The sequence below is a fragment of the Mesorhizobium sp. W016 genome (assembly GCF_054719485.1).
This window is the reverse complement of record NZ_JBTTIF010000002.1, coordinates 2,813,906-2,923,606: the sequence shown is the minus strand read 5'-3', so window position 1 is coordinate 2,923,606 and position 109,701 is coordinate 2,813,906. Positions and strand designations below refer to the sequence as shown.

115 protein-coding genes and 1 pseudogene (1 of these 116 running past the window's edge) are annotated in these 109,701 nt (G+C 63.4%); 50 read left to right on the top strand and 66 right to left on the bottom strand.

Features of this window, described 5'->3' with window-relative positions; genetic code table 11:
- Nucleotides 1–522, bottom strand: partial view of a glycosyltransferase gene (locus tag ACYG9V_RS14600; RefSeq protein ID WP_023808296.1) — the 5' portion only. The gene continues 420 nt to the left of window position 1, outside the view; 522 of the gene's 942 nt are visible here — the first part of the coding sequence; it begins with the start codon at nt 520–522; its stop codon lies beyond the left edge, outside the window.
- A gap of 483 nt (nt 523–1,005) precedes the next feature.
- Here ACYG9V_RS14600 and ACYG9V_RS14595 point away from each other — a divergent pair, with 483 nt between their 5' ends.
- The gene (locus ACYG9V_RS14595) at nt 1,006–1,839 is read left to right on the top strand and encodes a glycosyltransferase family 25 protein (RefSeq protein WP_352764060.1); all 834 of its coding nucleotides are present in this window, start codon (nt 1,006–1,008) and stop codon (nt 1,837–1,839) included.
- A gap of 19 nt (nt 1,840–1,858) precedes the next feature.
- Here the strand turns inward: ACYG9V_RS14595 and msrA are convergent, their stop codons facing one another.
- The 8 genes from msrA to ACYG9V_RS14555 form a co-directional block, all read right to left on the bottom strand.
- The gene (gene msrA / locus ACYG9V_RS14590) at nt 1,859–2,377 is read right to left on the bottom strand and encodes a peptide-methionine (S)-S-oxide reductase MsrA (RefSeq protein ID WP_352764058.1); all 519 of its coding nucleotides are present in this window, start codon (nt 2,375–2,377) and stop codon (nt 1,859–1,861) included.
- 68 nt (nt 2,378–2,445) lie between these two features.
- Nucleotides 2,446–2,769 carry a hypothetical protein gene (locus ACYG9V_RS14585; RefSeq protein WP_023671460.1) on the bottom strand — a complete coding sequence of 108 codons (324 nt, stop codon included), beginning with the start codon at nt 2,767–2,769 and terminating at the stop codon, nt 2,446–2,448.
- A gap of 3 nt (nt 2,770–2,772) precedes the next feature.
- A complete protein-coding gene (locus ACYG9V_RS14580) occupies nt 2,773–2,964 on the bottom strand; it encodes a hypothetical protein (protein WP_023671459.1) in 192 nt (63 codons plus the stop codon).
- A complete protein-coding gene (locus tag ACYG9V_RS14575) occupies nt 2,949–3,188 on the bottom strand; it encodes a hypothetical protein (protein WP_023684348.1) in 240 nt (79 codons plus the stop codon). The genes ACYG9V_RS14580 and ACYG9V_RS14575 overlap by 16 nt, the downstream gene beginning before the upstream one ends.
- The gene (locus ACYG9V_RS14570; protein ID WP_352764056.1) at nt 3,185–3,472 is read right to left on the bottom strand and encodes a hypothetical protein; all 288 of its coding nucleotides are present in this window, start codon (nt 3,470–3,472) and stop codon (nt 3,185–3,187) included. The genes ACYG9V_RS14575 and ACYG9V_RS14570 overlap by 4 nt, the downstream gene beginning before the upstream one ends.
- On the bottom strand, nt 3,469–4,158 hold the full coding sequence (locus ACYG9V_RS14565; protein WP_352652116.1) for a glycoside hydrolase family 108 protein: 690 nt from the start codon (nt 4,156–4,158) through the stop codon (nt 3,469–3,471). Before ACYG9V_RS14565 ends, ACYG9V_RS14570 begins: the two co-directional genes overlap by 4 nt.
- 373 nt (nt 4,159–4,531) lie before the next feature.
- The gene (locus ACYG9V_RS14560) at nt 4,532–6,289 is read right to left on the bottom strand and encodes a phage terminase large subunit family protein (RefSeq protein WP_460221965.1); all 1,758 of its coding nucleotides are present in this window, start codon (nt 6,287–6,289) and stop codon (nt 4,532–4,534) included.
- Between the two features lie 265 nt (nt 6,290–6,554).
- Nucleotides 6,555–7,259 carry a hypothetical protein gene (locus ACYG9V_RS14555; RefSeq protein WP_352764052.1) on the bottom strand — a complete coding sequence of 235 codons (705 nt, stop codon included), beginning with the start codon at nt 7,257–7,259 and terminating at the stop codon, nt 6,555–6,557.
- On the opposite strand from ACYG9V_RS14555, the gene ACYG9V_RS14550 reads away from it, so the two are divergent.
- Nucleotides 7,240–8,127, top strand: a complete 888-nt coding sequence (locus ACYG9V_RS14550) for a HEAT repeat domain-containing protein (protein WP_023753159.1) — start codon at nt 7,240–7,242, stop codon at nt 8,125–8,127. The two genes, ACYG9V_RS14555 and ACYG9V_RS14550, sit on opposite strands and share 20 nt — an antisense overlap.
- A 332-nt stretch (nt 8,128–8,459) precedes the next feature.
- Here ACYG9V_RS14550 and ACYG9V_RS14545 read toward each other — a convergent pair whose 3' ends face one another.
- Genes ACYG9V_RS14545 through ACYG9V_RS14535 form a run of 3 tightly spaced genes read right to left on the bottom strand, consistent with a single transcriptional unit; the run spans nt 8,460 to nt 9,913 of the window.
- On the bottom strand, nt 8,460–9,170 hold the full coding sequence (locus ACYG9V_RS14545; RefSeq protein WP_023753160.1) for a terminase large subunit domain-containing protein: 711 nt from the start codon (nt 9,168–9,170) through the stop codon (nt 8,460–8,462).
- Nucleotides 9,097–9,480 (bottom strand): hypothetical protein, encoded by a 384-nt coding sequence (locus ACYG9V_RS14540; protein ID WP_023747786.1) that lies wholly within the window; start codon nt 9,478–9,480, stop codon nt 9,097–9,099. Before ACYG9V_RS14540 ends, ACYG9V_RS14545 begins: the two co-directional genes overlap by 74 nt.
- Entirely contained in the window at nt 9,473–9,913 is a 441-nt protein-coding gene (locus ACYG9V_RS14535) for a hypothetical protein (protein WP_023753161.1), read from the bottom strand. The genes ACYG9V_RS14540 and ACYG9V_RS14535 overlap by 8 nt, the downstream gene beginning before the upstream one ends.
- A 440-nt stretch (nt 9,914–10,353) precedes the next feature.
- Between ACYG9V_RS14535 and ACYG9V_RS14530 the strand changes: the two genes are divergently transcribed.
- The 5 genes from ACYG9V_RS14530 (at nt 10,354) to ACYG9V_RS14510 (ending at nt 12,881) form a co-directional block, all read left to right on the top strand.
- A complete protein-coding gene (locus ACYG9V_RS14530) occupies nt 10,354–11,169 on the top strand; it encodes a class I SAM-dependent methyltransferase (protein ID WP_352764050.1) in 816 nt (271 codons plus the stop codon).
- A 247-nt stretch (nt 11,170–11,416) separates the two neighbouring features.
- Nucleotides 11,417–11,860, top strand: a complete 444-nt coding sequence (locus ACYG9V_RS14525) for a Ros/MucR family transcriptional regulator (RefSeq protein WP_023671447.1) — start codon at nt 11,417–11,419, stop codon at nt 11,858–11,860.
- A gap of 42 nt (nt 11,861–11,902) precedes the next feature.
- Nucleotides 11,903–12,097 (top strand): hypothetical protein, encoded by a 195-nt coding sequence (locus tag ACYG9V_RS14520; protein WP_023689866.1) that lies wholly within the window; start codon nt 11,903–11,905, stop codon nt 12,095–12,097.
- Between the two features lie 114 nt (nt 12,098–12,211).
- Nucleotides 12,212–12,481: a hypothetical protein gene (locus tag ACYG9V_RS14515; protein ID WP_352747888.1), complete on the top strand. Its 270-nt coding sequence runs from the start codon at nt 12,212–12,214 to the stop codon at nt 12,479–12,481.
- Between the two features lie 94 nt (nt 12,482–12,575).
- Nucleotides 12,576–12,881, top strand: a complete 306-nt coding sequence (locus ACYG9V_RS14510) for a hypothetical protein (RefSeq protein ID WP_023671444.1) — start codon at nt 12,576–12,578, stop codon at nt 12,879–12,881.
- Between the two features lie 22 nt (nt 12,882–12,903).
- Here ACYG9V_RS14510 and ACYG9V_RS14505 read toward each other — a convergent pair whose 3' ends face one another.
- Nucleotides 12,904–13,317 (bottom strand): DoxX family protein, encoded by a 414-nt coding sequence (locus ACYG9V_RS14505; RefSeq protein ID WP_352764049.1) that lies wholly within the window; start codon nt 13,315–13,317, stop codon nt 12,904–12,906.
- Nucleotides 13,318–13,461: 144 nt separating this feature from the next.
- Nucleotides 13,462–13,935, bottom strand: a complete 474-nt coding sequence (locus ACYG9V_RS14500) for an Lrp/AsnC family transcriptional regulator (RefSeq protein WP_023693744.1) — start codon at nt 13,933–13,935, stop codon at nt 13,462–13,464.
- Between the two features lie 114 nt (nt 13,936–14,049).
- Here ACYG9V_RS14500 and ACYG9V_RS14495 point away from each other — a divergent pair, with 114 nt between their 5' ends.
- A complete protein-coding gene (locus tag ACYG9V_RS14495) occupies nt 14,050–14,607 on the top strand; it encodes an RBBP9/YdeN family alpha/beta hydrolase (protein ID WP_352764047.1) in 558 nt (185 codons plus the stop codon).
- Nucleotides 14,608–14,690: 83 nt separating this feature from the next.
- On the top strand, nt 14,691–15,056 hold the full coding sequence (locus ACYG9V_RS14490) for a VOC family protein (protein WP_352463040.1): 366 nt from the start codon (nt 14,691–14,693) through the stop codon (nt 15,054–15,056).
- Here the strand turns inward: ACYG9V_RS14490 and ACYG9V_RS14485 are convergent.
- Complete coding sequence (locus ACYG9V_RS14485) at nt 15,053–15,217, bottom strand: hypothetical protein (RefSeq protein ID WP_023671439.1); 165 nt, start codon at nt 15,215–15,217, stop codon at nt 15,053–15,055. The two genes, ACYG9V_RS14490 and ACYG9V_RS14485, sit on opposite strands and share 4 nt — an antisense overlap.
- An 88-nt stretch (nt 15,218–15,305) precedes the next feature.
- Nucleotides 15,306–15,448 (bottom strand): annotated as a pseudogene (locus ACYG9V_RS14480) (SDR family oxidoreductase); the annotation flags it as partial.
- 153 nt (nt 15,449–15,601) lie between these two features.
- Here ACYG9V_RS14480 and ACYG9V_RS14475 point away from each other — a divergent pair.
- Together ACYG9V_RS14475 and ACYG9V_RS14470 are read left to right on the top strand one after the other, a co-directional pair.
- A complete protein-coding gene (locus ACYG9V_RS14475) occupies nt 15,602–15,778 on the top strand; it encodes a hypothetical protein (RefSeq protein WP_352764045.1) in 177 nt (58 codons plus the stop codon).
- Nucleotides 15,779–15,891: 113 nt separating this feature from the next.
- Nucleotides 15,892–16,185 (top strand): DUF982 domain-containing protein, encoded by a 294-nt coding sequence (locus ACYG9V_RS14470; RefSeq protein ID WP_023685943.1) that lies wholly within the window; start codon nt 15,892–15,894, stop codon nt 16,183–16,185.
- A gap of 49 nt (nt 16,186–16,234) precedes the next feature.
- Here the strand turns inward: ACYG9V_RS14470 and ACYG9V_RS14465 are convergent, their stop codons facing one another.
- Complete coding sequence (locus tag ACYG9V_RS14465; RefSeq protein WP_023671436.1) at nt 16,235–16,954, bottom strand: Crp/Fnr family transcriptional regulator; 720 nt, start codon at nt 16,952–16,954, stop codon at nt 16,235–16,237.
- Between the two features lie 284 nt (nt 16,955–17,238).
- Here ACYG9V_RS14465 and ACYG9V_RS14460 point away from each other — a divergent pair, with 284 nt between their 5' ends.
- Nucleotides 17,239–17,469, top strand: a complete 231-nt coding sequence (locus ACYG9V_RS14460; RefSeq protein ID WP_023671435.1) for a DUF6894 family protein — start codon at nt 17,239–17,241, stop codon at nt 17,467–17,469.
- 106 nt (nt 17,470–17,575) lie between these two features.
- On the top strand, nt 17,576–18,076 hold the full coding sequence (locus ACYG9V_RS14455) for a hypothetical protein (protein WP_023753171.1): 501 nt from the start codon (nt 17,576–17,578) through the stop codon (nt 18,074–18,076).
- Nucleotides 18,077–18,113: 37 nt separating this feature from the next.
- Here ACYG9V_RS14455 and ACYG9V_RS14450 read toward each other — a convergent pair whose 3' ends face one another.
- The 3 genes from ACYG9V_RS14450 to ACYG9V_RS14440 form a co-directional block, all read right to left on the bottom strand.
- Nucleotides 18,114–20,228 (bottom strand): EAL domain-containing protein, encoded by a 2,115-nt coding sequence (locus ACYG9V_RS14450; RefSeq protein ID WP_352764043.1) that lies wholly within the window; start codon nt 20,226–20,228, stop codon nt 18,114–18,116.
- A gap of 142 nt (nt 20,229–20,370) precedes the next feature.
- Complete coding sequence (locus tag ACYG9V_RS14445; RefSeq protein WP_352764041.1) at nt 20,371–20,928, bottom strand: RNA polymerase sigma factor; 558 nt, start codon at nt 20,926–20,928, stop codon at nt 20,371–20,373.
- Nucleotides 20,929–21,078: 150 nt separating this feature from the next.
- Complete coding sequence (locus ACYG9V_RS14440) at nt 21,079–21,468, bottom strand: DUF427 domain-containing protein (protein ID WP_352764039.1); 390 nt, start codon at nt 21,466–21,468, stop codon at nt 21,079–21,081.
- Nucleotides 21,469–22,285: 817 nt separating this feature from the next.
- Between ACYG9V_RS14440 and ACYG9V_RS14435 the strand changes: the two genes are divergently transcribed.
- From ACYG9V_RS14435 to ACYG9V_RS14420, 4 genes are read left to right on the top strand one after another with little or no spacing between them, the layout of a single operon-like run.
- A complete protein-coding gene (locus tag ACYG9V_RS14435; RefSeq protein WP_023685937.1) occupies nt 22,286–22,777 on the top strand; it encodes a Csu type fimbrial protein in 492 nt (163 codons plus the stop codon).
- 26 nt (nt 22,778–22,803) lie between these two features.
- Nucleotides 22,804–23,526 (top strand): fimbrial biogenesis chaperone, encoded by a 723-nt coding sequence (locus ACYG9V_RS14430; protein WP_352764038.1) that lies wholly within the window; start codon nt 22,804–22,806, stop codon nt 23,524–23,526.
- Nucleotides 23,498–25,915, top strand: coding sequence for a fimbria/pilus outer membrane usher protein (locus ACYG9V_RS14425; RefSeq protein ID WP_352764037.1), 2,418 nt, complete (start codon nt 23,498–23,500; stop codon nt 25,913–25,915). Before ACYG9V_RS14430 ends, ACYG9V_RS14425 begins: the two co-directional genes overlap by 29 nt.
- 14 nt (nt 25,916–25,929) lie before the next feature.
- The gene (locus tag ACYG9V_RS14420; RefSeq protein ID WP_023689851.1) at nt 25,930–26,886 is read left to right on the top strand and encodes a Csu type fimbrial protein; all 957 of its coding nucleotides are present in this window, start codon (nt 25,930–25,932) and stop codon (nt 26,884–26,886) included.
- On the opposite strand, the gene ACYG9V_RS14415 is transcribed toward ACYG9V_RS14420, so the two are convergent.
- The 7 genes from ACYG9V_RS14415 to ACYG9V_RS14385 form a co-directional block, all read right to left on the bottom strand.
- Nucleotides 26,880–27,866 (bottom strand): branched-chain amino acid ABC transporter permease, encoded by a 987-nt coding sequence (locus tag ACYG9V_RS14415; RefSeq protein WP_023689850.1) that lies wholly within the window; start codon nt 27,864–27,866, stop codon nt 26,880–26,882. The genes ACYG9V_RS14420 and ACYG9V_RS14415 overlap by 7 nt on opposite strands.
- 1 nt (nt 27,867) lies before the next feature.
- Nucleotides 27,868–28,755 (bottom strand): branched-chain amino acid ABC transporter permease, encoded by an 888-nt coding sequence (locus ACYG9V_RS14410; protein ID WP_023671423.1) that lies wholly within the window; start codon nt 28,753–28,755, stop codon nt 27,868–27,870.
- A gap of 174 nt (nt 28,756–28,929) precedes the next feature.
- Nucleotides 28,930–29,634 (bottom strand): ABC transporter ATP-binding protein, encoded by a 705-nt coding sequence (locus tag ACYG9V_RS14405; protein ID WP_023671422.1) that lies wholly within the window; start codon nt 29,632–29,634, stop codon nt 28,930–28,932.
- Nucleotides 29,631–30,422, bottom strand: a complete 792-nt coding sequence (locus ACYG9V_RS14400; RefSeq protein ID WP_286456597.1) for an ABC transporter ATP-binding protein — start codon at nt 30,420–30,422, stop codon at nt 29,631–29,633. The genes ACYG9V_RS14405 and ACYG9V_RS14400 overlap by 4 nt, the downstream gene beginning before the upstream one ends.
- A 14-nt stretch (nt 30,423–30,436) precedes the next feature.
- The gene (locus tag ACYG9V_RS14395) at nt 30,437–31,645 is read right to left on the bottom strand and encodes an ABC transporter substrate-binding protein (protein WP_023689847.1); all 1,209 of its coding nucleotides are present in this window, start codon (nt 31,643–31,645) and stop codon (nt 30,437–30,439) included.
- 202 nt (nt 31,646–31,847) lie between these two features.
- Nucleotides 31,848–32,906, bottom strand: a complete 1,059-nt coding sequence (locus ACYG9V_RS14390; protein ID WP_352764036.1) for a nucleotidyltransferase domain-containing protein — start codon at nt 32,904–32,906, stop codon at nt 31,848–31,850.
- A 212-nt stretch (nt 32,907–33,118) separates the two neighbouring features.
- Nucleotides 33,119–33,715 carry a YdeI/OmpD-associated family protein gene (locus tag ACYG9V_RS14385; protein ID WP_023743926.1) on the bottom strand — a complete coding sequence of 199 codons (597 nt, stop codon included), beginning with the start codon at nt 33,713–33,715 and terminating at the stop codon, nt 33,119–33,121.
- Nucleotides 33,716–33,886: 171 nt separating this feature from the next.
- On the opposite strand from ACYG9V_RS14385, the gene ACYG9V_RS14380 reads away from it, so the two are divergent.
- Nucleotides 33,887–34,501 (top strand): hypothetical protein, encoded by a 615-nt coding sequence (locus ACYG9V_RS14380; protein ID WP_023715162.1) that lies wholly within the window; start codon nt 33,887–33,889, stop codon nt 34,499–34,501.
- A gap of 190 nt (nt 34,502–34,691) precedes the next feature.
- Here the strand turns inward: ACYG9V_RS14380 and ACYG9V_RS14375 are convergent, their stop codons facing one another.
- A complete protein-coding gene (locus tag ACYG9V_RS14375) occupies nt 34,692–35,603 on the bottom strand; it encodes a S1C family serine protease (protein ID WP_023671416.1) in 912 nt (303 codons plus the stop codon).
- 426 nt (nt 35,604–36,029) lie between these two features.
- On the opposite strand from ACYG9V_RS14375, the gene yghU reads away from it, so the two are divergent.
- Nucleotides 36,030–36,899: a glutathione-dependent disulfide-bond oxidoreductase gene (yghU, locus tag ACYG9V_RS14370; RefSeq protein ID WP_023730411.1), complete on the top strand. Its 870-nt coding sequence runs from the start codon at nt 36,030–36,032 to the stop codon at nt 36,897–36,899.
- Between the two features lie 208 nt (nt 36,900–37,107).
- On the opposite strand, the gene ACYG9V_RS14365 is transcribed toward yghU, so the two are convergent.
- Both ACYG9V_RS14365 and ACYG9V_RS14360 read right to left on the bottom strand, forming a co-directional pair.
- Nucleotides 37,108–38,190, bottom strand: coding sequence for a transposase (locus ACYG9V_RS14365; protein ID WP_352967966.1), 1,083 nt, complete (start codon nt 38,188–38,190; stop codon nt 37,108–37,110).
- Nucleotides 38,191–38,351: 161 nt separating this feature from the next.
- On the bottom strand, nt 38,352–39,569 hold the full coding sequence (locus tag ACYG9V_RS14360; RefSeq protein WP_352764522.1) for an aminotransferase-like domain-containing protein: 1,218 nt from the start codon (nt 39,567–39,569) through the stop codon (nt 38,352–38,354).
- Between the two features lie 270 nt (nt 39,570–39,839).
- Between ACYG9V_RS14360 and ACYG9V_RS14355 the strand changes: the two genes are divergently transcribed.
- On the top strand, nt 39,840–40,580 hold the full coding sequence (locus ACYG9V_RS14355; protein WP_023693766.1) for a sulfotransferase family protein: 741 nt from the start codon (nt 39,840–39,842) through the stop codon (nt 40,578–40,580).
- Nucleotides 40,581–40,602: 22 nt separating this feature from the next.
- On the opposite strand, the gene ACYG9V_RS14350 is transcribed toward ACYG9V_RS14355, so the two are convergent.
- The 4 genes from ACYG9V_RS14350 to ACYG9V_RS14335 form a co-directional block, all read right to left on the bottom strand.
- Nucleotides 40,603–40,791, bottom strand: a complete 189-nt coding sequence (locus ACYG9V_RS14350; RefSeq protein WP_023747801.1) for a hypothetical protein — start codon at nt 40,789–40,791, stop codon at nt 40,603–40,605.
- 285 nt (nt 40,792–41,076) lie between these two features.
- Nucleotides 41,077–41,781: a Crp/Fnr family transcriptional regulator gene (locus ACYG9V_RS14345; protein ID WP_352500359.1), complete on the bottom strand. Its 705-nt coding sequence runs from the start codon at nt 41,779–41,781 to the stop codon at nt 41,077–41,079.
- Between the two features lie 173 nt (nt 41,782–41,954).
- Complete coding sequence (locus ACYG9V_RS14340; protein WP_023671410.1) at nt 41,955–42,128, bottom strand: hypothetical protein; 174 nt, start codon at nt 42,126–42,128, stop codon at nt 41,955–41,957.
- A gap of 140 nt (nt 42,129–42,268) precedes the next feature.
- Nucleotides 42,269–42,424, bottom strand: a complete 156-nt coding sequence (locus tag ACYG9V_RS14335; protein WP_023671409.1) for a DUF1127 domain-containing protein — start codon at nt 42,422–42,424, stop codon at nt 42,269–42,271.
- Nucleotides 42,425–42,493: 69 nt separating this feature from the next.
- Here ACYG9V_RS14335 and ACYG9V_RS14330 point away from each other — a divergent pair, with 69 nt between their 5' ends.
- Nucleotides 42,494–42,805 carry a hypothetical protein gene (locus ACYG9V_RS14330; protein WP_352710091.1) on the top strand — a complete coding sequence of 104 codons (312 nt, stop codon included), beginning with the start codon at nt 42,494–42,496 and terminating at the stop codon, nt 42,803–42,805.
- A 218-nt stretch (nt 42,806–43,023) separates the two neighbouring features.
- Nucleotides 43,024–43,905, top strand: coding sequence for an SLC5/6 family protein (locus ACYG9V_RS14325; RefSeq protein WP_352764510.1), 882 nt, complete (start codon nt 43,024–43,026; stop codon nt 43,903–43,905).
- Between the two features lie 23 nt (nt 43,906–43,928).
- Here the strand turns inward: ACYG9V_RS14325 and ACYG9V_RS14320 are convergent, their stop codons facing one another.
- Nucleotides 43,929–44,108: a hypothetical protein gene (locus ACYG9V_RS14320; protein ID WP_352764507.1), complete on the bottom strand. Its 180-nt coding sequence runs from the start codon at nt 44,106–44,108 to the stop codon at nt 43,929–43,931.
- A gap of 680 nt (nt 44,109–44,788) precedes the next feature.
- On the opposite strand from ACYG9V_RS14320, the gene ACYG9V_RS14315 reads away from it, so the two are divergent.
- Genes ACYG9V_RS14315 through ACYG9V_RS14305 form a run of 3 tightly spaced genes read left to right on the top strand, consistent with a single transcriptional unit; the run spans nt 44,789 to nt 48,737 of the window.
- The gene (locus ACYG9V_RS14315; RefSeq protein WP_352764504.1) at nt 44,789–45,469 is read left to right on the top strand and encodes a vWA domain-containing protein; all 681 of its coding nucleotides are present in this window, start codon (nt 44,789–44,791) and stop codon (nt 45,467–45,469) included.
- Complete coding sequence (locus ACYG9V_RS14310; protein ID WP_352764501.1) at nt 45,451–46,239, top strand: PP2C family serine/threonine-protein phosphatase; 789 nt, start codon at nt 45,451–45,453, stop codon at nt 46,237–46,239. The genes ACYG9V_RS14315 and ACYG9V_RS14310 overlap by 19 nt, the downstream gene beginning before the upstream one ends.
- A complete protein-coding gene (locus ACYG9V_RS14305; protein ID WP_460221964.1) occupies nt 46,236–48,737 on the top strand; it encodes a peptidoglycan-binding protein in 2,502 nt (833 codons plus the stop codon). Before ACYG9V_RS14310 ends, ACYG9V_RS14305 begins: the two co-directional genes overlap by 4 nt.
- 166 nt (nt 48,738–48,903) lie before the next feature.
- Here the strand turns inward: ACYG9V_RS14305 and ACYG9V_RS14300 are convergent, their stop codons facing one another.
- From ACYG9V_RS14300 to ACYG9V_RS14225, 16 genes are all read right to left on the bottom strand, one after another.
- On the bottom strand, nt 48,904–49,887 hold the full coding sequence (locus ACYG9V_RS14300; RefSeq protein ID WP_023689831.1) for a substrate-binding domain-containing protein: 984 nt from the start codon (nt 49,885–49,887) through the stop codon (nt 48,904–48,906).
- A gap of 120 nt (nt 49,888–50,007) precedes the next feature.
- Entirely contained in the window at nt 50,008–51,060 is a 1,053-nt protein-coding gene (locus ACYG9V_RS14295) for an ABC transporter permease (RefSeq protein WP_023705098.1), read from the bottom strand.
- Nucleotides 51,060–52,577, bottom strand: a complete 1,518-nt coding sequence (locus tag ACYG9V_RS14290; protein WP_352764495.1) for a sugar ABC transporter ATP-binding protein — start codon at nt 52,575–52,577, stop codon at nt 51,060–51,062. Before ACYG9V_RS14290 ends, ACYG9V_RS14295 begins: the two co-directional genes overlap by 1 nt.
- Nucleotides 52,574–53,587: a LacI family DNA-binding transcriptional regulator gene (locus ACYG9V_RS14285; RefSeq protein ID WP_023814831.1), complete on the bottom strand. Its 1,014-nt coding sequence runs from the start codon at nt 53,585–53,587 to the stop codon at nt 52,574–52,576. The genes ACYG9V_RS14290 and ACYG9V_RS14285 overlap by 4 nt, the downstream gene beginning before the upstream one ends.
- 264 nt (nt 53,588–53,851) lie before the next feature.
- Nucleotides 53,852–54,316: a GFA family protein gene (locus ACYG9V_RS14280; protein ID WP_352445915.1), complete on the bottom strand. Its 465-nt coding sequence runs from the start codon at nt 54,314–54,316 to the stop codon at nt 53,852–53,854.
- Between the two features lie 31 nt (nt 54,317–54,347).
- Nucleotides 54,348–54,884 (bottom strand): isochorismatase family protein, encoded by a 537-nt coding sequence (locus ACYG9V_RS14275; RefSeq protein ID WP_023712542.1) that lies wholly within the window; start codon nt 54,882–54,884, stop codon nt 54,348–54,350.
- An 80-nt stretch (nt 54,885–54,964) separates the two neighbouring features.
- Nucleotides 54,965–56,971: an amidase gene (locus ACYG9V_RS14270; protein ID WP_352764490.1), complete on the bottom strand. Its 2,007-nt coding sequence runs from the start codon at nt 56,969–56,971 to the stop codon at nt 54,965–54,967.
- A 99-nt stretch (nt 56,972–57,070) separates the two neighbouring features.
- The gene (locus ACYG9V_RS14265; protein WP_352764488.1) at nt 57,071–59,101 is read right to left on the bottom strand and encodes an SEL1-like repeat protein; all 2,031 of its coding nucleotides are present in this window, start codon (nt 59,099–59,101) and stop codon (nt 57,071–57,073) included.
- A gap of 80 nt (nt 59,102–59,181) precedes the next feature.
- Nucleotides 59,182–60,789, bottom strand: coding sequence for a WD40 repeat domain-containing protein (locus ACYG9V_RS14260; RefSeq protein WP_352497244.1), 1,608 nt, complete (start codon nt 60,787–60,789; stop codon nt 59,182–59,184).
- A 106-nt stretch (nt 60,790–60,895) separates the two neighbouring features.
- On the bottom strand, nt 60,896–61,666 hold the full coding sequence (locus ACYG9V_RS14255) for an exodeoxyribonuclease III (RefSeq protein WP_023703074.1): 771 nt from the start codon (nt 61,664–61,666) through the stop codon (nt 60,896–60,898).
- A 7-nt stretch (nt 61,667–61,673) separates the two neighbouring features.
- On the bottom strand, nt 61,674–62,321 hold the full coding sequence (locus ACYG9V_RS14250; RefSeq protein ID WP_023712537.1) for an alpha/beta hydrolase family protein: 648 nt from the start codon (nt 62,319–62,321) through the stop codon (nt 61,674–61,676).
- On the bottom strand, nt 62,311–62,631 hold the full coding sequence (locus ACYG9V_RS14245; RefSeq protein WP_352764483.1) for a hypothetical protein: 321 nt from the start codon (nt 62,629–62,631) through the stop codon (nt 62,311–62,313). Before ACYG9V_RS14245 ends, ACYG9V_RS14250 begins: the two co-directional genes overlap by 11 nt.
- Nucleotides 62,632–62,679: 48 nt before the next feature.
- The gene (locus ACYG9V_RS14240; RefSeq protein ID WP_023693781.1) at nt 62,680–63,807 is read right to left on the bottom strand and encodes a tetratricopeptide repeat protein; all 1,128 of its coding nucleotides are present in this window, start codon (nt 63,805–63,807) and stop codon (nt 62,680–62,682) included.
- Complete coding sequence (ku, locus tag ACYG9V_RS14235) at nt 63,804–64,709, bottom strand: non-homologous end joining protein Ku (RefSeq protein WP_352764480.1); 906 nt, start codon at nt 64,707–64,709, stop codon at nt 63,804–63,806. The genes ACYG9V_RS14240 and ku overlap by 4 nt, the downstream gene beginning before the upstream one ends.
- A gap of 447 nt (nt 64,710–65,156) precedes the next feature.
- Nucleotides 65,157–67,649, bottom strand: coding sequence for a DNA ligase D (gene ligD / locus ACYG9V_RS14230; protein WP_352764477.1), 2,493 nt, complete (start codon nt 67,647–67,649; stop codon nt 65,157–65,159).
- A 257-nt stretch (nt 67,650–67,906) separates the two neighbouring features.
- Nucleotides 67,907–68,131 (bottom strand): hypothetical protein, encoded by a 225-nt coding sequence (locus tag ACYG9V_RS14225; RefSeq protein ID WP_023689819.1) that lies wholly within the window; start codon nt 68,129–68,131, stop codon nt 67,907–67,909.
- Nucleotides 68,132–68,176: 45 nt separating this feature from the next.
- On the opposite strand from ACYG9V_RS14225, the gene ACYG9V_RS14220 reads away from it, so the two are divergent.
- The 6 genes from ACYG9V_RS14220 (at nt 68,177) to ACYG9V_RS14195 (ending at nt 74,216) form a co-directional block, all read left to right on the top strand.
- Entirely contained in the window at nt 68,177–68,347 is a 171-nt protein-coding gene (locus ACYG9V_RS14220; RefSeq protein ID WP_352764474.1) for a hypothetical protein, read from the top strand.
- 182 nt (nt 68,348–68,529) lie between these two features.
- Nucleotides 68,530–69,537, top strand: a complete 1,008-nt coding sequence (locus ACYG9V_RS14215; protein WP_460221963.1) for an aldo/keto reductase — start codon at nt 68,530–68,532, stop codon at nt 69,535–69,537.
- A 407-nt stretch (nt 69,538–69,944) separates the two neighbouring features.
- Nucleotides 69,945–70,892 carry a substrate-binding domain-containing protein gene (locus tag ACYG9V_RS14210; protein ID WP_023673481.1) on the top strand — a complete coding sequence of 316 codons (948 nt, stop codon included), beginning with the start codon at nt 69,945–69,947 and terminating at the stop codon, nt 70,890–70,892.
- Nucleotides 70,893–71,063: 171 nt separating this feature from the next.
- Nucleotides 71,064–72,695: a sugar ABC transporter ATP-binding protein gene (locus tag ACYG9V_RS14205; RefSeq protein WP_460221962.1), complete on the top strand. Its 1,632-nt coding sequence runs from the start codon at nt 71,064–71,066 to the stop codon at nt 72,693–72,695.
- On the top strand, nt 72,692–73,708 hold the full coding sequence (locus ACYG9V_RS14200) for an ABC transporter permease (RefSeq protein ID WP_023673479.1): 1,017 nt from the start codon (nt 72,692–72,694) through the stop codon (nt 73,706–73,708). Before ACYG9V_RS14205 ends, ACYG9V_RS14200 begins: the two co-directional genes overlap by 4 nt.
- Nucleotides 73,709–73,718: 10 nt before the next feature.
- Nucleotides 73,719–74,216 carry a GNAT family N-acetyltransferase gene (locus tag ACYG9V_RS14195; protein WP_352764465.1) on the top strand — a complete coding sequence of 166 codons (498 nt, stop codon included), beginning with the start codon at nt 73,719–73,721 and terminating at the stop codon, nt 74,214–74,216.
- Nucleotides 74,217–74,246: 30 nt separating this feature from the next.
- Here the strand turns inward: ACYG9V_RS14195 and ACYG9V_RS14190 are convergent, their stop codons facing one another.
- Together ACYG9V_RS14190 and ACYG9V_RS14185 are read right to left on the bottom strand one after the other, a co-directional pair.
- The gene (locus ACYG9V_RS14190; RefSeq protein WP_352764462.1) at nt 74,247–74,495 is read right to left on the bottom strand and encodes a hypothetical protein; all 249 of its coding nucleotides are present in this window, start codon (nt 74,493–74,495) and stop codon (nt 74,247–74,249) included.
- A 149-nt stretch (nt 74,496–74,644) separates the two neighbouring features.
- The gene (locus ACYG9V_RS14185) at nt 74,645–75,274 is read right to left on the bottom strand and encodes a glutathione S-transferase family protein (protein ID WP_352764459.1); all 630 of its coding nucleotides are present in this window, start codon (nt 75,272–75,274) and stop codon (nt 74,645–74,647) included.
- A 207-nt stretch (nt 75,275–75,481) separates the two neighbouring features.
- On the opposite strand from ACYG9V_RS14185, the gene ACYG9V_RS14180 reads away from it, so the two are divergent.
- The 7 genes from ACYG9V_RS14180 to ACYG9V_RS14150 all read left to right on the top strand — a co-directional run bounded on the left by ACYG9V_RS14180 (nt 75,482) and on the right by ACYG9V_RS14150 (nt 82,975).
- Nucleotides 75,482–76,468 (top strand): tagatose kinase, encoded by a 987-nt coding sequence (locus tag ACYG9V_RS14180; RefSeq protein WP_352764456.1) that lies wholly within the window; start codon nt 75,482–75,484, stop codon nt 76,466–76,468.
- Nucleotides 76,465–77,742 carry a D-tagatose-bisphosphate aldolase, class II, non-catalytic subunit gene (locus tag ACYG9V_RS14175; RefSeq protein ID WP_023673474.1) on the top strand — a complete coding sequence of 426 codons (1,278 nt, stop codon included), beginning with the start codon at nt 76,465–76,467 and terminating at the stop codon, nt 77,740–77,742. The genes ACYG9V_RS14180 and ACYG9V_RS14175 overlap by 4 nt, the downstream gene beginning before the upstream one ends.
- 52 nt (nt 77,743–77,794) lie before the next feature.
- A complete protein-coding gene (locus ACYG9V_RS14170; protein WP_460221961.1) occupies nt 77,795–78,385 on the top strand; it encodes a DUF922 domain-containing Zn-dependent protease in 591 nt (196 codons plus the stop codon).
- 194 nt (nt 78,386–78,579) lie between these two features.
- Nucleotides 78,580–79,665 carry an ABC transporter ATP-binding protein gene (locus tag ACYG9V_RS14165; RefSeq protein WP_023673472.1) on the top strand — a complete coding sequence of 362 codons (1,086 nt, stop codon included), beginning with the start codon at nt 78,580–78,582 and terminating at the stop codon, nt 79,663–79,665.
- Nucleotides 79,666–79,704: 39 nt separating this feature from the next.
- Nucleotides 79,705–81,030, top strand: coding sequence for an ABC transporter substrate-binding protein (locus ACYG9V_RS14160; RefSeq protein WP_023693796.1), 1,326 nt, complete (start codon nt 79,705–79,707; stop codon nt 81,028–81,030).
- A gap of 141 nt (nt 81,031–81,171) precedes the next feature.
- Complete coding sequence (locus ACYG9V_RS14155) at nt 81,172–82,071, top strand: carbohydrate ABC transporter permease (RefSeq protein ID WP_444849008.1); 900 nt, start codon at nt 81,172–81,174, stop codon at nt 82,069–82,071.
- A gap of 1 nt (nt 82,072) precedes the next feature.
- Nucleotides 82,073–82,975: a carbohydrate ABC transporter permease gene (locus ACYG9V_RS14150; protein WP_023673469.1), complete on the top strand. Its 903-nt coding sequence runs from the start codon at nt 82,073–82,075 to the stop codon at nt 82,973–82,975.
- A 31-nt stretch (nt 82,976–83,006) separates the two neighbouring features.
- Here the strand turns inward: ACYG9V_RS14150 and ACYG9V_RS14145 are convergent, their stop codons facing one another.
- The gene (locus tag ACYG9V_RS14145; RefSeq protein WP_023673468.1) at nt 83,007–83,711 is read right to left on the bottom strand and encodes an SDR family oxidoreductase; all 705 of its coding nucleotides are present in this window, start codon (nt 83,709–83,711) and stop codon (nt 83,007–83,009) included.
- 131 nt (nt 83,712–83,842) lie between these two features.
- Between ACYG9V_RS14145 and gcvA the strand changes: the two genes are divergently transcribed.
- Nucleotides 83,843–84,742, top strand: coding sequence for a transcriptional regulator GcvA (gcvA, locus tag ACYG9V_RS14140; protein ID WP_023673467.1), 900 nt, complete (start codon nt 83,843–83,845; stop codon nt 84,740–84,742).
- Nucleotides 84,743–84,800: 58 nt separating this feature from the next.
- On the opposite strand, the gene ACYG9V_RS14135 is transcribed toward gcvA, so the two are convergent.
- Complete coding sequence (locus tag ACYG9V_RS14135) at nt 84,801–85,904, bottom strand: flavin-containing monooxygenase (RefSeq protein WP_023673466.1); 1,104 nt, start codon at nt 85,902–85,904, stop codon at nt 84,801–84,803.
- Between the two features lie 108 nt (nt 85,905–86,012).
- Nucleotides 86,013–86,429: a winged helix-turn-helix transcriptional regulator gene (locus ACYG9V_RS14130; protein ID WP_023727056.1), complete on the bottom strand. Its 417-nt coding sequence runs from the start codon at nt 86,427–86,429 to the stop codon at nt 86,013–86,015.
- A 137-nt stretch (nt 86,430–86,566) separates the two neighbouring features.
- Here ACYG9V_RS14130 and ACYG9V_RS14125 point away from each other — a divergent pair, with 137 nt between their 5' ends.
- Nucleotides 86,567–87,154, top strand: a complete 588-nt coding sequence (locus ACYG9V_RS14125) for a dihydrofolate reductase family protein (protein WP_023727055.1) — start codon at nt 86,567–86,569, stop codon at nt 87,152–87,154.
- A 95-nt stretch (nt 87,155–87,249) separates the two neighbouring features.
- Here ACYG9V_RS14125 and ACYG9V_RS14120 read toward each other — a convergent pair whose 3' ends face one another.
- Nucleotides 87,250–87,678 (bottom strand): VOC family protein, encoded by a 429-nt coding sequence (locus tag ACYG9V_RS14120; RefSeq protein WP_352764519.1) that lies wholly within the window; start codon nt 87,676–87,678, stop codon nt 87,250–87,252.
- Nucleotides 87,679–87,925: 247 nt separating this feature from the next.
- On the opposite strand from ACYG9V_RS14120, the gene ACYG9V_RS14115 reads away from it, so the two are divergent.
- On the top strand, nt 87,926–89,134 hold the full coding sequence (locus tag ACYG9V_RS14115) for an MFS transporter (protein WP_352764447.1): 1,209 nt from the start codon (nt 87,926–87,928) through the stop codon (nt 89,132–89,134).
- Between the two features lie 30 nt (nt 89,135–89,164).
- On the opposite strand, the gene ACYG9V_RS14110 is transcribed toward ACYG9V_RS14115, so the two are convergent.
- A complete protein-coding gene (locus tag ACYG9V_RS14110; RefSeq protein WP_460221960.1) occupies nt 89,165–91,459 on the bottom strand; it encodes a cation:proton antiporter domain-containing protein in 2,295 nt (764 codons plus the stop codon).
- 238 nt (nt 91,460–91,697) lie between these two features.
- On the opposite strand from ACYG9V_RS14110, the gene ACYG9V_RS14105 reads away from it, so the two are divergent.
- Nucleotides 91,698–92,429 (top strand): DUF2270 domain-containing protein, encoded by a 732-nt coding sequence (locus ACYG9V_RS14105; protein ID WP_023747823.1) that lies wholly within the window; start codon nt 91,698–91,700, stop codon nt 92,427–92,429.
- Between the two features lie 37 nt (nt 92,430–92,466).
- Here ACYG9V_RS14105 and ACYG9V_RS14100 read toward each other — a convergent pair whose 3' ends face one another.
- Complete coding sequence (locus ACYG9V_RS14100; RefSeq protein WP_023673886.1) at nt 92,467–92,811, bottom strand: PQ-loop domain-containing transporter; 345 nt, start codon at nt 92,809–92,811, stop codon at nt 92,467–92,469.
- Nucleotides 92,812–93,096: 285 nt separating this feature from the next.
- Between ACYG9V_RS14100 and ACYG9V_RS14095 the strand changes: the two genes are divergently transcribed.
- On the top strand, nt 93,097–93,402 hold the full coding sequence (locus ACYG9V_RS14095) for a hypothetical protein (protein ID WP_023689804.1): 306 nt from the start codon (nt 93,097–93,099) through the stop codon (nt 93,400–93,402).
- Nucleotides 93,403–93,454: 52 nt separating this feature from the next.
- On the opposite strand, the gene ACYG9V_RS14090 is transcribed toward ACYG9V_RS14095, so the two are convergent.
- Nucleotides 93,455–94,087: a Vgb family protein gene (locus ACYG9V_RS14090; protein WP_023747825.1), complete on the bottom strand. Its 633-nt coding sequence runs from the start codon at nt 94,085–94,087 to the stop codon at nt 93,455–93,457.
- Between the two features lie 29 nt (nt 94,088–94,116).
- Entirely contained in the window at nt 94,117–95,337 is a 1,221-nt protein-coding gene (locus ACYG9V_RS14085; protein ID WP_023747826.1) for a hypothetical protein, read from the bottom strand.
- 389 nt (nt 95,338–95,726) lie between these two features.
- On the opposite strand from ACYG9V_RS14085, the gene ACYG9V_RS14080 reads away from it, so the two are divergent.
- The 3 genes from ACYG9V_RS14080 to ACYG9V_RS14070 all read left to right on the top strand — a co-directional run bounded on the left by ACYG9V_RS14080 (nt 95,727) and on the right by ACYG9V_RS14070 (nt 97,889).
- On the top strand, nt 95,727–96,479 hold the full coding sequence (locus tag ACYG9V_RS14080; protein ID WP_023695474.1) for a DUF899 domain-containing protein: 753 nt from the start codon (nt 95,727–95,729) through the stop codon (nt 96,477–96,479).
- Between the two features lie 84 nt (nt 96,480–96,563).
- Nucleotides 96,564–96,836, top strand: a complete 273-nt coding sequence (locus ACYG9V_RS14075) for a hypothetical protein (RefSeq protein WP_023747827.1) — start codon at nt 96,564–96,566, stop codon at nt 96,834–96,836.
- Nucleotides 96,837–96,884: 48 nt separating this feature from the next.
- Complete coding sequence (locus tag ACYG9V_RS14070; protein WP_352764440.1) at nt 96,885–97,889, top strand: zinc-dependent alcohol dehydrogenase family protein; 1,005 nt, start codon at nt 96,885–96,887, stop codon at nt 97,887–97,889.
- Between the two features lie 18 nt (nt 97,890–97,907).
- On the opposite strand, the gene ACYG9V_RS14065 is transcribed toward ACYG9V_RS14070, so the two are convergent.
- From ACYG9V_RS14065 to ACYG9V_RS14055, 3 genes are all read right to left on the bottom strand, one after another.
- Complete coding sequence (locus tag ACYG9V_RS14065; protein WP_352764437.1) at nt 97,908–99,770, bottom strand: ATP-binding cassette domain-containing protein; 1,863 nt, start codon at nt 99,768–99,770, stop codon at nt 97,908–97,910.
- Between the two features lie 71 nt (nt 99,771–99,841).
- Nucleotides 99,842–100,987 carry a sugar ABC transporter substrate-binding protein gene (locus ACYG9V_RS14060; protein WP_032895848.1) on the bottom strand — a complete coding sequence of 382 codons (1,146 nt, stop codon included), beginning with the start codon at nt 100,985–100,987 and terminating at the stop codon, nt 99,842–99,844.
- Between the two features lie 158 nt (nt 100,988–101,145).
- Complete coding sequence (locus ACYG9V_RS14055) at nt 101,146–101,802, bottom strand: SGNH/GDSL hydrolase family protein (protein WP_023695479.1); 657 nt, start codon at nt 101,800–101,802, stop codon at nt 101,146–101,148.
- Nucleotides 101,803–101,968: 166 nt separating this feature from the next.
- Here ACYG9V_RS14055 and ACYG9V_RS14050 point away from each other — a divergent pair, with 166 nt between their 5' ends.
- The 3 genes from ACYG9V_RS14050 to ACYG9V_RS14040 all read left to right on the top strand — a co-directional run bounded on the left by ACYG9V_RS14050 (nt 101,969) and on the right by ACYG9V_RS14040 (nt 106,310).
- Nucleotides 101,969–103,204, top strand: coding sequence for an ROK family protein (locus ACYG9V_RS14050; protein WP_352764434.1), 1,236 nt, complete (start codon nt 101,969–101,971; stop codon nt 103,202–103,204).
- A gap of 233 nt (nt 103,205–103,437) precedes the next feature.
- A complete protein-coding gene (locus tag ACYG9V_RS14045; protein WP_352764431.1) occupies nt 103,438–105,987 on the top strand; it encodes a caspase family protein in 2,550 nt (849 codons plus the stop codon).
- A 14-nt stretch (nt 105,988–106,001) separates the two neighbouring features.
- The gene (locus ACYG9V_RS14040) at nt 106,002–106,310 is read left to right on the top strand and encodes a hypothetical protein (RefSeq protein ID WP_023685481.1); all 309 of its coding nucleotides are present in this window, start codon (nt 106,002–106,004) and stop codon (nt 106,308–106,310) included.
- Nucleotides 106,311–106,334: 24 nt separating this feature from the next.
- Here the strand turns inward: ACYG9V_RS14040 and ACYG9V_RS14035 are convergent, their stop codons facing one another.
- A complete protein-coding gene (locus ACYG9V_RS14035) occupies nt 106,335–106,718 on the bottom strand; it encodes a hypothetical protein (protein WP_460221959.1) in 384 nt (127 codons plus the stop codon).
- 112 nt (nt 106,719–106,830) lie between these two features.
- Here ACYG9V_RS14035 and ACYG9V_RS14030 point away from each other — a divergent pair, with 112 nt between their 5' ends.
- Nucleotides 106,831–108,927, top strand: a complete 2,097-nt coding sequence (locus tag ACYG9V_RS14030; protein WP_023705137.1) for an alpha/beta fold hydrolase — start codon at nt 106,831–106,833, stop codon at nt 108,925–108,927.
- Between the two features lie 9 nt (nt 108,928–108,936).
- On the opposite strand, the gene ACYG9V_RS14025 is transcribed toward ACYG9V_RS14030, so the two are convergent.
- Nucleotides 108,937–109,554 carry a TetR/AcrR family transcriptional regulator gene (locus ACYG9V_RS14025; RefSeq protein WP_023709407.1) on the bottom strand — a complete coding sequence of 206 codons (618 nt, stop codon included), beginning with the start codon at nt 109,552–109,554 and terminating at the stop codon, nt 108,937–108,939.
- Nucleotides 109,555–109,701 lie beyond the last annotated feature (147 nt).

The following is a 109,701-nucleotide window of genomic DNA, read 5'->3' as shown; positions in this document are numbered from 1 at the left end:
CCAACGCGAGCCACCGGCGATATCGAGACCGAAATCGAATTTTTTGGCGAGATCGACGGCGCGGTTGAGGCCTTTGCTTGATCGTGCAATGCCGGCGAGAAATAGCAGGCGGTCGCCCTTTGCAGCCGACAAACGATAGGCGTCCACCGGAAAGCCATTGTAGACGAATGTCTCGCGCCCATGCTGGCGGGCATGATTGGCGCTGATAAAGCTCCAGTTCGCAACTGGCATGGGCTGGTCCGGCATAAAGCCGCGCTGCGTATTCAGCGTTGGAAATGGCACCTCGACGGGCCAACTATGGGTGTGGACGATTTGCGTGTCGCGCGGAATGGCTGCCCGGCATTCGGCATCGGTCGAAGCGTGCCGGACTTCGAAGAGCGGGTGGCTGGAGCCAGGGCCAGCGATCACCACGACTTCGTGTCCGAGACGAACCATCTCCGTGGCCAGCCATTCGACCTGACGCTGAATCCCACCGTAACCTCGGCAGGGTATTACGCCCTTCAAAACGAGCGTCACCCGCATTGACCTTGCCTCACAATGCTCTCAAAGACGGCCCAGTTGCGTCACGGGCTGGGCATTGTCAAGGTCGCGCCAGAAACGCAAAAAGCCGCGGCGGCCTCGATCGGGTTACGGAATCGTTAATCAGCGCTTGCTACTATACTGGATGACCAAGAATCTCGGCAATGCACCCAGGACCATCTCCAGGCAACAGCCAAAGACCTCCGCTCTTGGTGGGCTGACGCCCGCCCTGTTTCCCCTTGTGGTCGTCGCGCTCGGATACATGATCGGTCGGCAATTCTTCGGCTTCTAGGGCGACTCGTCTAGGCGCGCACGGTAAAGGCTCGCGCCACGCGGGGGACGCCGTCAATGTCCACCCAACCTCCAAAACCAACCGGCGGCACCGTACGCCGCTACCCACTGCCCCGCACGTAAGCAAATTTTGTGCAATCACGGGAACGTGATATTCACTGATCACCGGACAAGGGGGCGCTGATGAGGTGTCTGGTGATCAATCTTGATCGTTCTCGCGATCGGCTGGCGCATGTCGCGTCCGAGTTCGGCCGGATCGGAGTACCATTTGAGCGTGTCTCCGCCATCGATTGCCCCGATTGCTGCTCTGTCGCCAAAAGCCCGCTAAGCGCTGCTGAGGTTTGCTGTTTCCTGAGCCACCGCTCGTGTTGGGAGATCGTTGCGAACGGCGCGGATCAATATGGCGCGGTTTTCGAGGACGACGTCGTTTTCGGCGCGGGCGCCGGCTCGCTGCTTGCTTCCGATCGATGGGTGCCGCGCGATGCCGATGTGATCAAGCTGGAAACGCATTTTGCCAAAGTGAGGGTCGGACGCAAGGAAGTCGCTCTCGATGATGGGTTTTCGCTTGCCAGACTTTATGGCCTGCACGCGGGCGCCGCAGGCTATGTCATCTCCAGATCGGCAGCGCAAAGATTGCTGCGCAGGACCATGCATCTGAGAGGAGAGGTCGACTTCGTTCTTTTTCACCCAGGATTTATGACCTGCTCGGTCAACCGAATCTATCAGATCATGCCGGCGCTTTGCGCACAGCACCATTTTGTTTCGGGACGAGAGCGCCTTCCAAGCCTCGTGCGACGGCCCGGGAGGCGGCCAAAACCGTTTCTCGATCGAATTGTCGGAGAAGCGGTGCGAACCTTCGCCTATCTTCGAAACCAGAGCCTGACCGGAACAAAGAAGATCGAGGCCGTCGCGTTCTCAGGCTCTGAGGTCGACGGCAAACCCGTCCACGGCGCGTTCATCTATGGGCAGCCCGAGCACGGCCACTTCAACAAGGCGGCCGGCATACCGATCGCGCGGACCGCCAGATAAGCAGACGATAGCGGCTGCGTTACGAAACAGCCTTTTCGCGGACCGGAAGCTTCCAGCCCGGCCTGACAAAGTGGCAGGTATAGCCGTTGGGGTATTTCTCGAGATAGTCCTGATGCTCTGGCTCCGCCTCCCAGAAATCGCCCATCGGCGCAAGCTCGGTGACGACCTTGCCCGGCCACAGTCCAGAGGCATCGACATCGGCGATGGTGTCTTCGGCGACGCGCTTCTGCTCGTCGCTGGTGTAGAAGATCGCCGAGCGATAGCTCATTCCGACATCGTTGCCCTGGCGGTTCCTGGTGGTCGGATCGTGGATCTGGAAAAAGGATTCGAGCAATGTGCGAAAGCTGATCCTGGCCGGATCGAAAACGATCTCGATGGCTTCGGCATGGCTGCCGTGGTTGCGATACGTGGCGTTGGGCACATCGCCACCGCTATAGCCGACGCGGGTAGAGATCACGCCGGGATAGCGCCGGATCAAATCCTGCATGCCCCAGAAACAGCCGCCGGCAAGGACTGCACGTTCGGTGGACGTCGCCATATCATACCTCCATTGGATTGCTCCTTAGGTAGGCATTGTCGCTGGCTTCTTCCAGCATCTCAAGTGCATCACTCGTTGCCGGCCGAGCCGAACCGCCGCACGATGACCTCGAAGACGATGTCGGAAATCCACATTGCCGAGACGCCGATCAAAAAGGCGGCGGCGAGCGTCGTGGTATCGTCGGCCGGATCGGGGATAGGCATGCCGGTTGCCCTGACCCAGGCGACGGCAGGCAGCGTCAGATACGCAGCCGCCAGCGCCCCGCAGATCGGCGAGGCAATCATCTCGCGCAGCTTGTAGCGATGGCGCGACAGTGCTCGCAGCACGCCGCCGGCTAGCCCGGCGGCGACGACCGGCCCCTTGATGCCGAGCATGTCGAAGAGGTCGTGCATCGGCTAAGGCCTCCATCCGCAGAGCTTTTGTCCCTTGCGGTTGTGCGCCAGGAGCGCTCTCGCCTCGGCGTCCGACAGGACGTCGACGGCTTCGGCCGACAGGCGCAGCGGGCTCGAAATCGCGCAGAAGCCGCCCGAAGCAGTCGTGCACCCGGCAAGCGCCACAAGCAGCGCAAGCATCAGTCCCTTGCCCATGATTTCAGCTCCTTTCGAACAGCGTCCGCCGGCAATGCGCCGACGTCGTTCTGCACCTGCTCAGCGACCGCGCGCGCCGCGGCCTCAGCGGCCGCCAGTTTGCCGCGCTCGGCCCTGGCGCCGGCCAGCCGCTGGTGAGCGCCCCAGCAAAGGGCGGCGATGACCGATGCCAGGAAGCCCAGCAGCGCTTTGTTGCCAAGCAGGACGGCGAGGAGCGCGCTCACAGCAGCCACCCGGCGACAAGCCCGGCGGCAAAGCCGATAGCATAGGGTTTCGCGGCTTCGAGATAGGCGATGAGCAGTTGTTGAAACCCTTCCATGTCAGTGCTCCCAGCCGGATTTGCGGGCCAGCCAGTGCCAGGTCTCGGTGACCGAGGCGATGGCGAGACCGGCGCTTGAATGTCGGGGTCGGAAGAAAATGCCGCCGCGTCGTCGGCGCCGAGCAGGCCACGCGCGACCAGAACACCGGCGCCGTAACGCAAGCCGATGCGGATGAAGACGGCGATCATGTCGAACTCCTTGCGAAAATCGATTTCAGGATTTGAAGCAGCGCACGCCAGAACGGCAGGCGTTCGACGGGGCTGACGCGCCCGCCGGTAGACACCGGCGGCATCGCACTGCCGGGCTTCGGCGAGAGCGCTGATGGCTGGGGCGGGGTGCCCGGCAAAGGTGCCGCGGGCTGTAGTGCCGACATCAACAGCGCCTGGGAACGGACCGACCGGATGCGATCGCTCCAACCCTTGCCGAAAACCGGCCAGGTCGGCAGCCGCCGCAGGAATGCCAGGCGGGCATCGCAAAGATCGTCGATGACTGCGCCCGGTGGCCTGGCGCCGACAGCTTTGAGCGTGGCCGGGCCGATCCTGCCGTCCTGTGCGGTGCCAACTGCCGCCTGCAGATATTTAGCCGCCCTGCCCGGCCCACTGTTCACGGCGAAGTCGAAGACGGCATAGTCGACACCGCCGGGAAGCTCGGCGCCCGCAGCGGCATCCCAATAGAAGCGGCGATAGACCGTGGCCACCTGAGCATCCGTGATATGGCGAAGGTCGTCCTTCGTCGCATCCGCCTTCACGTAGCGGCGGAAATTGGCCAGCGTCACGCCCTTCATGGTTGCGCCGCCGGGATCGGCCGGATTGTCGGACCAGCCGCCTTCCGATTTGAGGACGAGCGCAAGCGCCCGCGCGAAGTTGCGGTCCATTGGGGTTTTCCTTTCTGCCCGCGAAAGGCAGGTTGTCGATTTGCGAAGCTGCTTGCGGTTAGGCGTCGATCATCGAGACAACGTCGCTGGAGACCTTGGCGGGGCGGTATTTGGTGGCGTCGGCCGGAAAGGAGATCGGAACGGCGAATCGAGCGACGGCACCATTGCCGTCGTCGCCGCTGCGATGGTGATCGAAGATGCACCTCCGTATGCAGTGTTAGGAAGAATTCCGGCAAAGGTGATCAAGAAGCGCTTCGACGACGAAAATAGCCGAGGCTTATTGAGATTCGGTGGTGGATTGGGCAGACGCCATATCTCGGAAAGAGAGAGCGGCCTTTTGATCTTTCTTTTGAAGAATTCACTGGAATTTATGCTAGGCCCATGCCCTAATGACAAGCCGCCAGCTTGCATTGGTAATATTTAGAAATCCACCAGTGTCTTTGCGTGTAATCTGAACGGCACTAGAAGCCTGCGACCCAAATCTAACGACCATATTTGTAGCATCGGGAACGACACTTAGGCCTCGATTGGTGCTTGCTTCGTGCGATCCAATCGAGACAGGTTCTTCGTCTCCAATAGAATAGCCACCCTCAGCAGTGGTGCACTGTAAGAATGCAAGGTAATTTTTCGGCTTCACCCCAAGCCCATGAGCCAACGTCAGCGACCCGCCGGATGTGATGGTCTGCTGCGCGCTTTCATAAAACTTCTGAAGCAACGCCGTGGACGACTGGACATAGCGTGCATCCTGTTCGGCCTGCGACCATTGCAGCTTGATCCATCCTCCCCAGGCACCGCCAGCCTGCCTGCGCCGCCATAGCTTTTGGTCTGCCGCCGTAGTGTCGTTGACGAAATCATGCACCGTCTGCGTCCGGTAGCCAGTGCTTCCGTGCGCTTCCACAAACCCCAGGAACCAATTTGCGCCGTCTGGCGCATTAGCCGCCGCCGAGGCCATATACCAGCCATTGTCCAGGGCGTTGTTCCAATCGGTGATCGTCTGCGCGACGACACCAAGGTTGGGTCGGCTATCAAGTTTCAGATCAAACCCAGCCTTGACGAACCCCGTTGTAGCCAATTGCGTGGTATTCGTTCCAGGCGCTGCGGTCGGCCCCGTTGGCGTCCCGGTAAATGTCGGGCTGGCCTTCGGCGCCAGGCTGGACACCGCGATCCCACTATCCTTCCCCACCTTGCCCGTGGTGCCCGCGAAAGTGACAATATTGTCGGTTGCCGAAGACGCAGGCCCCAAAAAATCTCCTACTCCCGTCCCGTCGGCGCCTCTGTCGCCGGCCCGGTCGAACATCAGCCAGATGCCGTTGGCCGCCGTCGGCAAAGTGCCGGCGCCGCTGACATAGGCGAGCGTCAGTTTGCGGTAGCGCGTCGCGGCCATCAAATCGTCGCGCAGTTTCACCACCTTGCCGTCCTTGCGATGGTAAAGCCGAAATTCCTCGAACCAGGGCAGCAGCGACGAGAACACCTTGAAGCGGCCGGACTGCATGCGGTCGAGCATCTCCATCAGCCCGGCCTCGACCGAGACCGAGCCGTCGGCGAAGCGGGCGTGGCCCGACAGCATGTTCAGCCCATGCGCGGAATATTGTCTGGCAAGTGCGGTGCCCGCCCCTTCCAGCGTCTCGCGGCGGCCGTCGCGCGGCCAAGCCCAGGGCAGCCACTCGCCCCACGGCTTCAGGGCCAGTACCTGCATGGCCGGCGTCTGCTGCGAGGCCCGCGCCGCCTTGGAGATATAGACGACATCGGCCTCCGTATCCCAGGCCAGCTCGACCGCGGCCGACGGATGGTCCCAGCCGAAATCGAGGGCGCCGATCCGCGGCCAGTAGCGCGGCAGCCGGAACGGCTCGCAGGCAATCAGCTCCTCGGCAATCGGAAAGATGCGGCCGGAGCCCAGCACCGGAATGCCCTTGGCCCTCGCTTCGCGCTCATGTTCGGGATAGGCGGCGATGATCGCGGCACGCTCGTCCGGCGAATAGTGTTCGACGTCGTCTATGGTCATGAAGGTGACGTGACGGGTCATGCAAGCATGCTCCAATAGAGTGTGGCCATTGATACCACCGCTCATCAATGCGAAGCTGACCCAAGACTTGAGGGAACACATGATTCGGATTGCAATCGTTGTCGCCATTGCCGCCAGTGCATCGGCATGCACCAGCCAGGCGAATGTTCCTTACGATACGAGTAAAAAAATCTGCAGAACCCGTACCGATCCAGGAACAGGGTTCAAACGCGAGGTCTGCGTCCCCGACACTCCCAATCAATCCTGTATGCTCTATATATATCAGTATACCGGTCGAGAGAAAATATTGTGCGGCCCATTAACGCGCAAATCGCCAACCGCCGAAGGTCGTGCCAGGCAACTTGCCGGCACCAAATACCCCTGATTCGACTTATCAACTGGGTTTGATGCGGATCACCTTTGGCGCCTGCGCATCCATGAACATGTAGCACCTGCCAAGCAGCGCCTTTTTGCCGAGCTCATCGAACACATTCTGCCCCAGCGGCGTGATCAGCACCTCGCCCGTAGCCAGCCCATCCTGGTGGCGGGCCTCGATCTCTTGCCAATGCGCATTCGCAACGTCGGAAAGCACGACATTGAAGGCTGGATGATTGTAGCTGACCAGCACGTTGCCATCATCCATGTCGGACGGCTTCATGTCCGGGTGATAGTTGTAAATCATGGCAAGCGTCTGGATGGCGGCCATGGCTGCCGCCTCATCGGACAGGCCGGCTTCCGTCAGCACGCAGGTGCCGTTTTCAAGGATGGCAAAGTCACGGCCTCTGTCGAAGTAATAGCCGAACCGTTCCTCGATGCGATCGATGGGTTGTGAAAACGAGGGTCGCCATTTGGGCACCTGGGGCTTTGACACCTCAGCACCACCCGCCGGCGACACGACAAGCGACGACAAACCGCCTGTCAATACCTGCCGCCTGTTCATGGACTTGGTTCCTCGACAACCTGGCCACCAGTCTAGTCGCGGTTCGCAATTCCGCAACGCGCCGAAACGGGAAAGCTTCGCTCTCATCTTTTCCTTTATCGCTTTATGCGGTAGGTCTTGCCGTGCATCGGCGACATCGATGCGTCTGGGCTGGTGCATTCTGCGCGGCCTGTACTCTACGCGGGTGGGACAGCCACTCTTTGCCATGACAGATCTATTCGAGGCGATGCGCCTGTCCGCCGAGGACAGCGAGGTTGCTCATCTTTTTTTCAGCGAAGGCGGTAAGATCCTGCTGCCACTCGGCAAATCGACAAATGCCATGACAGGTCAGGAGATGCTGGAGCGGCTGCTGTCGTCCCCGCATGATGACGATGGCGCGCTTGCCAACGACCTTCTCGGCGAGCTCGGCAAGACGGTGCCGTTGGAAAGCCTTCGTCTCCTGCTGACATCTGCCAATGCTGAGACGCGAGCGGCGGGTGCGTTTATTGCCACCTTTCAAAACCAGAACATAAGTTCGATGGTGGGTGAGCTGGCCGCGCTGCTTGGGGACAGCAACCCGCGCACGCGCTTCGATGCCGTGGAGTCTATCTTGCGATGCAGTACGCGGAACGATGGTCAGCATCTCGCGCAGGCGTTGTTTGCCCTTGATGATTATCACGATGGTGTACGCATGGGAGCCGTCAAATTTGTGCGCTTTGCAAAAGACTGGCAGTTAAAGCTTGCGCGTCAGCACGCCGCGTTGCTCAGGCCGCAAACGCCGTTTTCGGCGATCGCCGATATCTCCGGGCAATGGCGAGATGATGCATCAGGCATGATCCGTGCGATGCTCGACCATTCAGAGCCGGTAGTGCGACGTTACGGCCTGGGGCTGGCCAGCCGGGCGAGGTTGGTCGTTGTTGACGCGTTCGTCGAATGGGCGCAGGCGTCCGCCGATACTGAAATCAGCAAACTGGCAACCGATTGCATCGAGCACAACCAGATATCGCACCACGCCGTATGGCAATCATCATTGCCGGCAATCGCCTGAGGCGCCGCTGATCTCGGGGTCAAGATAGCGACGTGACAGGACGTAGAGCCTGCCGAACTGATTCAAAGTAATGTCGTATGATGTTGTCGCGCACGATATTTGCGCCGGGCGTGGCGGTTCTTACCTTCTCCCCTTGTGGGGTGAGAAGCGGTCCGCGTGGCGGACGAAAAGCCAATTGCTTGGCTTTTCGAGCTTCGAACGCCCTGAGCCTGCGAAGGGCCGGGTGGTGGCCGATCCAACCCGCCGGGTCCCCGCTGCTCCGCAGCGTCCCGGCGTTCGCCGGCCTTTCGTCGTGCCACTGGCACGACGAATTCGCTTCGCGAACCAGCTGCTCACCCCACAAGGGGGGAAGGGAGAACCTCCTGCGCCGTCAAGAACCGCAACACCACGTCGCTCATGCCCAGCAGCGGCGTGAACGTCACGATGGTGATGCCGCCGGTGGCGTTGGTGCGGGTCAGGCCTTCGGAATAGATATCGAGCGGCGGCTCCTCGTCGAACCAGACGCCATGCAGGGTTTCGCCCTGCCACTTTTCGCGGCCCTTCTCATAGCTCTTGAACGAAAGCACCGATTCATCGGCCTGCACGTCGCCGCCGCCGCCCCAGCGCACCACGATGCTGTCGAGCGCGCCCGGGGCGCCGCGGCCCATGGTCGTGTGCAAAATGGCGTTGGCCGGGATCATGCCGGTGCCCCATGCCGCCTGCTGCTGCGGCGGGCCGACCAGCACGCGCTGCGGGTTGTCGCGCGTGCCCTCGCCCGTCACGCCGGCAGCCCATAGCCTGACGGGGGTGTCGAAGGTCTTGCCCTGCCACCACGCGGGGTAGCGGCCGGTGAGATGCATGGCCCATTCGGCGCCGCCGGCCTTGGTCTTGCCGAGCTGGTTGCCGGCCATGAACAGACGTTCCCGGTTCTGCGCGCCGGCGGCGTGAAACTGCGCCTGCCTGGGATAAGGCCGGTAGGCGGCAAGCTGGTTAGTCCTGCGCCTGCGGTCCAGCTCCTGCAGCAGCGCCAGATAGTGGCGGCGCGCCTTCAGGCTGGTCGCCAAACGGCCCGAGGACGGCTTCGAGGCCGCGGATGCGGCGGCGGATCTCGTCATCGCTCAGGGCTTCCAGGTCAGATGAAACATGCAAATCCTTGGCCAGATCCTTGGGCAGCACCGATTGCACGATCTTCAGATACTGGTCGGGCTTGTCGGCCCGGACCGCGGCAATGACGCCGGCGCCATGGGCGCGGAAATCGGCGCGAACCGCGTCGAGGAAATCATCGCCAAGCGTCTTCTTCGTCCGCTTCGGCTTGGCAGCGGCGGCAGTCGCCTTGCGGCCAGGACGAGAACGCGGCGCCGTCCGGTCAGCCATGATCCGAGATCCCGGCGGGCTCGGCGGTCGCTGCCTGCTTCGCCTGCTTTGCCGACCTTGCCCGCTTGATCTTGCCGGACTTGATCTTGCCGGACTTGATCTTGCCGGACTTGCGCCGTGCCGATTTTGCCCTTGACCGTTTTGGGGCGGCCTTGCGGGCTGCATCAGCGGCCGGCGCGTGGCGCTTTCCGGCAGACGGGGCTTTCAGGCTTGCCCTGGCGATCGCCCTTGCGTCGTGCGCGCCGCGCGGAAAGCCGAAGCCGCCGATGGCATCGACGGGACCGCCGCGAACCATGCCGATCAGCACGCCCGGCACGACCGGCTCGATACGGCCGATGCGCGCCTGCGGGGCAGCGCCCTCGAACACGCCAATGGCGCTGACGACCTCGCGGCCGTCATCGTCGGTGATGATGGTGGCATAGCGGTTGGACAAGGGAGGCCTCGCGGATAAGGCAGAATGAACCGAGGATAGCGTTCCTTCACGCCCCCTCTGTCCTGCCGGACATCTCCCCCCTCAAGGGGGGAGATTGGCAGCTCCAGGGTCGCGACCAATTTGCAGCGCTGACGATTGGCGAAAGCAAGGCGGCAGTCCGATCTCCCCCCTTGAGGGGGAGATGGCCGGCAGGCCAGAGGGGGGTGCTGTCCCGCCGACATCCGATATCCGCACGTTGTGGGCATCAGGAAAACAAAACCCGCCTCGTGGGCGGGTCGGTGGCGCAAATCAGCACCATGGACAAATCATAGCAAAGCTGCCCTCACCCGTCAATGCAGATAAGAAATAATTCCTACTCCGGTCAAAGCCTCGTCCTTGGCGGCGGCGCGCATTGCGCGAGGGCCGCATCGATGGGATGCTGGGTCTCGTCGGAGAGCGCAATGAGCGATGTGACCAGTCACTATGGCAGCGGCGGCATTGTCGAGCGCATCCTGTCGGCTGTGCCGGACGCAAAGGCCGGCAGCCTCGCAGCCAAACAACTCTATCCGTTCGATCAGCTTCATGGCCGCGAGCTGATCGCCACGCAGGACCATGCCGCGCGTCTTGCGCCCTCCGCCGGCGATCGGGTTCTGGACATCGGCAGCGGCATTGGCGGCCCGGCTCGGTTCCTTGCCGAGACCTATGGGTGCAGCGTCGACGGCGTCGACCTGACGCAGGCGTTCGTCGAGGCATCCCGCCGATTGACCGAGTTCTGCGGCCTCAGTGACAAAGTGCGTTTCCATGAGGCCGATGCGACAAGGCTGCCTTTTGCAGACGACACATTCGACGCGGCAATCTGCTTCTATGTCGGCATGAATATCGCTGACAAGGCGGCGGTCATCGGGCAAGCGTGGCGCGTGCTGAAGCCGAAAGCCAGGCTTGTCTGGACCGAGGCGGTGCTGGCGGACGGCGAGCCTCACTATCCCTTGCCTTGGGCGGTGTCGTCGGCGGCCAGCCATCTTGTCGACGGCGAGACCCTGAAGGCTCTGTTTGCTTCAGCCGGATTCCGGCTCGACGATGTCATCGACGAAACCGGCGATCACGTCGAGCTGGCGTTGAAACGGGCAAATTCCGGCATCGTGCCCTCGCCCGCCCAGCAGCAGGCCAATGAGATCGTGCTCGGCGCCGAGTTCGTGCGTCGGCGAAAAAACTACATAAGCAGCCTGAGCGAGGGAAAACTCGCCTCACTGGCCGTTATTGTTTCCAAGCCGGCATGAAACAAAAACCCGCCTCGGCGGCGGGTTGCTGGCGCAAATCAGCACCATGAAAAAATTATAGCATAGCTGCCCTCACCGGTCAAGATATGTCAGGAAATAATTCCTACATCGACATCGATCGGAGACTCGGCGATGCTAGCGCTACCACATCCGGCGTCAAGTCATATGCATATGTTCTAAAGTGCCATGCCGTCGGCGGATGTTGTCTGATAATTTGCCCTTTGGCATCAAGGGGGCAAAAGAAGCCATGTCTGAGGACAAAATCCGAAATATAAATCTGACCGCCGACATCGTCGCGGCATTCGTGCGCAACAATTCAGTGCCTCCGGATAGCCTGCCGGCGTTGATCGAGAGCGTCAATGCAGCGCTCGCGGCCGTGGACAATCCCGTTGCTCCGCCGCAACCTGCGCCTGAGCCCGCGGTCAACCGCAAGCGCTCGGTAACGCCGAATTTCATTTACTGCCTCGAGGATGGCAAGAAGTTCAGGTCGCTGCGGCGTCATCTCGGCTCCGCCCATGGCATGACGCCGGAAGCCTATCGCGCCAAATGGGACCTGCCCGGTGACTATCCGATGACGGCGCCCAGCTACGCCGCCAAGCGATCGGAGCTGGCAAAGGAGTTCGGGCTCGGCATCAGGACACCCGAGGCCCCGGCCGCCAAGGCGCCGGCCAAGAGCAAGACCAAGGCGTAAAGGCACGCCCCCTCCGTGCCGTACGCCTGCTGGAGGACGATCGTGGTGGCCGGAGAGCCCAATGACGTTCGCGTGGAACGTGTCGACCGCCGCCAATGGGCGGTGCTGGTTGCCGAGAATGGCACGGTGACCCAGCATCTGTTCATGGCCCAGGAAGCGGCCGAGGAGTTTGCCGACGGCGAGCGGACAAGGCTCGGCCTTCCCGCCAGGCCGCCGGCGGCGGATCCGCTGGCCTGAACAGTCCTTCAACGGGCTGCAGGATACAAGACGCAGCTTTCGACAGGCCGTCTAGCGACTGGTCATTAGCTGGCTCTTATGGAATCATTCCACTCCAACTCGGGGGAGAGCGGGATGGACAAACCAGCCATGGCATCCGTGTTCAGGATGCGGCAAGCGCCAGCCACTGTTTCGGGCGTTCGCAGCGTCGGCCAAGGCCAGGCCGATCCGGTCATCGGCAGAAGGCCGCTCGGCGAGGCGATCCGCTTCGTCATCGACGCCCATCCCCATTACGACATCAGCGGCGTTTCGATCGCCTATGGCGACGGCTCGGCCCCGCGCCTCGGCAACCGGGAGGTCAAGGCGCTGTGGGCCGAATATGGCCGCCGCTGGATGGAAGAGTAGCGCAGGCCATCGGCCGACGCCTATCGCTTGCATCCCCGTCCGGATCGTAACAGCGGCTCATGCGTTGAGCGTGAGCCAAATGGGAGCAACAGCCATGAACGTCGCCAATCTGCAACTCGAAGGCCTGCTGATGGCCGTCGCCTCGATCAATCAGGTGCTGGTGCGCAAGGGCCTGCTCACGGTCGAGGATATCGACATCGCACTGCGCAAGGCCGAGGCCATCGAAACCGGCGAGGAGCGGTCCGACGGCATGTCGGAGTCCAACCGCGACGCCGTCAACTTTCCAATCCGACTGCTTGAACTGGCCAATCAATGCCAGCCGGAGGCGGACATGCCGTCCTTCTCGAAACTGGCCCGCATGGTCGGCCAGATGAAGGAACCCTACAACGACCAGATGTGAGGCGGTCTGCCGACGCGGGGCCTCACCCTCGGCCGAGTTTCGAGGCCAGCACGCTGCCCGGTCCATGCACGGCGGCGAACAACAAGCCGGCGGCGAACGGGAAATGGGACATGAAGGCGCCGACCTCGGCCTGGTTGCCGGTCCAGTGCGACGGACCGTGGAAGGCAAAGCCGAGGAAGACCACATAGACGGCGGCGACCAGGGCAGCCGGCGTGAAGAATGCTCCGGTCAGCAAGGCGATCACCAGCAGCGTTTCGAGGATCGCGGCGCACCAGGCCAGAAACAGCGGGAACGGGAAGCCGGCGGCGGCGATGTAGCCGGCAGTCATGCCCATGTCCGTAAACTTGAGGGCTGCCCCCATCGCGAACATGGCGGCCAGGGTCAGGCGGGCGATGAGAAGGGCCGCAGTCTGCCACGGCGATCGAACGGTTTCCATGATGTCCTCCAAGATTTGCTAGGGGTTTCGCCCCAAGGACGGGCGCGACGCCGCCGATCCGACATCGTCCCGCAAAATTCTTTCCCGGCGAAGCAGAACTTCTGATAAGGCCGCCGCTTGCGGGCAAGCCTGATTGCCGCCCGCTCAGAGCTTCGCCATCAGCTCCCGCCCCAACCGCTTCGGCGGCTCGGCGCGCAGCACCACATTGGTCGTCACCGCGCCGTAGCGGCCGATGGCGTCGACGATGCTTTCGAGGTCGGGCGGCGACGGGACGACGACCTTGACCAGAAAACAATCCTCGCCGGTCACCCGCAGCACCTCAACCACTTCCGGCATGGCCGCGAATTTCTTCAGGCAGGTCTGGATGTGCTCATGCGTGGTGCGCAGGCGGATCATGGCCATGGTGCCGAGACCGAGGGCGGTGGGATCGATCGCGGCCCGGTAGCCGGCGATGATGCCGCGCTCCTCCAGCCGCTTCACCCGCTCCGACGTCGCGGGCTGGGACAGGCCGACGCGGCGGCCGAGTTCGGAAATGCCGATGCGGCCGTCCTCCTGCATGATCTCGATGATTGCCATGTCGGTGGGGTCGAGCCGTGGCCGGTAATCGCCGTTTGCCATGAACACCTTCAATCCATCGGAATTCTTCGTCGCTTTCCGATGATCTCTCATTCCGCGAACAAGGAGAAGCCCTAGGATTGGGGCATCATCTGCGGCGAAGAAACAGGATTTTCTATGACCGACTTCATCATTCTGCCGGGCAGCGGCGGATCGGGCGAGACCCACTGGCAGACACGCTGGCAGCAGGCCGACCCGGCGATGCGCCGCTTCAGCCCGGCAAGCTGGGAGCTGCCGGATTTCGACGACTGGGTGGCGGCGCTGGACGTCGCGGTGTCACACGCAATGACCCCGCCGGTGCTCGTCGCCCACAGTCTCAGCTGCCTGCTGGTCGCGCATTGGCAGGCGGTGTCGAGCCGTCGGATCGGCGGGGCGTTTCTGGTTGCGGTTCCCGACCCGGCCTCGCCGGTCTATCCCTCTTACGGAATTCCCTTCGCCGATACGCCGCGCGGGCCGCTTCGCTTCCCCTCGCTGATCGTGGCCAGCACCGACGATCCCTATGATCCGAACGGTTATGCCCGTGAGAAAGCCGCACAATGGGGCAGCGAACTGCACATCGCCGGGCCGCTTGGTCACATCAACAGCAATAGCGGGCTGGGCGACTGGCCGGCGGGAATGGAGTTGCTGACGGCCTTCGTGAGAGAGAGACAGGCCGACCACGCAATCGCACCGTAGGCGCCCGAAGCGTGCGCGCGGGCTTGCCCCGACTTGTCCCGCCAGCTATCTCTCGGGAGGGGCCTTTGTGAGGGAGCCTGCGAATGGTGTCCGTCCGATATCTGGTCCGCGATGTCGATCTGTCCATCGCGTTTTATACGAGCCATCTGGGCTTCGCGCTGAAGCAGCAATTCGGTCCGGCGATGGCCATCCTGACGCGCGGCGACCTTTCGCTCTGGCTCGCCGGCCCCCTGGCGTCGGCAGCCAGGCCGATGCCGGACGGCCGGACACCCGAGCCGGGCGGATGGAACCGCTTTGTGCTCGAAGTCGAGCAATTGCCGGCAGTCGTGACTGAGATGCGAGAGGCCGGCGTGGGGTTCCGCAACGAGATCGTCGAAGGTCCGGGCGGGCGACAGATTCTTTGTGAAGACCCGTCCGGCAACGTGATCGAGCTGTTCGAGCCCAGCTAGGCTTCGGCCGTCGCCTCGGATTCGGCGCCGGGCTTTGCCTGGCCTTCCCACTGCCGCTCCGCCTCTGCTTTGCGCTTCGGACAATCCTCGTAGTCATGCTCTCGCGAACCGCAATAGGAGCAGCATTTTGCCGGCGTGTCGGTTCGAAGCATTGTGGCCATGCACAAGAATGCACGAAAATTCATCCGGTTGCAGCAGCGTCTGCGACGTCGCTGCTGGGATGCGTGACCGCCAGTCTGGCGACGCCGCTCAATAGCCGCCGACGATCGGCAGACTCTCGCCGGTGATGTAGCTTGAACATTGCGGCCAGGAACGCATAGGCGGGCGCGATCTCCTCCGGCTGGGCCGGGCGCTTCATCAGGGTTCTTGGCGCCGAATTGCGAGACATCGCCGCCTGCTTGTCGGACGGGTGACCAGCAAAGGTGGCGGCAGACATTGCGCGCGGCGCGTATTCGTCCGGCCTATATCAAAGTTAAATGCGGATGGTGGGGGTGAGGTGGTAGGTGATCGCCATGGGGGGACTCTCAACGCGCTCGAGGTGTCCCATGGACGTTCGAAGTCTGATTGCCAAACTGTCGGCCGCGGTATTGCACCGCCGCGCCGCGTCTTCGCCGATACTGTTCAGGCCGATCCGCAACTCGCTCGCCGACATCCCGTTGAAGCCGGCGCCGCGGCCGCCTTATCGTCCGCATCGGCCGATCTGGCCGGCAAGCAACATGTAGCTCGCCGGGCTGCAACCAGTTTGTGATTTCCTCGTTTATGGCGATCCCGTTTTCAAGGAGGCAAGTGATGAGATCGATCCGGGCGAGGCGCGAATGGTTTGGATGGTGAGCGCATGAGCCGTTTTCTGCCCCTGACGATCAGATTCGTGGACGGCAGCGCGATGACGGTGTCGTCGATCGCCGACGCCAGGAGGGCGCTAGGCGGAACATGGAAGAACAAGCAGACGGCGGCCTACAAGGCGGCCGACAGGCTGGTGGACGACGCGTTGAACGGCATTTGCCGCCCGGACATCGCCTTTGCCGCTTTCCAGAATGCCGCCGCCCAACAGGGCTTGCTGAAGCCGGCCAAGCCAAGTGCCGCCCTTGCCATGCTCGACGAATTGGCGTCGCTGGATGGGCATCGTTGAAAGACCGGCTGACGGATTGCCTGCGATGTCATGGCGAACGCCGGATAGCCTATCTCGGCTCGCGGTTCATGCTGAGATAAGTCGGGTCGAACTCGGCGATTTCCACCAGCTGCTGCCAGTCCAGAATGGTCACCATGTAATTTGCCCAGCCGATCACACCGATCTTGCGCAACGCGCCGATGACCCGGTTCATGTGGACCACCGAAAGCCCAAGCACATCGGCCAGTTCCGCCTGCGACAGAGGAAGCCGGAAACTCATGCCGTTGGTCTGCTTGACCACTTGGAGCCGCACGAACAGCTCGCACACAAGATGCGCCAGGTGCGAGGTCTTGGACCGCCGGCCCATGGCCACGATCCATTCCCGGTGAATGGCGCCATCGACGAGCGTGTCCAGCCACAGCAAGCGGCTCAGATGAGGCGCCTGTTCGGTGATCGTCCTTAGCCGACTGTGGTCGGCGGCGATCACCCGGCATGGCGACAAAGCTATAATGCCATGGTCCATTGTCTTGAGCAGGAAGGCGTGCAAATCGACAAAATCGCCGGGCACCTGCAACGAGGTGAACTGGCGGCCGCCATCCTCCAGCACCTTGTAGCGCGCCGCCAGACCCTCGATGATGAGCGTGCTGTAGCCTGGCCTCGATCCCTCGGAAACGATGTCCTGACCGGTGGCAAAATCCATCTCGATGGTCATGGCGGCGGCCAGCAGCCCCTTTTCCTGCTCGGACAAAGCGTCATGCTGGCCAAGGTTGAGATAAAGCGGTTCTAGCATCGAGGATCCAGTCCGAGATTTCGTGGACATTCGTGGCCTAGCCAAACGCCGGAGATCGGGTGCGGTTGCAATCGGCCGGCACGGCGACGGCTCCTGGCAGGAAATCTGCTCAGGACACAGTCGCATGGAACCATGGGTGCGGGTTGGGATTTAATCCATGTCGCTCAAAAATGGCCCCGATTTTGAGACAACGACATGCATAAAAACACAGACCTGAAGCGCGTCGCCTGCGTCCTTTCAACCGCGATGCGCCTTAGCGTTCTCACGCAGGGATCCTTGCACACATGGAACGGTTCTACTTCGACTTGTACAACGCCGAGACCCAGATTGATGAAGAGGGGCAGCTTTTTCCCAGCCGGGAGCGTGCGGGAGCCGAAGCGCTGCGCATATTGCACGATGTGGCGCGCGACGAGATACCGGAGGGCGACCACCGGCGGATCACCGTCAAGATGCTGAACGAGAACAGGGAGCAGATATTCGAAGCGTCGCTGACCATGGCGTCGCTGTGGAGTTGAACTCGTCGACCCTGTCGAGGACTGTATGGAACCTCTTGCCCTCCCCTCTGTTTCCTAAGGAGGGGCCAGCGGCAGAAGCTGCACGGCTGATTGACTGGAGGCATCTATGTCCTTGCAAAAGCTTCATCCCGAGCAGGTCGACGACACACGCAGGCTTGCCTATTCGACCTTTGCCCCGGCGCTGATCGGTTGGCTCACCAAGCGTCTGGCGCGGTGTCAGGGCGTCAAGGAGCTGGGCGCCCTGGAAAAGTCGCTCATCCGCCTGATCGAAGACTCCGATGTCGATGGGCCGCAAGCCGAGGCGATGAAAGAGTTCGCCATCGAGCTGGTGGTGTCGACGATATCGGAAGCCCGCGCTCACCCCGACACCAAGAGCGATGTCGAAGCCGTTGGCGAGCGCCGCGCCGAAGGCCGCTCCGAGAACCCGCAGACGCTCGAGGAGCAGTTGCAATCAGGCCTCGAAGACAGTTTTCCGGCCAGCGATCCGCCCGCCGTCGTCTCGACCGCCATTTCCGGCGGCTCGAAGGACCTTGTCGGTACAGATGAGGTGTTGCGCCGCAAGAAAGAGGCGGCGCAGCGAAAGCAGGAAAAGGCCGACGCCGGTTAGCCGGACAAGTCGCGCGAGCCCGAGGCGATGAGAGCCGTCAGCCGAAGCGCTTTTCCGGCGACTGTCCGCTGGATGGTGACTGTTCGCCGGCCCGCGCGACGATCGCCTCGAGCGGCTCCGGCCGGTGAAGCAGAAAACCCTGGCCATAGGCCACGCCCATGCCGCGCAAAATGTCGAGCGCTTCCTGCTGTTCGATCTTTTCGGCCACCACCGCGCAGCCGAGACTTTTGGCGATGCCCGCTATGGCCGAGACGATCTCGCGGTCGAAACGGCTTTCCGCGATGTTCTCGATGAACGAGCCGTCGATCTTGATCTGATCGACCGGAAAGCGCCGCAAATATTCGAACGAGCTCATGCCGGCGCCGAAATCGTCGAGGCTGACGCGGCATTGCCGCTCGCGCGCCTTGCGCACGAACTGCTCGGCGGCGTCGAAATTGGTGACGGCCGCGGTCTCGGTGATCTCGAAGCCGATGCCGGAATGCGGCGCCCCGGTCTCGGCGATGACGGCGTCGACGAAATCCCATAGCAGCGGATCGCTCAGCGTCTGCGCCGACAGGTTGAAGCCGAGCATGATGGCGCCTGAGCGCATCGCCTGGCCATGCTGCGAAAGCGCTGTCCTGATGATCCAGCGGTCCAGCCGCGAGGCAATGCCGAAGCGCTCGGCGACCGGAATGAATTCGTTGGGCGGGATCAGCTTGCCATTGCGCCCGGCAAGCCGCGCCAGCACCTCGACATGGCGGCTCTCCTGCCAGGGCTGGCCGAGCAGATGGATTTCCTGGCCGAACAGTTTCAGCCGCCCGTCATCCATGGCGTCGACCGTGTCGGCGGCGACACGCGCCGCGTTGAGGCCGCCGGAGCCCGACGCCGCATCGGCCGAAAACACCGCGAAGCGATTGCGCCCGGCCGCCTTGGCCGCATAGCAGGCGTCGTCGGCGCAGGCCAACGCATCGGCAACCGTGGTGGTGGTGTCCTCGACGAAGGCGATGCCGATGCTGGCCGCGAGTTTTCGCGAGGTCGCCGGCAGTCCGAGGTCGGCGTCACGGACCGCCGCAAGGATGGCGCCGGCCAGCGCCTCGGCCTCGGCAGGCTTGCAATTCGGCACCAGCAGCGCGAACTCGTCGCCGCCGAGGCGCGCGGCGCGCGCCGTTGACGGCAGGCAACCCAATATGCCGGCGGCGACGCCCTTCAGCGCCAGGTCGCCGGCGGCGTGGCCGGCAAAGTCGTTGAGCGCCTTGAAGTAGTCGAGATCGACATAGAACACCGCCAGCGGCAGAAGCCGCTTCATGGCGATGTGTTCGGCCAGCAGCCGGTCGAAGGCGGCGCGGTTAAACAGGCCGGTCAGCGCATCGTGGTGCGCGGCGTAGGCGAGTTCGCGTTCGCGCTTCTTGTCCTCGCTGATGTCGCGCACGGTGCCGAGAATCTGGCCGGCAGAGTCAGGGGCAGCGATGAAGCGCACCAGCGATTCGACATGACGGATTTCGCCATCTCGCCGGATGAGGCGGTATTGCGAGGCAACGACTTCATCGGTCGCAAGCGGCGACAGATGGGCGCGCTCGGTGGTGTCCTTGTCGTCGGGGTGCAGATAGGAGTGCCAGAGGTCGGCCGCCACCTCGTCGGTGTCGGCGACGAGGCCGAAGATCTCCCTGGTGCGCGCGTCCCAGTAGCTCTTGTTGGCGTCGATATCGTGATGCCAGATGCCGGTGCCGCTGGCCGCCAAAGCCAGGCGAAAGCGCACATTGACACGCTCCAGTTCAGCTTCGGCCTCTTTCTGCCGGCTGATGTCGGTCTGGACGCCCATCAGCCTGACCGGCTTGCCTGTCTCGTCGCGCTCGACTGTGCCGCCGCGGTCCAGCACCCATATCCAGTGACCGTCCTTGTGCTTGAGGCGCAGCTCGGTCTCGATCGATGCGGTCTGGCCGGCAATGTGGCGCTCGCCGCTGGCCAGCGCCCGCTCGCGGTCGTCGGGATGCGTCAGCTTCAGCCAGAGATCGCTGGTGTCGGCAAGCTCGCCATCCTCATAGCCGAGCATGTGCGACCAGGTCGGCGAATAGAAGCAGTCGCCGCTCAAAATATCCCAGTCCCATACGCCGAGATGAGCGCATTCGAGCGCCAGCGCCCAGAACTCACCGTTGCGTTTTTTCTCTTCAGCCATGCCCTGGTTTCGTCCACCCCATCTCCGCCATTATGCACGAAAGCAGACAAGAAACCGTTACCGGATGCGTGCCCGTACGGGGCGCAAAGCCTGCAATCGGATCGTATCCTGCCGTGTTGCGCCATCAAGCGATCGGGGTTCCTCATGCCATGGGCGCCCTGATTGGAGCCGCCCGGCCCGGCCCGGGTTCGACGATCCCTATCGCGCGGCGGCGCGCATTGTCCTCGAGCAGGCCGCGCAGTTCCTCACGGCCGCGCGCGATGCGCGACATCAGCGTGCCGGCCGGCACGCCGAGCATCTCGGCGGCCTCGGCATAGGAGAAGCCCTCGATGGCGACCATGGTCAGCGCGGCACGGCGGTCCGGGCTGATCGCCTGCAGCGCGTCGATGATCTCGCGCGCGGCGACGTTCTCCAGCTGGTCGGCGGGAGAGGCCTGCACCTCGCCGGCCTCCAGCGGCAGCATCGAGGCCTCGCCACGCCGGTTCACCTTGCGCATCTGGTCAATGAACAGATGATGCATGATCGTGAACAGCCATTTTCGCGGGCTCTCTCCCGTATGCCAGTTGTCCAGCCGCAGCAGCGCCCGCTCCAGGCAGTCCTGGACGAGATCGTCGGCGGAATCGCGGTCGCGCAGCAGCGAGCGCGCATAGCGGCGCAGGCGCGGGATTTCGTCGAGAATTGCTCTCTGCTTTTCGTCCATGACCTTTTGTCTTCGTTTCGGCATGCCGTTGCCGCAAAACCGCTGCGCCTCCGGGTGAGGACAGCTTTGGCTGATCTGAAAAATTCCTCTGTTCATGCCTGTCGTCGGCTCCAAAAACGCTGGGCACTTTTGGGCGACAGGCATGACGCGCTAGCGCGGCGTGGCGTCGATGGTGACCCGGTCGGGATAGAAGGCGCCGTGGGCGCGAATCTCGGCCATCTCGTCGAAGGGCTGCTCATAGGCCCACATCGCGTCGTTGCCGGTTTCGCCCGCCGGCAGCACGTTCCAGTAGCTGGCGTCACCCTTGTAGGGGCACAGCGTCGACCGCTCCGTCTTCCTAAGCTTGCGGAAGTCGATGTCCTCGAACGGGATGTAGAAGGAGAAGGGATGGGGCGGCTCGGTCACCATTTTGGCTTTTGCCGAGGAAGCGATGATGTTGCCGCTTGCAAACACGACGACACGCCCGTTGAAGGGCTCGACGGTGATCACCTTGCCGGGATTGCGCCTGAAGCCGGGTGACGGGTTCGCATGCTGATCCATGACTGCTCTCCTTGTCCGCTGGTGGTTCGATGCCGGTCGACGGCGTCAGCTCTCACTGGTCACTGATGGGCCGGCGACAGCGGTCACACGCGACAGCTTCTGGCGCTTTTCGGGCTGTGGCTTTTCATAGGTCTTCTTCATCGTTCTTCCTTTTCTGACGTCTGGCAGCCGGTCCGCGCGGCTGCCGGCCGTGGATCATGGCTCCAAGGGACAACAGGCGCATCTCCCGTCCGGCCGATGCGCCGCCGAAGGAAATCCGGGCCAGCGTGGCAAGAACGACTCGCATGTGTTTCGCCGCGATCCGACGGCGGTGGATTTATCTCAGCCGGGACGGCCATGCTTGGGCCGGGCGGAACACGGTTTTGGCGAATGCGGCCCTGTCAGCACGATCGCAAGGCTTGACAGGCACGAACAGCTACGGGCGCGGCTATGGCGATGGCTGCTTGGCGCCGGTGCACGCCGCGAAATATCGATAATAAACGATGACAGGTGAGACTCTACAAAATCAAGATGATTTGCCAGATATTTTCGCCTTTTCGGCACGAGAAGCAAAATAAATTCTCGACAGACGAACTTTCACTTCGGAAAAATGTCTACTTCATCTCTGTTAACCAAATATTAACCAAAATTATCTAATACATAGCGAAGTTATTCGCTGTCGTAATCCGAATCTAAGTTGTAATAATCATTGCACAGTTCGCTTCTGACATTACTGTATCGTTGATGTCTTGCGAAGCATGCAACGGAGGAGCTGTAGGAGTGAAATCCGGGTCAAGACTGTGTTGCGAGGAACGGTCTGCCCGACGGAGGAACACGCATGAGATTGCTGAAATATGCGCTGCTGGCGGGAGCATCGCTGCTTCCCATCCTGCCCGCGATCGCCGCGACCGCGACGGGCAGCATGAATGTCCGCATCACGATTACCGACGAATGCAAGGTGCAGACGGCGAGCGATCTCGATTTCGGCTCGCACGGTGTCATTGATGCGAATGTCGACCAGACCAGCACCATCAACGTGCAATGCACGACCGGCAAGTCCTACAATGTTGGTCTGAGCGCCGGAGCGGGCGCGGGCGCAACGGTTGCTGTTCGCAAGATGACCGGGCCGGCGTCGGCGACGATCGACTACACCATCTACAGGGAAAGCACCCGGACGCAGCTTTGGGGCACCACGATCCCCACCGACACGGTCGGCGGAACCGGCAACGGCGCCATTCAGCCGCTGACGGTCTACGGGCGTGTTCCACCACAGACGACACCGGCGGCGGGCCTCTACACCGACACCGTTGCGATCACCATAACGTACTGACAATCGATACCAACACGAGGACGATCATGCGATCCATGCTTTCATGCATCGGAGCCACGGCTGTTCTGTTGCTGTGCGCCGGTCTCTCACAAGCCGCTTCGCTCAGGGTGGCGCCGACAGGTCTCGAGCTGATCTCGCCCGACGCCTCGGCGGTTCTCAACCTCAGCAACGATGACGCCAAGCGGCCGATCAATGTGCAGATCCGGGTCTTCGCATGGAGCCAGGCCGGCGGCATCGAAACGCTGACGCCGACCACGGACGTGGTCGCCAGCCCACCATCGACCAAACTCGGACCCAATGCCCAATATGTGGTTCGCGTCGTGCGCGTCAGCAAGGCGCCGGTGCGGGCCGAGGAAAGCTACCGCGTCATCGTCGACGAGTTACCCGACCCGTCGCGCAAGAAGGCCGGTACGGTCGCGCTCGCGCTGCGCTATTCGGTCCCGGTGTTTTTCCGCGACGCCGATGCCGCCGCGCCGGCAGTCGCCTGGAGTGTTTCGCGCAAGGGCGGCAGTCTTGTGCTGACAGCCAGCAATACCGGTGAAAGTCGTCTCCGCTTGTCCAACCTATCCCTGACCCAGAACGGCAAAAAGCTCGGCAACCGAAACGGGCTCGTCGGTTATGTGCTGGGCGGCGCGACCATGCAGTGGCCGATCGGCAGCGGCAAATCACTGTCAGCGGGCTCCGTGCTTTTGAAGGCACAGAGCGATCTTGGACCCTTCGATGCCAACGTTGCCGTCAAGGGCAAGTAGCGTCGCTGTCATCGTCGCGGTTGCGACTTTCACACCCTGCTTGGCGGTGCGTTCGCAGGAATTTCCGGCCGTGACGAACCTCGAACAGCCGGCTTCCGTTTTGCCAGCGGGCCGCAGCCTCTATCTCGAGGTGTTCATCAACGACGTTTCGACCAAGCTGGTCGGCAATTTTATCGAGATGCCGGATGGTGGGCTGGCGGCGGCGCCCCAAGAGCTGAAGGAGGTCGGCCTGAAACCGCCGGAGGACATAGCCGACGCCGGCGGCCTGGTCAGGCTCGACCAGTTGGCCGACGTTTCGTTTCGGATCGATGAGGTAGCCCAGCGCCTCTACGTCACCGCCGCCAATGACAGCCGCGAGGCGCGCATGGTGGATCTCGGCTTGCGCTTGCAGGACCGGCCGGCGCCGCAATCGGGCTTGGGCGCGGTTCTCAACTATTCGCTGTTTGCCAGCTCCAACACATTGTTCGACAAGGACGTCGAGCTGTTCCAGGGCGTTTCCGGCGGCTTCGATGCGCGCGTGTTCAGCCCCTATGGAACGCTCAGCCAATCCTTCATCGCCGGCTATTCCGACGGCAGGCTGGGCGGCTTCACGCGGCTCAACACGACATGGAGCTATTCCGACCCCGACCGGCTGATGACCTACCGCGCCGGCGACTTCATCTCCGGTGGATTGTCGTGGACGCGTCCGGTCTATCTCGGCGGCATCCAGGCGCAACGCAACTTCCACCTGCGATCGGACCTGGTGACGCTGCCGCTGCCCTCCTTCGGCGGCACGGCGGCGGTGCCGTCGACGCTCGAGGTCTATACGCAGAACGTGCGCACCTATTCCGGCGACATCCAGCCCGGGCCGTTCCAGGTCACCAATCTGCCGGTGTTCACGGGCGCCGGACAGGCGCAGGTGGTGCTGCGCGACAGCCTCGGCCGCGAGACCACGGCCACCTTGCCGTTCTATGCCTCCAGCATGCTGCTGCGCCAGGGACTGCTCGACTTTTCCGTCGAGGCAGGGATGGCGCGGCGCAATTTCGGCATCTCCTCCGACGATTATGACGGCCGCGTCATAGGGGTCGCCAGCGCGCGTTACGGCGTGACCGACCGGCTGACATTGGAAGCCCATGCCGAGGGCGGCGCCGATCTGATCAATGGCGGCATAGGTGCTGCCTTCCCGCTCGGGGCATATGGCGCGGCTTCGCTGGCGGTCGCCGGCAGCCATCATGACCGGCGCACCGGCTCGCTGGTCGATGCCAGTGTCGAATTCGGCTATGACGGCTGGGCGATCAACGCCCACATGCAGCGGGCCTTTGGCGGCTATGAAGACATCGCCTCGATGACGGCGGAGCCGGTTCTCGACCCCGACGACTTCACCCGTTTCAGCGCCGGCGTGCCGCGCGCGGTCGACCAGGTGACGCTCAGCGTGCCGATGCCGATCGATTTCTCCAGCCTCAACCTGTCCTATACGCATTTGAAGAGCGCCGAGGGCGAAAACAGCCAGATCGTCGGCCTGTCCTACAGCCAGGCGATCTTCAAGCGCAGCACGCTCTATGCCACCGCCTTCGCCGATCTCGACGACGACAGCAGCTATGGCGTGTTCGCCGGGATTTCGATCCCGTTCAACGACGACATCTCGGCGTCGACAGGCGTCGAGCAAGGCCCTGACGGCCTCAATGTCACTGCCGACCTCGCCAAATCGGAGCGGGCCGAGGACGGCAGCATCGGCTGGCGGCTGCGCACCTCGGAGGGCGAGGTCCCCAATCGTTCGGCAGCTGTCAGCTACCGCGCGCCGTTTGCGCGTTTCGAGGCCGGCGCCCAGCAATTCGACAAGGACTTTCGCGTGACCGGCCAGATGGACGGCGCCATTGCGGTCGCAGGCGGCGGGGTGTTCGCCACCAACCGCATCGACGATGCCTTTGCCGTCGTCGATGTCGGCACGCCTGATGTCGAGGTCTTGCATCAGAACCGGCCGGTAGGCAGGACCGACAGCAAAGGCCGCATCCTGGTCACCGGGCTCAACTCCTATGAGCTGAACACGGTCTCCATCGACCCGAAGAATCTACCAGTCGACGCGGATGTCCCGGCTACCAAGGAGACCGTCGTCCCAGCCGACCGCAACGGCGTCGTGCTGAAGTTCGGCGTGTCCGAGGCGGCGCAGGCCGCGCTGGTGACGCTGGTCGACTCGAGCGGAACGCCACTCGAAGCCGGACTCTCGGGACGCGTCGATGGCGGCACTGAAGACTTTGTCGTCGGCTATGACGGGCAGGCCTACATCAAGGGCCTCGGCAAGCAGAATTCAGTGCAGGTCGAGCGCGCTGACGGCGGTTCATGCCGGGCAGAGTTTCCCTTCGAGGCGGCGCGCGGCCGGCAAGTGGTGATCGGGAACGTGGTGTGCCAATGAGAGCTGGAGGAAAAATGCTGCGCGCCGTAATCATCGCCCTGCTGCTGGTGCTGCTCCCGTCGCTCGCCCGGGCGCAGAGCTGCAGTTACACCGTCACCAGTTTGAATTTCGGCCTCATCGACACGCTGTCGGGCACCGCGGCGACATCGACAGCCACCTTCACCGCGACTTGCAGCGGCAGTTTGCCATTGCTGCTGCCCGTCCTGGTCTGTCCGCATATTGCCGCCGGCACCGGCGGTGCAACCTCGGCGGCGGCCCGGCAGATGGCGAGCGGCGTCAACAGCCTCAACTATCAACTCTATTCGGACCCCGCAATGAGCGTTGTCTGGGGCACCTATAACTGGGCCTATGCCTCGCGCCCGCCACCGCTGCTGCTGAGCCCCAATCTCTTCGGCAACTCAATCGACACCCTGACGCTCTATGGCCGGGTTCCCGGCGGCCAGGCGACCGTTCCGCCGGGCACTTATCTGTCGACATTTTCGGGCGGGCAACTCGAGTTCCGCTCCCGGACAACCCTGTTGAGCAGCAGCTGCAACACCGGCGCGGGCAACTTGGGCACCAGTCCGACCTTCACCATCAACGCCACGGTCGCGGCAAACTGCCTGGTCGCCACCCAGAACATCGATTTCGGCTCCAAGGGCGTGCTCGACGCCAATGCCGATGCCACCGGCCAGGTCTCGGTCACCTGCACGCCGTCGACCGCCTATACGGTCTCCCTGAATGGCGGCACGACAGGCGGCACGCCGACCAATCGCAAAATGTCGAAGGGCGGCGAGCGGGTCACCTACGGCCTCTACAAGGACATTGCGCGCGCGCAGCCCTGGGGTGATGCCGGAACGCCGGGAAGCACGGTGGCCGGCACCGGAACCGGTACGGCCCAGGCGCTCACCGTCTATGGCCGCGTGCCGCCGCAGACGACGCCCTCGGCCGGCGTCTACACCGACACGGTGGTGGTGACCATCACCTATTGATCGCGGCCCTCCTCGCCGTTGGCCGGCGCCAGCCAGCGCGCGTAAATCTCGCCGACGATGCCGCGGCGAAAGACCAGCACGCAGATCATGAAGATCAGGCCGGTGGCGATGGTCACCGGGAAGCCGGAGGTGGCGAGGGTGTTTTCCAGCCCGACTACCAGGCCGGCGCCGACTACAGGACCGACCATGGTGCCGATGCCGCCGAGCAGTGTCATCAGGATCACCTCGCCCGACATCTGCCAGGTGACGTCGGTCAGCGTCGCGAACTGGAAGACGATCGCCTTGGTGGCGCCGGCAAGCCCAGCAAGGGCTGCCGACATGACGAAGGCGGCGAGCTTGTAGCGGCCGACCGAATAGCCCAGCGAGATGGCGCGGTTCTCGTTCTCGCGGATCGAACGCAGGATCATGCCGAAGGGCGAGTTGACGATGCGCCAGACGGCGAAGACGCCGATGAGGAAGACGGCAAGCACGACGAAATACATGTTGAGCGTGACGTTGAGATCGACGATGCCGAACAGATGCCCGCGCGGCACGCCCTGTATGCCGTCCTCGCCTTCGGTGAACGGCGCCTGGACGCAGAAGAAATAAAACATCTGCGCCAGCGCCAGCGTGATCATCGAGAAATAGATGCCTTGCCGGCGGATGGCGAGGAAGCCCATGACCAGGCCGAGCACGGCCGCTCCGGCGGTGCCGAGCAGGATGCCGGCCTCGGGCGGCCAGCCCCATGCCTTGACGGCGTAGGCGCAGAAATAGGCGGCGGCGCCGTAGAAGGTGGCGTGGCCGAACGACAACAGCCCGGTGTAGCCGAGCAGCAGGTTGAAGGCGCAGGCAAACAGCGCGAAGCACAGCATCTTCATCAGGAAGATCGGATAGACGAAGAAGGGCGCGGCTATCAGCGCCAGTATGGCCAATGCCAGCAATACCCGCTCCAGCCGCACGGAGGCGGCGGTGCGCTGTTGGTGAAGGGTTGCCTCGCTCATCTCAGGCGTCCCTTCCGAACAGGCCGGCGGGGCGCAGGAGCAGCACGACCGCCATGATGACGAAGACGACGAGGTTCGACGCCTCGGGATAGAACACCTTGGTCAGGCCCTCGGCGAGGCCGAGCATGTAGCCGGTGACGATGGCCCCGAGGATCGAACCCATGCCGCCGACCACGACGACGGCAAAGACGACGATGATGATATCGGAGCCCATCAGCGGACTGACCTGGTAGACGGGCGCGGCGAGAATACCGGCAAGGCCGGCGAGCGCCGCGCCGAGCCCATAGGTGAGCGTCAGCAGCAGCGGCACGTTGACGCCGAAGGCCTGCACCAGCTCGGGATTTTCGGTCGCGGCGCGCAGATAGGAGCCGAGCCTGGTCTTTTCGATCAGGAGCCAGGTGCCGATGCAGATAATGAGCGAGGCCACCACCACCCAGCCGCGATAGTTGGGCAGGAACATGAAGCCGAGATTGGTGCCGCCGGCAAGCTGCGCCGGAACGGCATAAGGGTTGCCCGACACGCCGTAGTAGAAACGGAACACGCCTTCGATGACCAGCGCCAGTCCGAAGGTGAACAGCAGCCCGTAGAGCGGATCCAGGCGGTAGAGCCGCGACAGCGCCACGCGCTCGACCGCCATGCCGAAGACGCCGACGATGAGCGGAACCAGGAGCAGCGCCGGCCAGTAGCCGATGCCGAGATGGACGAGCAGCAGGTAACCGATGAAGGCGCCGAGCATATAGAGTGCGCCATGGGCGAAATTGATGATCCGCAGCAGGCCGAAGATGACGGCCAGGCCGAGGCTCAGCATGGCGTAGAAGGAGCCGTTGATCAGCCCGACCAGCATCTGGCCGAGCAAGGCCTGGACGGGGATGCCGAAGATCATGGTCATGGCGTCACCGATGGTGTTGCAAGGGGGATGCGTCTGTGCGCACGTACCCCCACCCGGACCTTCGGTCCGACCTCCCCACAAGGGGGAGGTAGGGCGGTGGCCCTCCACCCTCCCCCTTATGGGGAGGGTCGCTGCGCAGCAGCGGGGTGGGGGTACTGCCGTGGGCTGTCGTCATCATACCCCCAACACCTCGTGCAGCTGTTGCGTGTGAGCGGCAAGCTCGCTTACGGCAAAACCCTCCACCACCTTGCCGTGCTCCATCAGGTAGAAGCGGTCGGCGATGCGGGCGGCGAAGCGGAAATTCTGCTCGACGAGCAGGATGGTCATGCCGCGCTTTTTCAAGGTCGCCAGCAGTTCGCCGATGCGCTGGACGATGACCGGCGCCAGGCCCTCGGTCGGCTCGTCGAGCAGCAGCATCTGCACGCCCGTCCGCAGGATGCGGGCGATGGCCAGCATCTGCTGTTCGCCGCCGGAGAGTTTGGTGCCGGGGCTGTTGCGGCGCTCCTTGAGGTTGGGAAAGAGATCGAAGATCTCGTCGACGCTCATGCCGCCCTTGGCCACCACCGGCGGCAGGATCAGGTTCTCGTCGACGGTGAGCGTGGCGAAGATGCCGCGTTCCTCCGGCACGAAGCCGATGCCGCGATGGGCAACACGATGCAGCGGCAGGCGCATCAGGTCGCTGCCGTCGAAGGCGACGCTGCCGCTGCGCTTGCGGACCAGCCCCATGATGGCGCGCAGCGTTGTGGTCTTGCCGACGCCGTTGCGGCCGAGCAGCGTCACGGTCTCACCGCGAAAAACGTCGAGGTTGACGCCATGCAGCGCATGGCCCTCGCCATACCAGGCATGGAGATCGCGCACGGCAAGCAGCGGCTCACTCATGCTCGGTCCCCCTGCTCGGTCCCCATGTAAGCGATCCTGACGCGCTCGTCCTTGCTCACCGTCGCGTAGTCGCCGGCGGCGAGCACCTGGCCGCGCTGCATGACGGTGATCCAGTCGCAGAGGTCGGCGACGACGGTGAGATTGTGCTCGACCATCAGCACGGCGCGGTCCGTTGCCAGCGAGCGGATGATGCCGGAAATGACGCCGACATCCTCGTGCCCCATGCCGGCCATCGGCTCGTCGAGCAGCAGCACTTTCGGGTCGAGCGCCAGCGTGGTGGCGATCTCGAGCACGCGCTTTCGGCCATAGGAGAGATCGCCGGCCGGACGATGCGCGACATCGTCGAGACCGACGACGGCAAGCAGTTCGCGCGCCCGTGGAGTCAGTTGGTCAAGCGCGGCCAGCGAGCGCCAGAACTGGAAGCCGAGCCCGCTCGGCCGCTGCAAGGCGACGCGGACATTGTCGAGCACGCTCAGATGCGGAAAGATCGCCGATATCTGGAACGAGCGGACGAGACCCATGCGCGCCACCCTGGCCGGCGCGGTGCGGGTGATGTCGTTGCCCAACAGTTCGATCCTGCCGCTGCTCGGCTGCAGGAACTTGGTCAAGAGGTTGAAGATCGTCGTCTTGCCGGCGCCGTTCGGCCCGATCAGTGCATGGATCTGGCCGTGATGGACGTCGAGGTCGACATTGTTGACGGCGACGAAACCGGCAAAATCGCGCCGCAGGCCGCGGGCGGAGAGCACCACCCGCGGCTTGATTTCGGCACCGTCCGGCTGGACGGCCACGGCTTGCGCCAGCGTCACTTGGTGACGAGCGGGCAGCCGCTGTCTTCAGCCTTGATGAAGGCCTTGTCGCCCGGAATGGTCGCAAGGTAGGTGTAGTAGTCCCAGTCCTTCTTCGACTCCTCGGGCTTTTTGACCTGATAGAGATACATGTCGTGCACCATCGAGCCGTCGGCCTGTACCTTGCCGTTGGCGTTGATGATGTCGTCGACGGGCATTTCATGGAGTTGCTTGGCGACCGCCTCGGTTTCGTCGGTGCCGGCCTTGTCGATGGCCTTGAGATATTGCAGCACCGCCGAATAGGTGCCGGCCTGGATCATGTTGGGCATGCGGTTGGTGCGCTTGAAGAAGCGCCCGGCGAAGTCGCGGCTCTTGTCGTCGCGGTCCCAGTAAAACCCTTCGGTGAGCACCACGCCCTGCGCCGCCTGCAGGCCGAGGCCGTGCACCTCGGCAAGCGTGAACAGAAGTGCTGCCAGCCGCTGGCCGCCGGCGACGATGCCGAACTCGGCCGCCTGCTTGATGGTATTGGAGGTGTCGAGGCCGGCATTGGCAAGGCCGATAACCTTGGCGCCGGAGGACTGCGCCTGCAGCAGGAAGGAGGAATAATCCGTCGATCCCAAGGGGTAACGCACCTCGCCCAGCACTTTGCCGCCGCTTGCCTCAACAACCTTTGAGGTCTGCTCCTTCAGCGAATAGCCGAAGGCATAGTCGACGGTGATGAAATACCAGCTGTCGCCGCCCTGCTGCACCAGCGCGCCGCCGGTGCCGACCGCCTGCGAGTGGGTATCGTAAGCCCAGTGGAAACCGTAGGGCGAGCATTGCTTGCCGGTCAGGTCGGCCGATGCCGCTCCGGTGACGATGTCGATCTTCTTCTTTTCCTTGGACAACCCCTGGACGGCGAGCGCCACCGAGGATGTCGTCAGTTCCATGATCGCGTCGACCTGCTCGGTGTCGTACCACTGGCGCGCAATGTTGGAGGCAATGTCGGGCTTGTTCTGGTGATCGGCGTTGACGATCTCGATTGGCGCGCCCTGCACCTTGCCGCCAAAATCCTCGACCGCCATCCTGGCGGCCTCGACCGACCATTTGCCGCCGAAATCGGCATAGACGCCCGACTGGTCGTTGAGGATGCCGATCTTGACCTTGCCGTCGGAAATTTCGCCGGCCGCCGCCGGCATCGCAGTCGCCGCAAGCAGCGCGGCTGAGACGAGATAGGATGCTTTCACAGGTGGTTCCTCCCTTGTGGCCGACGCTGGAAAACGCGGCGGCCTTGCAATGGTTCAACAGCTCCGTCCGGTACTCGCTGAAATCCGGGCCAGCGCCCGCCACTTCTCCTCTTGGCAACCCCTCCGCCCTGGGTGCGCCGGGAACCGTAGCATCACATTTCGCAAGGGGAGAATGCTATTTTCGTAGCATGGCGTGTGGGCGCTACCAGTCCGGCTCAATTGGAAGGTCTTCGGAAAAGCCGCTCGGGCCAGGAAGGGACAGCGTTGCGGCCGCGGCGTCTCGCAATGCCGCCGGAGGCCTTTTGAGATGTTCGCTGTCCAGCGGAAGGGCAAGATAGGCGGTGGCAATGCGTGCAGCCGCTTCCGCCTGTTCACGATCTCTCATTGCCTTGACCGCAGACCGATCAGGCAGCGTGGCCAGCCAAGCCTTGTGCAGAGCGAACATTCGAGGGTCGACCGTCGGCATGCTTACGGGATAGCCACGCTCATCGATCGCCACAGCCTCCACCTTCGGGGCGTTGATGAGCCATTGCAGCCCCTCCATGGGTGCGCTGTCGAGATCGTCGGCATGCTGTGTAATCGAGGTAGTGGCGTTGTCCTTGAGGACATGTCTTGCCTGCGGACGGATCAGGTCGACCAGATAGCCATCACGGTTCGCTGCCCTGAAGGCCCGGGGCTGGAGCGGCTTGAAGGACCTGTCCACTTTACGCAACACGCCTATCAGGCCGGACTGGCTTACCCTCTCGCCGGTCACGAAGCTGATGCGACGTCGCGAATCGAAGAGCAGGTCGATGTCGCCGGTTGCCGTGAGACCGCTGGTGATCTGGACGCCCGCCAGAGCCTCGTAAGCGAACAGCGCATTCGTGCCGACAACCAGCAACTGCTTGCCCAGCAGGTCTGTTTCGGCGCACCGCCGCAATATCCGTGCGGCGATGGCCGGTACCCTGCCCAACCCCATTGCCACATTGACTTTCGCCAGGCCGTTCAGGCGATCGGCCAGACCTGCCAGCAGATCCTTGTTCTGCACCCTGCCCTCGGAAAACGCAGCGAACGCCTTCTCCGTCTGGCTGCTTTTCGGCCCGAGTGAATTCTCGACCTGCCGGACCTTCCGCAGCAGGTATTCAGCACCGCTGCGCTCAACCCAGCGCATGCTGCCTGCAAAGCGCCTTTGGCGCTGGTCATCAGCACGCTGCCAGGCCTCGTAGACCTGTTGCGTATCTATGAGTTGGCGCCGCTGCTCGCCGCTCAACTCTCTCAGCATCGTTTTCCACTCTTAAGCCAAGATCAAGTTAACATAGTGGAAAACTCTTAATTAACAATATGTTGCTATGTTTTTTCCACTATCGCAGCTATCACCCACACGCCGAGTGGAAAATACCCTAAAAACAATAGGTTATGTCCAAGAAAGGGAGGCCAGAACCTCACACGCGGGTTTTTAGCTGCGCGCGCCCATGGCAGCCGCTTGCCGTCGCCTCACCGCTTCTGCGGATAGATCGGCTCGCCGCGCTTCAGCATCTCGACAAAAGCCTCGATCTTCTTCCTGCGCCCCGCCTCCGTCTTCATGTTGTGCGTTCGAAACGCCAGCGCGAACCGGTTCTGGGCGGAAAGCTTTGCCAGCATCTCCTTCGCCTTCGGCTCGGCGTCGATGGCGGCCTGCAGATCGTCAGGGATCTTCATGTCCTTGCCTGAGGCATAGGCGCGGTCCCAGCGGCCGTCGGCCTTGGCCGCCTCGACCTGTTTCAGCCCGTGTTCGGTCATGCGGCCCTCCTCGACCAGGCGGGCGACATTGTCGATGTTGATCTTGCTCCAGATGCTCTTCTTGCCGCGCGGCGTGTAGCGCTGCAGAAAGCTCTTGTCGTCGAGCGGCTTGCGTATGGCGTCGATCCAGCCGAAGCACAGCGCCACGTCGATGGCCTGCTTCGGCGTGATCGAGGCGAGGCCCGAGCCGACCTTGTGGACCTTGATCCAGACCTCGCTCTCGCCGGCATGATTTTCGCGCAGCCAGGCGTAAAAACTGTCGGGATCGGGGAATTCATGAACCTTGTCGGGATCGACCTTGAACGGCGCCATCATCACCTCGTTGTTGCCGGGCCGGCTGTATCGGCTGTCGATGCCAGTTTCCGTCAGCGGCGTCGATACCCCCTAGCCTATTGCGAGCCGGCTTGCGCCCAAGCCGGCGCTCATGGCAGTTTCCCGGCTGGTCGAGCCGGGCAAGGCAGACTGCAATTCGGGGGAAATGCCATGCGATCGATGTTACTCGGCCTCATCCTTCTGCTGCCGGCCTCGGCGCTCGCCGAACCCATCGAAACCCAGAAGATCATCACCGCGCTGACCGGCGACTTCAATGGGGACGGCGCCGCCGATCTGGCGATGATCGTCGAGACCGAGCCCGAAGACGATACCATGGACATGCATTTCTTCCTGAGGGACAAAAAGTACAATTTTCTGAAACCCGCCGGCGTCGTGCATGAGCAGGTCTACGGCGAATGGAACGACTACGACCAGCCGCATTATGAGGGCTCCGGCATCGAACCGGAGTTGACCTTGCTGCCCAACGGCTCGATCAAGATCTATCTGCCGGGGCTGATCGGCCCCGGCGAGCGGACCGACATGACGCTGACCATCGCCTGGCGCAACGAGGCCTTCGTCGTCGCCGGCGTTGCCTATGACCATTACAAATACCAGTCCGTTGTCGTCTACAGCAGCTGCGACTACGACGTGCTGACCGGCAAGGGCAAAAGTATGCAGACGCAGGATGATGACAGCAAGGTGAACAGTATCGTGTCTGTCGAAGGCCAGGTCGTGCCCTTCGCGGAGTGGGACACGGGGACGCCTTTTAGGGTATGCGGGGATTGAGGGGGCAGCCAATCTCCCCCCTCGTGGGGGAGATGGCCGGCAGGGGGGCCGCTGTCCCGCCAACGCACCGGCCAGTGTCAGCCACGTTTATCCCGCGATTCTTGTCAGAAAATATAGATTGAGAGGTCGCGATCCTTCGCGCTCCCCTCTGCCCTGCCGGGCATCTCCCCCACTTGGGGGGAGATTGGCTTCACTGCAGATGCGGTTTCTTCAAAAAGCTGTTTCGGTCGGCGGATTTCACTCGCAGCCAAGTCTCACGACCGTCACGCACGACCCTGAGAGGAATCTCCGAACCCGCCGGATTCTGCCATAGCTTGCGGTAGAAATCGGCGAGACCGTCGACCTCGCCATCGCGCACGTCGGAGATGATGTCGCCCTGGCGCAGGCCGGCCTTGGCGGCGGGGCCGCCTTCGGCGACGCTCATCACCACGACCGCACCGTTCGACTCGGCCGAGAAGGCGCCGAGCCATGGGCGCGGCGGCTTCGCCACCTGGCCGCGCGTCAGGAGATCGTCGAGGATCGGGGTCAGAAGGTTGATCGGCACGACCATGTTGATGTCGGCGACCTCGCCGTTGCGGCTCATCTGCAAAAGCAGCGAACCGATGCCGAGCAGGCTGCCATCCTGGCCGATGAGCGCCGCGCCGCCCCAGGACGGATGCGCCGGGGCAATGAAGATCGCCTCGTCGAGCAGATATTCCCAATAGCCGGCGAATTCCTGCTTGGTGACGATGTGTGCCTTGACCGAGCGGCCGGTGCCGTCGGCAAACACCACGGGGTCGCCGATCTTCGCCTTCGAGGCGTCACCCAGCGCCACCGCCGGCAGGCCGAGCGGCGCCAGCGCCTGCACTAGGCCGAAGCCTGTCTCCTGGTCATAGGCCAGCGCATGCGCCGGCACGACGCGGCCGTCCTGGTCGGTCAGCCAGACCTCCTCGGCCTCGGTGATGAGATAGCCGATGGTGAGCACCAGCCCGTCGCCGCGGATGACGACGCCGCTGCCTTCCCGGCGCGTGCCCAGGGCATTGGCCGTGAAGGCATCGTCGGGAACCATGGCGCGCACGCCAACGACGGAGCGCAAGAGCGGGGAAACGGGATCGATCGGCATGCGGTCATCCTGGCAGATATGCGTGGGCAGTATCCTCTATAGGTATGCCGCGCTGCACAGGGCGCAAGGGCTTAGGCAACAAGGCAATCATTTCAGAGGCTGGCGCTGCCCCTCATCCGCCTGCCGGCACCTTCTCCCCGTATAGTGACGGGGAGAAGGGAGATGGCCGCAACATCGGCGCTCTTGGCAACGCTGGCAATTGGGGAAATCAGTAGGCGACAGCGTCCTTCTCCCCGTCACTATACGGGGAGAAGTGCCCGGCAGGGCGATGAGGGGCGGCGCCGACATCGATAATAGTTCAACACAAGTTGAACCTTTCTGAATTGCACCTATGTGTTCCCGTATCTAGGTTCCGCCGACTTTTCCGCCATCAGTCTCGCGCCGTCGCGCAAGTCGTTTCGCCCGCCAAACCAAGGAATTTCCCGCATGACCGAATACACCCCGCCGAAAGTCTGGAGCTGGAAGAAAGCCAATGGCGGTACGTTCGCCAGCATCAACCGGCCTATTGCCGGTCCGACGCATGACAAGGTGCTGCCGGTCGGCAAGCATCCGCTGCAGCTCTATTCGCTGGCGACGCCGAATGGGGTCAAAGTGACTGTCATGCTGGAGGAGCTTCTGGCGCTCGGCCACAAGGGCGCCGAATACGACGCTTGGCTGATCCGCATCAACGATGGCGACCAGTTCGGCTCGGGGTTTGTCGAGGTCAACCCCAACTCCAAGATCCCGGCGCTGCTCGACCGCAGCGGCAAGACGCCTGTCCGCGTCTTCGAGTCCGGTTCGATCCTGCTTTATCTCGCGGAAAAGTTCGGCGAGTTCCTGCCGACCGAACAGCCGGCGCGCGCGGAAACCTTGTCCTGGCTGTTCTGGCAGATGGGTTCGGCGCCCTATCTCGGCGGCGGCTTCGGCCATTTCTACGCCTATGCGCCGGAAAAGTTCGAATACGCCATCGACCGCTTCGCCATGGAGACCAAGCGCCAGCTCGACGTGCTCGACCGGCGGCTGGCCGAGACCGAATATCTTGGCGGCGCCTTCTATTCGATCGCCGACATGGCGGTATGGCCCTGGTATGGCGGCCTTGCGCTCGGCCGCATGTACAATGATTCCGCCGAATTCCTGTCGGTGCAGGACTACGAGCACGTACAACGCTGGGCCAAGGCGATCGACGCCCGCCCGACCGTGCAACGCGGCCGCATGGTCAACCGCGCCTTCGGCGACCCCGCCATGCAACTGCACGAGCGCCACGACGCCAGCGATTTCGAGACGAAGACGCAGGATAAGCTTGTGGTGGCGGAGTGACTTTTTTACCCTCCCCCTTGTGGGCATAGGCGCTAAGATAGCTTTGGCATGGACTGAAACTTGCGCTTTCGTGGTGGTTCGCGCCAGCGATATCGCAAGGCATGGAGTTTTTGGCGCAGGGCCGCCAAGGAAGGTTGAGGAAAGATGGTCGCGATCAGAGAGGCGACGATCTGGCGGGTTGCGCGCCACAGCAGCGGGCGCCCGTCGCTCAAGGGGGAGAGACACCCAACTCCTGCGAGAGGGGTTCGGTCACGAGCGCGATGAGGAAGTGTGCAAGGATCCAAGGCTTTGCGATCCTTGGGTCTTTGGCGGGAGGAGAGCGCAGCCCGATCAGGCTCTTCAGGCGCTTGAAGGCGAGCTCGATGCGCCAGCGCATGCGGTAGAGCTTGAGGACCGTATCGGCGGGAAACTCCTCCCGGTCAAGCGAGGTCACAAGCAGGACGAAGCCGGCCGCAATCAGCGTCTGCGGTTGAACCTTGTTGCCCTTGGCCCTGGCTTCCTTGTTGATTTTGCGCCGCGCTTCTTGTGCCGCGGCCTCGGATTTGCGCAAGGCGATCAGGCGCATCTTCACAGGCTCGCCCTTCTTGAGTGCCAGCCGGGCAGGCGTTTCGCAGACTTCCTCCCGGCAGCTCTCCAGGTAGCCGATGAGATCGAACGCCCTGCCGTTGGCGTCGAGCCATCGCGCGTTTTTCCACGACGCGCGCACAACAACATCGCCGCCTTGCGCCATCACCTTGGCGATCCGCTCGGCCTGCAGATAGGCGCGGTCACCGATGCGGATCTCGCCCGCCACCACCGGCACGCGGTCGATCAACTCGGCCTCGCTCTGATCGGTGATCTCGATGAAGTCGAACTGCTCGCGCTCAAGCTCGAAGGCGCAGTGCATGCGCCAAAGACCATTGTTCTTCTTCTCATACGCACCGGCCTTGGCAACCGCTGTCGCATCGAGGATGCGAACCAGTCGGCCTTTGGCCAAACCTGCATCCTCGCGCTTCAAAAGGTGCCCAATCAACTGCTGCAGCCATGGTCCTGCATTGCGCAGCCGGCCAAGCAGCGCCACGTCCGAAATGTCGGCTATCCCGCTCGCCGCCGCCCAGGCCACGACGCCCCGCATGCCAACCTTGCCAAGGCAGTAAGCCAGTGTCAGGCGCAACAGGTCGCTCGCCGACCTGACGCCGCGCGGGCGCAGGAACGCCTTCGTCTCGCGGGCACTTCCTGCGATCAACTCTTCGCCGCCCAGAAGCTCAATCGTCTCGGCCCAGCCGTCATCAACAAGCGATTCGTGTGTCATCGCAGCGTAGAATCACACCCGATTCCGCAAGGCAATACCTATCTTAGCGCCTATGCCCTTGTGGGGAGGGTCGATCCGCAAAGCGGATCGGGGTGGGGGTCGGCGCCAAGCACCCCCACCCGACCTTCGGTCGACCTCCCCACAAGGGGGAGGTAGGGCGCCTAGCCCTTCATCAATTTCGCCAGCCTCGGCACGCCTTCACCCACGGCGCGTTCATCTGCGAGCGTAAAGCTCATCCGCATCGTGTTGCGTCCCGAACCGTCGGCGTAGAATGCGTTGCCCGGCACGAAGGCCACGCGGGCTTCCTTGACCGAGCGGGCGAGCAGTGCCGTGGCGTCCGCACCTTCAGGCAGCGTCAGCCAGACGAACATGCCGCCTTCCGGCCGGCTCCAGCTGACGCCATCCGGCATTTCCGCTTCGAGTGCTGCAAGCAAGCCGTCGCGGCGCTGGCGGTAGGCGCCGATCAGCTTTTCCACCTGGCCGTCATACACGGCCTCGGAGACGCGGTGCATGACCAGCTGGTTGATCGACGGGCTGTGCAGGTCCGACGCCTGCTTCATCAGCACCAGCCGCTCGACGACACGGCGCGGCGCGCAGACCCAGCCGACGCGCATGCCCGGCGACAGGATTTTCGAGAACGAGCCGCAATAGAGCGTGCGGGCGTTTTCGATGCCGCCTGAGCGTTCGCAGTCGAGCGCCAGGATCGGTGGCTGGCCCTCGCCGTCATAGCGCAGCGCGCGATAGGCGGCGTCCTCGATGACGGCAATGTCGAGCTCGCCGGCAAGGTTGAGCACCGCCTCGCGCTGCTGGCGGTTCAGCGTCTCGCCGGTCGGGTTGGCGAAATCCGGAACGAGATAAGCGAACTTCACCTTGCCGCCCTCTCTTGCAAAAGTAGAGGGGGCAGCAGCCGCCGCCTGGTAGGCGGCCGGCGTCATGTTGCCGCCATCCGGCGTCAGCCGGTCGTAGCGCGGCTCATAGGCGTTGAAGGCCTGCAGCGCGCCGAGATAGGTCGGCCATGTTACCAGTGCCGTGTCGCCGGGCGACAGGAACAGCTTGCCGAGATAATCCAGCGCCTGCTGCGAGCCGGAGGTGATGAAGATGTTGTGCTCGTCGCAGGCGATGCCAAGCTTGCCCATCTGGCCGGCCAGCCATTTTCTGAGCGGCAGATAGCCTTCGGAGACCTGATACTGAAGTGCTGCGCTCGCCTCCGCGCCGCCCAGCACCGAGGCGTAAGCATCGGCGATCGCCTGCGCCGGAAACAAAGCCGGATCGGGGATGCCGCCGGCAAAGGAGATGATGTCGGGCTGGTCGAGCAGTTTGAGCAGCTCGCGGATTTCCGACGCCTTCATGCGCGAGGCGCGCGACGCCAACAGGTCCATCAAACTCACGAGCCCACCTCCCGGGATACGGCATCTGGTCCAGCATGACCGTTCCGGCCCATGCGATTTAGGTCAATCTGACTGACCTATTATCAGGCTCCCTCACCCGCGGGAATAGCCAGACCCTCATTCCGCGTGGCCCAGACGAAAAAGCAAACACATTTTGGCCGCTGCACAGGGAAAATTGTTGCGCGCCGAGGGGCGCGGATGCAACCTCATTCCGAGCGGACCGGCATAAAAAGAAAAGCGGTCTCAACAAGGGGGGTTAAAATGACGCTTGAGCTCATCGGGGCCGGATTCGGCCGCACCGGCACATGGTCGACCTTTGCCGCGCTGAACAGGCTGGGCCTTCCCAGCTACCACATGCAGGAAGTCATCCTCAACAAGGCCAACAAGGGCCATCTCGACTTCTGGCGCAAGGTGGCCAACAGCCCGCCCGGCAGCCAGCACGACTGGACCAGAGTCTTTGCCAATTACAAGGCGACGGTCGACAATCCGGGATGCTGCGTGTGGCGCGAATTGATGGCCGCCTATCCCGACGCCAAGGTGCTGCTCACCCTGCATCCGCGCGGCGCCGAGGCCTGGTACGACAGCACCATCGACACCATCCACTTCACCGAGACATTGTGGCAGTTCAAGGTGCTGGAATGGCTGACGCCGTTCGGCCGCAAATTCGGCGACATGTCGCACAGACTGATCTGGGGCCGCACGCTTGCCGGCGTGATGGACGACCGCGCCAAGGCGGTGGCGCGCTATAACGCCTACACCGAGGAGGTGATAGCGGCCGTGCCGCCGGAGAAGCTTCTGGTGTTCAAGGTCAGCGATGGCTGGGCGCCGCTCTGCGGCTTCCTCGGCGTGGCGCTGCCCAACGAGCCCTTCCCCAACCTCAACGACCGCGAAAGCGTGAAGAAGATCATCCGAGACATCATCAAGGGCAGCTACATCATGCTGGGGCTGTCGGTGGCGGCGGTGCTTGCGGCGATCGCGGCGCTGTGGTGGTGGCTGGGGTAGCCGCCGGACCGTCAGAATATTGCTACTTGCGCGTGATCCAGCCGAGCAGATCCGGCTCGACGTCTTCGTGGTCGGTCAGGTCGCGAACCAGGGAAGCGGCGAGCGCGCGCCACCGCTTTTCCGGGACATTGTCTTCCATCACCGATTTGATGAAGGCGGCGCGCAGGATGGCGCAATCGAAGGCGGTTACATCGAAAAGCAGTTCTGCCATTTCGGTTTTCCCCGTTCACATCGGGCGCGCGAGCCTGTCGAAGCCTCAGGCGCCAGCGCCCCATATACATGGTCGACGACAGCAGATTCATACTCTTGCCGAACCAAGGTTCAACACAATTCGATTGTACGGTTTTTACCAAGCGATTGCGGTTCGTTGCCCGCTTTTGCGCCGATGATAGATTTGCCGGGCGGCCTCTCCCCAGATGGCCGCAAATGGCCGGCGCGGCTCTGGCAACATGCTTTCACCGGCATTCGCGTCGGCCATTTCCAGCCCGTGCCAGGCTCAGCCCAGCAGCCGTTCGTATTCGGCCTCGGCCTGGCCGTAGAAACCATCGGCGACGGCGATCAGGCCATCCCGGTCGCGAATGACGATCTCGCCGCGCCGCGACCGGATCAGGCCGCGCCCTTCCAGGATCTGCAGGCCGATGGTGACGCCCGGACGCCTGACGCCGAGCATGACGGACAGGAACTCATGCGTGATCTGGATCTGATGGCCGACCACCCTGTCGTCACACATCAGGAGCCATCTGGCCAGCCGATCCTCGAGCTTGGCGCGGGCATTGCTCAGCGCTGTGGATTTGGTCTGGCCGTGCAGATAATGGGCATAGCGCAGCAGGAAGGCGCGAAGCGTCGGGCTTTTCTGCAACGCTGCCTTGAACGGCTCGGAACCGATGCACACCGCCTCGCCCGGCATCTGCATGTAGCAGTCATGGGGCGCCCAGTCGGCGCCCATCACCAAGGCGGAGCCCGACATGCCTTCGTGGCCGATGATGCCGACCTCGGTGTCCAGGCCCGGCCGGTTCCTCGCCACCACCGAGGCCAGGCCGTTTTCCAGGAAGCAGACCGAGGCGACCGGCTCGCCCGCCATTTCGAGCGGGGCTTTGAGATCGAGCACACGATGGTGCAAATGCGGCGCAAGCAGTGCGAAGTCGGCCGGGTTCATGCGGCGCAAGAGGCCGCTTTTCTCCTTGCTGACCGACTGGTCCATCGCTCTCTCCCGTCAAGGGCAAGAGCACATGTCATCTCCCAGCCGTCGGCGCCCTGCCCAAATGCAAACGGTCATTGGACGATAGCTGACTCGGATTCAGCCATTGTACTTCGTACAAAACCGACAAATCAGGGGCGACGCCCCATCAATCAATCCAGCAGCTTTTTCCTGGATCAGCGCTTCGGGCGGTCAGCCGCAACCATGCGCGCTTCGCGCACGATGGACGAGCGATCGTTGCCGATCAGCGATGCGATCTCTTGTATCTGCTGCTCGGAGGCCCCGGTTTCCCGCGCCAAGGCCGCGAGCGTCTCGGCGCTCAGACCGGACTGTCTCGGTTGCTCCGCCATGGCTCCAATGCCTCCTGTCGGGGCAGGAGTGCGATGGTCGCTCCCAAGCGTCAGCGCCCATTGATGTGGCCGACGATGCTGCACTGTACGCTTCCGAACAATCGATGGCGAGCGATATATTAGCGACGCTGGATGCGGCCCTAGAACGGCAGCCTTATCTCATCGATCGACCTCGACTCCGTCCAGCCAATGTCCTTCTGGATCTCCGTCGGCAGCGCATTCAGTGCGCGGACGGTCTTCCTGTGCTTGCTGGCGCGCGCCAGGGCAGCGCGAATTCTGCTGAGACTTTCAAACATCGGTTACCTCCATGCAGCAGCAGAGCGCTGCCTTAGGCCCGCTCTTGCGCCACCTCTGTAACCGATCGATTGCGCGGCAACGGTGAAGCGCTTCACAAACCGATGCCGCCAGAAACATTTGTATACAAATCAATTCAGGGAACGGGAGAGTCGCTAAGGAGGCCGCGCCAGACTGCCCGCGTCCAAAAGGCCGATATCCGCGTCGAGCTTGCGGGACGCTGGACCAAGGGCATCTGCAATTTCGAGAAAATGGGCGGCATGCACCATTTCGGCGGCACGGCGAGCGAGCAGACCGACTTCCGTCACAGCGTGGCGGTGAAGCTCGACCATGCGAAGTTTTGCGATCTGATCGTGGCTGCGCTGGAGCGGCTCAAGGGGTGACTCCCTCTTCCCGGGCAATCGCGTAGGATGCGCCGCCTTATGCGATTGCCCTGCCCTCCGGCGTCCGCCCGCCTCGGCTATGGACGAATCCCATCATGCGCAATAAGGATGGGGTCTGCCGTGGCGCTTTCGCGCCGAGGCAGGCGACGTTCGATCAATGACGCTGCGCCGGGCGCCTTTGACGCCCCGCAAAAGTGTCGATACCGGGGGATCTGGTCATGACCGACAACAAGCCGACCGTAGACGTAACCAAGGACTGGCAAGCAACGCAGGGCCAGAAGTCCGGGGCCACGCGGCTGCGCCTGTTCGCCGTGCTGTCGTGGGTCATCGCCATTGGCGGCGAGATCGCCGGGATCGTACTGCTCTACAAGCACAAATTCGACCAGGGCAACCTGCCGCTGCTGATCGGCATCCTGGTCGGGATCGCGATCTTCGCCATCGCCGGCAGCCTGCTCTGGAAGGCGGCCAACCGGAAGGACCCGGCCCGCGAATCCGACACGTTCCGGTTCTTCGTCCAGAACCAGCTCGGCGCGATCATCACCCTGATTGCCTTCCTGCCGCTGGTTATCTTGATCCTCAACGACAAGAACATGGACCCGAAGAGCAAGAAGGTGGCCGGCGGCATCGGCGCCGTGCTGGCCGTGCTGGCGACGCTGATCGGGGTCAGCTACCAGCCGCCATCGGTTGAGCAGTACACGCAGGACATGAACACCTGCGCGCAACAGATCAAGGCGGGGCAGCCGACCACGGCCTGTTCGCCCGAAGTCGCCGCCCAGGCGCAGGCGATCGCCACCGACTCCACCACGGTGGCCGCGGCGACGAAGGACGCGGCACACCCCAATGGCCAGGATATCGTTTACTGGATCGCGCCGGAAAACGGCGCCGCCAAGTCCGACACCGAGCACGTCTTCCACCTCTGCGCAGCGGTCAGCCCGCTGAAGGACAAGACCGTCAACAGCGGCTCGGTAACGCAAGCCTACGCCCAGAACGCCATCCGCATCACCAAGCAGATCGAGATGGAACAGAAGCAGTGCGGGTTTACGGCGGCGGCCGCCGCAGCGCCCGTGGCACCCGCGCCAGCGCCCGCTCCTGCGCAATAAATCCGAAATGGTCAGGATGTCGTCTACCGGATCGCGCCGGAAAACGGCGCCGCCAAGTCCGACACCGAGCATGTCTTCCACCTCTGCGCAGCCGTCAGCCCGCTGAAGGACAAGACCGTCAACAGCGGCTCGGTGACGGAAGCCCAGAACGCCATCCGCATCACCAGGCAGATCGAGATGGAACAGAAGTAGTGCGGATTCACGACCACGCCGTGAGGCCGGCTAAACCGGTATGCGGAGCCAGAAGAGATCGCCGAGGCGGTGGCCTTCCTCGCCGGCCCGAGCGCGCTTCATCAACGAGCAGGCCATCCGCGTCGATGGCGGTTTCACGATCTTCCGGCGTGAGTGGCCGCCGTTGGCACCGGTTGGCGAGTGAACTGATGCCAATGTCCGATCATGGCGCGAAGCGGCCATGATCGACCCGGCCGCCTTCAGCCCGATTCCGTCACAGCTTGCGAAGCCACATGGCTCATGCTTAGCTGCTCCTACTTTGGGAGGGTAAATAACGATCGCAGCAACCACAGTTGCGGTGATCCTGCTGCTTTCAATATCGCAACGCCAAATCGGATCTCAAAAAGATTCGCGAATGGGATATTGCGACCACTTTGATAGGGAAGATACTGCAACATATTGTTATTGGGCGGAATTATGCAAATAGGAATTAGAAAGCCGAGTATCAGAAAGAGCTTGGCGGCCAGAGCTTCGCCGAAGCGCGCCATTAAAAACGCGCTGGGCGTGCGGGCACCTCGCGGATACGGCTGGTTCACCAACCCAAGGCGAGCGGCCTACAATCGCATATACGCGAGAACAAGCTTCAGCCTTTTGAGTTTTCTGAAATCTTTATTCCGATAGCCACCTACCCAGCCCTCTTCCGGAGCACGAAATGAGCGAAGAATACCAGCAGGAGCCCTTTGGGAATGCCGTCTTTGCTGAAAATCCAGAGAATCGTTGTCCAGTATTGCTGCTGCTGGACAATTCCGGATCGATGGGTGGGAAGCCGATTTCTGAACTCAACGCAGGGCTTCAAGTTTTCCGCGATGAACTTTTCGCAGATTCATTGGCCGCAAAACGTGTCGAAGCGGCGGTAGTCACTTTTGGTCCGGTTAAGGTCGAGACGGATTTCGTGGGAATACAGCACTTTTACCCTCCAACATTGGAGCCGGAGGCCGACACTCCGATGGGCGCTGCCATTGAGCATGGACTCGATTTGCTACGAATTCGGAAGGAATTGTATAAAGTAAATGGCATTTCCTACTATCGACCGTGGGTCTTCTTGATAACCGACGGTGGACCAACGGATTCGTGGGCGCGTGCCGCACAACTCATTCGCGATGGCGAAAAGAACAAGGCATTTATGTTTTATGCCGTCGGGGTGGAGGGAGCAAACTTCGACGTGCTAAAGCAAATCAGTGTGCGAGAGCCACTCAAACTGAAAGGGCTACGCTTTCGTGACCTGTTCGAGTGGCTGTCTGCGTCACTTTCGTCTGTTTCGCGATCCCAGCCCAGCGACGAAGTACCTTTGTCTAATCCGGCCGCACCCAATGGATGGGCGGTAGCTGGATGACGCTTCGCCGGTGGAGTTGGGTTGGAGCCTGCTCAACCGGAACCTCTCACCTGAGGGCAGGTACAGGCTGCGATGACGCTGGCGCTTGCATCGAAGTTGATGCTCCACTTGGCTCCAGTCTGATACTTGTCGTGTCTGACGGCGCTGGCAGTGCTGAACACTCCAGCGTTGGTTCCCAAATAGTCACGCGGACATTTTGCGAGTCCGTAGATTTGTTTTTGCGTAGTGGCGGCGCAGCCTTCGAGATCAACACCGAGGTAGCCAACGAATGGATAGATGACATCCGTGACCGGTTAGCGGTGGCAGCAAGGCGCAAAGGAACCTCATTAAAAGCGTTTGCCTCAACTTTGGTCGGATGCGTAATCCAATCCGACGTTACCGTTGTAATTCATGTAGGCGATGGCGCATGCGCACTTCGACTTACTGGTGACTCGGAATGGCATGTTCCCAGCTGGCCGGCACAAGGTGAATTTGCCTCTACTACGTTCTTTGTAACAGATGACCCGTACCCGAATTTTAGAATCACTCGAACCATCGGTACGGTCGATGAAGTAGCGGTATTCTCAGACGGGCTTGAGCGGCTAGCTTTGGATTTTGGCTCGAAATCTGCCTTTGCACCCTTCTTTGACTCAATGTTCAATGCCATCAGAGACAAAGAACCCGGTCGGCAGCGCGGGCTTTCCGCAAGTCTCAGGCACTTCCTCGACAGTTCGTCGGTGGGCGAGCGAACCGATGATGACAAGACCTTGGTTATGGCACGCCGAGTATGACGACCTTACGGTCCGGAGAAGGTGAAGTCGTTCATCTAGGCGCCGAGATTGGCCGAGGAGGCGAAGGCACGGTCTATTCGATCCAAGGCAAACCTGGATTTGCGGCAAAAATTTACAAACCCGAACTAGCGCCAGAACGTCAGGTTAAGATCGTGGCGATGACGGCAGCTAGATGGCAAACGTCGCATTTTGTAGCGTTTCCAGTCGACACCTTATTCAATGCCAGTGGAATGTTCTGTGGTTTTAGCATGCCTAAGGTAGGCAGCCATAGAGCTGTGCATGAACTGTACTCACCCACAGGCCGCAAGAGCGCCTTTCCCCAGGCAACCTATCCGTTCCTCGTCCGGTGCGTTGTCAACATCGCGCGAGCAATGGCAGGTGTTCATGCAACAGGATGCGTCATTGGTGACATCAACCATTCGGGAATTCTGGTATCCAAGACTGCCACTGTTACTCTAATCGACTCCGACTCCTTCCAAGTCCGGCGCGACGGACATTTTTTTCCGTGCAAAGTGGGAGTTCAGGAGTTTACCCCGCCTGAGTTGCAGGGAAAGCCGCTCGACAGAGTTCTCAGGACTGAAAACCACGATGCGTTCGGCTTGGCGGTACTGCTGTTCTACACCCTTTTCATGGGACGCCACCCCTATGCAGGCCGCTATCTTGGGACCGGTGATATGCCGATGGATCGAGCCATCGCTGAGTTCCGATTTGCTTATTCAGCCCGACGAACTGCTACGCAAATGGAGCCACCGCCAAATGTGCCAAGTCTGACTGATTTACCGCTAAAAATGGCGGACGCGTTTGAACTTTCATTTGGACCCGCCGGTTCAACGTCAGGCCGTCCTACCGCAAAGGAATGGATCGCTCTTCTTACGGAAGCCGAAGTCGAGCTTGTGCGCTGTACAGCAAACATCGGTCATCATCACTTCCGTCAAGCAGGTTCTTGTCCTTGGTGCCGTATGGAGAAAGCCTATCCGGGCTTCCAAGCGTTCGCGCCTGTTGTGCCCGCGATAGCTGTCTCTGCCCCTATAAATTTGGCTCAACTCATCAGCATGGTCCGGAATGTTCCCGATCCTGGCCCCCCACCGACATTAAATAGCTTGATCTCCACGCCCCTAAATCTAAGCCCGAGTTCCGCAATAAAAGCCTTACAGTCCTTCCGTGTGAAGCGACTTTCAACGGCCATGCTTTGCGGCGCGGCAGGGGTTGCTGCCTCCGCATTTCAGGGTATCGGACCAGTGGTACCACTGGTTGGTTTAGGTGCATTCGCGATTACGATGTTTTCTGCCTTTTCTGGCAAAGGCAGTCGTGCAACCTTTGATAATCGGGTAACTGAAGCAGATCGATTATGGAAAGACAAGGAGGCTAGCTTTTCTGCCGCTGCCGGCAATCAAACGTTCAGCCGGATCAGAGGCGATGCTAACTCATTAATAGTTCAGATACAGAAACTCGCAGAAGAAGAGCAACGGCGGATCAGCGACCTTGCGTCTAAGGTTCAGCAAGCTCAGTTGATACGGTTCCTAGAAGGGCACTCGATTGAAAATGCCAAAATTAAAGGTTTAGGGACAGCCAGAAAGCTAATTCTTCGTTCCTACGGGATAGAAACTGCCGCAGATGTTGAGCGAGGTAGAATCGAACGCATTCACGGATTTGGCCCGGCTAAGGCTCGGACACTGATAGCGTGGCGACGCTCTATGGAAGCGAAGTTTAAATTCGATCCAAGGCGAGGCGTGGATCCTCGTGATATAGCTGCTGTGAAGGCAGACATCGCAAAGCGACAATTTGATGGTGGAACGCGACTAAAAAACACAATTTCTGCGCTTCACAAAGCTTCCGCCGATGCTCTGACCATTAGGGGTGACCCTCATATTGCGGAGCAGGAGGCATATACAAACCTAGAACAAGCTAGAGTAGATCAACGTGCTATTGCTTTTGACCGAGGTAGCAAAACGCAACTAACATTTATTGCTGTCCTTTCTTTCTTCATAGGCCTGTCACCTCATTTCGCAACTCCGAAGGTCCCAAAGATGCCGTCTCCACGGGCAGCGGAAGTCGAGGTGCGGCCGGGAGACTTGGCCAAACCGATGCCGAATATCGTTGAACGACCTATTGAGGCACCGGGCAATGAAAAATCGGGCACGCGGGCGCCGACAGAACCGCCGACGTTGAATTTGCCGCCCCCAGAACAAACAACCGACGGATCCCAGCAGCTTGATTCCGAAGCACCACCGCTACCGCCTCCGAGAGAAATAAAAACGGTGCCAAATGGTCCCCCACCCGTCGTATCCCCACCTTTGCTGAACCTAGCAGACAAAGTTGATGCTGCTCGCGTGCAACGGCAATTGAAAGCTCTTGGCTTTCTAACGGGCGAAGCCGACGGGATCTGGGGCAGGCAATCACGTGCCGCGTTGCAGGCTTTCCGGGTAGCCAATCGCCTAGGAAGAGATGACCTGTGGGATACCGAAACTCAGGAACGGCTACTTGATTTCGCCTGGTGATCGTCGAGCGTATCGACCAGCCAGCCCAAATAGATTCCTGCTCGCGGATCGGCAGCGTTGAAGCAATTGCCGAGTGCCAGAGCAACCTGCTGTTTCTGGCAAAAACACGCAAGGCCCCTCGCGGGGCCTTGCGTACCAACCTCTGTCGTAGAGCGCCTCCGCCCCCTCACTTGCCCATCAGCTGCTTGGCATTCTCGGCCGTGATTGCGGTGGTTTCCACCGTCACCGTCTTGTCCACCTCGGTCGCGCAATCGAGCAGGATCTTTTTCGACATTTCGATCGCTTCCTTGGCGCCGGTCGGGTAGGTGAAGGTTGCGACCCAGTCGCCCTTGGCGACGGCTTCGATGCCGCCGGCCGGGCCTGGCAGGCCGTCGGTGCCGATGATCTTGACGTCCTTGCCCGCGCCCTTGGCGGCAAGCAGCGCGCCGGCGGCCATCATGTCGTTGGAGGCGTAGAGTACCTTGATGTCAGGGTGCGCCTGCAGCATGGCGGCGAAGGCGACCTGCGCCTTGTCCGGCACCCAGTCGGCGGCCTGCTCGGCGACGATCTGGACCTTCGGGTTGCCTTTCACGCCTTCCTTGAAGCCGTTGAGGCGCTCCACCGCCGGCGTCGAGCTCGGCAGGCCTTGCAGCACCGCCGCCTCGCCGCCATCGGGCAGCAGCGTCTTGGCGGTGTACTTTCCGGCTTCCTCGGCGATCTTGAAATTGTCGCCGCCGATGAAGGCGGTGTAGTCCTTGCCGGGGTCGCCGACCGTCTTGCGGTCAAGCTCGATTACCGGGATGCCGGCATCCATGGCGCGCTTCACCGCCGGCGTCAGCGGTGCCGCCTCGAAGGGCGAGATCAGCAGGATGTCGACCTTCTGGGTGATGAAATTGTCGACCTGCGAGGTCTGCGTGTTGACGTTGCCGGCGCCGTCGGCAATCTGCAGCGTGAAGCCGGGCACTTCCTTGGCCGCCGCCTCCAGCTCGTCATTGACGTGCTGGCGGTAGGGCTCGGCATTGTTGGCCTGCGAAAAGCCGATGACGAACTGGCCGTCCTTGGCGCAGGCTTTCACCAGCGGCTCGGCGGCGTAAGCGGAGCCTGCAATGCACAGGCCGGCGCCTGCCAGCAGCACGGCCTTGAGGGTCGATCCTCTTAGTGTCGTTTTCATAACTCACTCTCCTCCTCGTCCGGCCGGGGGGCCAGACCTTGGTTTGACGTTCACGTGTTGCCGTCTCCTCCTTGTTTGTTTGTGCATGTCGTCATCGCAAAACCTTTTGCGCGACATGCACTAACGACCCAACCCCTCGCGGCGGCGAACGAGGGACTGAAGCACTGCCGCCAAAACGATGATCGCGGCGGTCGCGAGCAGCTGCATGGCGGGCGTGATGTTGTTGAGCTGCAGGATGTTGGCGAGTGCGCCCAGCATGATAGTGCCGGCAACGGTGCCGACCATCGAGCCGGCGCCGCCGAACAGGCTGGTGCCGCCGATGACCACGGCGGCGATGGCCGTCAGCTCATAGCCCATGCCGTCATTGGCGCTGCCGAAATTGAACTGGCCGGCATGGACGATGCCGGCAAGGGCGGCGGCAAAGCCGGTGATGGCGTAGACCGAGATTTTCACCATCGACACCGGCACGCCGGATATGCGCGCGGCGCGCTCATTGCCGCCGACGGCAAAGACATAGCGGCCGAAGCGCGTGGTGTTGAGCACGATGGTGGCGATCGCGGCAAAGACGACGAACACAAGCGTCGCCACCGGCACGGTGTTGTTGAACAGCCGCTCGCCCAGCACGGCGAACACCGGCGGCGCCAGGCCCGGCCCTTCGCCATAGGAAATGTTGATGTACTGGTTGCCGGAGACGACCAGCGCCAAGCCGCGCGCGGCCTGCAGGCCAGCCAGCGTGACGATGAACGGCTCCAGCCGGAAACGGGTCGAGATGGTGCCCTGGATGGCGCCGAAGACGATGCCCAAAGCGAGCACGGCGAGGATGGTGGGGATCAGGCCGAAGCCGCCGGAGATCATCATCGAGGCGGTGACGACGCTGGACAGGCCAAGCACCGCGCCGACCGACAGGTCGATGCCGGCGGTGATGATGACGAAGGTCATGCCGATGGCGATGATGCCGGTCTCCGACACGGCGCGCACGATGTTGGCGATGTTGTCGGGGTTGAGGAACAGGATCTCGCCGTGGCGGCGCGGCGAGAAGATGATGCCGCCGATCGCCACCAGCACCAGGCCGATCAGGCTCTGGAAGCGCACGATGAGCGCCAGCGGGTCGCGATGCTTTTGAGGCGCCGCCATCACCGGGCTCGCTGCCACTGGATTGTTGTCCTGAGACATCAGGCCTCCCTGCCGTTAGCCGCGGCCAGCACCGTGTGCTCGTCGACGCCGCCCATGAATTCCGCCACATTGCGCCCCTGGCGCAGCACCACGACGCGGTCGCACAGACCGATCAGCTCCGGCATCTCGCTGGACGCCACCAGAATGCCGAGCCCTTGCGCGGCGAGTGCCCTGAGCCGCTGGTAGATCTCGCCCTTGGCGCCGACATCGACGCCGCGCGTCGGCTCGTCGAGAAGCAACAGGCGCGGATTGCCGAGGATCTCCTTGGCCAGCACCACCTTCTGCTGGTTGCCGCCCGACAGCGCGCCGACGGCGGTGTCGGGGTTCTTCGGCCGGATATCGAACTGACCGAAGGATTCCTTCACCGCCTCGGCCTGGCGGCGCGGCGAGACCAGCCAGTTCGGCGAGATCCTGGATATGACCGACATCACCAGATTGAGGCCGACCGCCATGCGCAGCATCAGGCCCGAGCCCCGGCGATCGTCGGTGACGAAGGCGATGCCGGCGTGGCGGGCAGCACTGATCGAATCCAGTTTCACCGGCTTGCCCGATATGGCGACCTCGCCCTCCCAGCGGCCCGACAGGCCGGTGCCGTAGAGCGCGGACAGCAGCTCGGTGCGCCCTGCCCCCATGATGCCGGCAAGACCGACGATCTCGCCTTCATGGACATCGAGCGAAACGCCTTGCGGCGCCTGCCAGCCGGCGCTGTCGCGGGCGAGTTTGAAGCTGGCGTTCCTCAGGTTGAGCAGCGGCTTGCCCGCGGCCTTGGCGCGTTGGGGATAGAGTTCGTCCAGCGGACGCCCGACCAGCAGCCGCACCAGCTCCGCCTGCGGCGCGTGCGGCTCGGTGATGCCGGCGACGCGGCCGTCGCGCATCACCGTCACCCGGTCGGCAATCCCTGGCACTTCCTCCAGCCGATGCGAGATATAGACGATGCCGACGCCGGTGGCTGCGAGTTTTCTCATGATGTCGAACAGCCGCTCGACTTCGCCGACGGTAAGTGCGGCCGTCGGCTCGTCCATGATCAGCACGCGCGAGGCGTAGGACAGCGCCTTGACGATCGCCACCACCTGGCGCTGGCCGATCGACAGGTCCGCCACCATGGCGGACGGATCGATGGCGATCTCGATCGCCTCCAGCCGCTTCTTCGCCTCACGGCGCATTGCCGGCACGTCGAGGAAGCCGCCCGGAAGCATCAGTTCGCGGCCGAGGAAAAGATTGGCCGCGACATCCAGCGACGGCACCAGGTCGAGCTCCTGGAAGATGGTGGCGATGCCCGCCGCTTGCGCCTCGCGCGGGTTGTTGAAGCGCACGGGTCTGCCGTCGATCTCGATCATGCCTTCGTCCGGCGTGTAGACGCCCGACAGAAGGTTCATCAGCGTCGACTTGCCGGCGCCGTTTTCGCCGAGCAGCGCATGGATCTCGCCCGCCTTGAGGTCGAAGTCGACGCCGCGCAGCGCCTGCACGCCGCCGAAGCGTTTGACGGCGCCGGTCATCACCAGCAGCGGCGCGGTCATGTTAGCCTCGTGTGGGTCGGCCTCCCGCAGGAGGCGCGCGCCCGCAGCGTCGCCTGCAGCCGCACCGAACGCGGCTCTGAACCGGTCGCCGCGATGCGGGCGCTGAGCAGGGCTGCCGCCTGCCTGCCTATCTCGGTGCAGGGCTGGGCAACCAGCGTCAGGCGCGGTTCGAAACAATCGGCCCATTCGAAATCGTCGAAGCCGGCCAGCGACAGATCGCCCGGAATGGTGAGGCCCTTTTCGCGGATGGCGCGGACGGCTCCGATCGTCGTCATGTTGTTGCCGGTGACCAATGCGGTTGGTGGCGACGGCAGCGACAGGATGGCGTGGGTGGATGCGGTCGCCGCCGCCGTGTCGACATTCTCGGCCGAGAGATAGCGCGGCACGCACTCAAGTCCATTGGCGGCGAGCGAAGCCTGGAACGCCTCGATGCGCTCGCGCGTCGTCGTCAGGCCGGGCTGTCCGGCGATATAGCCGATGCGCTTGTGGCCGAAGGAGGCGACATGGTCGATCAGCGCGCGCATCGACGTTTCGTTCTCGACGCCGATCTGGTCGAAGCGCTGGTCGGCGAAACGGTCAATCAGAACGCATGGCATCTTCTTGTCGGCGAGGTAATCGATGGCGCGCTGCGGCGAGCCCGACGGGGCCAGGATGACGCCGTCGACGCGGCGCTGATGGAAAGCGCGCACCACCTGCAGTTCGCGGTCGGGATCCTCCTGGGTATCCGACAGAAACACCATCAGCCCAAGCCGTGCGCATTCGGCCTCGACCGCGCAGATGATGTCGGTGAAATAAGGGTTGGAGATTGCCGAGATCGCCAGGCCGACGCTGTTGGTGGTTGAGGCCTTCAGCGAGCGCGCCAGCTCGTTGGGCTGGTAGCCCATGGCGGCAATGGCGTCGTTGATCAGCCTCGCCTTTTCCAGCGAAACGAAGCGCGTGTTGTTGACGACATGCGAGACGGTCGACACCGACACGCCGGCGCGCCGCGCCACTTCAGCCATAGTCGGCAAGACATATCAGCGCCTGCAAGCGCTCCTCCCTATGCGTTTCCCGTCCGCTCTGATGGCGGATTTCAAGGGAGCTTAGGGCGATCGAAACGTTTGCGCAATCGATTCGATGAAATTTTTAGCGGGGCTTATCTCCCCCCTCAAGGGGGAGATGTCGCCGAAGGCGACAGAGGGGGTCGCCGCGCGTGAAGCGCCAACCTTCCATCTGCAGCAAGGACGTCGAGCCCAGTCGCACCGACCCCCTCTGGCCTGCTGGCCATCTCCCCCTCAAGGGGGGAGATTCGCAGTTTCCGCAAACTCGGCCACCAGCCCCTCATATTCCTCAAAGGCCGGCAGCGCCTCGTAACTGTGCACCGCAGGCGTGGTTGCCCAAGGCAGCTTCTCGCTGGTCCATGTCTCGATGAACGGCGTGAACCAGCCAGGCTCGTCGAGCATGGTCGGACGCAGATTGACGAACCAGTCGAGCCCTTCGGGGCGCGTGAACATCCAGCTCATGCAATGTGGGCAGAAGTAATGACGCGAGGCGCCGTGCAGTCCGCCGATCACCGGCTCGCCTTGCATGATCTCGAACCCGTCCGAGGGAATGGCAGCGCTCAGCGAATAGGCGCTGGCCGACATGCGCTGGCAGCCGATGCAATGGCAAGCCATGGTCAAAAGCGGTTTTGCGGAAATCTTGAGCCGCACACGTCCGCAGCGGCATCCGCCTTCGGCCGGCAATTTCAGGGTTGGCACGGCAGTCTCCCACTCTTCGAAGCGCGGTGCTTCAGTCGCCGGTCAGCGCCTTCGTCGTCACCAGCGTGACGCCGGCATCGGTGAAGTCCGCATTGTACCGGGCGATGATCTCGGTCGCGGTTTCGCCTTCAGTGTCCAGCGTCGAGTGCGCATCGGAAACGACAGTGACGCCGAAGCCTTCGGCCAGGGCGCCCTTGACGGTGCCGGCGATGCAGAAATCGGTCTGCGCTCCGGCGAGCACGACTTCGCCGGCCCCCTGCCCGGCCACCCAGGCGCCAAGCTCGGCATTCGAGAAGGCGTTACGGACGGTCTTGGAGAATGTCGGCTCGTCCTTGGCCTGGCCGAGTTCCGGCCATACCGGCCAACCCGGCTCGCCCGGCGCCAGCGGATCGCCGGCCGGCCCGTCATGCCGCACGAACGCTATCCGGCGCCCCTCGCGCCGCGCCCAGCCGATCAGCGAGCGGGTACGCTCGGCTATGCCCGGCGCATCATGGATCGGCGGCTCGACGCGCCCGTCGAACATGTTGGTCTGGAGATCGATGACGATGAGGGGAGCGAGGTTTGACATGGCGCGAAGATAACGCGGGCGATGGGAGGGTCAAGACGGCGAAGCTGCTGATCTCCCCCTTGGGGAGATTACCTGTACCCTCACCCGATTCCACCCGCGACCACGTAAGCACCAGCCGTGCGTCCATCCTCCAGCCGCATGACGGCCGTAACGATCGACCCGTAAGCGCCTCGCCACACACTGTGCATTCTTTCGTGCTCGCCGGCCGGCACCAGGATGCGACCGTGAAAGCTTGTGCCGCTGCGCCGCAGAGCGACCGGTTCGCCATTGACGTGAACCTTGACGCCAGCGGTCTCCGCATCGAGTTCAACCGTCACGGCGATCTCGGCCTGGTCTCCTTGCCCCATCGCCTCCGCAACAAGCCTGAGTGCCGGCGGCGGCGCATCGCTGGACTTCGATCCACCATGTTGCGCAAACACATCGCCCGGCAATTCCGGCGTGCGCGGCGGGGCCGTGCGGCGTTGGGTGGCGCGCTCGTAATCGCCGGCGAGCCGCAGCAACTCCGCATCATCATAGGCCTTGCCCGCAAAGGTCAGCCCGACCGGCATGCCGATATCGGCCATCGTTCCCATAGGCACGGTGACGGTCGGGATGCCAAGATGACGCCACACCAGATTGCCATTGGCAACCCAGGTGCCGTTGCGCCAGGCGATTGCTGCAGAGGTCTCGTTGACGTCGGCATCGGCCGGGCCGACATCGGCGACCGCCGGCAGCACGACAGCGTCGAGCCTGTGCTCGTCCAGCCAGTCCTCGAAGTCGATGCGCCGCGTCGCCTCCAATCCCTTCAGACCTTCCGCCAGCGTTGGGATATCCAGCAATGGCATCACGCCCTGCTTGACGCTCGTGACGTAGTCGGCCAGATCGAAACCGTCGTCGCCATAGCGGTCCGGCAGCGCGCCCGGCGGCTGCGGGAAAATCTTTGGGCCGTCGACCGCAGCCAGGTCGGGGACCACCGGATCGGCATTGGCGCGCAGGAAATCGTCCCAGCCCCAGATGCAGAGATCCCAGATTTCGCGCTCGGCGAATGCTTCCGGCACCAGCCCGCGTTCGACCATGGTTTTTGTGCCCGGACGGTCGCGCTCATAGTTCGAGACGACGGGGAAATCGACCTCGACCACCTCCGCGCCGAGCTTTTCCAGATCACGCGCCGCCTGCCGCCAGAGGTCGAACACCGAGGCGCGGGTCTCGATGGGTTTGGGCGCGCCGCCGTCGCGGCCGATATACATTTTCGGCACGCCGAGGCGTTTGCCTTTCAACGAGCCCTCCAAGGCGAGTGTAGTGTAGCTTGGCGGCCTGAGAGCAGCGCTTTTCGCGATCGACACCCAGGGCTGCGCGCGCCAGAAATCGCCGCGCGTCTCGGTATCGTCGGCGACGATCACGTCGAGCAGCTCCAGCATGTCGGCAATGCCGCGCGTGTGCGGCACCACCACATCCATGGTCGGCACCAGCGGCCAGTTGCCCCTGACCGAAATGACGCCGCGCGACGGCGTGTAGGCGACAAGTGCATTGTTGGACGCCGGCGCGCGGCCGGAAGACCATGTCTCCTCGCCCAGCCCGAAAGCGGCAAAGCTGGCGGCGGTCGCGGTGCCGGAACCGTTGGACGAGCCGGAAGCGAAGGCGGCGGTCAGGTAATCTGCATTGTAGGGGCTTTCGGCCCGGCCATAGACGCCACGCTGCATGCCGCCATTCGCCATTGGCGGCATGTTGGTCAGCCCGATCAGCACAGCACCACCGGCCCTCAGCCTGGCAATGGTGAAAGCGTCCTCATTGGCGACGAGATGCTCGAAGGCGGGCGAGCCAGCAGCCACCGTCAGGCCCTTCACCTTATAGCTGTCCTTGGCGGTGTAGGGGATGCCGTCGAGCGGCCCGAGGGTGGCGCCATTGCGCCGCCGCAGGTCGGACGCCGCCGCCTCCTCGAACATTGCCGGGTTAAGCACCGCCACGGCATTGAGCGCGATGCCATGGCGGTCGTAATGCGCGATGCGCCTGAGATACGCGCCGGCCAGCTCGACGCTGGTGACGGTACCGTCTTCCAACGCGCGCCGCAGATCGGCAATCGAGGCTTCGACGATGTGGAGGTTGGGCATGGGATTCTCGAGGTGCAGCGGCAAATGAGTCTTCGCATCGTGCGATGCGAGTGTCACGCCTCAAACGGAAGGCGTGACGGCGACGCTTATGCACTCGGCTCACAGCATCTTGCTGTCGAGCTGGCCGTTTTCCTTCATCAGGTCGAGATAGGTCTTGGCGCCGGAACTGCCGTGGCCTGCCGCCTTGAAGAACCATTTGGCGGCTTCCTTGTAGTTTGGTTTCCCATCGACGCCGCGGTAGTAGAGCGAGCCCAGACTGAACTCGGCATCGACGCTGCCGGCCTTTGCGGCTTCCAGCCACCAGGACTCGGCAGCCTTGTCGTCTCTGGCAATGCCCACGCCGTTGGCCGAGGCATACGCTAAGGCTAGCTGGGCATCGACATTTCCCTGCCGCGCCGCCTTGAGCCACCAGCCCGCCGCATCCGCACTGCTTTGCGCAACGCCAACACCCTCGGAATAGGCTGTGCCGAGCGCTTTCTGCGCGAATGCATTGCGCTGGTCGGCGGCTTTGCGCCAGAGCCTTGCCGCCTGAACGGGGTCCTTCGTTACGCCTAGACCATCCCAATACAGTCCACCGAGAGCGAACTGCGCCAGGTCATTGTCCTTGTCGGCAGCCTTGCTCAGCCACTCGAATGCCTGCCTTTCATCCTTCCCGACGCCCTGCCCGTCCCGATACCCGACCCCGACATTATACTGCGCTACCACATGGCCTTGGACAGCAGCCTTCATCCACCATCGGAAGGCCAGATCATTGTCTTGCGCAACGCCGCGGCCCTGGCTGTAGAGGATACCAAGCAGATATTGAGCGTCGGCGTTTCGCCCGTCGGACGCCTTTTGCGCCCAAGTCGCGGCCGACGCATCGTCCCGTCCCACGCCTTCGCCGAGCGAATACGCCCGGGCCAGATTGGCACCGGCTTCGGCATTCCCCGCTTCCGCGGCCTTGCGCCACCAATAGACCGCCTGCTCGGCGCTCTTCTCGACGCCTTGGCCCATCGAATAATATCCGCCCAGATTCGACTGGGCGAACACAAAGCCCTGATTGGCGGCCTTGCTCATCCACGCAAACGCCTGGCCGTCGTCCCTAGGGGTGCCTTTTCCCTGGCCATAAGCGGCCGCCACCGCGTATTGCGCTTCTGTCAGACCGGTGGTTGCGGCCTTCATCCACCACCCGAACGCAAGGCGGTCATCCTGCTCAACGCCGTGGCCCCGCGAATACAAAGTGCCCAGCAAAGCCTGGGCATTCGGCTCACCCAGATCGGCTGCCTTTCTCACCCACACTATGGCGGCCTGATCATCCTTCTTGACGCCTTGGTTACGATAGTAGGCGCGTCCGAGACAGAAAGCGGCCTCCAGGCTTCCTTGGTCAGCCGCCTTGCGCCACCATGAGGCAGCCTGCTCGAAGCTTTGCGCAACACCCCGACCCTGCGCATACAGGACGCCGAGGGCGTACTGAGCGTTCGCATTGCCCTTGTCGGCTGACTGCCTGGAAAACTTCAACGCCAGTTGATCGTTTCTTTCGACCCCTTGGCCATTTAAATAGACTTGGCCGAGAGAATATTCAGCCTCCCCGCTCCCCTGATCGGCCGCCTTGCGCCACCAATAGAGCGCCTGCTCATAACTTTGCGCGACCCCTTGGCCCTGCCAGTACAACACGCCGAGCTGGTACTGCCCATTCATGTTGTCTTTATCGGCGGCCTTTCGTGAGAAACTCTCGGCAAGCCGACTGTCCTTTTCAACGCCCCTGCCCATAAGGTAGGCCTGACCCAGTGCTGCTATGGCTTCCGCATTGCCGCCATCGGCGGATTTCTTCCACCAATACACCGCCTGGCTGTCGTTCTGAGCCACGCCCTCACCGCGCCAGTACAGCGCACCAAGCTGGCCTTTTGCGTCAACATTGCCAGCGTCCGCCATGATCTTCATTTGACGGAATACCTCGGCATAATCCTTTGCCTGGAGAGCCGCTGCACCCTTTTGTGCCGCTGACCACTGCACATAGTAATTTCGGCCAGGACCGAGCAGCACAAAAGCCGCCAGCAACACCAGAACGACGGTAAGGACCCCTCGGCGACGCGACGTGGGCGGGCTGTAGACAGGTGTATCCACTTTGGGCGCCCAGTCGTTGTTGCTCACCGTCCCCAATCCATTTGCAGCCACCAGTAATCCATAGCGCAAGCCAGGCTGTTCTGGAATATCCAAAGCATTTGATGTCGCTACTGCGGTGCGCCGGCGAACAGGATTTCGCCATCGCCGCCAGCCGCCGGCCAATCCCTGATGGTCCGATCGTCGCCGCCGGTGACCAGTGTGCCGTCGGTGGCGAAGGCAACGGCGTAGATCGGGCCGGTGCGGCTGTCGAACATGGCGATCTGGTCTCCAGTGCCGAGATCCCACAGCCGCGCCGTGCCGTCGAGCGAGCCGGAGGCCAGGCGCTTGCCGTCGGCCGACAGCGCCAGCGTATAGACGGTGCCTTCGTGGCCCTCGAAGCGGCGCAATTCCCTAAACGTGTCGAGGTCCCAGAGCTTGATCGTGTAGTCGCCGCTGCCGGTGACGACATGATGGCCGTCGGCGGTGAAGACGGCGCCGTAGGTGCCCTGCTCGTGGCCGTGCCAGCTTCGCAATTGCTTGCCGCTTTCGACGTCCCAGAATTTCAGCGTGCCGTCGATGGAGCCGCTCAGCGCGCGCGTGCCGTCGGGCGAGATTGCGACCGTGCTGATCGGCCAGTCATGTCCGGTCATCACATGCAGCACCGATTTGTTGACGAGATCCCAGACGATGACGTTGCCGGTGTCGTGGCCACTGACGGCGCGCTTGCCGTCCGGGCTGATCGCCAGCTTACGCACGCCGCCATTCGCGCCCGACGAGAAGACATGCAGCACCGCGCCGTCGGCAAGCTTTCGCAGCACGATCTCGCCATCGTCGCCGGCGGTCAGCGCGGTTGCGCCGTCGGGCATGAACAGCGCCGTGCGCGCCATGTCCTTGTGTTCACCAAGGTTGCGGATCAGCCGCTTGCCGGCGATGTCCCAGAGCTTGATCATATGGTCGGTGCTGGCGCTCATGACGTCGCGGCCATCGGCCGAGACGGCGAGCCAGACGACGGCGTCGCGGTGGCCGTCGGGCTCGGTCGGCAGCGCCGGCGGAGGCGGCGGCAACGGCGCGACGGTTTGCGGTGGCGTGGCCGGAGCCGGCGGTGGAGCAGTCTCCGGTGGCGGTGTCGCCGGAGCGAGTGCGACTTGTGGCGGCTGAGGGGGAGCAGCCGGAGGCGTAGGCTGCGCCGGCTCGGGCGGTTTGGCTGCCTGCACCGGCGGAGTTGGCTCGGGCGGCATGGTGACCTGCGGCGAACTCGGCGGGGCCGGTGGCGTCGCCAGGTCCGGCGGGACACCGTCGATGCCCTGGTCCTTCGGCTCGGCTTTGGGTTCGTTCGGGGCGGCCACCTCAGCGCCCGGGCCGGCGTCACGCGCCCAAGGGAAGTGGTCGGCCAGCAGCGCCAACACGGCGAGCACCGGCAACATGAGGAAGGCGCGCCGCAGACCGGGGCGGCCCTTTGGGTCGATCTCGGCGTCGCGGCCAAAAAGCGGCGTTCCAGCAGGCTGGCTTCGCCGACCCGGCAGCAGTCCGGCCCAGAACAACAGGGCGCCAAGCAGGCAAAGCCCGCCGACGGTCAGGAACACCACCGGTCGCAGCGTGGCTGGGCCGTGCAGCATGTGATCGATCCCGCTCCAGCTGAAATCTCTGTCGCCGAGCAGCAGATACGCCCGCACCAGACAAGCCAAAGCGGCCGCCAGCAGCGGAAGCGCAAACAGCCTTTCGGCCAACCTGTCCATCGGACTCCCCCTCCGGTGCCGCACCTTGCTCATCATGCGGCCGCCGCAGCGAAACAAATAGCGCAAAACTGCGCCCACGAAAGTGGGCGCGATCACGCAGCCAAATTCACTTCAATTCGACCCATACCGGCGCGTGGTCGCTGGCGCCGTCCTCACCTCTGACATCGCGGTCGATGCCGGCAGCGGTGAGGCGGCGCGCCAGTTTCTTCGACAGCAAGATGTGGTCGAGCCGCAGCCCGGCATCGCGCGGCCAGCGGTTGCGGCGATAATCCCAGAATGTGTAGAGCGTTTCCTTCGGATGCTTCTTGCGGAGCGCATCGGTCCAGCCCTGCTCGAGCAGACGCTGGAACGACGCCCGGCTTTCCGGCTGCACCAGCGCGTTGTCGTCATAGGAGCGGGTGGCGTAGATGTCGCGCGGCTCGGGCACGATGTTGTAGTCGCCGACCAGCGCCACCGGCAGGCCGGTGTCGAACAGTTCTGCGGCATGCGCCTCCAGCCGCGCGTGCCACGCCAGCTTGTACTGGAATTTCGGCCCCGGCTGCGGGTTGCCGTTGGGCGCGTAGAGACAAGCGATGACGATGCCGTTCACGGCCGCCTCGATGTAGCGGCTCTGCTTGTCGGCGGTATCGCCGGGCAGGACGTCACGGGTCAGCACCGGCTTGGACCCGCGCGCGAGTATGGCGACGCCATTCCAGGTCGGTTCGCCCTTCCACACCGCGCCGTAGCCGGCCGCCGCAAGCGCCGTGCGCGGAAACTGCGTGTCGCGGGCCTTCAGCTCCTGCAGGCAGACGACATCGGGCTTGGCTGCCGCCAGCCACGCCAGCAGGTTTTGCAGCCGGCTGTTGATGTTGTTGATATTGAAGGTGGCGATTTGCATTTGGCGATCAGGAAACGATCCGCCCTGTCCACGCCTTCACCGTCCCGGCCAGCGTCTTCAAATGATCGGCGGTCGAAAAACCCGACACGCTCTTGCGCGGCTTGAGGTCGTGGTCGCCATCCTCCAGCCAGATCACCTCGATGGCTTTGGAAAGGCCGTAGGTCGCGACCTCTTCTTTCGTGCCGAACTCGTCGCGGGTGCCCTGGAAGATCAGCGTCGGCGTCTTGAGGTCGGCGAGATGTTTTGTCCTGAGCTGCTCTGGCTTGGCCGGCGGATGAAAGGGATAGCCGAGGCAGACGAGGCCCGAAATCTCGCCCTTGGCGAACATCTCGTCGGCAACCATCGAGGCGACGCGCCCGCCCATCGACTTGCCGCCGATGATGAGCGGCCCGGTGACGCCCATGGCTCTCAGATCGGCGATGGCCTTTATGTATTCCGGGTTGACCGTCTCGGCGCGCGGCGGCGGCTTGCGCTGGCCATAGCGGCGGGCCGCCATATAGTGGAATTCAAAGCGCGCGACCTGGAAGCCGGCGGTGGCGAGCGCCTTGGCGGTGGCGGTCATCGAAGGCGAATCCATCGATGCGCCGGCGCCGTGGGCCAGCACGATGGTGACCGGGGCTGTGTCAAAGCCGTCGAAGAGGAAGCTAGTGGGCATCAGGCTGCGGGACCCCGATATAGTGGTAGGTGGTTTTGGAACCGTGAACTTCCTTACGCCACTGCTCCGGATGCAGGGTAACATGGGTGAAAATGACTGCAAAAAACCCCACGAGCACGATGAAGAATGGCCGGCCGAAGCAAACGCGCTGCTTGTTCGACATACGGTCCTCGGGGCGCTGGGGAAATGGCCAAGTTCTGCGGTTGTAATATGTGGCCCAATTGATTTTGCTGTCTTCGAAAAAATTCCAGCCATTGCTCCAGTAGAAGAGCAGCTCGCGGGCCTCCCGCACCGCCAAACGATGAAGCACGCGGTTAATCCCATACTCGAAATCTGAACAAGATTATCCACGGCAGCCTCACCCCGCCGTCCGCGCCAGCTGCAGATCGACGAACTGTATCCCCTTTTGCGCAGTGCGCGCCCATTCGCTGTCAGCATCGAGTTCGAGATAGCGCACCCAGTGGCGGCGGGCTTCGGTCAGATTGCCGGCGTCGAACTCCAGCCGGGCAAGGTTGAACACCGGATCGGCGTAGCTCTTGTCGAGCGCGATTGCCTTGACCAGATGCCGGCGCGCCGAGGCGATCTTGCCTTCGTCGCTCATCAGCCCGGCGAGGTTGAACCAGGCCTCGACGAACGCCGGATCGAGCTTGATCGCTCTTGCATAGTCATGCGCCGCGTCGGCCACGCGACCGGCGCCACGCAAGCAATTGGCGCGGTTGAACGCGGCGATGGCGTCGCTCGGATCGATGCTGAGGCAGCGTTGGTAGAGCGCCGCGGCATCGTCGTGCCGGCCCTCCTCTTCCGCGCTTTCAGCCTCGGCGAACAATTCTTCCAGCGTGTCGTCGCCGGCTGCGCTTGCGCTGCCGAGATCGAACAGCAGCTGGCCGTCGAGTTCGCTCTGGCCATCCTCGAGATAGATCTGATCGGGCCGGCCATGCTGCGAGCCGACATTGAGCGATTTGGCGGTGAGCGAAGCGACCGGACCGGAGCGATGCACGGAGCGCGCGATCGCGCCCCAGGATGCACCGCCGGCGACCAGCCCGGCATATTTGCGGGCAAGGATCAGATCGCGGAACGAGTAGGGTTCACAATCGTGCTCGAAGGCGTCGAACAGGCTGAGCAGGTCGAGGTCGGCACCGGACAGTCTGGACTGGTCGACGAGCGACTGCCTGGATAGCGAAGACGCCTCCGGCGCCTTCATCAGACCGAGCAGGCGCAGGAAGCCATTTTCGCTAAGGAGCGTTCGGCCGGCGGCACGCTCGGCGGCAACACGGCGTTCAATCTCGGCATCGCCGCCCTTCGCCGTGCCGGCCTTGGCGATCAGCGTTCGGCCGAACACAACATGGCTGGTGCGCCTGGTGACGCCGCGCCGCAACTGGCCGTGCTGACGCTCCACCTCACGGGCCGCGAGCCGCAGCGGAAATGCCGCCAGCGCGCCGATGGCGCCGAAGACGGCGCCCGGGATTATACCGGTCGGCGCCGTCACCCCTTGCTCTTGCCGACGGCCATGAGCAGATTGGCCTTTAACGGGTTTTCCTTGGCCGCACCCGCCTTAGCCTTGGCGGCAGGTTTTTCAGCGTCGTCGGCCTTGCTCTTCGACTTGGCCGGCGGCTTGGCTGATTGCGACAGGCTCGCCTTCAACGCATCCATGAGGTTGATGACATTGCCACGCTCGGGCGCCGCCGCAATGATCGGCTTATGGCCCTTCAGTTTCTCGCGGATCATCGTCATCAGCGCGATCTCGTAGCGGTCCTCATAATTCTTCGGATCGAAGGTGGTTTCCTTCTGCTTGATCAGCGCTTCGGCCAATTGCAGCATTTCGGGATCCGGCTTGCCAGCCGGGATGTTGCCGAAATATTCAGCCGTGCCGCGCACTTCGTTCGGGTTCCTCAACGTACACACGAACATGCCATTCTCGCGCGCGCCGATCGTCACCACGCGCTCGCGGCTGGACAGGACAAGGCGGGCAATGGCCAGCTTGCCGGATTTGCGCATTGCCTCGCGCAGCACGGCGAAGGTTTCCTCCGCCATGGCGCCATCCGGCGCCATGTAGTACGGCGCATCCTGATAAATGACGTCGACCTCGTCTTCGTCGACGAAGGCCTCGATGTTCATCGTGTGATTGGATTCGATGCGCACTGCTTCGAGGTCGGCCTCATCGATGATGATGTACTGCTTGTCCTCGTATTCGTAACCCTTGACCAAGTCCGCGCGCTCGACGAGGCCGAGTTCAGGGTCGACCGGCTTCATGTTGATGCGGTTGTGGGTCTTCTTGTGCAATTGGTTGAACGATATGCGCTCGCTGGTCGTCGTTGCCGGATAGAGCCGGACCGGACAGCTGACGAGGCTGAGCTTGAGGTAACCTTTCCAACTTGCCCTGGGCGCCATGATACTCTCCTACGCGGCCATGCACTGACATTTCAGACTGAGCATGATCTTCTCCGAAAACCGGTTCCCACGTTTCGGGATCATGCTTACGCAGCGCTTCGTCCAAAGGACGAATGGTGCTGCGGAAATCCTACACCGGCCCCAAACATACCGGCAAATTCCTGACGAAACCTTCCAGGTGAGCTGGAGGGCACCGACGGAGGATAATTCAAATTGTCCGCATGGTCGATGGACTTGGGGAAGTAAGTCATGCCGGAGGGACAGCACCCCCCTCTGTCCTGCCGGACATCTCCCCGGCAAGTGGGGAGATTGGCAGCTTCAACCTTATCGCTCCTCTTGCAAGGTTTGCGATTGGCGAAAGCAGAGGCGACATCCGATCTCCCCCCTTGCGGGGGAGATGTCCGGCAGGACAGAGGGGGGTGTGCCGGATCGCCAACACCTCCCGATCTACTTCCCCGAAAACAACGGCAAATCTCTTGCGAAATCCTCCATGTCCGCCCACGGATCGCCCGACGTCGCCAACAGCCCCGGCAAGGACGAATAGTTCAGATCCTGCGGCGTATCGATCGTCTCAAGGTCTGCCCAACTCACCGGCGTCGACGCCGGCAGGTTGGTGCGGGCGCGCAGCGAATAGGGGGCGGCGGAGGTGTGGCCGCGCGCGTTGCGGTGATAGTCGATGAAGATGCGGCGCCTGCGGTTTTCCTTGCCCATTGTGGTGGTGAAAGTGTCGGGCGCGGTGGCCGCCAAGTGCGTGGAGATGGCGCTGGTCGCCTGGTGCAGCTTCTTCCAGTTCTGCTTTTGCGTCACCGGCACGGTTATGTGGATGCCGCTGCCGCCGGATGTCTTGGCGAACGGCACCAGGCCGAACCGCTCCAATTCGCCCTTGATGTGGACGGCGGCCTCGACCACTTCGCGCCAGGCGATGCCCTCACCCGGATCGAGATCGAAAACGATCTGGTCGGGCTTGTCGAGGCTCAAGCGATGCGTGCCCCAGGTGTGGAACTCAACGACGCCGAACTGCGCGAGTGCCAGATAGCCTTTTGCTCCCTCGACCGACAGATAGGATTTGGTTTCACCTTCGGAGTTGGTGGCGTCAAAAGTGACCACCGACGGCGGCATGCCGGTGAAGGCGTGGCGCTGGAAGAAACAGTCCTTCGGCAGGCCCGTCGGGCAGCGCACCAGCGACACCGGGCGGCCCATGATATGCGGCAGCATGAAATCGCCGACCAGCGCGTAATAGACGGCGATGTCGAGTTTGGTCGGTCCGGTCTTGCCGAACAGCCGCCGCTCCGGATTGGTCACCCAGATGGTGGCGAGATCGGCTTCGGCGATCAGCCGCTTGCGCTTCGGCGACACCGGCGTCGACAGGCCGACATCGCGCAAGCCCCGAAACACACCGTGGCGCAGCGAATTGTCCGCCGTTCGGTTGGCGTAGTGGATGCGGGCCGACAGCATCGGCCGCACCCATTTCATCTCGCGCATGATCTCGCGCGGCACACCCTCGGGTGCTGTCGCGCCGTCGCGCAGCGGCTGCAGCCGGGCCAGCAAGTCGCCCGCCGTCGCGGCATCGAAGCCGGTGCCAACCTTGCCGCGATAGTGCAGTTCACCATCCGCGAATTCAGCCATGCCGATTGCCGCCAGTCCTTCGGCCGCGTCGGAAACGGTGTAGCCGGCGATGATGAAATCGCCGGTCTCCAGCGCCTTGACCTTGGTCCAGGTCTTGGTGCGGCCGCTCTGGTAGATGGCGTTGGCGCGCTTGGAGACGACGCCTTCCAGCCCAAGGATCGAGGCCTGATCGTAAAGCCCCTGCCCGTCGCCTTCGACATGGTCGCTCAGCTGGATGGCGGAGTTGGCGCCCTGCCCGGCTAGCAGTTCGGCGAGCAAGGCCTTGCGTCTTGCGAGCGGCGCCTTGCGGAGGTCCCAGCCGTCGAGATGCAGCAGGTCGAAGGCATAGAAATGGAGCTTGCTGCCCGCACCCGCCGACAGCGCATCCTGCAGCAGCGCGAAACGCGAGATGCCCTTCTCGTCCAGCACCATGATCTCGCCGTCGATGATCGCCTGGCTGAGCGGTAGCCGGGAAAAGGCTTGCGGCAGGTCGCCGTAACGCTTCGTCCAGTCGATGCCGCCGCGGGTGATCAACCTGACCTCGCCATCTCCGACATGCGCCATGGTACGATAGCCGTCGAATTTTATTTCATGCAGCCAGAGTTCACCTGTGTCTTCCACCGGCCCGCCCGGCGGTTTCGGCACCTGCGTGGCGAGCTGCGGCTCGATGCGCGACGGCGGATCGCCCCTGACCGCACCGGACAACGCGCCGGGTTTCAGCGCGCCGGGCTTGGGCGGCAGGCGGGCCGGCTTCCTCGGCGGCGCCACCAGCTCCTCGATCCGCTTGCCGGACTTCACGCTTTCCGGCCGCGCTTCCAGGATGTCGAGGCCGGTATCGGCGGCGAGATCGCGCTCCTTGAACAGCAGCCAGTTTTTCTTCTCGCTGTCTTCGCCGGGCTTGGGCTTCAGACGGGTCAGCATCCAGCCGCCATTCAACTTGTCGCCGGCCAGCCGGAACTTGAAGGCGCCGGTGCGCAGGCTCTTGTCGACATCGTCCATCGGTGCCCAGGTGCCGGTGTCCCAGACGATCATCGGCCCGCCGCCATATTCGCCTTCGGGAATGACGCCCTCGAAGTCGATATATTCGAGCGGATGGTCCTCGGTCTCGACTGCGAGCCGCTTGTCGGCCGGGTTGAGCGAGGGCCCGCGCGGCACCGCCCAGCTTTTCAGCACGCCGCCGACCTGCAGGCGCAAATCGTAATGGTCGGCGGTGGCGTGATGCTTGTGGACGACGAAGCGGTTGCCGTCGCCTGAAATGACCCCGCCCGCCGGTTCCGGCGTCTTCGTAAATTCGCGCTTGGCGCGATAGGCCTTGAGCTTGGGCGGGTTTGGCATGGATCAGGTAGGAGCGGCGCTTTCCCAGCGCCGCATTCCGTCACACCCCCCTCTGTCCTGCCGGACATCTCCCCCGCAAGGAGGGAGATCGGATGTCGCTGATGCTTTCGCCAATCCCCACCGTCGCAAGATAGGCGCCGTCGATGAAGCTGCCAATCTCCCCCCTTGCGGGGGAGATGTCCGGCAGGACAGAGGGGGGTGCTGTCCCGCCAACATTTCAGATTTCCCAGCACGGTGCGAAGGAACGAAGATCACGCTCAATCGTCAGCAGCCGGCATCAACTCAAGCTCGGCCGGCGACAGCCCCTGCTGCAGCTGGCTCAGCCGGAATTCGTCGACCCAGTAGGCCTCGCCGTCGACCAGCACGCGGGCCGAGTAGACGCCGCCGGAAAAGCTTTGCGCGGTGACGTACACCTTGTGGCGGTCGAGCGCCTTGCGCACCGCGGCGCGCTTGGAATTCTGGCTGGTGACGGAACTGGCCATGGCTCACTCATACACAAGACCGCAAGACATGGCGGCGGCATAAGGATGCTGGAGATCGGCCGCTCTGTCAATTTTGACCGCCTGCTTCTGGCAGCGCTACGATCCAACGGCAGCAAAAAACCGCTGCGCCTCGGCAGTGGGCTTTGCAATGGCGACGACAATATTCGGTTAGTGGTCCGAGGGATTATGAGCGCGGTGACGCGCGAGAGCTGCTGACGCCGGTTCCGCGTCGGCTTCTCGTAGATCTTCTTCATTGGTATCCCCATGGCCCCCAATGGCCGCCAGCAAAGGCGCTTGCGGCTGGGTTTTGTCAAGGGAAGCGCTGTTCTTCCGCCGAACAGCTATGGAAACTGGAGGAGCGGCCGCTATAGTTTTCCTCAGCCCCAAGGAGAACGGCAATGACCCTCAGCACCCGCAAACTCGGCAGCCAGGGGCTGCAGGTCTCGGTGATCGGCCTCGGCTGCATGGGCATGAGCCAGTCCTACGGCCCTGCCGACGAGGCGGAATTGATCGCCACCCTGCACCGAGCCATCGAACTCGGCTGTACCTTCCTCGACACGGCGGAAGTCTACGGCGCTTATGCCAATGAAGAACTGCTCGGGCGGGCGCTGAAGGGCCGGCGCGATGAGGTGACCCTTGCCACCAAATTCGGCTTCCGCATCGAAAACGGCAGACAGGTCGGCACGGAGCGTGACAGCCGGCCCGACCATATCCGCGAGGCGCTGGAGGGCTCGCTGAAGCGGCTCGGCACCGACCATATCGACCTTTACTACCAGCATCGCGTCGATCCGGCGGTGCCGATGGAAGACGTCGCCGGCACGGTCGGCCGGCTGGTTGCCGATGGCAAGGTGCGCTTCTTCGGCCTGTCGGAAGCGGGCGCGGCGAATATCGGCCGTGCGCATGCCGTGCACCCTGTCTCGGCGCTGCAGAGCGAGTATTCGCTTTGGGAGCGCAATCTGGAGCCGGAGATCATCCCGCTGCTCAAAAAGCTCGGCATCGGCCTGGTGCCGTTCGCGCCGCTCGGCCGCGGTTTCCTCGCCGGCGACGTCAAGCGCGCCGAGGATTATCCGGAAGGCGATTTCCGCCGCGGCGACCCCCGCTATCAGGGCGCCAACTACGACGCCAATGTCGCGGCTGCGGCTGCGGTGCAGGAGGTGGCCGCGGCCAAAGGGGCAAAGCACGCACAGATCGCGCTGGCCTGGGTGCTCGGCAAGGGCGACGGTTTCGGCATTGACATCGTGCCGATCCCGGGGACAAAGCGGCGCAAGTATCTCGAAGAAAATGTTGCTGCGGCCGCGATCACGCTCGACGCGGCCGAGATAGCTGCGCTCGACGCAGCCCTTGCGCCGGGCAAGGTCTCAGGGCCGCGCTACAATGAGCGGGTGATGACAACGATCGACAGGTAGAGGCGTCTAAGCTGCCAATCTCCCCCCTCGTGGGGGAGATGCCTGGCAAGGCAGAGGGGGGCGCGAAGGATCGCCCGCATCAAGTATTCTGCGTAGAGGTTAGCTCAAAGATGTAAGTGAAATTGGCCAATGTCGGCGGGACAGCGCCCCCCTCTGTCCTGCCGGACATCTCCCCCACAAGGGGGGAGATTAGCAGTTTCAGCCCCTCGCCTCACCTTGCGTAATCGATTTTCCTTGGCTAGCATCCTCGGGTCGGCGCCGTGCGGAGGAGAACGTTGCGGCGGACCGGCTGGAGCGCCTCGCGTCCCCTCGGGGCGGTCACAGGACACTCCATTTTTGAATTGACGCAAGTACCGTCCCGAGCCGCTCCCGGTTTCGGGCTCCTGCGTTCATGTGGAGGATATCTGATGAACAGACGCGAATTCCTGTTGTCGACCGTGGCGACCGGCGCCATGGCGCTGGCCGCGCCCATGGCCTTTGCCGCCGACAAATTGACCATATTGGGCTCGGTGCCCAATCTCGGCTTTCCGTTCTTTGTGCACATGCTGAACGAGATCAAGGCGGAGGCGCAGGCGCAAGGCGTCAATCTGACCGAGAGCGACGGCCAGAACTCGGCGCCGAAGCAGACCGCCGACATCGAGGCCGCACTTGTGCAGAAGGTCAACGCCATCGTGATTTCGCCGCTTGACGTCAACGCGCTGGCGCCGGCGATCGAGGAAGCGGTCAAGGCCGGCGTTCCGGTGGTGACGATCGACCGCCGCGTCGACGGCGTCGAGGGCATTCTCGCCCATGTCGGCGCCGACAACGTCAAGGGTGGCGAAGCCGAGGCGCAGGCCATGGTGGCGGCGTTCCCGAACGGCGCCAAGCTGTTCCATTTGCAGGGCCAGCCGGGTGCCGGGCCCGCGATCGACCGCAACAAAGGCGTCCACAATGTGCTCGATCCGCTCAAGGACAAGTACCAGATCATCTTCGAGCAGACCGCTAATTTCGCCCGCGCCGAAGCGCTGTCGGTGACCGAGGCCGGGCTTGCCGCCAACGGCAAGCCGGACGCCATCATCTGCGCCAATGACGACATGGCGCTCGGCGCGCTCGAAGCCTGTGCCGCGCGCAACTTCACCGACGTCAAGATCTACGGCTTCGACGCGCTGCCGGAAGCGCTGGTCGCCGTGCGCGACGGCAAGCTCGCCGGCACGGTCGAGCAGTTCCCCGGCGAACAGTCGCGCAAGGCGGTGCAGATCGCGGTCGCCTTCGCCAGGGACAAGACCGAGCCGAAGGAGAAGCTGGTGCTGTTGACGCCGATCGTCATCGGCAAGGACAATCTCGACAAGGCGGAGAGGTTGAACGAGACGAAGTGAAAGTAGGGCCCATGACGGGTGGAGGTCGCGCTCTGTCGCGCCCCCCTCTGTCCTGCCGGACATCGCCCTCACTTGGGGGGAGATTGGCCGTCACGTCTGCTTTCGCCAATCGCCAACGTTATAGAAATAGTGCTGCCGGCAAAACTGCTGATCTCCCCCCGTGTGGGGGAGATGTCCGGCAGGACAGAGGGGGGCGCTGTCCCGCTGCCTATCGCAATCCGGGAGCAATGCTTGTCCGCCGTTGAACCCACCGCATCATCGCCCCCGCTCCTTTCCGTCGAAGGCGTGACCAAGCATTTTTCCGGCGTCACCGCGCTCATCGACGTTTCGCTCGAGGTGCGGCCCAGTGAGATCCTTGGCCTGCTCGGCGAGAACGGCGCCGGCAAGTCGACGCTGTTGAAAATCCTGTCCGGCGTGATGCCGCCGTCAAGCGGCCGCATCGTCTTCGACGGCGCCGACTACGCGCCGTCCAGTCCGCAGGATGCGAAGCGGCATGGCATCGTCACCATCTATCAGGAACTGAGCCTGATCCCGACGCTGACGGTTGCGGAAAACATTTTCATCGGCCGCGCGCCGCTCGGGCCGCTCGGGCTGGTCAGCTGGCGCAGGATGGAGGACGCCTCGCGCGCGATCATCGCCCGCGTCGGTCTCGACATCGATCCGGCGACGCCGGTGTCCTCGCTGTCGGTAGCCGAACAGCAGCTGGTCGAAATCGCCCGCGCTCTGTCGCTGGAAAGCCGCCTGATCATCATGGACGAGCCGACCTCGGCGCTGACCGAGACCGAGGTGCAGAAACTGATGTCGATCATGGACAGGCTGCGCAAGGACGGTGTCGCCATCATGTTCGTCACCCACCGGCTGGAAGAAGCGTCCGCCATTTGCGACCGCATGACCGTGCTGCGGGACGGCAGGGTGGCCGGTCATCTCGACCGCGACGGCCGGCCCATCCAGATGCCGAAGATCATCGAGAAGATGGTCGGCCGCGCCGCCTCCGAACTCTACGCGCGGCCGACGCAGCGCGACGTCGCCGGCGAGGTCCGGCTCTCGGTGCGAGGCTTGCGAACGGTGCGCGATCCGCTGGCGCCGCACGCCATCGTGCTCGAAGGCGTCGACCTCGATGTGAAGGCCGGCGAAATCCTCGGCGTTGCCGGTCTCGTCGGTTCCGGCCGCACCGAGCTTGCCCGCGCCATTTTCGGCGCCGACCGCATCGCCGCCGGCACGATTGCGCTCGACGGTAAGCCGATCGCCCCGGCCTCCCCCGCAGACGCCATCAAACTCGGCATCGGGCTGGTGCCGGAAGACCGCAAGCACCAGGCGATCTTTGCAGCACTGGGCATTCTCAACAATTTCTCGATCGCCTCGCTCGGCCGCTACAGCAATGGGGCCGGCTTCATGGCCGAACGGCGCGAGCGCGAGGCGCTGGCCGGCTATCGCAAGGCACTGTCGATCCGCATGGCCTCGCCCGACCAGGCGATCGAGGGCCTGTCCGGCGGCAACCAGCAAAAAGTCATCCTGGCCCGCTGGCTGGCGCGCGACCCGAAAGTACTTATCGTCGACGAGCCGACGCGCGGCGTCGATGTCGGCGCCAAGGCCGAAGTGCACCAGATCCTGGTGCAGCTTGCCGCACGCGGCATCGCCATCATGATGATCTCGTCGGAGCTGCCGGAAGTGCTGGCGGTGTCGGATCGCATCGTCACCATGCGGCGCGGCCGTATCACCGGCGAAATGCCGGGCATCGAAGCGACCGAGGAAAAACTGATGGAACTGATGGCGCTCGACCGCAAGCAGGACGCGATGCAATGACCAGCACCACCGAACAGACCCAGCGCAGCGGCATCAACATCGCGCGGCTTCTGATGAGTTTTGGGCCGCTGATGTTCCTGGCGGTGTTGATCGTCATCTTCACCGTGCTGAAGCCGAGCTTCATCGATCCAATCAACCTGTTCAACATTTTGAGGCAGATCTCGATCACCGGGCTGATCGCGCTTGGCATGACTTTCGTCATCCTCACTGCCGGCATCGACCTGTCGGTCGGCTCGCTGCTCGCCTTCTGCGGCATGGTGGCGGCGGTGGTGGCCAAGGGCGGCACCGCCAACACGCTGTCGCTGTCGACCACGGGCACGCAAGGATATGGCTGGTTCGCCGCCTTGCTTGCCGCCGTCATCGTCGGGGCGCTGGCCGGCGGCGTCCAGGGCTTTGCCATCACCCGGCTGAAAGTGCCGCCCTTCGTCGTCACGCTGGGTGGGCTCACCGTGTTTCGCGGCCTGACGCTGACCATCTCCAATGGCGGACCGATCTCCGGCTTCGACGCCTCGATGCGCTGGTTCGGCACCGGGCTCATCGGACCGGTGCCGGTGCCGGCGATCATCTTCGCGGTGGCGGCCATCCTGTGCCACATCGTGCTGCGCTATACGCGCTATGGCCGCGCCGTCTATGCCGTCGGCGGCAATGCCGAGGCCGCGCGCCTTTCGGGCCTGCGCGTCGACCGCATTCTGATCTCGGTCTATGTCATCGTCGGCTTCTTCGCCGGGCTGGCCGCCTTCGTTTTGTCAGCACGGCTCAACTCCTCCGAAGCCGTGGCCGGCATCGGCTACGAGCTTACGGTGATTTCGGCCGTGGTCATCGGCGGCACCTCGCTATTCGGCGGCATCGGCTCGGTCGGCGGCACGGTGGTGGGCGCAGCACTCATCGGCGTGCTGCAGAACGGGCTACAGTTCAACAATGTCTCTTCCTACACACAAAGCATCGTCATCGGCCTGATCCTGATCCTGGCCGTGGCCTTCGATCGTTGGCTGAAGTCGCGGGTGAGGCGGTAAGGGATCGGCCATGGTTCAGATCAGGGCGATGACAGAGAACGATGTAGCGTCGGTATCGCGGCTGCTGGGAGAGTCTTGGCGGCGCACCTATTCGCCGATCCTGGGACCCGAGACCACGGCACGCCTCTCGGACGACAAGCATGCGCCCGAGCGGCTGCCAGCCGAACTTCTGGACGACAACAAGATGTCGTTCGTGGCCGAACGGCCGGACGGTTCGATCGCCGGCTACGCGATGGCGGCGATGGACGATCGTGGCGATGTCCTGCTCGACCGGCTGCACATCGACAAGTCAGAGTTCGGCAGCGGGCTCGCCACCGACCTGCTGCACGCGGTGCTTGTCGCGCATGCCGGCATCCCCAGCATTGCGCTGGAAGTGATCGAGGGCAACGACCAGGCGATCGCCTTCTATCGCAAGCACGGTTTCGAGGTGGTCGAACACCGCCCGGCCGCGCACGGCGTCGCCGGCCATGCCTCGCTGATCATGCGCCGGCTGCTGTCGAGGGCGTGAAATGAATGGGAAACCGCAGTAGTCAGGACCCTACTGCCCTAACCCCTGCGCCGCCACCGTCTGTGGACCGTCCTCGTCGTCCGGCATATCGAGGAGTTCGATCAGCCGCGCCACCTTCGTTCCCGGCAAGGGGCGGCCCTCGTTGACCAGCGCCTCGTCGGCACCGAGCCAGGCGAACGCCTCGCGCAGTTCTTGAAGGGTGGCGCCGGTCAGCGCGATGTCGGCTATGACTGCCTCGTCTACCGGCCCCAACACCGAAATGATGTCGTCGCGTGTCATGGTCACCTCCATGCTAAGTGCCGGCCGGTCGTCGAGATGACGCCGAGACCCGGCCATCCAGCCAACGGATTGCGAGTAAAAACCGCCGACAAAGCAGAATCTGGGTCTTCTTTTCGACTAAGCAAGATGAACGCGCGCGCCTTTTGCCGTCAAGCAGCCGAGTGCGGATCGATGCTGTAGAGATGCACGGGATAGCCGGGACCGATGGCGTCGCGCACCCGGTCCGTCCAGGGGAGGACCGCCGGATAAGCCGCCAGCGCAAAGCCGCAATCTTCGGCACGGTGGCCGTAGCCATAGACAGCAATGTCGGCGATGGTGAGCGTGTCGCCGACAAGGAACGGCGTGTCGTTCAGGCTGCGCTCCAGCGCTGCCAGCGTGCGGGCGCCGGCTTCGCGCTTGGCAGGAACCATGGCCTGGTTGCGCTCCAGCCTTCCGGCCAGCGTCCAGAAGCGCAGGGAGCCGATGACCGGCTCGACATGGTACTGTTCGAAGAACAGCCATTGCATAATTTTCGCGCTGACATAGCGATCCGCCGGCAGCAAGGGCGTGCCTTCGGCGAGATAAATGAGGATCGCATTCGATTCGGCGATCGCACGGCCATCCTCGAGTTCGAGCACAGGAACGGCGCCGGCCGGGTTGAGCTTCAGGAAAGCGTCGGTGTGGCTCTCGCCCTCGAAAATCGACACCAGGCGGCTTTCATAGGGAATGTTGAGCAGGCCGAGCACGACCCTCGCCTTCCAACCGTTTTGCGACGGCAAATAATCATGAAGCGTGAGCATGGCTGTCCTTTTGCTGCGGTCGACGCCTGATTTGCACGGTGCCACGATCCCAGCCACCCGAATCCTGCAATGTGTACGCGCAGAATAAGTAAACTATACGCATGTAAAGTTTTTGACTTCGCCCTATGAGCGATTTACCCGATAAACATTTGTGCCGAACAACTGCGCGAGCAAGCAATCAGTCTGTGACAAGGAGGAATCGCAAGCATGAGCCTTTCGCGCCGCAGCGAAATCGCCGCCGAGGCCGCGGGGCCAACTATTGTCGCCGGCGAAATCCTGGTCGAGATCATGGCGACGGAACGGGGTTTCGGCTTCCTCGAGCCGCAATCGCTTGTCGGGCCATTCCCCAGCGGTGCGCCGGCGATCTTCATCGATCAGGTCGCCCGGCTGGGAGGCGGCGCCGGCATTATCGGCTGCGTCGGCCGCGACGATTTCGGCACGCTCAACCTGGACAGGCTGGAGCGCGACGGCGTCGACGTCTCAGCCGTCGATATCAGCGACCGCTTCCCGACGGGATGCGCCTTCGTGCGCTACCGGCCCGATGGTATCAGGGACTTCGTCTACAACATCGCCGAATCCGCCGCCGGGCAGATACACCTGACCACTGCTGCGCGCCTGCTGGCGGACAGGGCCGGCCATCTGCATATCATGGGATCGACGCTGTCGGTGGCAGGGCTGAAGGAGATCGTCAGCTACGCAGTGCAGGCGGTTCGTGCCCGCGGCGGCTCGACCTCATTCGACCCGAATGTGCGCAAGGAGCTGATCGACGGCTCCGACGGCGCACTGTTTTCCGCACTCATCGACGATGCCGACCTGCTGCTGCCGTCCGGCGACGAATTGCTCGCTACGGCGGGCGTCGATGACGAGCACCGGGCGGTGGCGGCGCTGTTTGCCAGGGGCGTCGGCGAGATCGTGCTGAAGCGCGGTGCTGACGGCTCTTCCTGGTTCGGCGCCGACGGCGCCAGGATCGACTGCGCCGGTTTTCAGGTCGAGGAAGTCGACCCCACGGGCGCCGGCGATTGTTTCGGCGCCACCTACCTGACCTGCCGCCGCCAGGGGATGGAGCCCGGCAAGGCGCTGCTTTATGCCAATGCCGCCGGCGCCCGCAACGTCACCCGGCGCGGCCCGATGGAGGGCGTCACCAGCTTCGACGGACTCGATCAATTCATCAAGGGAACAGCGAGACGGACATGAGCGCCAACCCGCTTGCAGGCCTCGCCAGCGCGCGCAAAAACGGCTCGCCCTACGGCATCACCTCGATCTGCTCCGCGCATCCGCTGGTGATCCAGACGGCGATCAGGCGCGCCGTTGCCGACAGGGAGAAAAACCTGCTGATTGAGGCAACCTGCAATCAGGTCAACCAGTTCGGCGGCTATACCGGAATGACCCCGGCGCTGTTCGTCGCCTTCGTGCTGGAGATCGCCTGCCGCGAGGGGCTGGAAGCCTCGCGCATCATCTTCGGCGGCGACCATCTGGGACCGAACCCGTGGCGCGCAGAGCCGGCGGCGCAGGCGATGGACAAGGCCGAGGCCATGGTCGGCGCCTATATCGCGGCCGGCTTCACCAAGATCCATCTCGACGCATCGATGGGCTGCGCCGGCGAGCCGGCGGCGCTTGACGACGAGACCATCGCCACCCGGGCGGCGCGGCTGGCAAAGGCGGCCGAAACGGGCGCGCACGCCGCAGGCAGCACCTTGCCGGTCTACATCATCGGCACCGAAGTTCCCGCCCCCGGCGGCGTCGACCATGCGATCAGCGAGTTGAAGCCGACCGAGGCGGCGGCGGCGCGGCGCACGATCGAGGTTCACCGGGAGATCTTTGCCCGCGAAGGCCTGACCGAGGCGTTCGGCCGCGTCATGGCCGTGGTGGTGCAGCCGGGCATGGAATTCGGCAGCCAAAATGTCGTCGCCTACGCGCCCGAAAAATCCAAGGGCCTGACCGGCTTGCTCGATGAGCAGCCGTCGCTCGTCTACGAGGCGCATTCGACCGACTACCAGACCCGTGCGGCTTTGACCGCGCTGGTCGCAAACGGCTTTCCTATCCTCAAGGTCGGCCCCGGCCTGACCTTCGTCTTGCGCGAGGCGCTTTACGGGCTCGACCTGATCGCCTCCGAAATGGCCAGGGACTATGGCGACCGGTCGCTCGCCCGGACCATGGAAAGCGCGATGCTGGCAGCCCCCGGCCATTGGCACAGCCACTATCATGGCAATGAAGCAGAGCTCTATGTGCAGCGGCATTACAGCTACAGCGACCGCATCCGCTATTATTGGAGCAACCCCACCGCTGTCGCGGCCGTCGAGCGCCTGCGCAAGGCGCTGGACGACGTTGCCATTCCCGAAACGCTGATGCGGCAATTCCTGCCGGCGCTGCCGGCCGAACTCGGGCCGGCGGGCAATCCCGAGGCTATCCTTCTCGAAGCTGTCGATCAGGTGCTGGCCGACTATGACGCGGCCTGCCGTGGGACCTGAGTGCATTGCGCCGGGTTGATCTTTGCCTCAGCCCAGTGTCTCTGACGTTTCCATGAAACCAGCCATGTTCTTTCTCCTGTTCGCGGCCTCCCTGCTGGCGTCGCCGGCACGCGCCGACTGGAAGCCGGTCGAAAAGGTCGAGACCTACGCCATCGCAGGGCGGACCGGCCCGGAACTCTATGCCGCGATCGGCGAAGCCGGCCCCTTGCTCGGCAAGGGTCGGGTCATTGCGCACACCAATTTCAAGCTGACCTGGACCAGGGACTACAGGCCGCAAGGCGACGCCTGCGTGCTCAAATCGGCGCGCCCGAAACTGATCATCACCTACACCTTGCCGAAGCCGGCCGAACCGTTGCCGGCTTCCGTCCAGAAGAACTGGACGGTGTTCATCGCCGGGCTCGCCGCCCACGAGAGAGTGCATGGCGCAGCCATCGCCGAGATGGTGCGCAAGATCGAGGCGGTGAGCCTCGGCCTGACCGTTACTGATGACCCCGCCTGCAGCAAGATCAGAACCGAGCTGACGAGGCAACTCGCCCAGATCTCGCTGGCTCAGCGGCAGGCGAGCCGCGACTTCGACCGGGTCGAATTCGGCCCCGGCGGAAACCTGCAGAAGCTGGTGCTGGCTTTTGTGAATGGGGGGTAGTTTGCCGGCGAACCGGTCATTGCGCCGGTGTTCCGAATGACAAGAGCACCGGCCGCATGGCCGCTTTACAGGCAGGCTTGGTAGCGCTACCGTCTGATCGTCACGCGACCTGTTGGGGGAATGGGAGACGGTCGCGAGGCGGGAGAGGAGCGGTTTCCTTCGGGGCGTCGCAAGAAGCATTCGGGAGGAGATCGATGGCGTCTGTCGCGATCGGCGATGTTTACAAATCGTTCGGGACCGTCGAGGTCCTGCATGGCGTCAGTGTGGATATCGACGACGGCGAATTCGTCACGCTGGTCGGCCCGTCGGGTTGCGGAAAATCGACCCTTCTCAGGATGATCGCCGGCCTGGAAAAGATTTCTCGGGGCGAGATCGCGATCGGGGATCGGGTCGTCAACAACGTTGCGCCGAAAGAGCGCGACGTTGCCATGGTGTTCCAGAACTACGCGCTCTACCCGCACATGACGGTCGCCGAGAACATGGCGTTCTCGCTCATGCTCAAAGGTGTTTCGAAGGCCGATTGCGCTACCAGCATTCAGCGCGCCGCCGAAATCCTCGGGCTGGTGCCATTGCTGACGCGATATCCGCGCCAGCTTTCCGGCGGCCAGCGCCAGCGCGTCGCCATGGGCCGGGCGATCGTGCGCGATCCACAGGTTTTCCTGTTCGACGAACCGCTCTCCAATCTCGACGCCAAGCTCAGGGTGCAGATGCGCGCCGAGATCAAGGAACTGCACCAGCGGCTCAAGACGACCACAGTCTATGTCACCCACGACCAGATCGAGGCCATGACCATGGCCGACAAGATCGTCGTCATGCATGACGGCATCGTCGAACAGATCGGACCGCCGCTGGAGCTCTACGACAGGCCAAACAATCTCTTCGTCGCCAGTTTCATCGGCTCGCCCGCCATGAACCTGATCAAGGGCGAGATCGTCACCGACGGGTCTCCGTCCTTTCGCGGCGCCGGGGGAATTTCCGTGCCGCTGGCCGGCGCGCCGGCCGTTGGCAACGGTCATCCGGTGGTGCTGGGAATACGGCCCGAGCATTTGCGGCTATCGTCAGACCAAGGCATTCCAGTCACCGTCGCGGTGGTCGAGCCGACCGGGTCGGAAGTGCAGATCATCGGCCGCACCGCCGGCGGCGACGAGATCGTCGCCAATTTCCGCGAACGCCATGCCTTAACACCGGGCGAATCCATACGGCTCTCTGCCGCGCCTGGCCTGATTCATCTCTTTGACGGCAAGACCGGAACACGATTTGAAACGCGTAACGGATGGTAAGGACCGCATAGCAAGGAAGATAAACCGGAGGAGACGACCATGAAATTCACGAGACGCGATGTAATCCGCACGACCGCAGGTGCCGCGGCGGGAGCTCTGGGAAGCCGGTTCGTCGGCTCGCCGGCTTTTGCCCAGGAGGGCTTGAAATACAAGCCCGAGGAAGGCGCAAAGCTGCGGCTGCTGCGCTGGTCGCCCTTCGTCAAGGGCGATGAGGATCAATGGCTGGCCAACACCAAGCGCTTCACCGAGGCGACAGGTGTCGAGGTTCGTGTCGACAAGGAAAGCTGGGAGGACATTCGCCCCAAGGCAGCGGTCGCGGCCAATGTCGGTTCCGGCCCGGACCTGATGTTCGTCTGGTTCGACGACCCGCATCAATATCCCGACAAGCTGCACGACGTGACCGAGCTCGGCGAGTATCTGGGCTCGAAATATGGCGGATGGCACGACGGACCGAAGCAATATGCGACGCGGGACGGCAAGTTCGTCGGCCTGCCGCTGGCCACGATCGGCAATGCCATCGTCTATCGCGAAAGCTGGGTGAAGGAGGCCGGCTTCTCCGAATTTCCGAAGGACACGGCAGGCTTCCTCGAGCTTTGCAAGGCGTTGCAGGCGAAAGGACATCCGGCCGGCTTCACGCACGGCCACGGCGTCGGCGACGGCAACAATTACGCGCACTGGCTGCTGTGGAGCCATGGCGGCCAGATGGTCGACGAGAGCGGCAAGGTGGCGATCAACAGCCCCGAGACGCTAAAGGCGATCGGATACGCGCAGGAACTCTACAAGACCTTCATTCCCGGGACCGAAAGCTGGCTCGACGTCAATAACAACCGCGCCTTCCTGGCCGGCGAACTCGGCGTCATCGCCAACGGCATTTCCGCCTACAATACGGCCAAGATCAACAAGGACAACGATCCGAAGCTGGCTGAGATCGCCAAGGACATCCGCACCACCAACCTGCCGATCGGTCCCGTCGGGAAATCGGTCGAACTGTTCCAGGTGACCACCGCCGTCATCTTCAACTACACGCCCTACCCCAATGCGGCCAAGGCCTATCTGCAGTTCATGTTCGAGGATCCGCAGATGACCGACTGGATCACCTCCTCGGCGGGCTATTGCTGCCAGACGCTGAAGGCCTTCGACAACAATCCAGTGTGGACGGCCGACCCGAACAATGCCGCCTATGCCAAGGCCTCGGCGACGCTGCGCCCCAACGGCTATGCCGGGCCGCTCGGCTATGCCTCGGCGGCGACCATGGCCGACTATGTCCTGGTCGACATGTTCGCCAAGGCGGTGACCGGCCAGGCGACGCCGCAGGAGGCGATGGAGGAGGCGGAGAAGCGCGCCAACCGCTACTACCGCGTTTGATCACGGCACCGCCGGGCAGCGTCTAGTGCGCTGCCCGGCCCGTTGCACAATCCCATGGCGGCCGTTGACGCCGTGACCTGATTCCCCGATGAGGAGCCCTTCATGGCCGTGCCGTCCGTTGCCGCCCAGCCGCGTCCGTCGATGCTTTCGCGGATCTCCGAAAGCCGCAACGCGCTGGGCTTCGGCTTCATGCTGCCGGCGGCGGCGCTGCTGCTGGTCTTCCTGACCTATCCGCTCGGGCTGGGCGTCTGGCTCGGCTTCACCGATGCCCGTATCGGCCGCCCCGGCATCTTCATTGGCACCGAGAACTATCAGTATCTGTGGAGTGACGCCGTCTTCTGGCTGTCCGTCTTCAACACCTTGCTCTACACGGTCAGCGCCTCGATCCTGAAGTTCGTGCTCGGCCTGTGGCTGGCGCTCATTCTCAATGAAAACCTGCCGTTCAAATCGTTCTTCCGCGCGATAGTCCTGCTGCCTTGGGTGGTGCCCACCGTACTGTCAGCCATCGCCTTCTGGTGGATCTACGATTCGCAGTTCTCCATCCTGTCCTGGGCGCTGCAGCAAATGGGCCTGATCGACCACCGCATCAATTTCCTCGGCGATCCGGAGAATGCGCGCGCTTCGGTTATCGCCGCCAACGTCTGGCGCGGCATTCCTTTCGTCGCCATCACGCTGCTCGCCGGCCTGCAGACCATTCCGCAGTCGCTCTACGAGGCGGCCACGCTCGACGGCGCCAGTCGCTGGCAGTTGTTTCGTTATGTGACTCTGCCGCTGCTGACGCCGATCATCGCCATCACCATGACCTTCTCGGTGCTGTTCACTTTCACCGATTTCCAGCTGATCTACGTGCTGACCCGGGGCGGACCGGTGAATGCCACGCATCTGATGGCGACATTGTCTTTCCAGCGCGGCATTTCCGGCGGCCAGCTTGGCGAGGGCGCGGCCATCGCGGTGGCCATGATCCCGTTCCTGCTGGCGGCGATCCTGTTCAGCTATTTCGGCCTGCAACGCCGCAAATGGCAACAAGGCGGCGGAGACTGACATGGTCAAGACGGCCGCGACAAGGAAGGCGAAACGTGGGGATATCGACGAAGGCGGCATGGGCTACCTGCAGAGCCTGCCGCGTCGCGTGGTGACGGTCTATCTGCCGCTGCTGGTGTTCGTCTTCGTGCTTTTGTTTCCGTTTTACTGGATGACGATCACGGCGGTTAAACCCAATCTCGAAATGACCGACTATGCGCAGTTCAATCCGTTCTGGGTGGTGCATCCGACATTGGAGCACATCCGCTATCTCCTGTTCGAGACCTCCTATCCGGGCTGGCTGCTCAACACGATCATCATCTCGACCGCCGCTACGTTCCTGTCGCTGCTGGCGTCGGTGTTCGCCGCCTATGCGATCGAGCGGTTGCGCTTTTCCGGGGCGCGGCAGGTCGGCCTCGGCATCTTCCTCGCCTATCTGGTGCCGCCCTCGATCCTGTTCATTCCGCTGTCGGTGATGGTGTTCAACCTCGGGCTCTACGACACGCCCTTCGCGCTCATCCTTACCTATCCGACCTTCCTGGTGCCGTTCTGCACGTGGCTGTTGATGGGCTACTTCCGCTCCATCCCGTTCGAACTGGAAGAATGCGCGCTGATAGACGGAGCGAGCCGGTGGCAGATCCTCACCAAGATCGTGCTGCCGCTGTCGGTGCCGGGCCTGATCTCCGCCGGCATATTCGCCTTCACCCTGTCATGGAACGAGTTCATCTATGCGCTGACATTCATCCAGTCCTCGGAAAACAAGACCGTGCCGGTGGGTGTGCTGACCGAGTTGGTGCGCTCCGACGTCTACGAATGGGGGGCGCTGATGGCGGGAGCGCTGATCGGCTCGCTGCCGGTGGTGGTGCTCTATTCGTTCTTCGTCGAGCACTATGTCTCGTCGATGACCGGCGCGGTGAAGGAGTGACGCGCCGGCTCACGCAAGGCGACCGGCGCGGTCAGATCGCGCCGATGATGCCGCCGTCGACGCGGATGTTCTGGCCGGTGATGTAGCCCGCACCTTCGGAAGCGAGGAAGGCGATGGTCGCGGCGATCTCCTCCGACGTGCCGTAGCGCTGCATCGGCACGCTGTCGCGGCGCTCCTCGGTGGCCGGCAGGCTGTCGATCCAGCCGGGCAGCACATTGTTCATGCGCACATTGTCGGCGGCGTAGGTGTTGGCGAAGATCTTGGTGTAGGCGGCAAGCCCGGCGCGGAACACGGCGGATGTCGGGAACATCGGGCTCGGCTCGACCACCCAGGCGGTCGAGATGTTGATGATGGCGCCAGCCCTCTGCTTGACCATCTGCGGCGCCACGATGCGCACCGGCCGGATGACGTTCATCAGATAGACGTCGAGACCGGTGTGCCACTGCTCGTCGGTGATTTCGAGGATCGGCGCGCGTGGCCCGTGGCCACCGCTGTTGACCAGCACGTCGATGCGGCCAAAGCGCTCGAGCGTCAGATCCGCGAGCCGCTGCAGATCGTCATTCGACTGGTTGGAGCCGGTGACGCCGAGGCCGCCAAGCTCCTTGGCCAGAGCCTCGCCCTTGCCGGAGGACGACAGGATCGCGACCTTGAACCCGTCCGCCGCCAGCCGCTTGGCCGCCGCCGCACCCATGCCGCTGCCGCCCGCGACGACGACTGCTACTTTTTCTACACTCATCTCGATTTTCCTTCGTGCGGGTTGGCGGGACTCTAAAATCCATGTTTCCGAGGTTCGACCAGTGCTATAAACGGTTTTGCCATCTGGTTCGAACCAGAAAGCCTGAAATCAAGCTGTAGAAAAACTCCTGCATGCCTGAAGCCTTCCTGAGCCTGCCGCCGTTGAATGCGCTGCGTGCCTTCGAAGCCGCCGCGCGTCACCTCAACTTCCGTATCGCCGCGCAGGAGCTGAACGTGACTCAAGGGGCGGTGGCGCAGCATATACGCGGGCTGGAAGCGGATCTCGGCGCAAAGCTGTTCGACCGGCTGCCGCGCGGCCTGGCGCTCACCGACGAGGGCCGCGCCTATATGCCGAACATCCGCCGCGCCTTCGAGCTGATCTCGGAGGCCACCTTGCTGCTGCGGCCCGAACCGGCGCGGCTGACGATCAGCGTCACGCCGAGCTTTGCCACCAAATGGCTGATCCCGAAACTGCCGGAGTTCGTCGCGCACAACCCGCTCGTCGATCTGCGAATCCTGGCCAGCGAAAACCTGTCGAGTTTTCAGGCCGACGGCGTCGACATTGCGGTCAGGCAAGGCCGCCCGCCCTTCGGCGCCGGCCTGATGGTCGACCTGTTGTTCCCACAGCAGATCGTCGCCATCTGCAGCCCTGCCCTGCTGCCTACCGAGGCGAACGAGATCGCGACGGCCGATATCCAGCATCATGTCCTGTTGCACGACGCGCACAATCTGTGGCCGGAATTCATGGAGAGAGCGCTCGGCCTGAGGATGGCCACCGGGGCCAAACGCATGCGCTTCAACCAGACAGGCCTAGCCATCGACGCCGCCATTGCCGGCCAAGGCATCGCACTGGCCAGCCGTTTCCTCGTCGCTGCCGACATTGCCGCCGGCCGGCTGGTGCAGCCGATCAACGCGGAGATGCGTGGGACGCACGATTTCTATGTCGTGATGCCGCGCAAGCAACGGCACCCAGAACCGACGCAAGCCGTGCGGCAATGGCTGCTGGATGAGGGCGATGCGGCGCGGCTGTGATAGATAGCCGATCTCCCCGCAAGGCGGGAGATCCGCAGCTTGGCCGACGCCGCCCCTTTCAGCCTCGCCGAGCAATGTCGGCCGCCACTGCCTTCGCCTCGCGTCCAATTTCCCTGAGCAGACCGGTGACCGGATTGTAGAAGCCGACGAGGTAGAGGCCGAGTTGCGAGGCGCGGGCGTTGACGCCACTGCGCTCCGGCTGCAATTCCACGGGCAGAAACTTTTCGTAGCCCGGGCGATAGCCGGTGGCGAGGATGACGGCGTCGAAATTTTCCAGCCTGCCGTCGGTGAACGCAGCGCCGCGCTCGGTGAAGCCCGCTATGTCGGGTGCGATCTTGATGGCGCCTTTGGTGATGGCGTCGACCGTGCCGACGTCGATGACCGGGATGCGGCCGACTTCGTCGATCTGTTGCAGGATGCCCTGCTTCGGCCTGACGATGCCGTATCTCTCGAGCTTGCCCAGCGCGAAATCGAGGATGATCGGAAACATCCACTCGTTCAGCGCCTGCGGCATTGGCCGGCTGGCGATGCCGACCATCTGGATCGGCACGCCAAACAGCTGGCGCGGCACGATGTGGACGCCCTTGCGCACCGAAATGGTCGGACGCGCGCCACTTTCCGCCAAGTCGAGCGCGATCTCGGCGCCGGTGTTGCCCATGCCGACGATCAGCACCGAGCGGCCAGCAAAGGGCGCCGCTTGCGTATAGTCGGCGCTGTGCAGCACCTCGCCCTTGAAAGCCTCGATGGCAGGGAGCCGGGGGACGATCGGCTCGGCATTGTTACCGCTGGCGATGACGACATGGCGCGCCTTCAGGTTGTCCGAACCTGTCTCGACCAGAAAACCGCTGTCGGTACGGCGAATGGCTTTCACCGTTATGCCGAAGCGCGGGCGCAGATCGAATTTTTCCGCATAGTCGTCGAGGTAACGGACCACCAGTTCGCGCGGCACGTAGCGCGGATAATTTTTGGGAAAGGGCAGGAACGGCAGCGACGAGAACGACTTGACCGTATGCAGATGCAGTCGCCGATAGTGCCGCCGCCAGGCGGGCGCGATCTCCTGCGATCTTTCGAGCAGGATGAAATCCACTCCTGCCCGCTTCAGGCAGGCACCGACCGCAAGGCCGGCAGGCCCGGCGCCGACAATAACGACAGTGGTGTCCAAGCAATTCTCCTCCCGCCGGGTTGGCAGAGGTTATGTGCAGAGGCGCAGGCGGGACAAGTCACCCGTTGCGCAGCATCCCGGCCGCGAAGGGAGGGCTGGCGTTGCTCCCTAGCCGATATGCTCGGCGCGCAGCTTCTTCTTTATCTGCTCCAGGCCCGCCTCGCCGCCCCCCGCCAGTTCGTCGGCGATCCTTGCCAGCTCGTCATCGGCGTTGCGGTACTTGCTGCCCCAGGCGCCGAGCGTCGCCAGCACCGGCAACAGGTCGATGCCCGCCTCCGTCAGCTTGTAGATCGCCTTGAGCTTGTGCGTGGGGTCGTCGCTTCTGGTGACAATGCCCTCATCCTGCAAGGTCTGCAGCCGCTCGGCCAGCGTGCGCGACGAGATGCCTTCGCCTGATAGCAGAAACTCCCGGAAGTGCCTTTTTCCCGCGAAAATCATGTCGCGGATGATCAGCAGCGTCCAGCGGTCACCGAGCAATTCGAGCGACAGGCTGATGGGGCAGCCGGATCTTTCCCTGGTCGACATTCTCAATGCTTCCATTTCTAAATCACTTTACTATTGACATCATTTTTCTCTCGTGTCAATGGTTCCGAAAGTAAAGCAATCACCAACGCCGCCTGACCTGGCGCTGGTGACACCAGAGCTCAATCAGGAGAACAACGATGAGAAAACTGATCCTGCAGATGCAGATGTCGGTCGACGGTTTTGTCGGCGCGGCCGGCGATGAGCACTGGCAGCTCTGGGAATGGGGCGCCAACTGCCCGTGGGACGACGACTTGAAGCAGGATTTCAACGCGGTGTTCGCCGGCATCGATACCATTCTGCTCAGCCGCAAGATGGCCGAAGAAGGCTATCTAACCCATTGGGGCAATGCGGCAAAAAACTATCCGCACGATCCCTTCTACGCCTTTGCGCAGCGCATCGTCGAGGCGCGCAAGGTGGTGCTGAGCGACAAGCTCGCGGCATCGCGGTGGGAGCGCACGACGCTTGCCAGCGGCGACCTGCCGCGCGAGGTCAAGGCGCTGAAAGCTGAAGGTGAAGGCGACATGGCGGTATTCGGCGGCGCCGGCTTTGCCTCGGCGCTGATTGCAGCGGGACTGGTCGATGAGTTCCAGCTGTTCATCAATCCGGCCGCGCTGGGCGACGGCGAGCGGATTTTCGACTGTGGCGGCTTCCTGAAATTGCGCCTGCTCGGCTCTAAAGCCTATGCCTGCGGAATGGTGGTGAACCGCTACGCGCCGGCAATGTGAAGTAGTTCAGCGATTGAATCCGTGGACCGCTTCAACTCTTTGTTTTTACGAGAACTCCGGACGGATCACCGCAACCCGCTCCTCGTGAACCTGCGCTAGAAATTGATCTCGACCGAAGCGGCACTTCGCTTTGCCGGCCCGTGAAACACCGCCTCGATGTTGTTGCCGTCGGGGTCGAGCAGGAAGGCGGCGTAGTAGCCGGAGTGGTAGGGCCGCTCACCCGGCGCGCCATTGTCGGCGCCGCCGGCATCGAGGCCGGCCTTGTAGAACGCATCGACCATGGCGTTATCCCTGGCCTGGAAGGCCAGATGATGGCGCCCGGTCAGTTGTCCCCTCGCCGCCCGGCTGTCGAGGCTTGAGATGAACAGCTCGTCGGCCCAGAAATAGTCCTCGGCCTCGCCGCCGATCGGAATGCCGAGCATCTTGAAGACGGCTTCATAGAAGCGCCGGCTCGCCGCGAGGTCCCTGACCACCAGCTGGACGTGGTCGATGAGGCGGCCGCGATGCAGTTCCATGAGCGATATCTCCCGTCGCGAGACCACAAAGCTAGTGCCGCGGAGCGGCTCGTCAATTCGGCAGTCTATCTTGTCGGCGCGCTTGGCAGCCTTACACCCCTGCTTTTGTCATATCCGGATGGACTTCCACGCAGACCGGATAAAAAATGCAACCGGATTGTCGGATTCGAAATCCCGCCAACGTCCTTCGGACGCAAGCGGCGCAACGGAGCTGGAGCGAGTGGCGCTGCATCGAAACCGATCTCGGGAGAAGAGCATGAACAGTTCCTACCGTTGGGTGATCGTCGCGTGCGGCGCGCTGATGACCTGTGTGGCGCTCGGCGCGATGTTTTCGCTGGCGATCTTTCTCGAGCCGATGGCGCTCGAAACCAACTGGTCGCGAACCGGCATTTCCAGCGCCATGACGCTGAATTTCTTGGTGATGGGGGCCGGCGGTTTTGCCTGGGGCGCCATCTATGACCGTGTCGGCGCCCGCCCGGTGGTTTTTGCCGGCGCGGTGCTGCTCGGCCTGTCGCTGGTGGTGGCGAGCCGAGCCCAATCGCTGCTAGTCTTCCAGCTGAGCTATGGCGTCATCGTCGGGCTGGCGGCCAGCGCCTTCTTCGCGCCGATGATCGCGCTGACCACCGCCTGGTTCGAGACCCATCGCAGCCTGGCCGTGTCGCTGGTCTCGGCCGGCATGGGCGTGGCGCCGATGACCATTTCACCCTTCGCGCGCTGGCTGATCACCGCCTACGACTGGCGTACCGCCATGTTCGATATCGGCATCATGGCCTGGGTGCTGTTGCTGCCGGCCGTCTTCCTGGTGCGCCAGCCGTCGACGGCGGTCGCGGCAGCGGATGGCAGCGCGCCCGCGCCTGCCGCGGCCCCCGGCATGTCAGTCGGCCAGGCGCTGCGCTCGCCGCAATTCCTGGTGCTGGGTATGACCTTCTTCGCCTGCTGCGCAGCGCATTCGGGGCCGATCTTCCACATGGTGAGCTATGCCATGTCGTGCGGCGTGGCGCCGATGGCAGCCGTGTCGATCTACAGCGTCGAGGGCCTTGCCGGGCTTGGCGGGCGCGTGCTCTACGGCGTGCTCGGCGACAGGCTGGGCGCCAAGCCGGTGCTGATCGTGGGCCTCGCCATCCAGGCGGTGGTGATCGCCGCCTATCTCGCCGTCGGCAATCTCGAGCAGTTCTATCTCCTGGCGATCATCTTCGGCGCCACCTATGGCGGCGTCATGCCGCTCTATGCGGTTCTGGCGCGCGACTATTTCGGGCCGCGCATCATCGGCACGATACTTGGCGCCGCGACCCTGTTGTCCAGCCTCGGCATGTCGTTCGGCCCGCTCGCCGGCGGCATGATCTTCGACGCCTATGCCAGCTATTCCTGGCTGTTCATCGGCTCGGCGCTGATCGGACTCGGTGCTGCCGGCATCGCCATCGCGTTCCCGCCGCAGCCCGGCCGAGAGAGGCTGCAGGCGGCATGAGCGAAATTTCCCCTCGAGGGGAAATACTCATCACCCTGTCGCCGTTCCCGAGCGCAGCTCTTCCCTGACCTCGTCGTCGCGGCTGAGCCTGGCGTCCGAGATCAGCACCACCGGGCATTGGCAGCGCTGCAGCACGCCTGTGGTCGTCTCGCCGAAGAAGAGTTCCTCGCCAGGGCGCCGCGCCACGCCCATGACGATCAGCGCCGCCCCCCTGCCGGCCTGGCGGGCAATGGCATCGGCGGCGGCGGCCCGGCTGCGGATGGCCGTCTCGATCTCGACGCCATAGCGGTCGGCTAGTGCGACGGTATCCTTCAGCACCGCCTCCCTGCGGCGATGCGAGACAGTGTCGCGCGGTTCGTCGCGGCCGACGCGCGCGACATAAAGTATCTTGACCCGCGCACCCGTGACCGCTGCAATCGCCAGCGCCATTTCGGCACCCCGGCGGGCGATCGCGGTGCCGTTGACCGGAACCAGAATCTTCCCGCCTTCAGGTCCTAGCCTTGGCATCTGGCGGCCGGCGCCGGTCGCCTTCAGCACCAGGCATAGCGGGCCCTCGAAGGCGCCGGCGATCTCGTTGATGCGGCGGGCAAACCCACCTTTCGACGTGACCGCGCGGCCGAGCCCGATCAGCAGCAGCCCATAGCCTTTGCGCGCCTCCTTGGCAACCGTTTCGGCCGAAAGCTCGGCCTCGTGGCGCCGCGTGACAGGCGCCGCGCGGGCCAGCTCCTCGTCCGAACTCCTGGCGGCCTCGCGGCTGTCCTCGGCACCCTTTTCGATCGGCTCGAGCTTCGCATCCGTGCCGGGCTCGGCCTCCTCCCCCTCGCCTCGGGCATGCAGCACCGTCGTCGGCCTGCCGGCGCCCACAACTCCTGCGAGGTAAGCAGCAAAGCGGCCGACAACGCCCTCATCGGTCACCACCAGCAGTCGTTCCAGATTGGCGATGAAGCCGCGTTGGTCGATCTCCTCGCGCTCCAGACGCTTCTTCTCGGTCTCGCCCATCGGCAAGCGGCCGAGTGCCCAACGCAAGGTCGGCGGCATGGCGAGCGTGGTGATGACGGCCATGGTCACGATCATGGTGAAAAGATTGTGCGACAGAACGCCGATCGACAGGCCAATAGAGGCGACGATGACTTCGGTCGAGCCGCGCGCGTTCATGCCGCAACCGACGGCGATGCCTTCCTTGCGGCTCAAGCCGGCAAGCTCGGCGCCGATGAAGGCGCCGGCGAATTTGCCGAAGCTGGCGATCAGCACCAAAGCGGCCGTGAGTAGCGCAAGCTCGTGGTCAACAAGCACGGTGAGATCCGCCGAAAGGCCGGCGACGCCGAAGAAAACCGGCATGAACAGCGCCATGATGACGCCGCGCAATTGCCCTTCGATATGACGCGACAGGATCGGCAATTCCCCAACCAGTATGCCGGCGACGAAGGCGCCGAGCACGGTGTGGACGCCGATCAGATCGGTGATCAGCGCCATTGCGCCCATGATGGCGAGAATGACGGTGACGACGGCGTATTCGCTGCGGAACGTATCGTTGGTCCAGCGGATGGCGTCGAAGACGATGCGGCGGCCAATCGTGAAGGAAAACCCCATGAAGGCGGCGACGCCGACAATGGTGAAGGCAAGGCTGCCGAGCTCGATGCGCCCCTTGGTGGCGATGCCGATGGTGATGGCGATGATCACCCAGCCGATCGTGTCCTCGATGATGGCCGACGAGACGATGATCTGACCGAGATCGCGGCGCATGAAGTTCATCTCGCGCACCACCATGGCGACGATCTTGACCGAGGAGATCGACAGCGCCGTGCCGAGGAAGAGACCGGCGACAATGCGCTCGGTTCCGTCGGCCAGCAGCGAGGCCGGCATGAACTGTGCGGCGGTGAAGCCGAGCGCGAAAGGCACGGCGACGCCCGCGGCGGAGATGGAAAAGCACGCACGGCCGACCCTGCGCACCAGCCGCAGATCCGTCTCCATCCCGGTGAGCAACAGAAGCATCAACACGCCGAGCTGGGCGATGGCGCTGATCATGCTCTTTTGGGTGGCGTCGCCTGAAAAGATCACGCGTTCTGCTTCCGGCAATAGCCAGCCGAGCAGCGATGGCCCGAGCAGGATGCCGCCGATGAGCTGACCCATCACCGCCGGCTGGCCGAGACGCTCCAGCAATTCGCCGATGCCGCGGCCGACGAGAAGCAGAAGGAGGATTTCGAGAACGAAAATGCCCTCGCTGGACATGCCGGTCTTTTCGGCTGCCAACGATGCGGCCGGGATGAATGCGAAAGCTGCCGCGGCAAGCGCGACCGGCCGGCGCCGGTTGACCACGAAGGACATGCACCCCCTCATCGTGCCCGGTATAACGTTTGCGGGCGAGATCGGTTGCACGCCACGCTCCCTTGGCGCGCCGCAGGTTACTCATTACCTGAATCGCATAACAGGCCTATCTGACTGCGGATAAACCGCCGAGACCCGGGCCGGCGACGGAACATTTTCAACCGATTGCGCGTTGCGCAGATGGGGATGACCGGCGTCGTTTCGGCCGGCCATGGCGTTGGGAGGCGCATGGCAAGGGATGTCCCAGGTCAAGACCGTGAAAACCGACGAAGCGGCTGCAGCGCCGCGGGCGTCTGATGCGTTCGCGCTGAAGCTCACCTCATCGGAATTCGTGGCCACCATGTCGCATTTCCACCGCGCCGAAATCGCCCGCATGGCCGGCTGGCGCGACCGGCTGGACCGTACCAGCAACTGGGCGATTACTGTCGTCGCCGCCATGCTCTCAGTCTCACTCTCGACGCCCAGCGCCCATCACGGGGTGCTGCTCTTTGCCATGCTGCTGACCACGCTGCTGCTATGGATCGAGGCGCGGCGCTATCGTTTCTTCGACGTCTACCGGGCCAGGGTGCGCCAGTTCGAGCGCTATTATTTCGCGCAGATCTTCTCGCCGCAGCCCGACTACGCCTCCAACTGGCTGGCCATCGTCGGCGAAGGCCTGCGTTCGCCGCGCTTCCTGATCTCGCAACGCGCGGCGTTGGTGCGCCGGCTGCGCCGCAACTACATTTTCATGTACACGATCCTGATGCTGGCGTGGGTGCTGAAGATCACGACGCCCAGTCTGCAGCGCGAAGGGTCGCCGATAGGCTTGGGCGCGTCATTTCTCGACGCCGCGCGCGTGGCGCAGCTCGGCCCGGTTCCAGGCATCTATGTCGCGTGCATGGTCGGGCTGTTCTATGTCGGCCTGCTCGCAGCCGCTTTCCTCATCTCAAGCGACGATGGCGAGCTTTCGCATGGCACCGTGCATGTCTGAGAGCGGCCTCGAAAAGCGCAATCTGCCGCGGTGATCTTCAGCAGACATTGTCGACCATCAGAGCGGTCGCTTCCGACCGGCTTGCGGCTTCCTCAACTGGAAGCCGTGCGCGATGGCGCTTGTAGGCGGTGAGCGCGATGACCAGCACGCAGCATACGGCGTTCAGCCAGTTGATCGCCGCCAGAGCGGGATCGTTCAGATTGATGTGGGCGTAGAGTCCCGTCGTGGCGTTGGCGCCTGTCCACAACAGCCAGGTCGCGTAGGAAATCGCCGACGCCCCGTGCCTGTCCCGGGCCACCCGCACGATCTGCGGCAGGTAGGACACCACGCGCAAGCCATTGAAAATAGTGAAAAGATAAAAAGACAGATCAGCAAGTGTCATCCGAAACCCCTGTCATGGCCGGACGTCCCATAGCGTTCCTTGCAGTGGCGGCATGTGAGCCCGTTCACATGCCGGCTTCGATTTTCCTGTTGCGGCCCGGCACTCGGATTCTTTCGCCATGTGGGCCGTTCGCCGTGAGCCAGCCCGACGAGGTCGACATGAACCAGATCCTGTTTCGGCCGACGGCGCGGGAGTACTAAACAGATCTCGTGCTTGGGCAAAGTTCGGGTTGACCGCTGCCAAGAGCGCGGCGACTATCCCTGCAACGTGCAGGAGGACATGAGAATGGACGAACCCGATCGCTGGCGGCACATGGCGAGCGCGCCCAAGGACGGCAGCCGCATCCTGGTCACGGTCAGGCCATCGGAACAGGGGCCGGCCGAGGTCGACCTCGCTTACTGGTCGCGCGCCGACCAGTTCGGCACGGAGGGCTGGCGCTCTTCCGATTCGTCGCCAGGACGGGTGATCGAATACCCCGAACCGGAGTTGAAATGCTGGATGCCGCTGCCGACGGCCAATCTGAGCCGGGCTTCAATGCCAAGTCCGTGGCAAGGCGAAGACGTCCCGCTGCTCGACGGCTCCGGGATATGATCTCGGCGGGATGACCGTAGGAAATACGCTGCCGGCCTAATACTTGACGGCCTTACTTCGGCCGGCGCACCGATCGCACCATGCCGCCGGGGCCGCTGCCGCAAAAGAAGCGGTCGCCGCCGTCGGATTCGAGCCCGGAAACGCCCACCCCTGCCGGCATGTCGAGCCGTTCCAGCACCTTTCCGCTTTGCGGATCGACGCGCCGGACATCGCTCTGGTCGCCTTCCCAGGTGCCGTGCCAGAGCTCGCCATCGACCCAGGTCACTCCGGTGACGAAGCGGTTTGAGTCGATGGTCCGCAGGATTTTCCCGGTCTCGGGATCGATCTGGTGGATCTTGCGCTCCCGGTTCTGCCCCACCCAGAGCGTGCCCTCGGCCCAGGTCATGCCGGAATCGCGGCCGCCGCCGGGCGCCGGGATGGTGGAGAGCACCTTGCCGGTATCCGGGTCGATCTTCTGGATGCGGTCCCCGGCGAGCTGAAACAGATGCCGGCCGTTATAGGCGGTGCCGGCATGGGCGGCGACATCGATCGAGCGCAGCGTCTCACCGCTTGCCGGATCGAAGGCGGTCAGCCGCTCGCCCGTCGCAAACCAGACATTCTGTCCGTCGAAGCTCACGCCGTGCACGGTGTCGACATCAGGAAAGGGCCCGTATTCGCGCAGGATTTCCGCTGCTGAATGTTTCATGTCCTGGTCCTCGATCATGGTCACCTTTCCTAGCCGTTCGGCAGCGGCGACGGGAGTAACAAGGTGGTCGTGAAACCAGCGACCGGTGGCGTCATCCAGCGCCGCGCCCGGCCCTGGCCGAAGGACTGCACTTTGCCGGTCTCGGCCAACTGCTCGAGCGCCCGCTGTACGCTGCGCTGTCCAGCGCCCAGCGCCAGCGCCAACGCCGAGCTGGCCCAGGATTCACCATCGGCCAGGAAGGCCAGCAGCGCGGCGTGCCGCTCCTCGATCGGCCGCGCCAGCACCGCCACGGAGCCTGCTTCGCGCGGCGCCAGCGCAAAGCCCTGGCTGGTCGCGCCGATGCCGGCCAGCGGGCGCAATTCGGCGCGCAGGCGGCCGATCTCGACCCGCAGCCTGGCGCGATGCGATTCATCGGCATGCCGGCCGCCAAAGGCGCGGGCAATCAGCGTCGCCCTCGGCACATCCGCCGGCCAGGCTTCGGCAAGCGCGCGCGCCAGCGCAAACAGCACCGGGCGCGTTGCCAGGGATATCGTTGTTTCCTGCTTGTGCACGATATAGCGGAACGTATCGACGACCAAGGCCGGCGACGCCTGCAGTGCCTCGACCTCCTTGAGCAGCAGCGGGCGCTCCTCGCCGCCTGCGATCAGCCGCGCCGCCGGCGTCTCCAGTGCCAGGAAGGCGCTGTCGACCTCCGCCATAAGACCCGGAATGCCGGCCCGGCGGGCGGCATAGCGCGCCCACTCAAGGGCTGCGCGCGCGGCCTTCGTCTTCAGGCGCCGCATGGCGATGCCGGCAACCGCGAGTTCATGCGCAGCGCGTGAGGCCGGCGGAAGCGGCGACGGATCGAGCCCAACCAGCACGTCTTCAGCCTCGTCGAGGCGGCCGATCAGAAGCAGGCGGCGCACCTTGAGATGCCCGGCATGCGCCGCGTTCAGCCGGTCGCCATGCTTTTCCAATGTCGACCGCGCCGCGTCGAGCGCCTTGGATGGCCAGCCGAGATCACGCGAAACAAGCGCGATCTCGGCTTCGGCGACAACGCATCTGGCGCGCGCCACCGCCTCCTTTGGACCGAAGGCACGGCCGGCCCTACGCAACAGTACTTTGGCGCGGTCGAGATCGCCGAGCTGCGCCATGGCAATGCCGCGCAACGCCAGCGCCGGGGCATCCTCGCGCAAGGCGACGCGGTCGAGTGCCGCCAGCGGGTTGCCCGCCGCCAGCGCCAGCCCTGCCGCGGTGATCAGCGAGTCCATGCAAATCCCGTCACATTTGTAACTCCCACCGCTCCCCTTACCGGCCCTAACTTAAGTCACCACCGCCAAGCAGCAAGCTGCGGACGGCGACCTAGCCATCTGGACTGGTTGAAGACGCCCAGGCCTGCGTTGACGGCAATATTCGCATTCGCTAGCCTGAGCATCTCAGACAGTCGCGTTAAGCTTCTCAATAAGGAAAAACCGACCATGCCTGCTTCCGAGGACCTCGAGCCCACCGTGCGGCCTCGCCACCCCTGCTGCGGTGGCCCGCCTGCAAATGCCGTCACATTTGTAACTCCGCCCTCGCCGCCTCGCGGCCCTAGCCTGCCTCACGATCAACAGGCAACGACAAGCCACAACGGCTCAACAATTGGCAAAGGAAACAAGCAATGACCAAGCACGTGGCAATGAAGACCCCACCGGTCGTTTCAAGGCAGGAATGGGAAGCCGAGCGCGAAAAGATGCTGGTGAAGGAAAAGGCAACGATGCGCGCCAGGGACGCGCTGTCGGCCGAGCGCCGGCGCATGCCATGGATGGAAGTAGACAAGGCTTATGTGTTTGAGGGTCCCAACGGCAAAGCGAGCCTGCTCGATTTGTTCGAGGGCCGGCGGCAGTTGATCGTCTACCGCGCCTTCTACGAACCCGGCGTCCACGGCTGGCCCGAACATGCCTGCCGCGGCTGTTCGCTCGGCGCCGACCAGGTCGGCCATCTCGCCCATCTGAACGCCCGCAACACCACGCTTGCCTATGCCTCCCGCGCGCCGCAGGCCGACATTGCCAGCTTGAAGCAGCGGATGGGTTGGGAGATGCCCTGGTACACAATCACCGACAGTTTCGACAAGGATTTCGGCGTCGACGAATGGCACGGCCACAACGTGTTCATCCAGGACGGCAAGAAAGTCTATCGCACCTACTTCATCAACAACCGCGGCGACGAGCAGATGGGCACGGTCTGGAGCTACCTCGACGCAACGCCGCTCGGCCGCCAGGAAATCTGGGAGGATTCGCCCGAAGGCTATCCGCAGACCGAGCTCTACAGCTGGTGGAACTGGCACGACAATTACGACGCCGCACCCGACAAGACGTGGGAGGAAGTGTCGGCGGCCGGCGAAGCCGCGTTCCGCAACAAGGACGGCAAGTAAGGACCTGGAGCGGCCCATCCAGCTTGGTTTCCTGTCCCTCACGGGACAGGAAAGCCGGGCATTGATCATCAAGGGATTATGACCATGAGCGATATCGGCACAGGCACCGGCAGTGAGGTCCCTCAACGCTCCGATGCAGTTTCTCTCCGCACCGCCGACTGGCTGTGCCTCGCCGCGGCCCCTGTTTTCGCCGTGATGGCGCTGCTTACCTGCATTCACGCTGGCGACGGCGTCATGTCGTGCCTGGGGGCCGATGCCTCCCCGCTCACCGGCATGCCGCTGATGTATCTCTTGATGAGCGCCGTCCATCTGGCGCCTTGGCTGCGCGTGATTTCCGGCCGGCCGATCCGGCGATAGGCTGGACCGCCGCCGCCATGCTAACGCTCTTTACGTCGGAGAGAGACTATGAAGCTGGTCAGGCTGAGAGCGCCGGGCGGGTTGGACAAGCTCGACCTGGTCGAGGAGGATCAGCCCCGGCCTGGGCCGGGAGAAATGCTGGTCAGGATTCGCGCCTGCGCGCTGAACATGCGCGACGATTTCGCCGTACAGGGCAAGGTGCCGCTCGCCGACGGCCGCGTGCCGCTGTCGGATGGCGCCGGCGAGGTGATCGCGATCGGTGACGGCGTCGACACGTTCAAGCCGGGCGACAGCGTCGTCAGTGTTTTCTACCCCTGGTGGCTGGCCAGCGACATGAGATCCGATACAAGCCGCGACATTCCCGGAGACAGTTTCGACGGCTTCGCCAGCGAGTATGTGTGCATGCCGGCGCAGGCCTTCACCACGGCGCCGGCGGGCTATACGCATCTCGAGGCGGCAACGCTGACCTGCACGGGCGTCACCGCCTGGCGCGGCCTGGTGACATGCGGCAAGGTAAAGCCCGGCGACACGGTGCTGATCCTTGGCACCGGCAGCGTGTCATTGTTTGCGCTGCAATTTGCCAAGGCCGCCGGCGCAAGGGTCATCGCCACGTCGTCCGATGAAGAGAAGCTGGAGAAGCTCAGACGACTCGGGGCCGACAGCGTCATCAACTACAAGGCGGTGCCGGAGTGGGGCGGCAGGGCCAGGGAACTGACGGACGGACGCGGCGTCGATCATGTGATCGAGGTCGGCGGACCGGCGACGCTGGCGCAGTCGATAGCGGCCTGCCGGACAGGCGGGCATATCGCACTCATCGGCGTCCTGACCGGCTTTGCAGCAGAAGTTTCAATCCCGGCGCTGTTTTCAAACCAGATCCGCATCAGCGGGATTTCCATCGGCAGCAAAGCCGACCAGCAGGACATGATCCGTGCCATAGAGGTCAACCGCCTGAAGCCCGTCATCGACAGCAGCTTTCCACTGCAGGATATCGCCGCCGCCTTCAGGCATTACGAAGCGCAAAGGCATTTCGGCAAGATCTGCCTCGAGCTTTAGACCCTGCGATCGGCATTCCTACCCAGCGGCCGGCGCCAGCGTCCCGCTTGCCATCAGGCCCCAGAGTTGATCGGCCGTCAGCTGTCTGGCCGAGCCGTCGTACGCCACCCGGCCGAGGCTGAGCACCACGATCCTGTCGGCCAGCGCCCTGACCGTCGACAGGTCGTGCGTGACCAGGATGACGCCGGTGCCGCTGACGGCGATCGAACGGATCAGTTTGACGACCTGCGCGGTCTGCTTGACGCCAAGCGCGGCGGTGGGCTCGTCAAGGCAAATCAGCTTGACGTGATCGGCAAGCGCGCGGGCAATGGCGATGGACTGCCGCTGGCCGCCCGACAGCGAGCGCACCAGAACATTTTCGTCGCGAAGCGTGACGCCCAGCGCGGCAAGCCGGGCACGACACTGCTCGGCGGCCTTTCGGTCGTCGCGAACCGGGAAGACACCGAGCCAACGCCGCGTTTCCTCACGCCCGAGGATCATATTGTGGGCGACGCTGAGGTTCGGGCAGAGCGCCAAATCCTGATAGACCGTCTCCAGGCCGGCGCCGCGTGCATCCTGCGGGCTCCTGAAGGAAATCGGCTGGCCCTCGAGGGTCATCGCGCCGGCATCGGGCTGGATGGCGCCCGAAATAATCTTCATCAGCGTCGACTTGCCGGCGCCATTGTCGCCGAGCAGACAGACGATCTCGCCTTTGCCGACCGTGAAACTCGCCTCTTCCAATGCCGTCAGCGCGCCGTAGGATTTGCGGGCGCCGGCAATCGAGAATGCCGGACCTTGCGGGGCTTCTGCATTGCCCGCCGTCACGGCAGGGCCGGCCGAGGCGACGGCACCATTGTCCGCCACCGTGAAGTTGGTCGCGGCGGCCCGAGCGCGCCGGCCGCGAAAACCGATCGCAGCCTGGTCGGCCACCAACGCCAGCAACAGCATGCTTCCCACCGAAATGGATTGCCACCATGATTGCAGGCCGACGAAGATCAATCCTGCATTGAGGATGCCGATGGTGGCAACACCGATGGCGATGCCGAGCGGCCTGCCGGAGCCGCCGGAAAACGCAACGCCGCCGAGAATTGCAGCGGTGAGCACGTCGAGCTCGAAGCGAACGCCGATGGTCGGCGTGATGCTGCCGAGACGACCGGCGATCAGAACCGAGACCAGGCCGATCAGCAAGCCATTGGCGGCGTAGAGGCCAACCACCGTGCGCCCCACCGGAATGCCGCAGAGTTCGGCTGCGCGCGGGTCGCCGCCTATGGCGTAGAGCCTCAAGCCGGTGACCGTGCTGGTCAAGACAAAGGCTCCGATGACAAAGACAGATGCGGCGATGATCACGGTGTACTGGATGCCGAAGATCTTGCCCCGCCCCAATTCGAGCAGAGCCTCGGGAAAACCATAGACCGCGGTGCTGGAGACGACGAAGGCAAGGCCGCCATAGAGCGCCAGCATCGCCAGCGTGACGATCAACGGCGAGATGCTCAGCCTGCGCACCAGCAGACCGTTGAGCAGACCGAGCAAAAGGCCCAGACCCAGGCCGACGCAGATTGCCAGCGGCGCGCTCTGCGTCGCCACCGCAACCTTGGCAGTGATGATGCCGATCAAGGCGACCATGCTGCCGATGGAGAGGTCGACATAGCCGGCGATCAGCAGCGCGGAGGTGCCGAGCACGGCGATCAGGATCGAGGTCGAGTTGACGCCAATGACGACGAAATTGTCGAGGCTGAAGAAGGATTTGTTCAACAGCGAGAAGGCGATGATCAAGCCCAGCGCGACCAGCGCCAGCCCGATGCGGCCAGACGCTTCGCCCGGCGCCTTGACGCCCGGCAGCAAGGATGAAAACCGGCCCGTTTGCAGCGGTGTCGTCCCCGTTCGAAGGCTGTCTGTGCTCATGCTAGCCTCTGACTGAAGCGGGCGGTTTCAGGTCAGGCTGACCCGCCCGTATCGCGCGGGAAAAACAGGCGCTACTTTGCCTCGGATGACCAGGGGAAATTCACATACTGGTCGCGCGTGTCGTAGCAGATGTTGCCGTACATCCTGAGATAGATGTCGCGGCGCTTCGGGTCCTTGTAGACCGCGGCCGGGTCGGCGACATCGGCCTCGTACTGGGCCATGTAGTCGCTGGTCAGCGCCACGGGCAGGATATCCATCGCCTGCGGGATGCTCTTGCCCTCCAGCCAGTCGGCGGCATGCTGGCCCATGGCATAAGCGAAGACCGGCGACGCCAGGCTGATGCTTGCCTTGTAGGGACCGCCGCCTTTCTTGATCGCGGCGACTGCCTCCGGTTCGCCGTCGATGCCGCCAAGGAACTGGTCCGGCCGCGCCTTGCCCGCCGCTTCCAGGGCAGCCAGCGCGCCGAGCACGACCGTGTCGGCGCCGAGCACGACATCGACGTCGGGATGGGCCTGGAGAATGGTGCTCATCGTGGCAAAGCCGCCTTCCTTGTTGACGGGATTGGGCGAGATGTCGGCGACGATGGTGACGCCTGGCATAGCCTTGAAGATGTCGCGCATGGCGGCAAAGCGCGGCGCCAGGAATTCCATGCTGTCATGCGACAGGATGACGACATTGGCCTTGCCGCCGAGCTTGTCCTTTATGTAGGCCGCGGCCGCTTCGGCCAGCACCTTGCCGGTCTCGTATTGCGGCGCGTTGAGCAGCGACGTCGCCGGCGGCGGCACGATGGTGCCGACATAGGCGCCCGACCAGATAAGCTCCTGCAGGCTGCGGCTCATCGAGGCCGGGTCCACGGGGGCTGCGACCAGACCGCCGATCTTGGAGGCGAGAAACAATTGCACCTGCTCGACCCCCTTGGCGGCGTCATTGTTGGCAAGCGCGCGGCGATATTCCAGGCCGCGATCCTTGGCGGCGGCGGCCAGGCCGCGGTCGACGCCCTGCATGAATTCACGCTCGTTGTCCTGCGCGAAGGCCAGCACCTTGCTCAGGCCGGGCGGTGGGCTGCAGGCCGGCGCCTTCGGATCGAACGGCGCAAATACCGCCGGCTTGGTGAGCCCGGCCGGGCCGTCCTGCGCGCTTGCCAGAATGGTACCGCCCGCGAGCACACCGGCAACGCCGAGCAGCGTCGCCAGCATCATGTTCCTGTCAGATCGCATTTTACTTCCTCCCTGTCGTTGATTGTTGCCGCGCATCGCAAGCCTCGCGGTCGCTACTCTTCCCAGTCTCCCCAGATACCCACCTTCCCGCTCGCAAGTCAAAACTTTTTCCAGTGGAATTAATTAATCAGAGATAGTCGGGTGACTCGCCCACGCGATCACGCCTTGGCGATCAGCGACTGGACGACTTTGGCCAATTCCGTGCCGAGCACGCGATGCGCGTCGCTGTCGAGGTGAATGCCGTCTACCGCGCTCGACTCGACGACATCGCCGGCGTTGAAGAACGCGGCGCCGGCGCGCCGGGCCGCATCGCGGAACAGGCCGGCAAAGTGCATCGACTTTGCGGCGCCGCCCAGGAACATCTGGCCGAACCAGTCGACCTCCAGCATCGGCGGCGGCGCTACTATCAGGACCGCGGGCGCCACGCCCGCGGGGCCAGCTTCGCTGCGCAGGACAATTCTGGCCAAGATCTCAATGGAATCAGCGACGTCATTCGGCGTTACCGAGAACCTATGCTTGAGATCGTTGGTGCCGAGCATCAGGATGACGAGGTCGAGCGGCATATGCGTTTCCAGGCACACCGGGAGCGATTTGAGCCCGTTCTTGTGGAGACCTTCGATCGGATCGTCGTGCACGGTGGTGCGCCCGCCCTGCCCTTCTTCGATCACATCCCATCCGTTGCCGAGCTGGCGGCGCATGATGCCCGGCCAGCGGCGGTCGGGCGTGAAGCGGTGCCGTCCGACGCGGGCCAGGGTGGGAATGGCGCCATAGGTATTGGAATCGCCAAAGCACATGATGGTCCGGGTCTGCGTCACGGCATTGCTCCTCCAGGCTTGCATACTTTGAACGACAGCAGGCCGGCTGGCGTCAACTACATTTTTCCATCGGGTGGATTTAAGTGTTGCCTTGCCAGGCCCGCATTGCTACGTCAGCGCTTTGATCGGCTCGCCTTGCGGCCAAACTCCTTGCGCAGGGGAAAGCGTGACCGGCACCAGCTTCTTCAGTCTCGAAAAGATCGCCGAGGGGCGCAGCGGCGGAACCACGCAGGCCGAGAGCCGCATTTACAACGAACGCCTGATCGTCTCGCTGATCCGCCGGCACGGCCAGCTGGCCAAGACCGATTTGACGCGGCTGACCGGGCTGGCCGCGCAAACCATCACCACCATCGTCAACCGCGCCGCCGACAACAAGCTGCTGCTGCGCCTGGAGCCTTTGCGCGGACGGCTGGGGCAACCCTCGGTTCCCTATGCGTTGAACCCGAAAGCCGCGTACGCCTTCGGCCTCAAGGTCGACCATCGCAGCGCCGATGTCGCCCTGGTCAATTTCGTCGGCAACGTGATGGCGTTCGAACGCACGCTGTTCGACTATCCGACGCCCGTCGAGGTGATGAAATTCGCCAAGGGCGCCATCGCGCGCATGTGCCGCAAGCACAGATCGATAGAAAAAGACCGCATCGCGGGTCTTGGCATCGCCTCGCCATTCCATCAGTGGAACCTAAGCGAAGAGGGCGCGGTGCCGGCGGGCAGGCTGGATGCCTGGAAGGAAATCGACATTCGCGCCGAACTGGACCGGGCGTTCGACTGGCCGGTGTTCCTCTACAACGACGCCACGGTGTCGGCCGCGGCCGAACTGATGTTTGGCGCCGGCGGATCCCGCGCCGACTTTCTCTATGCCTATGTCGGGCACTTCATCGGCGGCGGCCTGGTGCTCGATCATCACTTGTTCCCCGGCCGCAACAAGCTGGCCGGGGCGCTAGGCGACATGCCGGTGCCCGCGCCGGGGCGCAAGGGCGACCGGATGACGCCGCTGCTGCGCGTCGCTTCGCTGCATTCGCTCGCCGGCAAGTTCAACGACCAGGACAATGGGGACAAGGATGCCGGCCGCATCTGGTCGTCGCCCGACGATTGGGGCGACCTTGGAGAGCCGCTCACCGCGTGGATCGATGAGGTTTCGGACGGGCTTGCCTATGCCGCCCGCAGTGCCGTTGCCTTGCTCGACATCGACAATGTGGTGATCGATGGCGCCATACCGAATGGCGTGCGCAAGGAGATCGCCAAGTCCATGCGCAGAAAGCTGGCGCGGATCCTTGTCGATCGCCCCGAGCCGTTCTCCGTCATCGAGGGGACGTTTGGCCATCTCGGCCCCGTTATCGGCGGCGCCAGCATTCCGTTGCTGGTGAAATATTCGAACGACAAGGAATTGCTCTTCAAGGAATAGGCGCGCAGCCGCCGGCACCAGGCATTTCGAACTGTGAGACTTGTCACATACCTGCTCGTGAAGCGCGTGCTACTTGCACCCTGCGGTAGGTCGACGCCGAAAGAAATCGCCTGGCATGGTCTGGCGGTGACGGGCCTTTCACTTTATGCTGTGGCAGGTTGCATACTCTCAACGGACCTTGATGCCGCAAGCGGTGTTCTCGTCGGCGTCAGGCCGCGACCAGGAGTTTTGTCATGCTCCGACTTTGCGGATTCATCGCGGCCTTCATCCTTGCCGGCTTCACAAGCTTCGAGGCCTGCGCCGATCGAAGGGTCGCGCTCGTCATCGGCAATTCCGATTATCGCGACATCCCGGCGCTGAAGAACCCGGCCAAGGATGCCCAGGACGTATCGGCCACGTTCCGGCTGGCCGGCTTCGAGGTTTTCGTCGCCGAGAATCTCACCAAGCAGCAGTTCGAAGGCCAGTTCCGGGACTATCTGGCCGCCGCCGACGGCGCCGATCTCGCCGTCGTCTACTATTCCGGGCACGGCTTTCAGATCGGCGGCGAGAATTTCCTGATACCCGTCGACGCCTCGTTGAAGAAGGCGGCCGACATCGAGGTCCAGGCCATCAAGCTCAACGACGTGCTGGAGCAGCTGCGCTCGAAGTCGAAGATCCAGGTGATCATCCTCGATGCCTGCCGCAACAACCCCTTCCCGCGCAACAATTACTGGCTGCGCGACCAGCTTGTCACCGCCGGCAATACCGGGCTGGCGCAGGTGCGAAGCTCGCTCAACACGCTGATTGCCTTCGCCACCGAACCAGGCGCGGTCGCCTATGACGGCAGCGGCGACCTCAGCCCGTTTTCATCGGCCTTTTCGCGGCGCGCGCTGGCGCCGAACCAGGAGATCCGCACGGTCATGTCGGCGGTGCGCCGCGATGTCGTGCAGGCCACCAACGGCATGCAGGTGCCCTGGGAAAATTCCTCGCTGATCGATGACGTGGTGCTGGTGCGCCGCAACAACCGGCCTTCGCTGCCGCCAGTGCTGGAGAAGGTAGTGCTCTCGGGGGTCGGTCCTGTCGCTCTCGGCCTGCCGGAGCCGGTCGATGTCGATGGCGGCGCTATCAGCGTCAGCATCGAACGTCCGCCGGCAATGGGCCGTCTGGTGCTGGACGGCAAAGACGTCGCGGTGGGCGAACCGATCCAGGGCAAGGACCTGCCGCGCCTGCAAATGGATGTCCCCAAAGGCGCCGCCACGCAGGACGAGGTGGATATGCTGGCCTATGCCACGCATGACAATTGGGGCGGCGGGAGCCAGGGCATACTCGTGTTCCGCGTCAAGAGCGGCGAAGGTGCGGCGGGTCAGCAGATCATGGCTTCGCTCGAGGCCGAGCAGAAGCAGCAGGTGCTGGAGCGCGGCATCCACATCACCGGCGCTGCCGAAGCGATCGAGAACCGCAAGCTTGATATTCCCGTCGGCGTCGGCCCGGTCGCGCTCAATCTGGATTTCCCCACCGACGATCCGGCGGTCAGCCTGAAGGTCACCGGGTATCCGGCAACGGGAACGCTGTCATTGCCTGATCGAACCTTGTCGCCGCAATCCAGCCTTCTGGCCGGTGAAGTCGACCATCTCCGTTACGAGCCGCAGATCGGCGCCGGCGCGCCGGTCGAGGTCGGCTTCGAAATCCGGGCCGACAGCAGCTCGGCTAAGCCCGCGACAATGAAGCTGTCGCCGACGGTCGATGCCTGCGATACCGCCGCCGGCGAGCCTCTCGACCTGCAAGGGGTGGTGCCCGGCCTGCTGCCGAACGAGATCGGCGCCGGTGCGGTGGCAGCCTGCGAGGCGGCCGTGAAAACCTATCCAGACGTCGCCCGCTTCCACTACGAGCTCGGCCGCGCCCTGCTTGCGGCAGGCAGGGTCGGCGAGGCCAGGTCAGCCATCGAGGACGCCGCCAAGAAAGGCCATGTGCGCGCCGTCTTCGAACTCGGCTATCTCAACGCAACCGGAACCGGAACGACCATAGACCGCACCCAGGCCAACGCTCTCTACAAGGCTGCCGCCGACAAGGGTGATCCTTACGGTATGACCTCGTGGGGACGCGCGCTGTTCAATGGCTATGGCGTCAACCGCGATACGGCCAAGGGCCTCGACCTGCTGCTCAAGGCGGCGGCCATGGGGCACACCTATGCCATGAACGATCTTGCCGCCATCTTCACCGAGGGCCGCAATGGCGTGCCTGCCGATCCGGCCCGCGCCGTCGCCTTCCTGCAAGCGGGGGTGCAGCGCCAAGACATGTATTCGATGAACCTGCTCGGCCGCAATTACCTCGCCGGCCAGGGCATCGACAAGGATCCGAAGACGGCGCAGGCCCTGTTCCAGCAGGCCACCGATCTTGGCCAGCCCTACGCGCCCGGCAGCCTCGCCCGCATGTACAGGGATGGCGCCGGTGTGCGCCAGGACCCGGCGGAAGCGCAAAGGCTGTTCGAACTGGCGACCACGCGCGGCGATCCGTCGAGCGCCTATGATCGCGCGGCGCTTGAAATGGCGAAAGGCGACAAGGCCGATCAGGCTGTCGCGGTGCGCTTCCTGGCATTCGCCGTCGCGCTCGATCTGCGCAAGGAGCTGCCGGACGCCAAAAAGGGCCTGGCGCAGTTCGGCACCAAGCCGAAAACGGCAGCTTTGGACGCCCTGCGTCGAGAGCTCAAGTCGAAGATTCCCGCGTCCGGTTCGCTGGACACGCAACTGGTCAATGCGGCCCGGGGGGTCTGGGAAGAAGCCAATCCGCGTCGGGATTTGTTCTGAACAATAAGGAGGCCATGGTGGGCAAGGCATTCAAGCAGACATTCATCGGGCAGGCATTCATCGGGATAATTCTATCCGGCGTTCTGGCCGGGCTCATGGGCTGCACCTCGGTGTCGCCGATGTTTGAGCCGGCACCGCCGGTGAAACATCGCAAGGTGGTTCGCGTAGCACCTCAGCCAAAGGTGGTCAGATACAAGAAGGCGACCACCGGCAAAGTGGTGAAGCCGGCCGAGGAGATCCCGCAAAAGCCGCCCGTGATTCCTTCTCTCGGCGGCAGCGGAGGCGGCGGTGGGGCTGGCGGCGGCGGTGGCGGTTGGGGATGAGATCGTCGACCAAGGGCGCTGCACTCAGCGGCCCCAAAGGGTCTTGCTAAGATCCGCATGAGCCTTGGACAACGTCAAGCCGAAATCGTCCATCCCTGTCGCGGCATCGGTTGGCCAGCGGACAATTCGGCGCAGCGCTGCACGGAAAAGGCAGCGGACGAACGCTGCCAGTGCAGAGGCCACGACCGCCGCCGGATCGAGTTTGCGAGCCGCCAATGCCCGATGGGCCTGTTGTGTTTCGAGATAGCGGGCCAGCGCAATATCGTGACGCGATGGTGCGCCAAGCTCCTGCCGGTCGCGCCCGGGGTCGTCATGCCAGATGGGCCACTCGGTCGGGCCAGGGTGATGCACGGTATCCTCCTGCGAAAGAGATCCAGTGCGAACAATCTCCTCAAGCGCCGTGAGCAACGCGTGGGAACCTGCGTGATGGAATCGTGAAAAGCGCCTCGGCGGCGGAATAAGTGTTGAAATGGAGTGAGCTTGAGCGGATCGTCGTCGCGCTGTGACCGTGGCGGATCCGATGACCGGACCTTATCTTCACCTGCTGGGTGGTTTCGACTTTGCCGGCGTCGGGGCCACGGTTCCAGCCATCAGCCGCAAGGCGCGTGCGATGGTCGCCTATCTCGCGCTGCAGTCGGGGCATTCGCAGTCGCGCGAGAAGCTGGCGACCCTGCTCTGGGGCATCAACAGCGAGGCGCAGGCGCGAATGAGCCTGCGGCAAGCGGTATCGTCTGTCAGGAAGGCCATGCAGACGTGCGGCGGCGGCCGCTTCCTCACCGATGGCAACAGCGTCGCTCTGCATCTCGACGGCCTTGATTTCGACGTCGCGCGGTTCGAGGCGCTGGTCGCCAGCCCGGCACCCGAAGACCTCGAACTGGCGCTCAATGTCTACCGCGGCGACCTGCTCGACGGCTTCGGCCTGAAGGAGGAGCCATTCGAGGACTGGCTGAGGATCGAACGCGAGCGGCTGCGGGCACTGGCCGTCGCGGCGCTCGACAGGCTCGTCGCGCATTATGCAGCGACGAACGATCCTGCCGCATGCGTGCGCGCGGCGGCGCGCCTGCTGGCCATGGACCCGTTGAGGGAGGATGTCCACCGTGCCCTGATGCGCGCCTATGCGGCGCAAGGCAGGACCAATCTCGCGCTGAAGCAATATGAGCACTGCCGCACCGCGCTTCTACGCGATCTCAAGCTGCAGCCGGAGCCGGAGACGCGGCAATTGTTCGAGACGCTGCGCACACGCCGCACAATGGCGCCGGCACGGCCACCCACGACTGATGCGGATGACGCTACCGGCTTCAGCCACGAACTCGCAGCCCCCCCGACCCACTATGTCAAATCGGCCGGGATCAACATCGCGTATCAGGTGACCGGCGACGGTCCGGTCGACCTGATCCATGTGCCGGGATGGGTCTCCAACCTCGACCACGCCTGGGGCTCGCCGCGGCTTTCGCATGTGCACCGGCGGCTCGGCACTTTCTCGCGCCTAATCCGCATGGACAAGCGCGGCACCGGGCTCTCGGACCGCAATGTCGGTCTGCCGACCCTGGAAGAGCGGATGGAAGATGTGCGGGCAGTGCTGGATGCGGTTGGCTCAAAGCGCACGGTGCTTTTCGGCAGCTCCGAGGGCGGCCCGATGTGCATGCTGTTCGCGGCGACCTATCCCGAGCGCACAGCGGCACTCGTGCTCAATGGGGCCTACGCCCGCGGCAGGTGGTCACAAGACTATCCGTGGGCGAAGACAAGCGAGCAGGTGGAAGAGGATCTGGCGATCGTCGAGAAAGAATGGGGAGCGGCGGCGGATATGAGCAACGCGGCGCCCAGTCTGATGAGCGACACGTTCGAGACAGAATGGTTCGCCGCCTATCTCAGGAATTCTGCCTCGCCCGCCGACGCGATCGCCCTGTGGCGCTGGGGAGCCGAAATCGATGTTCGCGACATTCTGCCTGCTGTCCATGTTCCGACACTGATCATGCAGACGACTGGCGACGGCTGGGTGAAGCGGGAAGAAGGACGTTACCTGGCGACGCACATCGAGGGCGCCCGATACATTGAGTTCGCCGGCCGCGACCACGTCATCTGGGGCGAGAATTCCGATCGGATCGTCGACGAGATCCAGGCTTTCGTCACCGGCGCCTTGCCGGCGGCCCCAGGCGAACGGCTGCTTGTGTCGGTGCTGTCCCTCGATATGACGGGCTCGCCTTTCGGCATCGACCCGGCCGAGCGGCACGCCGAAGCGCTCCGTGGCGAACTCCTCGCGGCCGAAGGCAGAGAGATCAGGCGATCGGACGGCAAGGTGCTCGCGGTGTTCCAGCGGCCAACGCGGTCGATCCAGTGCGCGATCGCCATCCGCGATCGCTTGCGGCAATCCGGTGTCGAGGTCCGCTCGGCGGTGCATATCGGCGAGTGCGAGCAGCGGGGCCATCAATTTTCAGGCGCGGCGATCGAACTGTCATCGCGTCTGCTTGACCATGCGCGGCCGGGCGAAATCATCGCATCAAGGACGGTGCGCGATCTCGTGGTCGGCTCCGGCCTGCGGTTCGAGAAGCGTGGCGAAATGGCGGCAAGCGGGCTGCCCGGCGCGTTTCCGTTCTATGCGGTCGATGGTTCGGCTTGAGCCGCTAGGTCACCTCTTCCCTGCCCCGAACCGCAGCCCGTCCATCAGCAGCTTGACCAGCCGGCGCGAGCGGTCGCGCCAGTCCTTGGTGTCGGGGGCCGAGTAGATGCCGCCGAGTGCGTGCAGCACATCGGAGGCATCGACGTCGCTGCGGATCGAGCCTTCGGCCACCGCCGCCTCGACCAGTTGCCGCAAGGCCAGCGACACCCGGCCCGACATGTCGGAGAACACGGCGGAATTCGTGTTGAACAGGATGCGCAGGCTGGCCGCCAGGCCGCGCTTGGTGGCGATGTAGTCGACGAAGCGCTGCATCCACTGTTCCAGCGCCATGTCGGCCGAATGGTGGCTGGCGAGGTCATCGGCCGCCGCACAGAGCGCCTCGACTTCACGCCGGTAGACCACTTCGACCAGATGCTCGCGGGTTGGGAAATGCCGGTAGAGCGTGCCGATGCCGACGCCGGCCTGGCGCGCGATCTCCTCCAGCGAGGCATCGACACCGTGCTCGGCAAAGGCCGCTGCCGCAACCTCGACCAGCCGGTCGCGGTTGCGCTGCGCATCGGCGCGCAGCGGCCTTGGCGCTGCGGCTTCGCGCTTCTCGTCGGCAATTGCTTGCGACTGCTCGGTCAATTTTTTCTCCACTGTTGATATATGGGGGCTTGAACCCAAAGGGGTAAGCCCCCAACTAGATAAACGGAGGCGCCTCCGTTTTAGTGGAGCAGTCTTATCATATAATCAGGGGAGCCGATATGTCACGTGTTGAGATTGTGAAGACTG

Bases quoted from the DNA above. Each gene is read 5' to 3' on its own strand.
- ACYG9V_RS14075 (WP_023747827.1), top strand. From the start codon at position 96,564: ATGAGCGATATCGGCACAGGCACCGGCAGTGAGGTCCCTCAACGCTCC.
- ku (WP_352764480.1), bottom strand. From the start codon at position 64,709: ATGGCGCCCAGGGCAAGTTGGAAAGGTTACCTCAAGCTCAGCCTCGTC.
- ACYG9V_RS14070 (WP_352764440.1), top strand. From the start codon at position 96,885: ATGAAGCTGGTCAGGCTGAGAGCGCCGGGCGGGTTGGACAAGCTCGAC.
- ACYG9V_RS14125 (WP_023727055.1), top strand. From the start codon at position 86,567: ATGAGAAAACTGATCCTGCAGATGCAGATGTCGGTCGACGGTTTTGTC.
- ACYG9V_RS14295 (WP_023705098.1), bottom strand. From the start codon at position 51,060: ATGTCTCAGGACAACAATCCAGTGGCAGCGAGCCCGGTGATGGCGGCG.
- ACYG9V_RS14385 (WP_023743926.1), bottom strand. From the start codon at position 33,715: ATGGCGCCGTTCAAGGTCGATCCCGACAAGGTTCATGAATTCCCCGAT.
- ACYG9V_RS14040 (WP_023685481.1), top strand. From the start codon at position 106,002: ATGGTGGGCAAGGCATTCAAGCAGACATTCATCGGGCAGGCATTCATC.
- ACYG9V_RS14550 (WP_023753159.1), top strand. From the start codon at position 7,240: ATGCGTCTGGGCTGGTGCATTCTGCGCGGCCTGTACTCTACGCGGGTG.
- ACYG9V_RS14410 (WP_023671423.1), bottom strand. From the start codon at position 28,755: ATGACCATGATCTTCGGCATCCCCGTCCAGGCCTTGCTCGGCCAGATG.
- ACYG9V_RS14425 (WP_352764037.1), top strand. From the start codon at position 23,498: ATGCCAACGTTGCCGTCAAGGGCAAGTAGCGTCGCTGTCATCGTCGCG.
- ACYG9V_RS14405 (WP_023671422.1), bottom strand. From the start codon at position 29,634: ATGAGTGAGCCGCTGCTTGCCGTGCGCGATCTCCATGCCTGGTATGGC.
- ACYG9V_RS14180 (WP_352764456.1), top strand. From the start codon at position 75,482: ATGAGCCTTTCGCGCCGCAGCGAAATCGCCGCCGAGGCCGCGGGGCCA.
- ACYG9V_RS14460 (WP_023671435.1), top strand. From the start codon at position 17,239: ATGGAACGGTTCTACTTCGACTTGTACAACGCCGAGACCCAGATTGAT.
- ACYG9V_RS14495 (WP_352764047.1), top strand. From the start codon at position 14,050: ATGACCGACTTCATCATTCTGCCGGGCAGCGGCGGATCGGGCGAGACC.
- ACYG9V_RS14345 (WP_352500359.1), bottom strand. From the start codon at position 41,781: ATGGACCAGTCGGTCAGCAAGGAGAAAAGCGGCCTCTTGCGCCGCATG.
- ACYG9V_RS14500 (WP_023693744.1), bottom strand. From the start codon at position 13,935: ATGGCAAACGGCGATTACCGGCCACGGCTCGACCCCACCGACATGGCA.
- ACYG9V_RS14580 (WP_023671459.1), bottom strand. From the start codon at position 2,964: ATGGGCAAGGGACTGATGCTTGCGCTGCTTGTGGCGCTTGCCGGGTGC.
- ACYG9V_RS14190 (WP_352764462.1), bottom strand. From the start codon at position 74,495: ATGACACGCGACGACATCATTTCGGTGTTGGGGCCGGTAGACGAGGCA.
- ACYG9V_RS14475 (WP_352764045.1), top strand. From the start codon at position 15,602: ATGGACGTTCGAAGTCTGATTGCCAAACTGTCGGCCGCGGTATTGCAC.
- ACYG9V_RS14225 (WP_023689819.1), bottom strand. From the start codon at position 68,131: ATGGCCAGTTCCGTCACCAGCCAGAATTCCAAGCGCGCCGCGGTGCGC.
- ACYG9V_RS14585 (WP_023671460.1), bottom strand. From the start codon at position 2,769: ATGCACGACCTCTTCGACATGCTCGGCATCAAGGGGCCGGTCGTCGCC.
- ACYG9V_RS14325 (WP_352764510.1), top strand. From the start codon at position 43,024: ATGACCGACAACAAGCCGACCGTAGACGTAACCAAGGACTGGCAAGCA.
- ACYG9V_RS14155 (WP_444849008.1), top strand. From the start codon at position 81,172: ATGCTTTCGCGGATCTCCGAAAGCCGCAACGCGCTGGGCTTCGGCTTC.
- ACYG9V_RS14540 (WP_023747786.1), bottom strand. From the start codon at position 9,480: ATGGCTGACCGGACGGCGCCGCGTTCTCGTCCTGGCCGCAAGGCGACT.
- ACYG9V_RS14160 (WP_023693796.1), top strand. From the start codon at position 79,705: ATGAAATTCACGAGACGCGATGTAATCCGCACGACCGCAGGTGCCGCG.
- ACYG9V_RS14110 (WP_460221960.1), bottom strand. From the start codon at position 91,459: ATGTCCTTCGTGGTCAACCGGCGCCGGCCGGTCGCGCTTGCCGCGGCA.
- ACYG9V_RS14490 (WP_352463040.1), top strand. From the start codon at position 14,691: ATGGTGTCCGTCCGATATCTGGTCCGCGATGTCGATCTGTCCATCGCG.
- ACYG9V_RS14570 (WP_352764056.1), bottom strand. From the start codon at position 3,472: ATGATCGCCGTCTTCATCCGCATCGGCTTGCGTTACGGCGCCGGTGTT.
- ACYG9V_RS14310 (WP_352764501.1), top strand. From the start codon at position 45,451: ATGGGCGGTAGCTGGATGACGCTTCGCCGGTGGAGTTGGGTTGGAGCC.
- ACYG9V_RS14305 (WP_460221964.1), top strand. From the start codon at position 46,236: ATGACGACCTTACGGTCCGGAGAAGGTGAAGTCGTTCATCTAGGCGCC.
- ACYG9V_RS14170 (WP_460221961.1), top strand. From the start codon at position 77,795: ATGAAACCAGCCATGTTCTTTCTCCTGTTCGCGGCCTCCCTGCTGGCG.
- ACYG9V_RS14350 (WP_023747801.1), bottom strand. From the start codon at position 40,791: ATGGCAGAACTGCTTTTCGATGTAACCGCCTTCGATTGCGCCATCCTG.
- ACYG9V_RS14360 (WP_352764522.1), bottom strand. From the start codon at position 39,569: ATGGACCTGTTGGCGTCGCGCGCCTCGCGCATGAAGGCGTCGGAAATC.
- ACYG9V_RS14145 (WP_023673468.1), bottom strand. From the start codon at position 83,711: ATGAGTGTAGAAAAAGTAGCAGTCGTCGTCGCGGGCGGCAGCGGCATG.
- ACYG9V_RS14205 (WP_460221962.1), top strand. From the start codon at position 71,064: ATGTCCGGCAGGACAGAGGGGGGCGCTGTCCCGCTGCCTATCGCAATC.
- ACYG9V_RS14115 (WP_352764447.1), top strand. From the start codon at position 87,926: ATGAACAGTTCCTACCGTTGGGTGATCGTCGCGTGCGGCGCGCTGATG.
- ACYG9V_RS14465 (WP_023671436.1), bottom strand. From the start codon at position 16,954: ATGCTAGAACCGCTTTATCTCAACCTTGGCCAGCATGACGCTTTGTCC.
- ACYG9V_RS14415 (WP_023689850.1), bottom strand. From the start codon at position 27,866: ATGAGCGAGGCAACCCTTCACCAACAGCGCACCGCCGCCTCCGTGCGG.
- ACYG9V_RS14440 (WP_352764039.1), bottom strand. From the start codon at position 21,468: ATGGATCAGCATGCGAACCCGTCACCCGGCTTCAGGCGCAATCCCGGC.
- ACYG9V_RS14560 (WP_460221965.1), bottom strand. From the start codon at position 6,289: ATGGCGACAACGATTGCAATCCGAATCATGTGTTCCCTCAAGTCTTGG.
- ACYG9V_RS14105 (WP_023747823.1), top strand. From the start codon at position 91,698: ATGTCCCAGGTCAAGACCGTGAAAACCGACGAAGCGGCTGCAGCGCCG.
- ACYG9V_RS14530 (WP_352764050.1), top strand. From the start codon at position 10,354: ATGAGCGATGTGACCAGTCACTATGGCAGCGGCGGCATTGTCGAGCGC.
- ACYG9V_RS14565 (WP_352652116.1), bottom strand. From the start codon at position 4,158: ATGGACCGCAACTTCGCGCGGGCGCTTGCGCTCGTCCTCAAATCGGAA.
- ACYG9V_RS14085 (WP_023747826.1), bottom strand. From the start codon at position 95,337: ATGGACTCGCTGATCACCGCGGCAGGGCTGGCGCTGGCGGCGGGCAAC.
- ACYG9V_RS14175 (WP_023673474.1), top strand. From the start codon at position 76,465: ATGAGCGCCAACCCGCTTGCAGGCCTCGCCAGCGCGCGCAAAAACGGC.
- gcvA (WP_023673467.1), top strand. From the start codon at position 83,843: ATGCCTGAAGCCTTCCTGAGCCTGCCGCCGTTGAATGCGCTGCGTGCC.
- ACYG9V_RS14275 (WP_023712542.1), bottom strand. From the start codon at position 54,884: ATGTCAAACCTCGCTCCCCTCATCGTCATCGATCTCCAGACCAACATG.
- ACYG9V_RS14060 (WP_032895848.1), bottom strand. From the start codon at position 100,987: ATGCGATCTGACAGGAACATGATGCTGGCGACGCTGCTCGGCGTTGCC.
- ACYG9V_RS14435 (WP_023685937.1), top strand. From the start codon at position 22,286: ATGAGATTGCTGAAATATGCGCTGCTGGCGGGAGCATCGCTGCTTCCC.
- ACYG9V_RS14335 (WP_023671409.1), bottom strand. From the start codon at position 42,424: ATGTTTGAAAGTCTCAGCAGAATTCGCGCTGCCCTGGCGCGCGCCAGC.
- ACYG9V_RS14095 (WP_023689804.1), top strand. From the start codon at position 93,097: ATGGACGAACCCGATCGCTGGCGGCACATGGCGAGCGCGCCCAAGGAC.
- ACYG9V_RS14150 (WP_023673469.1), top strand. From the start codon at position 82,073: ATGGTCAAGACGGCCGCGACAAGGAAGGCGAAACGTGGGGATATCGAC.
- ACYG9V_RS14390 (WP_352764036.1), bottom strand. From the start codon at position 32,906: ATGCTGAGAGAGTTGAGCGGCGAGCAGCGGCGCCAACTCATAGATACG.
- ACYG9V_RS14485 (WP_023671439.1), bottom strand. From the start codon at position 15,217: ATGGCCACAATGCTTCGAACCGACACGCCGGCAAAATGCTGCTCCTAT.
- ACYG9V_RS14430 (WP_352764038.1), top strand. From the start codon at position 22,804: ATGCGATCCATGCTTTCATGCATCGGAGCCACGGCTGTTCTGTTGCTG.
- ACYG9V_RS14080 (WP_023695474.1), top strand. From the start codon at position 95,727: ATGACCAAGCACGTGGCAATGAAGACCCCACCGGTCGTTTCAAGGCAG.
- ACYG9V_RS14300 (WP_023689831.1), bottom strand. From the start codon at position 49,887: ATGAAAACGACACTAAGAGGATCGACCCTCAAGGCCGTGCTGCTGGCA.
- ACYG9V_RS14445 (WP_352764041.1), bottom strand. From the start codon at position 20,928: ATGGACGAAAAGCAGAGAGCAATTCTCGACGAAATCCCGCGCCTGCGC.
- ACYG9V_RS14045 (WP_352764431.1), top strand. From the start codon at position 103,438: ATGCTCCGACTTTGCGGATTCATCGCGGCCTTCATCCTTGCCGGCTTC.
- ACYG9V_RS14065 (WP_352764437.1), bottom strand. From the start codon at position 99,770: ATGAGCACAGACAGCCTTCGAACGGGGACGACACCGCTGCAAACGGGC.
- ACYG9V_RS14200 (WP_023673479.1), top strand. From the start codon at position 72,692: ATGACCAGCACCACCGAACAGACCCAGCGCAGCGGCATCAACATCGCG.
- ACYG9V_RS14420 (WP_023689851.1), top strand. From the start codon at position 25,930: ATGCTGCGCGCCGTAATCATCGCCCTGCTGCTGGTGCTGCTCCCGTCG.
- ACYG9V_RS14340 (WP_023671410.1), bottom strand. From the start codon at position 42,128: ATGGCGGAGCAACCGAGACAGTCCGGTCTGAGCGCCGAGACGCTCGCG.
- ACYG9V_RS14270 (WP_352764490.1), bottom strand. From the start codon at position 56,971: ATGCCCAACCTCCACATCGTCGAAGCCTCGATTGCCGATCTGCGGCGC.
- yghU (WP_023730411.1), top strand. From the start codon at position 36,030: ATGACCGAATACACCCCGCCGAAAGTCTGGAGCTGGAAGAAAGCCAAT.
- msrA (WP_352764058.1), bottom strand. From the start codon at position 2,377: ATGGCGACGTCCACCGAACGTGCAGTCCTTGCCGGCGGCTGTTTCTGG.
- ACYG9V_RS14505 (WP_352764049.1), bottom strand. From the start codon at position 13,317: ATGGAAACCGTTCGATCGCCGTGGCAGACTGCGGCCCTTCTCATCGCC.
- ACYG9V_RS14355 (WP_023693766.1), top strand. From the start codon at position 39,840: ATGACGCTTGAGCTCATCGGGGCCGGATTCGGCCGCACCGGCACATGG.
- ACYG9V_RS14260 (WP_352497244.1), bottom strand. From the start codon at position 60,789: ATGGACAGGTTGGCCGAAAGGCTGTTTGCGCTTCCGCTGCTGGCGGCC.
- ACYG9V_RS14210 (WP_023673481.1), top strand. From the start codon at position 69,945: ATGAACAGACGCGAATTCCTGTTGTCGACCGTGGCGACCGGCGCCATG.
- ACYG9V_RS14030 (WP_023705137.1), top strand. From the start codon at position 106,831: ATGACCGGACCTTATCTTCACCTGCTGGGTGGTTTCGACTTTGCCGGC.
- ACYG9V_RS14215 (WP_460221963.1), top strand. From the start codon at position 68,530: ATGACCCTCAGCACCCGCAAACTCGGCAGCCAGGGGCTGCAGGTCTCG.
- ACYG9V_RS14090 (WP_023747825.1), bottom strand. From the start codon at position 94,087: ATGAAACATTCAGCAGCGGAAATCCTGCGCGAATACGGGCCCTTTCCT.
- ACYG9V_RS14380 (WP_023715162.1), top strand. From the start codon at position 33,887: ATGCGATCGATGTTACTCGGCCTCATCCTTCTGCTGCCGGCCTCGGCG.
- ACYG9V_RS14100 (WP_023673886.1), bottom strand. From the start codon at position 92,811: ATGACACTTGCTGATCTGTCTTTTTATCTTTTCACTATTTTCAATGGC.
- ACYG9V_RS14255 (WP_023703074.1), bottom strand. From the start codon at position 61,666: ATGCAAATCGCCACCTTCAATATCAACAACATCAACAGCCGGCTGCAA.
- ACYG9V_RS14130 (WP_023727056.1), bottom strand. From the start codon at position 86,429: ATGTCGACCAGGGAAAGATCCGGCTGCCCCATCAGCCTGTCGCTCGAA.
- ACYG9V_RS14185 (WP_352764459.1), bottom strand. From the start codon at position 75,274: ATGCTCACGCTTCATGATTATTTGCCGTCGCAAAACGGTTGGAAGGCG.
- ACYG9V_RS14455 (WP_023753171.1), top strand. From the start codon at position 17,576: ATGTCCTTGCAAAAGCTTCATCCCGAGCAGGTCGACGACACACGCAGG.
- ACYG9V_RS14515 (WP_352747888.1), top strand. From the start codon at position 12,212: ATGGACAAACCAGCCATGGCATCCGTGTTCAGGATGCGGCAAGCGCCA.
- ligD (WP_352764477.1), bottom strand. From the start codon at position 67,649: ATGCCAAACCCGCCCAAGCTCAAGGCCTATCGCGCCAAGCGCGAATTT.
- ACYG9V_RS14365 (WP_352967966.1), bottom strand. From the start codon at position 38,190: ATGACACACGAATCGCTTGTTGATGACGGCTGGGCCGAGACGATTGAG.
- ACYG9V_RS14555 (WP_352764052.1), bottom strand. From the start codon at position 7,259: ATGCACCAGCCCAGACGCATCGATGTCGCCGATGCACGGCAAGACCTA.
- ACYG9V_RS14525 (WP_023671447.1), top strand. From the start codon at position 11,417: ATGTCTGAGGACAAAATCCGAAATATAAATCTGACCGCCGACATCGTC.
- ACYG9V_RS14165 (WP_023673472.1), top strand. From the start codon at position 78,580: ATGGCGTCTGTCGCGATCGGCGATGTTTACAAATCGTTCGGGACCGTC.
- ACYG9V_RS14250 (WP_023712537.1), bottom strand. From the start codon at position 62,321: ATGCCCACTAGCTTCCTCTTCGACGGCTTTGACACAGCCCCGGTCACC.
- ACYG9V_RS14220 (WP_352764474.1), top strand. From the start codon at position 68,177: ATGCTGGAGATCGGCCGCTCTGTCAATTTTGACCGCCTGCTTCTGGCA.
- ACYG9V_RS14290 (WP_352764495.1), bottom strand. From the start codon at position 52,577: ATGACCGCGCCGCTGCTGGTGATGACCGGCGCCGTCAAACGCTTCGGC.
- ACYG9V_RS14375 (WP_023671416.1), bottom strand. From the start codon at position 35,603: ATGCCGATCGATCCCGTTTCCCCGCTCTTGCGCTCCGTCGTTGGCGTG.
- ACYG9V_RS14510 (WP_023671444.1), top strand. From the start codon at position 12,576: ATGAACGTCGCCAATCTGCAACTCGAAGGCCTGCTGATGGCCGTCGCC.
- ACYG9V_RS14450 (WP_352764043.1), bottom strand. From the start codon at position 20,228: ATGGCTGAAGAGAAAAAACGCAACGGTGAGTTCTGGGCGCTGGCGCTC.
- ACYG9V_RS14195 (WP_352764465.1), top strand. From the start codon at position 73,719: ATGGTTCAGATCAGGGCGATGACAGAGAACGATGTAGCGTCGGTATCG.
- ACYG9V_RS14470 (WP_023685943.1), top strand. From the start codon at position 15,892: ATGAGCCGTTTTCTGCCCCTGACGATCAGATTCGTGGACGGCAGCGCG.
- ACYG9V_RS14315 (WP_352764504.1), top strand. From the start codon at position 44,789: ATGAGCGAAGAATACCAGCAGGAGCCCTTTGGGAATGCCGTCTTTGCT.